Annotated in this window: 81 protein-coding genes, 1 tRNA gene and 10 pseudogenes (2 of these 92 running past the window's edge); 51 read left to right on the forward strand and 41 right to left on the reverse strand. The window is 70.6% G+C overall.

Annotation, left to right across the window (positions count from 1 at the left end; genetic code table 11):
- The 4 genes and pseudogenes from EDD39_RS42330 to EDD39_RS31390 form a co-directional block, all read left to right on the forward strand.
- On the forward strand, positions 1–1840 hold the 3' end of the coding sequence (locus EDD39_RS42330; protein ID WP_123562538.1) for a non-ribosomal peptide synthetase. It extends 5510 nt beyond the left edge of the window; 1840 of the gene's 7350 nt are visible here — the last part of the coding sequence; the start codon falls outside the window, past its left edge; it ends in the stop codon at positions 1838–1840.
- Entirely contained in the window at positions 1834–3060 is a 1227-nt protein-coding gene (locus tag EDD39_RS31380) for a cytochrome P450 (RefSeq protein ID WP_123562540.1), read from the forward strand. The genes EDD39_RS42330 and EDD39_RS31380 overlap by 7 nt, the downstream gene beginning before the upstream one ends.
- Positions 3061–3128: 68 nt before the next feature.
- On the forward strand, positions 3129–4391 hold the full coding sequence (locus EDD39_RS31385; protein ID WP_123562542.1) for an MFS transporter: 1263 nt from the start codon (positions 3129–3131) through the stop codon (positions 4389–4391).
- Positions 4392–4861: 470 nt separating this feature from the next.
- Positions 4862–4927, forward strand: a pseudogene (locus EDD39_RS31390) (Lrp/AsnC family transcriptional regulator); the annotation flags it as partial.
- 619 nt (positions 4928–5546) lie between these two features.
- Here the strand turns inward: EDD39_RS31390 and EDD39_RS39945 are convergent.
- Complete coding sequence (locus tag EDD39_RS39945; RefSeq protein WP_162870267.1) at positions 5547–5717, reverse strand: hypothetical protein; 171 nt, start codon at positions 5715–5717, stop codon at positions 5547–5549.
- 274 nt (positions 5718–5991) lie between these two features.
- Here EDD39_RS39945 and EDD39_RS31395 point away from each other — a divergent pair, with 274 nt between their 5' ends.
- Positions 5992–6384, forward strand: a complete 393-nt coding sequence (locus tag EDD39_RS31395) for a hypothetical protein (RefSeq protein ID WP_123562544.1) — start codon at positions 5992–5994, stop codon at positions 6382–6384.
- A 1199-nt stretch (positions 6385–7583) separates the two neighbouring features.
- Positions 7584–7946: pseudogene (locus EDD39_RS41580) on the forward strand (DUF5994 family protein); the annotation flags it as partial.
- A gap of 183 nt (positions 7947–8129) precedes the next feature.
- Here EDD39_RS41580 and EDD39_RS31410 read toward each other — a convergent pair.
- Complete coding sequence (locus tag EDD39_RS31410; protein ID WP_123562550.1) at positions 8130–8582, reverse strand: CBS domain-containing protein; 453 nt, start codon at positions 8580–8582, stop codon at positions 8130–8132.
- Between the two features lie 298 nt (positions 8583–8880).
- Between EDD39_RS31410 and EDD39_RS42335 the strand changes: the two genes are divergently transcribed.
- Both EDD39_RS42335 and EDD39_RS31415 read left to right on the forward strand, forming a co-directional pair.
- Positions 8881–9003, forward strand: a complete 123-nt coding sequence (locus tag EDD39_RS42335) for a hypothetical protein (protein WP_279638457.1) — start codon at positions 8881–8883, stop codon at positions 9001–9003.
- A gap of 12 nt (positions 9004–9015) precedes the next feature.
- Positions 9016–9327 (forward strand): annotated as a pseudogene (locus EDD39_RS31415) (DUF5994 family protein); the annotation flags it as partial.
- A 34-nt stretch (positions 9328–9361) separates the two neighbouring features.
- On the opposite strand, the gene EDD39_RS31420 reads toward EDD39_RS31415, so the two are convergent.
- Together EDD39_RS31420 and EDD39_RS31425 are read right to left on the reverse strand one after the other, a co-directional pair.
- The gene (locus tag EDD39_RS31420) at positions 9362–10576 is read right to left on the reverse strand and encodes a PP2C family protein-serine/threonine phosphatase (RefSeq protein WP_123562553.1); all 1215 of its coding nucleotides are present in this window, start codon (positions 10574–10576) and stop codon (positions 9362–9364) included.
- Positions 10577–11087: 511 nt separating this feature from the next.
- Positions 11088–11552, reverse strand: coding sequence for a hypothetical protein (locus tag EDD39_RS31425; RefSeq protein WP_123562555.1), 465 nt, complete (start codon positions 11550–11552; stop codon positions 11088–11090).
- Positions 11553–12152: 600 nt separating this feature from the next.
- On the opposite strand from EDD39_RS31425, the gene EDD39_RS39950 reads away from it, so the two are divergent.
- Positions 12153–12308 carry a DUF6131 family protein gene (locus tag EDD39_RS39950; protein ID WP_162870268.1) on the forward strand — a complete coding sequence of 52 codons (156 nt, stop codon included), beginning with the start codon at positions 12153–12155 and terminating at the stop codon, positions 12306–12308.
- A gap of 251 nt (positions 12309–12559) precedes the next feature.
- On the opposite strand, the gene EDD39_RS31435 is transcribed toward EDD39_RS39950, so the two are convergent.
- From EDD39_RS31435 to EDD39_RS31445, 3 genes are all read right to left on the reverse strand, one after another.
- A complete protein-coding gene (locus EDD39_RS31435; protein WP_123562557.1) occupies positions 12560–13024 on the reverse strand; it encodes a DUF5994 family protein in 465 nt (154 codons plus the stop codon).
- Between the two features lie 208 nt (positions 13025–13232).
- Positions 13233–13736 carry a vitamin K epoxide reductase family protein gene (locus EDD39_RS41585; protein WP_341869351.1) on the reverse strand — a complete coding sequence of 168 codons (504 nt, stop codon included), beginning with the start codon at positions 13734–13736 and terminating at the stop codon, positions 13233–13235.
- A 249-nt stretch (positions 13737–13985) separates the two neighbouring features.
- Positions 13986–14165 carry a hypothetical protein gene (locus EDD39_RS31445; protein WP_123562559.1) on the reverse strand — a complete coding sequence of 60 codons (180 nt, stop codon included), beginning with the start codon at positions 14163–14165 and terminating at the stop codon, positions 13986–13988.
- Here EDD39_RS31445 and EDD39_RS31450 point away from each other — a divergent pair.
- The 7 genes from EDD39_RS31450 to EDD39_RS39955 all read left to right on the forward strand — a co-directional run bounded on the left by EDD39_RS31450 (position 14158) and on the right by EDD39_RS39955 (position 19360).
- On the forward strand, positions 14158–14700 hold the full coding sequence (locus EDD39_RS31450) for a site-specific integrase (RefSeq protein ID WP_123562561.1): 543 nt from the start codon (positions 14158–14160) through the stop codon (positions 14698–14700). The genes EDD39_RS31445 and EDD39_RS31450 overlap by 8 nt on opposite strands.
- Before the next feature lie 391 nt (positions 14701–15091).
- Positions 15092–15952 (forward strand): hypothetical protein, encoded by an 861-nt coding sequence (locus EDD39_RS39090; RefSeq protein WP_148089566.1) that lies wholly within the window; start codon positions 15092–15094, stop codon positions 15950–15952.
- A 676-nt stretch (positions 15953–16628) separates the two neighbouring features.
- On the forward strand, positions 16629–16937 hold the full coding sequence (locus EDD39_RS31460) for a transposase (RefSeq protein WP_148089567.1): 309 nt from the start codon (positions 16629–16631) through the stop codon (positions 16935–16937).
- Complete coding sequence (locus EDD39_RS31465; RefSeq protein ID WP_123562565.1) at positions 16934–17533, forward strand: IS3 family transposase; 600 nt, start codon at positions 16934–16936, stop codon at positions 17531–17533. The genes EDD39_RS31460 and EDD39_RS31465 overlap by 4 nt, the downstream gene beginning before the upstream one ends.
- Positions 17534–17569: 36 nt before the next feature.
- Positions 17570–17824, forward strand: a complete 255-nt coding sequence (locus EDD39_RS31470) for an integrase core domain-containing protein (RefSeq protein ID WP_148089568.1) — start codon at positions 17570–17572, stop codon at positions 17822–17824.
- 114 nt (positions 17825–17938) lie between these two features.
- Complete coding sequence (locus tag EDD39_RS31475; RefSeq protein ID WP_162870269.1) at positions 17939–19075, forward strand: zinc-ribbon domain-containing protein; 1137 nt, start codon at positions 17939–17941, stop codon at positions 19073–19075.
- Positions 19076–19078: 3 nt separating this feature from the next.
- A complete protein-coding gene (locus EDD39_RS39955; protein ID WP_162870270.1) occupies positions 19079–19360 on the forward strand; it encodes a PDDEXK family nuclease in 282 nt (93 codons plus the stop codon).
- Between the two features lie 5 nt (positions 19361–19365).
- On the opposite strand, the gene EDD39_RS31480 is transcribed toward EDD39_RS39955, so the two are convergent.
- On the reverse strand, positions 19366–19554 hold the full coding sequence (locus tag EDD39_RS31480) for a hypothetical protein (protein WP_123562569.1): 189 nt from the start codon (positions 19552–19554) through the stop codon (positions 19366–19368).
- Positions 19555–19964: 410 nt separating this feature from the next.
- Between EDD39_RS31480 and EDD39_RS41590 the strand changes: the two genes are divergently transcribed.
- A complete protein-coding gene (locus EDD39_RS41590) occupies positions 19965–20093 on the forward strand; it encodes a DUF6408 family protein (RefSeq protein WP_244257380.1) in 129 nt (42 codons plus the stop codon).
- Positions 20094–20143: 50 nt separating this feature from the next.
- Here EDD39_RS41590 and EDD39_RS31485 read toward each other — a convergent pair whose 3' ends face one another.
- Positions 20144–22216: a DUF2075 domain-containing protein gene (locus tag EDD39_RS31485; RefSeq protein WP_162870271.1), complete on the reverse strand. Its 2073-nt coding sequence runs from the start codon at positions 22214–22216 to the stop codon at positions 20144–20146.
- A 371-nt stretch (positions 22217–22587) separates the two neighbouring features.
- Here EDD39_RS31485 and EDD39_RS31490 point away from each other — a divergent pair, with 371 nt between their 5' ends.
- From EDD39_RS31490 to EDD39_RS31540, 11 genes are all read left to right on the forward strand, one after another.
- Positions 22588–24489, forward strand: coding sequence for a DUF2075 domain-containing protein (locus tag EDD39_RS31490; RefSeq protein ID WP_123562571.1), 1902 nt, complete (start codon positions 22588–22590; stop codon positions 24487–24489).
- 97 nt (positions 24490–24586) lie between these two features.
- Positions 24587–26407, forward strand: coding sequence for a GmrSD restriction endonuclease domain-containing protein (locus EDD39_RS31495; protein ID WP_123562573.1), 1821 nt, complete (start codon positions 24587–24589; stop codon positions 26405–26407).
- Positions 26408–26460: 53 nt separating this feature from the next.
- Positions 26461–27441: a CBS domain-containing protein gene (locus EDD39_RS31500; protein WP_341869352.1), complete on the forward strand. Its 981-nt coding sequence runs from the start codon at positions 26461–26463 to the stop codon at positions 27439–27441.
- A gap of 164 nt (positions 27442–27605) precedes the next feature.
- On the forward strand, positions 27606–32279 hold the full coding sequence (pglW, locus tag EDD39_RS31505; protein WP_123562577.1) for a BREX system serine/threonine kinase PglW: 4674 nt from the start codon (positions 27606–27608) through the stop codon (positions 32277–32279).
- A complete protein-coding gene (gene pglX, locus EDD39_RS31510; protein ID WP_123562579.1) occupies positions 32276–35869 on the forward strand; it encodes a BREX-2 system adenine-specific DNA-methyltransferase PglX in 3594 nt (1197 codons plus the stop codon). The genes pglW and pglX overlap by 4 nt, the downstream gene beginning before the upstream one ends.
- 72 nt (positions 35870–35941) lie before the next feature.
- Positions 35942–36211, forward strand: a complete 270-nt coding sequence (locus EDD39_RS31515) for a type II toxin-antitoxin system Phd/YefM family antitoxin (RefSeq protein ID WP_208765690.1) — start codon at positions 35942–35944, stop codon at positions 36209–36211.
- Positions 36201–36671: a type II toxin-antitoxin system VapC family toxin gene (locus EDD39_RS31520; RefSeq protein WP_123562583.1), complete on the forward strand. Its 471-nt coding sequence runs from the start codon at positions 36201–36203 to the stop codon at positions 36669–36671. The genes EDD39_RS31515 and EDD39_RS31520 overlap by 11 nt, the downstream gene beginning before the upstream one ends.
- Before the next feature lie 90 nt (positions 36672–36761).
- Entirely contained in the window at positions 36762–40685 is a 3924-nt protein-coding gene (gene pglY / locus EDD39_RS31525) for a BREX-2 system ATPase PglY (protein WP_123562585.1), read from the forward strand.
- Positions 40682–43567 carry a BREX-2 system phosphatase PglZ gene (gene pglZ, locus EDD39_RS31530; RefSeq protein ID WP_123562587.1) on the forward strand — a complete coding sequence of 962 codons (2886 nt, stop codon included), beginning with the start codon at positions 40682–40684 and terminating at the stop codon, positions 43565–43567. The genes pglY and pglZ overlap by 4 nt, the downstream gene beginning before the upstream one ends.
- A 121-nt stretch (positions 43568–43688) precedes the next feature.
- Positions 43689–45023, forward strand: a complete 1335-nt coding sequence (gene brxD, locus EDD39_RS31535) for a BREX system ATP-binding protein BrxD (RefSeq protein ID WP_123562589.1) — start codon at positions 43689–43691, stop codon at positions 45021–45023.
- On the forward strand, positions 45023–47179 hold the full coding sequence (locus EDD39_RS31540) for a DEAD/DEAH box helicase (RefSeq protein WP_123562591.1): 2157 nt from the start codon (positions 45023–45025) through the stop codon (positions 47177–47179). Before brxD ends, EDD39_RS31540 begins: the two co-directional genes overlap by 1 nt.
- Before the next feature lie 191 nt (positions 47180–47370).
- On the opposite strand, the gene EDD39_RS31545 is transcribed toward EDD39_RS31540, so the two are convergent.
- The 3 genes and pseudogenes from EDD39_RS31545 to EDD39_RS31555 form a co-directional block, all read right to left on the reverse strand.
- Positions 47371–50652, reverse strand: coding sequence for an AAA domain-containing protein (locus EDD39_RS31545; protein WP_123562593.1), 3282 nt, complete (start codon positions 50650–50652; stop codon positions 47371–47373).
- Positions 50653–51190: 538 nt separating this feature from the next.
- Positions 51191–52378: pseudogene (locus EDD39_RS31550) on the reverse strand (IS3 family transposase).
- 81 nt (positions 52379–52459) lie between these two features.
- The gene (locus tag EDD39_RS31555; protein ID WP_244257381.1) at positions 52460–53050 is read right to left on the reverse strand and encodes a hypothetical protein; all 591 of its coding nucleotides are present in this window, start codon (positions 53048–53050) and stop codon (positions 52460–52462) included.
- 110 nt (positions 53051–53160) lie between these two features.
- On the opposite strand from EDD39_RS31555, the pseudogene EDD39_RS31560 reads away from it, so the two are divergent.
- Positions 53161–54164, forward strand: a pseudogene (locus EDD39_RS31560) (IS5 family transposase).
- A gap of 19 nt (positions 54165–54183) precedes the next feature.
- Here the strand turns inward: EDD39_RS31560 and EDD39_RS31565 are convergent.
- Positions 54184–55137, reverse strand: coding sequence for an IS481 family transposase (locus EDD39_RS31565; RefSeq protein ID WP_123562597.1), 954 nt, complete (start codon positions 55135–55137; stop codon positions 54184–54186).
- Between the two features lie 103 nt (positions 55138–55240).
- On the opposite strand from EDD39_RS31565, the pseudogene EDD39_RS31570 reads away from it, so the two are divergent.
- Positions 55241–56137: pseudogene (locus tag EDD39_RS31570) on the forward strand (IS5 family transposase).
- A 178-nt stretch (positions 56138–56315) separates the two neighbouring features.
- Positions 56316–58100 carry a site-specific DNA-methyltransferase gene (locus tag EDD39_RS31575; RefSeq protein WP_123562599.1) on the forward strand — a complete coding sequence of 595 codons (1785 nt, stop codon included), beginning with the start codon at positions 56316–56318 and terminating at the stop codon, positions 58098–58100.
- Between the two features lie 153 nt (positions 58101–58253).
- Here the strand turns inward: EDD39_RS31575 and EDD39_RS31580 are convergent.
- A pseudogene (locus tag EDD39_RS31580) lies at positions 58254–59115 on the reverse strand (IS5 family transposase).
- A 36-nt stretch (positions 59116–59151) separates the two neighbouring features.
- Positions 59152–59481 carry a hypothetical protein gene (locus tag EDD39_RS39960; protein WP_162870222.1) on the reverse strand — a complete coding sequence of 110 codons (330 nt, stop codon included), beginning with the start codon at positions 59479–59481 and terminating at the stop codon, positions 59152–59154.
- Here EDD39_RS39960 and EDD39_RS31585 point away from each other — a divergent pair.
- Positions 59425–60328: pseudogene (locus EDD39_RS31585) on the forward strand (transposase). The gene EDD39_RS39960 and the pseudogene EDD39_RS31585 overlap by 57 nt on opposite strands.
- 30 nt (positions 60329–60358) lie before the next feature.
- Here EDD39_RS31585 and EDD39_RS39965 read toward each other — a convergent pair.
- Complete coding sequence (locus tag EDD39_RS39965; protein WP_162870272.1) at positions 60359–60520, reverse strand: hypothetical protein; 162 nt, start codon at positions 60518–60520, stop codon at positions 60359–60361.
- 954 nt (positions 60521–61474) lie between these two features.
- Here EDD39_RS39965 and EDD39_RS42815 point away from each other — a divergent pair.
- A pseudogene (locus tag EDD39_RS42815) lies at positions 61475–61687 on the forward strand (Arm DNA-binding domain-containing protein); the annotation flags it as partial.
- A complete protein-coding gene (locus EDD39_RS31590; RefSeq protein ID WP_162870273.1) occupies positions 61688–62722 on the forward strand; it encodes a tyrosine-type recombinase/integrase in 1035 nt (344 codons plus the stop codon).
- A 757-nt stretch (positions 62723–63479) separates the two neighbouring features.
- On the opposite strand, the gene EDD39_RS31595 is transcribed toward EDD39_RS31590, so the two are convergent.
- Positions 63480–64160, reverse strand: coding sequence for a DUF429 domain-containing protein (locus tag EDD39_RS31595; RefSeq protein WP_123562604.1), 681 nt, complete (start codon positions 64158–64160; stop codon positions 63480–63482).
- Between the two features lie 906 nt (positions 64161–65066).
- Here EDD39_RS31595 and EDD39_RS31600 point away from each other — a divergent pair.
- Positions 65067–66347, forward strand: a complete 1281-nt coding sequence (locus tag EDD39_RS31600; RefSeq protein ID WP_123562606.1) for a hypothetical protein — start codon at positions 65067–65069, stop codon at positions 66345–66347.
- A 286-nt stretch (positions 66348–66633) separates the two neighbouring features.
- On the opposite strand, the gene EDD39_RS31605 is transcribed toward EDD39_RS31600, so the two are convergent.
- Both EDD39_RS31605 and EDD39_RS31610 read right to left on the reverse strand, forming a co-directional pair.
- Positions 66634–67242, reverse strand: coding sequence for an IS3 family transposase (locus EDD39_RS31605; protein WP_123562608.1), 609 nt, complete (start codon positions 67240–67242; stop codon positions 66634–66636).
- A gap of 36 nt (positions 67243–67278) precedes the next feature.
- Entirely contained in the window at positions 67279–67800 is a 522-nt protein-coding gene (locus EDD39_RS31610) for a transposase (RefSeq protein ID WP_162870274.1), read from the reverse strand.
- A 178-nt stretch (positions 67801–67978) separates the two neighbouring features.
- Between EDD39_RS31610 and EDD39_RS31615 the strand changes: the two genes are divergently transcribed.
- Positions 67979–68971 (forward strand): hypothetical protein, encoded by a 993-nt coding sequence (locus tag EDD39_RS31615; RefSeq protein WP_123562612.1) that lies wholly within the window; start codon positions 67979–67981, stop codon positions 68969–68971.
- A 5-nt stretch (positions 68972–68976) separates the two neighbouring features.
- Positions 68977–71979, forward strand: coding sequence for a protein kinase family protein (locus EDD39_RS31620; protein WP_123562614.1), 3003 nt, complete (start codon positions 68977–68979; stop codon positions 71977–71979).
- Between the two features lie 28 nt (positions 71980–72007).
- Here the strand turns inward: EDD39_RS31620 and EDD39_RS31625 are convergent, their stop codons facing one another.
- Complete coding sequence (locus EDD39_RS31625; RefSeq protein WP_123559957.1) at positions 72008–72847, reverse strand: IS5 family transposase; 840 nt, start codon at positions 72845–72847, stop codon at positions 72008–72010.
- Between the two features lie 251 nt (positions 72848–73098).
- Positions 73099–73583 (reverse strand): annotated as a pseudogene (locus EDD39_RS41595) (transposase); the annotation flags it as partial.
- Between the two features lie 146 nt (positions 73584–73729).
- Here EDD39_RS41595 and EDD39_RS31640 point away from each other — a divergent pair.
- Entirely contained in the window at positions 73730–74608 is an 879-nt protein-coding gene (locus tag EDD39_RS31640) for a pentapeptide repeat-containing protein (protein WP_123562618.1), read from the forward strand.
- A gap of 53 nt (positions 74609–74661) precedes the next feature.
- Here EDD39_RS31640 and EDD39_RS31645 read toward each other — a convergent pair whose 3' ends face one another.
- The 4 genes from EDD39_RS31645 to EDD39_RS31660 form a co-directional block, all read right to left on the reverse strand.
- Positions 74662–75426 carry a TatD family hydrolase gene (locus EDD39_RS31645; RefSeq protein ID WP_162870276.1) on the reverse strand — a complete coding sequence of 255 codons (765 nt, stop codon included), beginning with the start codon at positions 75424–75426 and terminating at the stop codon, positions 74662–74664.
- Positions 75410–76420 (reverse strand): 7-cyano-7-deazaguanine synthase, encoded by a 1011-nt coding sequence (locus tag EDD39_RS31650; RefSeq protein ID WP_148089570.1) that lies wholly within the window; start codon positions 76418–76420, stop codon positions 75410–75412. The genes EDD39_RS31645 and EDD39_RS31650 overlap by 17 nt, the downstream gene beginning before the upstream one ends.
- Before the next feature lie 257 nt (positions 76421–76677).
- Positions 76678–77379 (reverse strand): hypothetical protein, encoded by a 702-nt coding sequence (locus tag EDD39_RS31655; protein WP_123562624.1) that lies wholly within the window; start codon positions 77377–77379, stop codon positions 76678–76680.
- A gap of 128 nt (positions 77380–77507) precedes the next feature.
- Positions 77508–79202: a KAP family P-loop NTPase fold protein gene (locus tag EDD39_RS31660; protein ID WP_244257441.1), complete on the reverse strand. Its 1695-nt coding sequence runs from the start codon at positions 79200–79202 to the stop codon at positions 77508–77510.
- Positions 79203–79845: 643 nt separating this feature from the next.
- On the opposite strand from EDD39_RS31660, the gene EDD39_RS31665 reads away from it, so the two are divergent.
- The gene (locus EDD39_RS31665) at positions 79846–81066 is read left to right on the forward strand and encodes a site-specific integrase (RefSeq protein WP_162870278.1); all 1221 of its coding nucleotides are present in this window, start codon (positions 79846–79848) and stop codon (positions 81064–81066) included.
- A gap of 159 nt (positions 81067–81225) precedes the next feature.
- Here EDD39_RS31665 and EDD39_RS31670 read toward each other — a convergent pair.
- From EDD39_RS31670 to EDD39_RS31680, 3 genes are all read right to left on the reverse strand, one after another.
- Positions 81226–81299: transfer RNA gene (locus EDD39_RS31670), tRNA-Pro, on the reverse strand.
- Positions 81300–81446: 147 nt separating this feature from the next.
- Positions 81447–82769, reverse strand: coding sequence for an MFS transporter (locus EDD39_RS31675; RefSeq protein ID WP_123562630.1), 1323 nt, complete (start codon positions 82767–82769; stop codon positions 81447–81449).
- Positions 82770–82862: 93 nt separating this feature from the next.
- Entirely contained in the window at positions 82863–83477 is a 615-nt protein-coding gene (locus EDD39_RS31680) for a TetR/AcrR family transcriptional regulator (protein ID WP_123563456.1), read from the reverse strand.
- 80 nt (positions 83478–83557) lie between these two features.
- Here EDD39_RS31680 and EDD39_RS31685 point away from each other — a divergent pair, with 80 nt between their 5' ends.
- On the forward strand, positions 83558–84277 hold the full coding sequence (locus EDD39_RS31685; protein ID WP_123562632.1) for an SDR family oxidoreductase: 720 nt from the start codon (positions 83558–83560) through the stop codon (positions 84275–84277).
- A gap of 53 nt (positions 84278–84330) precedes the next feature.
- Here the strand turns inward: EDD39_RS31685 and EDD39_RS31690 are convergent, their stop codons facing one another.
- Complete coding sequence (locus EDD39_RS31690; protein WP_123562634.1) at positions 84331–84858, reverse strand: YbhB/YbcL family Raf kinase inhibitor-like protein; 528 nt, start codon at positions 84856–84858, stop codon at positions 84331–84333.
- Positions 84859–85207: 349 nt separating this feature from the next.
- Between EDD39_RS31690 and EDD39_RS31695 the strand changes: the two genes are divergently transcribed.
- The 5 genes from EDD39_RS31695 to EDD39_RS31715 all read left to right on the forward strand — a co-directional run bounded on the left by EDD39_RS31695 (position 85208) and on the right by EDD39_RS31715 (position 93006).
- Positions 85208–86092, forward strand: coding sequence for a helix-turn-helix domain-containing protein (locus EDD39_RS31695; protein WP_162870279.1), 885 nt, complete (start codon positions 85208–85210; stop codon positions 86090–86092).
- Positions 86093–86269: 177 nt separating this feature from the next.
- Positions 86270–89152, forward strand: a complete 2883-nt coding sequence (locus EDD39_RS31700) for an ATP-binding protein (protein ID WP_123562638.1) — start codon at positions 86270–86272, stop codon at positions 89150–89152.
- A gap of 214 nt (positions 89153–89366) precedes the next feature.
- Positions 89367–89645: a hypothetical protein gene (locus tag EDD39_RS31705; protein ID WP_030463125.1), complete on the forward strand. Its 279-nt coding sequence runs from the start codon at positions 89367–89369 to the stop codon at positions 89643–89645.
- A 325-nt stretch (positions 89646–89970) separates the two neighbouring features.
- Entirely contained in the window at positions 89971–92061 is a 2091-nt protein-coding gene (locus tag EDD39_RS31710) for a phosphocholine-specific phospholipase C (RefSeq protein WP_123562640.1), read from the forward strand.
- Between the two features lie 243 nt (positions 92062–92304).
- Complete coding sequence (locus EDD39_RS31715) at positions 92305–93006, forward strand: helix-turn-helix domain-containing protein (RefSeq protein WP_123562642.1); 702 nt, start codon at positions 92305–92307, stop codon at positions 93004–93006.
- A 69-nt stretch (positions 93007–93075) separates the two neighbouring features.
- Here the strand turns inward: EDD39_RS31715 and fusA are convergent, their stop codons facing one another.
- The 6 genes from fusA to EDD39_RS31745 form a co-directional block, all read right to left on the reverse strand.
- Entirely contained in the window at positions 93076–95169 is a 2094-nt protein-coding gene (gene fusA / locus EDD39_RS31720; RefSeq protein WP_123562644.1) for an elongation factor G, read from the reverse strand.
- Positions 95170–95618: 449 nt separating this feature from the next.
- Positions 95619–96950 (reverse strand): tetratricopeptide repeat protein, encoded by a 1332-nt coding sequence (locus EDD39_RS31725; protein WP_123562646.1) that lies wholly within the window; start codon positions 96948–96950, stop codon positions 95619–95621.
- Positions 96951–97048: 98 nt separating this feature from the next.
- A complete protein-coding gene (locus EDD39_RS31730; protein WP_123563457.1) occupies positions 97049–98476 on the reverse strand; it encodes a GH1 family beta-glucosidase in 1428 nt (475 codons plus the stop codon).
- Positions 98477–98552: 76 nt separating this feature from the next.
- On the reverse strand, positions 98553–99458 hold the full coding sequence (locus tag EDD39_RS31735) for a carbohydrate ABC transporter permease (RefSeq protein WP_123562648.1): 906 nt from the start codon (positions 99456–99458) through the stop codon (positions 98553–98555).
- A 4-nt stretch (positions 99459–99462) separates the two neighbouring features.
- Entirely contained in the window at positions 99463–100422 is a 960-nt protein-coding gene (locus EDD39_RS31740) for a carbohydrate ABC transporter permease (RefSeq protein WP_123562650.1), read from the reverse strand.
- Between the two features lie 91 nt (positions 100423–100513).
- A complete protein-coding gene (locus EDD39_RS31745) occupies positions 100514–101818 on the reverse strand; it encodes an ABC transporter substrate-binding protein (RefSeq protein WP_123562652.1) in 1305 nt (434 codons plus the stop codon).
- Positions 101819–102129: 311 nt separating this feature from the next.
- Between EDD39_RS31745 and EDD39_RS31750 the strand changes: the two genes are divergently transcribed.
- From EDD39_RS31750 to bla, 3 genes are all read left to right on the forward strand, one after another.
- Positions 102130–105015: a glycosyl hydrolase gene (locus tag EDD39_RS31750; RefSeq protein WP_208765691.1), complete on the forward strand. Its 2886-nt coding sequence runs from the start codon at positions 102130–102132 to the stop codon at positions 105013–105015.
- A gap of 216 nt (positions 105016–105231) precedes the next feature.
- Positions 105232–105600, forward strand: a complete 369-nt coding sequence (locus tag EDD39_RS31755; protein ID WP_123562654.1) for a hypothetical protein — start codon at positions 105232–105234, stop codon at positions 105598–105600.
- Between the two features lie 172 nt (positions 105601–105772).
- Positions 105773–106645 carry a class A beta-lactamase gene (bla, locus tag EDD39_RS31760; protein WP_208765692.1) on the forward strand — a complete coding sequence of 291 codons (873 nt, stop codon included), beginning with the start codon at positions 105773–105775 and terminating at the stop codon, positions 106643–106645.
- A 51-nt stretch (positions 106646–106696) separates the two neighbouring features.
- On the opposite strand, the gene EDD39_RS31765 is transcribed toward bla, so the two are convergent.
- The 6 genes from EDD39_RS31765 to EDD39_RS31790 all read right to left on the reverse strand — a co-directional run bounded on the left by EDD39_RS31765 (position 106697) and on the right by EDD39_RS31790 (position 112907).
- A complete protein-coding gene (locus tag EDD39_RS31765) occupies positions 106697–107737 on the reverse strand; it encodes a LacI family DNA-binding transcriptional regulator (RefSeq protein ID WP_123562659.1) in 1041 nt (346 codons plus the stop codon).
- A gap of 162 nt (positions 107738–107899) precedes the next feature.
- Positions 107900–108697, reverse strand: a complete 798-nt coding sequence (locus EDD39_RS31770; RefSeq protein WP_123562661.1) for a DUF1684 domain-containing protein — start codon at positions 108695–108697, stop codon at positions 107900–107902.
- Between the two features lie 67 nt (positions 108698–108764).
- On the reverse strand, positions 108765–109649 hold the full coding sequence (locus EDD39_RS31775; RefSeq protein ID WP_123562663.1) for an acyl-CoA thioesterase: 885 nt from the start codon (positions 109647–109649) through the stop codon (positions 108765–108767).
- Positions 109650–109761: 112 nt separating this feature from the next.
- Complete coding sequence (locus EDD39_RS31780) at positions 109762–110448, reverse strand: alpha-ketoglutarate-dependent dioxygenase AlkB family protein (RefSeq protein ID WP_123562665.1); 687 nt, start codon at positions 110446–110448, stop codon at positions 109762–109764.
- A 42-nt stretch (positions 110449–110490) separates the two neighbouring features.
- Positions 110491–112281: a chloride channel protein gene (locus EDD39_RS31785; RefSeq protein ID WP_244257382.1), complete on the reverse strand. Its 1791-nt coding sequence runs from the start codon at positions 112279–112281 to the stop codon at positions 110491–110493.
- Between the two features lie 128 nt (positions 112282–112409).
- The gene (locus tag EDD39_RS31790; protein WP_208765693.1) at positions 112410–112907 is read right to left on the reverse strand and encodes a MarR family winged helix-turn-helix transcriptional regulator; all 498 of its coding nucleotides are present in this window, start codon (positions 112905–112907) and stop codon (positions 112410–112412) included.
- Between the two features lie 387 nt (positions 112908–113294).
- Here EDD39_RS31790 and EDD39_RS31795 point away from each other — a divergent pair, with 387 nt between their 5' ends.
- The 3 genes from EDD39_RS31795 to EDD39_RS31805 all read left to right on the forward strand — a co-directional run.
- Positions 113295–114086 carry an MBL fold metallo-hydrolase gene (locus EDD39_RS31795; RefSeq protein ID WP_148089572.1) on the forward strand — a complete coding sequence of 264 codons (792 nt, stop codon included), beginning with the start codon at positions 113295–113297 and terminating at the stop codon, positions 114084–114086.
- A gap of 76 nt (positions 114087–114162) precedes the next feature.
- Complete coding sequence (locus tag EDD39_RS31800; protein ID WP_123563460.1) at positions 114163–114747, forward strand: TetR/AcrR family transcriptional regulator; 585 nt, start codon at positions 114163–114165, stop codon at positions 114745–114747.
- A gap of 67 nt (positions 114748–114814) precedes the next feature.
- A protein-coding gene (locus tag EDD39_RS31805) for a DUF4865 family protein (protein WP_123562672.1) crosses the window boundary here: on the forward strand, positions 114815–115343 show its 5' portion. Its footprint extends 104 nt past the window's final position; the window shows 529 of its 633 coding nt (coding positions 1–529); it begins with the start codon at positions 114815–114817; the stop codon falls past the right edge of the window.

Raw genomic sequence — 115343 nt, forward strand, 5'->3', positions numbered from 1 at the left:
CCTGAGCGTCATGGACCCGCGGGGACTGCCGGACCTGCGCACCCTGATGGTCGCCGGCGAGGCCTGCCCCGCCGAGATCGTCGACGCCTGGGCGCCCGGGCGGCGCTTCCTCAACGGCTACGGCCTGACCGAGACCTCCGTGTGGGTGACCGCGGCCCGGTGTCTGCCGGGCGGCGGCCGGCCCTCCATCGGCACCCCCGTCCGCAACACCGAGGCCTACGTCCTCGACGAGGACCTGGAACCCGTACCGGTCGGCGCCCCCGGCGAGCTCTGCATCGGCGGCCCCAGTCTGGCCCGCGGCTACCTGGGCCGCCCCGGGACCACCGCGCAGCGCTTCGTCCCCGACCCCTTCAGCGGCCGCAGCGGCGCCCGGCTGTTCCGCACCGGCGACATCGTCCGCCACTCGGCCGACGGCTCGCTCGACTACGTCGGACGCCGGGACAGCCAGGTCAAGCTCCGGGGGTTCCGGATCGAGCTCGGCGAGGTCGAGGACGCGCTGCTGACCCACCCCGGCGTCCGGTCGGCCGTGGCGATGGTGCGCGCCGACGGGGGCGGCGACCCCCGGCTGGTCGCCTACGTGGTGCCGCAGGAGGCGGGCAGCGCCCCGCAGGCCGAGGAACTGCGCCAGGCGCTCCGCCGTCGGCTGCCGGCCCACATGGTGCCGACCGCCTACGTGGTCATCGACGCGGTGCCGCTCACCGCCAACCGCAAGGTCAACCGCCGGGCGCTGCCGCCGGTGCAGAGCGTCCGCACCGGATCGGCGGCCGACCACGTCGCCCCGCGCACCCCCGCCGAACAGGCGATGGCACAGGTGTGGGCCGAGGTCCTGGGCGTGGAGCGGGTCGGCATCCAGGACGACTTCTTCGCGCTGGGCGGCAGTTCCCTCTCGACGGTCCGGGTGGTGGCCAAGGCGCGCGCCCGGGGTCTGGCCCTGACCGTCCGTGACCTGGTCGAATCGCCGACCATCGCCGGCATCAGCGGACTTCGGCCCACCGCGGACCCGGTGGCGGGCCCCCGCTCCCGGGTGGTGCTTCGGCCGGGGGCGGGGCAGCCGCTGAACTGCGTCCACCCCACCGGAGGCAGCGTCACCTGGTACCTCCCGCTCGCCCGGGCCCTGGGCGGCGCCCGTCCGGTGCACGGCTACCAGGCGCTGGGTCTGGCCGGCGGCACCGACCCGCTCACGATCCCTGAGATCGCCGGCAACTACGTCCGCGAACTGACGGCCGACCGGGACGGTGGACCGCACGCGGTCCTCGGCTGGTCGATGGGCGCCAACATCGCCCTGGAGATGGCCACCCAACTCCTCGACGCCGGTGCCGAGGTGGCGCCGCTGGTGCTGGTCGAGCCCTACCTGCCCACCCCGGACACCCACCGCCGGCTCGCCGGCTTCGCCGAGCAGCAGCGCCACGCGCTGGTCCTTCGCGACGAACTGCGCGCCACACCCGCCGGATCCGAGGCCCGCACCGCGGCGGACGCCCGGCTGCGGACCGTCCTGCGCGACGCGGGCATGGTCGACGAGGAGGTCGACCTGGCCCAGGACGCTCCGATCGAGGTGTGGCACTCGCTGCTGCAGGCCCTGGCCGGCTACCGGGCGCGCCCCTACCCCGGACGGATCCACCTGGTCATCGGCCGGGACACCGCCGACCGGCCCCAGGACACCCCGATGCCCGACATCGGTGTCCCCTACCGCGAGTACCTGTCGGCCTGGCAGGGCCTGGCGGCGGGCGGACTCCAGGTGCACCACCTCCCCGGAGGGCACCGCACCATGCTCACCGATCCCGGCGTCGGCAACATCGCCGCGCTGCTCGGCACTCTCACCTCCGGAGGACGTCCGTGCTGACCGCCACCCGCTTCACCGAGCGCCACCTGCTGGACCCCCAGGTCAACGCCGACCCGTACCCCTACCTCAACGCGCTGCGCGAGCACCGGCCCGTCCACTGGAGCAGCATCCACCGTGCCTGGCTGGTCACCGGCTACGCGCAGATGGCCGAGGCCTTGGGCCACCCGTCGCTGTCCGCCGACCGGGTCCGACCGCTGATGGAGGCCATCCCGGACAGCGTCCTGGACGACGAGGCCCGGCGCGCGGTCGGTCTGCTGTCGCACTGGATGGTCTTCAACGACCCGCCGCAGCACCGCAGGCTGCGCGGGGTGTTCCAGGACCAGTTCTCCGCCCGCGCCGTCAACCGCTACGCGGGGCTGATCGAGAAGGTCACCACCTCGCTGCTGACCCGCCGCGCCGCGCCCGGCAGCAGCGGGGACGCCGTCGCCGATGTGGCCAAGACCCTGCCCAGCCTGGTCTTCGCCCGCTGGCTCGGTGTTCCGCACGCGCACGCTCCTTCGTTCTGGTACTGGAACGCCCGCGTGGGCGACCTGGTGCTGGGCGCCGCCCAGGAGGAACGGGAGTACCGCACCTCGCTGCAGTCACTGGTCAAGCTCCACGACTACCTGGCCGACCTGGTGCGCCTGCGCCGTGAGCAGCCCCAGGACGACCTGATCAGCGCGGTGCTGGCCGGGGGCGCCATCGGCGACACGGTCAGCGAGGAGGAGTTCATCGGCATGCTGACCCATCTGGCCTTCGCCGGCGGGGAGACCACCAGCAACCTCATCGCCAACGGACTGCGCGCCCTGCTGATGCACCCGCAACAGCTGGCAGCGGCACGGGAGAACCCCAAGCTCCTGTCCGGAGCCGTCGAGGAGGCCCTGCGCTTCGACGGCCCCTCCAAGATGTCGGTGCGCATCGCCGCCGAGGACCTGCGGCTCGACGGCCAGGACATCCGCGCCGGTGACCGGATCTTCCTGGTGACCGCCGCCGCCAACCGCGACCCGCGGCAGTTCGACGACCCGGACACCTTCGACGTCCACCGCGGCCGCACCTCGCACCTCGGCTTCGGGTACGGCATCCACTTCTGCATCGGCGCGCCGCTGGCCCGACTCGTGGCAGGAAGTGCGCTCGGGGTCCTGGTACGGGAGCACCCGAACCTGCGGCTCCTCCCGTCCCGCCACGAGTGGCAGCTCTCGCTGCTCAACCGCAGTCTCAAGGACCTCCCCGTCAGCTACTGACGTCCTCCGCGCTCCTCCTCCGCACTCCGCCCCAGACGAAGACGAAGACGAAGGTGACGAACCAGCGCATGACTGAGACCATCACCCCGCCCGTGCCCCCGGCCGAACGACCCTCCCTGCGCGCGCCCCTGCGCACGCCCTCCTTCCGCAACCTGTGGGCCGCCCAGTCCTTCTCGCTCCTGGGAGACGGGTTCAGCACCGTCGCCTTCGCCTGGATCACCCTCACGCTCACCCACTCCAGCCTGGCTCTCGGCGTGGTCCTCGCCTGCCAGGCCGTGCCGCGCGCCCTGCTCACCCTGCTCGGCGGGGCGCTCAGCGACAGGGTGTCGGCCCGTCACCTGATGATGTTCTCCAGCCTCCTGCGCTGCGCGCTGATGGCGGGAGTGGCGGCAGCCGGATTCACGCACCTGCTCAACCTGTGGATGCTGTTCGCGGCAGCGGCGCTCTTCGGCGCGGTCGACGCGTTCTTCCAGCCCGCACGCAGCTCCGTCCTGCCCTCGGTCGTCGAGCCCGAGCAGTTGGAGCCGGCGAACGCCCTTCTCAGCGTGGGCAGCCGGGTCGCCTCGGTGCTCGGCCCGGCCGTCGGCGGCATCGTGGTGGCCGCCACCGACCCCAGTGCCGCCTTCGCCGTCGACAGTTGCTGCTTCGCCCTGGTCGCCCTGTTCGCCGGCCGGGCCACCCGCCGCATCACCGCCCCGGCAGCCGGGACCGGCGCCGACACGGCCAAGGAGTCCCTCGGCAGCCGGATCCGGGCCGGCCTGGTCTACGTCTTCTCGGACCCGCGGATCCGCGCCATGGTCGCCATCGACACCGCCGTGACCTTCTGCTATGCGGGCCCGTTCACCGTGGGCTTCGCCAGTCTGGCCAAGTTCCGGTTCCACGGCGGAGCGACCTCCCTCGGCCTGCTCGACGGCGCACTGGCCGCAGGAGCCATCGTCGGCGCCCTCCTGGGCGGCGCAACCCGTCGCCACCTGCGCGTGGGCCTGCTCATCTCCGCTCTCACCGGCTGGTTGGGCACCGGGATGCTCGCCCTGGGGATGCTCGGCAATCTGGCCGAAGCCGTCGGTGTGGTGCTGCTCATGGGTCTGGGCATCGGCTTCCAGGGTGTGTTCGGAGTGAGCTGGATCCAGCGCAACATCCGCGGTGAGATCCTCGGTCGCGTCATATCCGTCGACATGGTCGCGGGCTACATCGCCGCCCCCGTCTCCCTGGTGCTGTGCGGCGCACTGGCCAAGTCCCACCCGGAGGCCATGTTCACCGCCACAGCCGCCATCCTGATCGTCACCGGAGCCGCCACCCTCTGCTCCAAGCCCGTCGTCACGATGGCCTGAGCCCCTGGCACGACGGGGGGGAACCTGCCCAGGATTCCTGGACAGGTTCCCCCCTTCCGCACGCGATCGGAGCTCAGTGGCAGGACCGCAGCCGCCCCGTGCCCTGGGTGGCGAACCCGGACTCCCCGCGGTGGTCGGCGAGGGACCGGAGGAACAGTCCCTGGCCCGGTAGCTCCATTCGGCACTTCGCGAGGACCAACTCCTGTTGACAGAAGCCGACTTCTCCAGCTTCGAGGACCGGCGTGAGGGTGGACCTGCCGCTGATCCAGAACCTCGGGGGCGGCTCCCACCTGCCCCCGAGGGGACCTCATCCGTCAGGAGATCGACGGCTACCTGATCAACTCAAGCTGAGCGGCGTTGCCCCTCGCCCCCCAGAGTCAGCCGGCAGGCGCGCAGCTCACGCCCCCGGCGTTGCCTGCGCTACGGGCATGAGCACCAAGGCCGCGCCGTTCGACGAGCTCGACCGCAAGATCGTGGCAGCGATGACCGTGACCGGCGGGGCCGACGCACTGCTGCATGTCCGGGCCACAGACGTTGTCAGTGCCAGAATCCTCGTCCATGCCGTTCAGCGCCCGTGCGGGCGTTGCCGTGGGTCCCTGCCGGTCGGCAGTGACGATGGGGCCCCGCTCGGTGATTGCCGCACTTTCAAGGGACGGCAGCAGGTCACCCATTCAGTAGGGCCTGACTCCCCGACCGCGAAGCAGAACGCTTGACCGTCCGGCCACAACTCCGGCCTGGCTACGACGAATTGTCCAGCGCCACCTGCCGTCAGGCGACGTTCCAGACCGGTCGGAGTACGACCACCATGCGACCACCACCCCGCGGCACGCACAAAAAAGGCGCTTCCATCATTCCGATGGAAGCGCCTCCGACCTGCGAAAACTCGCGGTCGGGACGACAGGATTTGAACCTGCGACCCCTTGACCCCCAGCTGGCCGGTAGTTCGCTCCAGTCGTTCAGGACTCCCTGGAGGAGGTTGTCGAGCTGGGCTTTGCCTTCGTTGAGCAGGAGGTCGCGCAGGCATGCGCAGTCGCCCATCGTGCCGCCGTCGGTGAAGCAGATGAAGATGCCGGCCGCCTGGAGGCCGCAGGCGGCGAGGGCGATCTCGTGGCCGAACGGGAGCGGTACGCGGCTGGCGAGTTCCCGGGCGAAGACCTACTCGATGCGGGGGCGGCCCAGCGCGGCCAGCAGGGCGCCGACGAGGCTGCCGACCACGCCGTACAGGGACTTCTTGCCGTCCAGCAGGGCGCGGGCGAAGGCGGCGAGCGCGTCGCAGCCCTTGCCGCGGTGCCGCTCGACGAGGGCGTTCCAGGTCTCCGGGTCCACGTACCGGACGGCTTGCGCGGCGATGACGCCACCACCGTCCCCGGGGCGACGTACAAGGACATCGCCGCTGGCCTGGGCATCAACAGGGCGCCCCTGCGCGAGTGGGTGCTGCGGGACCGCGACCGCCGCGGCATCGCGCCCACCGAGGCCCGGCGCCCTCCAGCCCCTCCACCTGAACGGCGGTCGTGGCCGGCACCGCGCTCGTCTCGGATACCGTGGCCCTTCACGGGGTGCCATAACGGATGTGGCAGCCCCCTACGGAGGTAACCAGCGTATGAGTTCCAAGCGCAGCCAGAATCCAGCCCTGCCCGTCCTCGACGACGCGTACCGGCTCGCGTCGGTCAAGGACACCGAAGAGTCCACCCGCGACTTGGCCGCACGGCTGGCCACCACCGAGCTGCGCCGCGCCTCCCACCCCGGCCGGGTCACCTGGGACGCCGTCGATCAGGCCGATCCCGTACCGGCCCCGCCGACCGTGGTCGACGCTGACGGGGACCTGTGGCTGCGCGACCGGGGCACCGGCACCTGGACCATGCCCGAATTCGACCCGAAGACGTTCCCGGCCCGCTGCGGCGAAGTCCTGACGTGGAACGAGCTCGCTCGTGAGTACGGGCCGCTGACCGCACTGGCCAACGACTGCCACATCGGCGGCGGCCGCCGCCGCTGACCGCTCCGCCCTCCGGGTTGACCGCACCCGGAAGGACACCGATGCGGACCTGACAGCGGACCCTCCTCCCGACCGGGATCCGAGGTGCCGCGCGAGCCGGCGGCCGAACCAACGACCGCCGCAGGACCCATGACCGGTGGCGCCCCGAGAGCAGACCCACGGCAGCGGCTCCACCGGGGAGCACACCTGCTCCCCGGTGGAGCCGCTGACCAGCCGCCGGCAGTTGTTTCCCCGGCGCGGGCTGCCGACCCTGTACCGGGGCTCTGGTCGCCCTTCTGCCCCGGGCCGGTGAGTTTCGCGGGCGAAGCCCGGTGAGTTCGCCCGGCTCGGCACGGCCTGTCCCGCCTCTTCGCCGGTTTCTCACCCATCACCCCGGGAGGCGACCGTTTCACCGCGGAGCAGGCGCGAACCTGCCACGGGCGCGGAAGCCCGGGCGTGCGCTCCTCTGCGGCGAGCAGGCCGATGGCACGGCCGTCGTGGTCGATGACCGGCCGTGCGTCGATGCCGCGCGAGCGCATCGCGGCGGCCGCGGGGGCTACGGGCATGGAGGCGGTGGCGGTCGATGCCGACCGCGCCGAGTCAGGGAAGTTCGTCACCGGGTCCGACCCGTCGACCTTTCCGGTCAGAGTACTGGCTTGACCCTGTCGGGCGTCTCGGTCGCTGCGCGTCGGTCGACGATCCGTCAAGGATGTGGGCGCGGAAGGCCCTGCTGGTCGAGGTGCTCCGGGGAGGCAGTCGGTCGCAGTGGAGGTGCACTTCGCCGGGAAACTGCCGGCTGAGGTGTTCGACGTTGACAGCAGTGGTGGTCAGCACGTGCTGCAGGCGAGCCTCGTCCTGCCCGTGGTGGCGGCATGCGGGTCGGCGTCGCCACCCACCGGCGGTCATCCCCTCCCCGCCCCGCGCACACCGCTGCCCCTTGCGCCGGAACCGCCTCCCCGGGAACGCGGGCGGGGTGCTCGTCGGACGGGTGGACCGGCAGCTCGGTCCCTCACCGACGCACCCGGTACGGCGCGCTCCCGCCCACCGGTTCTGCCCCGTCCGCCCGGGGGGAAGGGGCGGGGCCGTGGCGGACGGCGGCCCGGAGTAGGCTGGTCGGCACCGAGGGCATTCCGTGGACCGGCGCCGAACACCGGCCCCGTCTCCGGCGAACGACTGATCCCGGACCCGGCGCGGCCGGGCCCGAAGACGGGTCCTCCGCCATGAATGCGATCCCCGATCGCACCGCCCCCGGGCGCCCCCTGCGGCTCCTGCTCGCCCCCGAGCGGCGGAAGCCGGGTCGGCTGGACGGCGCCTGGTGGCCCAGGTCGAACGATCTACTGCGCGAACTCCCTTTACTGGCATCCGAGTTGGATGCGCGGTGGGGTCGGGTCACCCGGATCACCGTGCACCCCGCGCAGTGGCCGGTGATCCCCCGGCGGGTCCCGGTCGCGGGCCACGTCGTTCACGCGGGCTGGTACGCGGCCGAGCAGGACAAGCACACGGTCATGCTCTGCTCGTACGGTCGGCGGATGTACCTGATGGTCGTTCCCCCGCAGACGGACGCGGCCGAGGCGGGCGTTTTCATGGCGGAGGCGTCCGATCCGCGGAACACCGGCACCGCGAGCGAGTTGCTCGCGCGGGGCCGGCCGACCGGCGGTCTCGGCACGGGGACGTGCCGCGTACTGGCCGCCGGCCCGGTAGGCGCGGCGACCTGCCCGGGGTGCTGCTCCGGCGTGGGCACGGGGCGGTCGACCGGGGTGCAGGGCTCACCCGTCCGTCCGGCCGTCCGGCGCGGCGAGCAGGAACGCGGCCCGGTCCGCCGTGAGGACGCCGAGGGGGTAGCCGTCCTCGTCGACCACGGGCCAGACGGTCAGGCGCCTGACCCGCATGGCGACGGCGGCGAGGGGGAGTCCCAGGGTCGGCCAGGCGAACGGGCCGCGCTGGTGGGCAGTAGCGCCGACCGTGGTCCGACCGCTGTGCTCGGTGTGCCGGGTACGGGCCGGGGCGGAGTGCAGCCCGGCCCGGGTGACGACGCCCTCACAACGGCCGTCGTGGTCCCGGACCAGCAGGTAGTCGACGCTGCAGCCCTGCAGGACGTCGTTCGCCCGGTCGACGGTGCTCTCGTCGGCGATCTGGTGCGCCCACGGCTCCATCGCGTCGGCGACGGTGAGTCCGCGGCGGTGCCGCAGTAGGAGGTCGGGGTGTTCGGTGGCGGTCACGGGGCTCACCGCTTCCTGTCCGCCGGCCCGCGCGCGTGCGGCTGCCGGGCTTTCGTTCACCCAGAACGAGGCCGGAACGGGTACCGGGATGCGGGATGCCCTGGACGCTTTCGAGGCTACTCCCGTCCCTACCCGTCCGGAGCGGGACCGGAGGGCCGAGGTCGGCACCCCGGCCCGGAGACGGTGCGGAGCACCGTTGGGACCACGGTCGAGGACATCCCGCACACCGGCATCCGCGTCGACGTCGCCCTGGGCCGTGAGCGGTCCCCACCGGGGACCTGGCGGGTGGCCGGCCGTGATGCCGATCCCCCTCCCCGTTCCTTCCTCCCCCGGCCCGTGGTCGGTGCCCGGTGCTCCGCTGCTGCCGCGCCTGACACTGGAGCCGACCATGTCCCGGGAGTGCGTCTTCGACGGCGCCTGATGGCCCGGCACCACCCACGTCCTCGCCGAACTCCCGGACTTGGTCGTCGCGTTGGACGCCCACCTGGGCCGGATCGTCCGGGTGGGCCTGGACACCCGGGCCTGGGACGGCGTGCCGCGCTCCGTCGTGGTCGGCGGCGCGGCGGTCAAGATCAACTGGTTCGACGGCAGCGACGCCACGATCAGCGTGACCCGGGGCTTCCAGGACCACTTCCTGCTCCTGGTGGTGCCCCCGGGCACCCCGCCCGCGACCGCCGCGGCCGCGATGGCCGGGGCTTCCGCGACGGGCAGCCACGCACCGGCGGCCGAACTCCTGCTCGGCTGAAGCGGACCGGCGCCGGACGACCGGTTCGGGCCATTCAGCGCCACTCGATCAGGAACAGCGTGGCGTCGTCGCTGGTGCGCCCGCACCGGCGGGCCTTCAGCGCGTGCGAGAGGGCGCGCACCGTGGCCCGCACACCGGAGCCGCCGCCCTCGATGCGGTCGACCCAGTCGATCAGCTGCTCCTCGCCGAACTGCTCACCGCTCGCCCCCCGTTCCTCGACCAGGCCGTCGGTGAAGCACAGCACCCGGTCCCCGTGCCGGAGGCTCCGCTCGCTGACCACCGGCTGCCCCCCGCCGAACCCGACCGGCAGGGTGGTGGCGCTCTCCAACTGTCCGACGACCGCGCCGCCCCGGATCAGCAGCGGTTTCGGATGACCCGCGTTGACCCACTGGAGGTGGCCGGTGGCGGTGTCCAGCCGCATCATCTGCGCGGTGACGAAGTGGTCGGGGCCGAACTGCTCGGCGACGGCCCGGTCCATGAAGGCGTAGCTCTCGGCGAGTCCGACGCCTGCACGGCGGGCGTGCCGGTAGGCGCCGACGGCGACCGTCGCCATGGTGGCCGCGTCCAGGCCGTGGCCCATCGCGTCCAGGGTGGCGACGTGCAGCACGTCGTCGTTGAGCGCGTAGTCGAAGCTGTCGCCGGCCACCTGGTAGGCGGGCTCCAGGATGCCCGCCACCGCGACCCGGGGCGCGGACATCGACAGCGGCGGCAGCAGCGACCACTGGATCTCGGCGGCCACGCTCATCGGCTCCAGCCGCCGAGCCCGGAGGAGCAGGTCGGTGTAGCCGTTCGTGGTGATCAGCAGGTCCGCCACCAGGGCCGCCAGCCGCCGCAGCACCGACCGGTCGCCGTCGCCGACGGCGTCCATGGTGAGGGCCAGCACCCCCGCCTCGTTCCCGCCGTCCAGCAGCGGCAGGTGCACCCGCACCCCGTCGTCCTGCGGCACCTCCACCGCGGCGCCCCGCAGGAACGCCTCACCCGCCGCGGAGCCCGGGATCGGTACGGGCGGACCCCCGGCCAGGCCCCCGCCGGGCAGCGGGACCAGCACCGACTGACCGTAGTCCTGCAGCAGCAGCACCGGCTCCCGGCCGCCCAGCCCGGCCACCGCCTCCACCACCAACGGGGCGACCAGCGGCAGCGCGGACTCCCGCGCCCGGTCGAGCAGGACGTCCAACGGGCGGCTCCCGGGGCACGCGGCCCGTCCCGCCGCCTCCGCAGGCCGCCGCTCCCCGTCGTCGCTCACCGCCATGGCCGCCTCCCGGACCGCCCCGGCCCGACGGGCCGGTCCTTCCCATTACGCCCGAGATCGCCCCGGGCCGCGTCCGGGCGCGGCCCGGGCACGACCGGCGGGCACCCCGTCAAGGGCCCGTGGCACCGGGTTCCCGCGCGGCGGGGAGGTCGGGCGGGTGCGTGGCGGGGCCGGACCGCGGTCGCCGACCGTGCCGCGGACGGCACCCGGGCGTTCGCGTGCGAGGTGGCGCGCTCCTCCACCAGGGCCCCGCAGGCGCCGGGCGGCACATCGGGCGGCACACCGGCCGTCGGACGCGAAGCCGTCACCAGCAGGCATGTCCACCGAAGACTCGGGCAGGGCGACCGGGGGGCGCCTCACCACCGACCGGTACCGGCCTACGCGTCCGGTACCGGTCCGGCCCCGGCGTTGGCTGTCTGCTCAACCGGTTCCGGCACCCCCTCACGCCTGTCCGCCTCACGGCCCGGCAAACGGACCCGCGAACGCACAACCGCACCGGAGCGTCCAGTCCTCACGGCCACCGCGGCCGACCGGCCCCGTGGACCGCCGCGGGAAGCCCGGACGGAACCGACACCGCCGACGGCGCGGGCGCCGTGCCGCGCTGGCACAGCTCCCGGACCGACCAGTGCCGGCCGACCGCCGCCACCCGGCCGCCCCGACCGGCTGCCGGCGGTCTACTCCCGGGCGCGGTCGGGCTCCTTGGCAGGGCCTCGCGCTGCCGGGCGAACTCGTCGCGGTACCCGTCGGCCGCCACCGCGGCGTCACGGGCGCCGACCAGCAGGGAGGCGAGACCGAACACGGCGACCGCTCCGACCACGACGCCCCGGAGCAACGGCACCCCGGTCGAGCCGGTCACGTGATGGCCGAACACCGAGAAGGTCCCGGTGAGTTCGTGCGCGCTGCCGGTGCCGCCGAGGACCCCCGCCACCGCGATGGCGGCCGCGGCGGCCAGGAGGGATCGGAGAAGGATGGTCATGACGCGCTCCCGACGGGCCTACGTCGCATGCCTGCAGTCAGCGCGCGGACTACACTGACGTCGACACCGTGCGGCTACGAACTTCACGTCACCGGTGCTCACGTCCGGCACGACGAGGAAGTGTCGACATGGCCGTCACTCCGACCCGCGCATCCGACCGGGACGCCGGATCGCCCCCGCGGAGCGGCTCGATCCGGCGCGCACGCCGACCTGCACGCCGGGGATCGTCGACCGCGACGGCGCCGAGAAGCCGTCCGTGCGGCGCCCGGCACGCGCCCCGGCCGCTCCCCTCGCCCCGCGCCCCTCGCCCCTCGGAGACATCCCGGCCCTCCCCGCCGGGGCGGGCCCCACCGGCGCCATCGCCCTGCACGTCCACCGTTCCCCGATTGGGCTCCTGCACGGCCACGTCCTCAACGAACCGCAGGAACTCGCCTCCTACGACGGGGCCGCCGAACTCGAACACGGCCTCGATGTCCTCCGCTCCGGCCCACTCCCGGAGCACCCCGACCCGCCGCGCCGGGGACGCCACCGGAAGGAGCAGCACCGACTCCGCCCCGCGGAGCACCGCACCACCCGGGGGGAACAGGAACGAAGGTCATCATGATCATTCTCGGAGTCATCCTCCTCGTCATCGGCTTCCTCGCCGGCATCCCGGTCCTGTGGACCATCGGCATCATCCTCGCCGTCGTCGGCCTCGGCCTGGTGATCGCGGGTGCGCTCGGCCACGAGGTCGCCGGACGCCGCCACTTCTGGTGACGCGGCGGCGACCCGCCTGCACCGGCGGGGCCCACCGCGCGAACACGCGTACCGCCCCGGCCCGCCGGGGACCGGAGCGGTCGACGGTCCCGGGCTCTCAGGCCGAGCCGTCCGCAGCGGGGCCGCCCGCCGGCTGCCCGGGCCGCCGGCCAGGCAGCGGCCCTGTTCCGGGCGGTGTCCGCCTGCCGGTCGGCCGCACCGGCGCCGCCGGGAGGTGCGACGGACGACGGCAGGAACCCGGAACCGGGCTCCTACCGCGTCCCGCCGCCGACGGCGTCCGCGGCGAGCAACTCGCTGGCGGTCCTGGTGTTCGCCGGGTCGGCGGCCTCGGCCATCAGCCGGACGGCGCCGGCGCTGTCCGTCCGCGGCGAAACGACCAGCAACTCCAGTCGGCGCGGGGCGTACGAGCACACCATGATCATGTGCTCGTCCTGCTCGGTGGTGTACCAGCCCGCGTGGACGGTGTGCCCGGTGACCGGGACGCGCCGGGGGATGACGGGCCACTGCGCGGGGTTGACGGTGATCCGGGTGACCCGGCCCCACCGCGCGTCGAGCTCGGCGGCCAGGGAGGGGAGTTCGAGGAGGAGGTCGCGCGAACGGGGCCACCAGGCTCCGTCCAGACGGCCGGGCCGGAACCCGTGGGGGGCCAGGGAGAGCCGCAGTGCGGATTCCAGGGCGGAGGGCGCCGGTGCGGCACGGTCGAACATCGTGGTCATGGCTGAAGACCTGTCTCCGGGACCGGCCCGCGGGCCCGGGCCCGGCATCGCCGTTCGCCGGAGACGACGCCAGTATCCGGTGCCGGCATGCGAAGTGCCTTCGGTGATGCCCAGCCTACTCTCCGTCCTCCCCGGCACGGCCGCCGCCTTCCCCGCACCCGTCGGCGGTGCGGCGGACGGGGCCGGGGCAGCGCGGGAACGTGCCCCTTCAGCCCTGTCGCCGGCACCGGACGCGGAGCGGGCTGGTAGCAGGAACGCAGAGCGGTCCCACGTCCCCAGGTCGCCCTGCTCGCGGCGGCGCGTTCCCAGACCTGGCCGTACAGGAGCACCCGGGACCCTCAACCGACCTGGCCGCACACCGACTGCTCCGTACCCATGTACTCGGCGGCGTCATCAAGGAGTACAGATACGTAGCTTGACCAGCAGCGATGAGTTTCTGAATGGTACAGGGCGGCGACAGACCAGCGCCGGGCCGCGGCAGCCGGGCCCCGGTCAGCAGGACGACGCCGACGGTGACCACCACGGCGAACGCAGCGACCCCGATCAGCGGGTCGGGGAAGCCGAACGCGGACGCCTGGGCGGCGCGCATCACTGAGCCGTGACTGAGGATCGGGTTGATGTTGCAGCTGGGCACGCAACGGGGGCTCTCCAACAGCCGGATCTTCTCCAGCGTCAACGTGTTCGAGGCGGGCGGAGCAGGGAGTGAGAGCACTGACGGTCGACCTCGACGACACGACCAGCTTCCCGAGCCGGACCCGTGCGGCCTCCGCCTATCCGGAACAGCTCATCGTCCGGCGACCCGCCTCGAACGGCGACGCGCGCCACGCGGTCCTGCTGGCCATGTCGGAACTCGTCACCAGCGCCGTGCGCCCGCCCCGGCCCCTCACCACCCGCTCGGGCTCGACCGGGGCCCGGGCCGGGAGGGGGTGGGCGTGCCCGGGCAGGGGTGCTTCGGGAAGTGTCAGGGGGTGCGGTCGAGGAGATCGCGGGTGCCTGCGCGGTCGAGGGCGGCCTGGAGGGCGCGGATGCCGCCGAGGTAGTCGGTGGGGACGGTGATGACGAGTCCGACCAGGGGGAAGGTCTCCTCGGTGCGGGACGCGGCGGGGTGCTGGTCGATGACGTGCTGGACGCCGGTGGCCATCGCGCGCGTGCGGCCCGTCCTCTCACACCGTGCGGCCGCCGCTCTCGACGGCCGCGCCGACCCCGGCCCCTTCGGCAACACCACCGACCCCACCGGCTACGTCTTCCACCGCCACGGCCGCCCCCTGCACCCCAAGAACGTCCTCGACCACTTCCACCTGCTCTGCGACAAAGCCGGCGTCCCCCGCACCGCCCTGCACGACCTGCGCCACCTCGCGATGAGCTTCGGCCCCGCCGCCAGCGTCCCGCTGCCGATCATGTCCAAAACCCTGCGCCACCGGACCCTGTCCACCAGCGCCAACATCTACGCCCACCTCACCCCCCGCGCCGCCCGCACCGGCACCGACGGCATCGCCTGGACCCTCGACAACACCGACCACGAAGAACTCGGCACCCCCGTCTGCCGCACCCACCGCTTCGCACGCCAACACCCCCGCCCCCACCGGCCACGCCCCGCCAACCGCACCCCGCGCCTCGACGACCCCACCGAGAACTGGCCCATGCGGTCCGGCCACCACCACGCGACCACCACCTGACACGGCAACAGAAAGAGCCGGCACCTGGTTTCCCAAGTACCGGCTCCCACAACCGACTTCACAGTCGGGACGACAGGATTTGAACCTGCGACCCCTTGACCCCCAGTCGCCCGGCGATGGCCATCGCTGCACGTCAGACGGTAGACAGCCCGCGCTGTCCGTTCATGAAATCGCACCCCGAAGCGCGCAGTGCACAACAGGTGCTCCCCAGAGCAACACCGTGCAGATACTTCAGCCGCCCGCCTTTTCTCGTCCGGACCCAGCCGGAAACAACCAACAGCTGGTCATGCACGAGCGCACTCGAAAATCTGTCGACGGTGATCGGTCAAGTCTGACTGGGAGCACACGGCAGGAGGACGATACGACGTCCAGAGAGCCAGGAGGGAGAAACGTGGACGGCACGGAAACCCCTATGGAGCGCATGCGTTCGCTCGATCATCTGAGCCCATTGGAAGCGGCAAAGGCATGGGGTGTCCCGAAGCAGGGATGGAAGAACGCGGCAGAACAGATCCGGCAGATTCGAGCGGGGGCGGACCGGTCTCTGGCTCGTGACAGGCCGCGTTGTCCTGAACCGGTTTCGTCCTTCTACGGCTTCCCGTGCAAGGTTCCGGTCGAGTCCGGGATGGAGGTCTGCTACCAACACCGGCGGGTGAAGGCCAAGCCGGGCGCGGACGTGACGTCCTACGCATTGGCCGCGCTGCAGGCTCATGCGATTTGGGAAGAGCTCCGGGAGAAAATCTGGAGTCTGGACAAGCGTGCACTGCAGTCCGAGCGTCTACGACTCTTCCGTGCGCTCGAAGCCAGAGCTCCGATGACCGAAGAGGACTATCGGTTGGCCTCTCTGCTTCTACCTTCCGAGGATCCAGCGACACAGGACCGGCGTGCCTTGGGCTTGCCCGGGCCCAACGACGGGATCGGGGACGGGGCCCGTCTTCGCGGACCGGGTGTGCTCCTCGCTGCGGCAGAGGCTGCCGCTCTCGGTCTGCCCGCCGCACCACCCGCACCAGGGAACAGCGCCAGGACCAAGCCGAGCAGCACCAGACCCGACACCAGTGGCCCGCTGCTGCACTCCATCGCCGAGGCCGCCAAGCGCCTGGGCGTGGGAGTCGCCTGGCTCCGCGCCGAGTCGGCTGCCGGCCGCGTGCCCCACCGGGTGATCGGCAGTCACCGCATGTTCAGTGACGACGATCTGTCTCAGATCATCGCAGACGCCTACCGTCCCAGCACTGGAGGCAGACGAGGCAGGCGGTGATGAGAGCAGGCGCCCTCCAGTAATCGGCTTAACTACCGTCGCCGTCTCGCGAAGGGTCTTGTCCTGGGGTCATGACGTTCATTGCCATGGCCACGTGGGGCGACGGGCGGAGGAGAGTGCTGCTCGTTGCGAGCTGGGACGACCGAGCAACACGATGGTTCTCGTAGGAACCATGGGGAGATCCACCGATGAGCTCCATACCGCTTTCGAAGCCGATCCAGGTGTGCGCAGATTCGGGTTGTTTACAGCCCAGTGCCTACCGCACGCGTTCGCCTGACGCCTGGTGCGACAGCCACATCACGGAGATCCTCCGGGTCGGCGGTCTGGAGCCTTTGGAGCCGTTCACGAAGCCAACCACCTGGCGGCTTACCCGGTGCCTGGTATGTGGCTGCGAGGCCCATAGCCACATCACGGAGATCCTCCGGGTCGGCGGTCTGGAGCCTTTGGAGCCGTTCACGAAGCCAACCACCTGGCGGCTTACCCGGTGCCTGGTATGTGGCTGCGAGGCCCATTACCGGTTCGAGTACACGCTCTCCAACAACGCGGCGGGCGTGACCACCTGTAGGGCCTGCTACTGGCGGGAATGGGCTCAGGAGTCCCGTGAACTCCTGAAGTTCCACCCTGGGGTTGGACACTTGGAGACTGGGACATGTGAGCCCGGAGGAAGCAGTCACAGGTGGGAACGAACAGCAACATGAGTAAGCGGTACACGGCGGAGTTCAAGCGGGACGCGATCGCGCTCGTGCGCTCGTCTCCGCACCGCAACGTCACTGAGATCGCCCGGGAGCTGGGGGTCAGTCCGGAGGGGCTGCGGGGCTGGGTCAAGCAGGACCGCACCGACCGGGGCGAGGGCCCGCCCGGCGAGCTGACCAGCCCCGAGCGCGAGGAGCTCGCCCGCCTTCGCCAGCAAAACCTCGAGCAGCAGAAGACGATCGATATCCTGCGCAAGGCGGCCGCCTACTTCGCGGCCGAGACGAATCGGTGATCCGCTTCCGTTTCGTTGAGGACCACCACGGCGCCTTCGGCGTCAAGCGGATCTGCCGAGCGCTGGGCATCGCCCGCTCCTCCTTCTACGCCTGGCGGGCCGGCGAGCAGGACCGCCGCGCCCGCGAGCGGGCCGAGGACCTCCTCGCCGCGGAGATCTCGGTGATCCACCTGGCCTCCCGAGGCGCCTACGGCGTCCCGCGCGTTCATGCGGAACTCCGTCGCCAGGGTCGGGCTGTGAACCGGAAGAAGGTGGAGCGGATCATGCGTGAGCGCGGCATCGCCGGCGTCACCCGCCGCCGGCGCCGCGGTCTGACCCGCCAGGCCCGCAGGCCGGTTTTCGCCCCGGACCTGGTCGGGCGCGACTTCAGCGCACCGCGCCCGGGGATGCGGCTGGTCGGCGACATGACCTTCCTGCCGACCAAGGAGGGCTGGCTCTACCTGGCCACCGTGATCGACCTGGCCACCCGCAAGGTGGTCGGCTACGCGATGGCCGACCACCACCGCGCCGAACTGCCGGTGGCCGCGCTGCGAATGGCGGCCGGCCGAGGCGTCTTGGAGAGCGGCTGCATCTTCCACTCGGATCGCGGCAGCTAATATACGTCGAGTGAATTCCGTTCCCAGACAAGCAAGTTGAACCTGCGGCAGTCGATGGGGAGAGTCGGCTCCTGTTACGATAACGCCATTTCCGAGAGCTTCTTCGCTGTCTTGAAGGAGGAGATCGGCACCCGAGTTTGGCCCGACCGCACCACTGCCCGATCGGAAGTCTTCGCCTTCGTCGAGGTCTTCTACAACCGCAGGCGCCTACGCAAGCACCCCGAATGGGGCTACCTCACGCCACTCGAGATCCGCCAGCGGCACCGGCAAGGTCACACCCTCGCGGCGTAGACGGACAGTGTCCAACCGCAGGGTGGAACTTCACTCCAGGGTCAGCACGCGGACCTGGCCCCGGTTCCAGCCGAGCGGGTCCGTGAGCATGCGGAAGACAACGGCTACGACTACTTGGCTGCGCTGACCGCGCCCTCGTACGCGGAGGATCCGCACCACATGCGCTGCCGGTACTGCGGGCGGCTGAGCGCGGAGCGACTGGGGGACATCGCGTTCGGCTGCCGCTGCGGGGCCAATCCGAGCCGGGCCAAGCAGACTTCCCACGCTCCTGGCGAGAAGCGGCGGGAGTTGCTCAAGAACTCGGGACTGCCGGTCCTCGGCTGGTGGCACCACGAGGCCAACGGCACCGCACAGTGGGAGACCGCCACCGTCACCGCCGTGCGGGAGGTCGCCTGGCGTTGCCCCGACTGCGGCCTGCGCTTCACGGCACGGGTCAGCCACATGCTCCACGCCCGGCAGTGCCCTGCGTGCGAACCGCGGCACCGCGCCGAGCGGGACGCCACACTCGAACGCCTGCGGATCACCCCGGTTGCCGAACTTCCCGAACTCCTGGAGGCATGGGCCGATGACGAGGATCCCCGCACCGTGTTCGTGGCCGGCGACGGCGGGTTGCGCCGCTTCCGCTGCCCGCGCGGCCATCACCCGTGGGTGTCTCCGCTCCGCTACCTGCACTCGGGCTGCCCCTCCTGCCGGAGCCTGAAGACTTCCGCGGACCGGCAGGAGGCCGAAGCCGCCTCCGGGGTCCCGTTCCGGCTGAGCCCGGAGATCGCCGCCCAGTGGCACCCGACCCTCAACGGCCGTCTCAGTCTGGCCAAGATCTCCCACGGATCACGCAGAACCGTGTGGTGGCAGGACCCCGGTTGCGGCCATGCGTGGCAGGACACACCGGCGGAACGCCAGAAGGGACAGCGACTGCGCTGCCCGGTGTGCCATACGATCCTCGACTCCCTCGCCTTCCATTTCCCCCGTCCGGCCGCCGAATGGTCACCTGTCAACCAGGTCTCCCCCTGGCACGTCCGCCCGACCGCACAGACCTTGTTCGTCCCGGCCTGGGTCTGCTCCAGCGACCCTGAACACACATGGCAGGCGCCCCTGGCCTCCCGTTCGAACGGCAGCGGTTGCCCCGAATGCCGGGAACGTGGCAAGTCGCAGGTGAAACTGGCGCATCACGCGGCCGCGCAGCACGTCTTCGGCACCGCTACGTCCGGACTGACGGTCCGGCACAAAGCCTTCGCCCCGCGCAGCTACTGAACCGTGGACATCACCGTCGACCTCCCCGAGGGCCGCACACTCGCCATCGAGTACGACGGCTCCTACTGGCACACCGACAAGAACGACATCGACACGGAGAAGTCCCGTGACCTCCTCGCGGCCGGCTACCTCGTCGTCCGTCTCCGCGAGCACCCGCTGCCCGCCCTGCCCGTCGACGACCCCGGCTACGTCGAATTCACCGTCCACTCGACCTCTCCCCGGCCCGATGACGTGCTCGGCCAGGTGGAGCAGTGGGTGGCCACCACCGGAGTTGAGACGCCCTGATCCGGTCAGCGGCAGAGGTCGCGCAGGCAGGCACAGTCGTTCACTGTTACGACATCGGCGAAAGGGATGAAGATGCCGACCGCTTGGAGACCCCGAGCGGCGAGGACGATCTCGTACCCGAAGGGCAGCTGGACGCGGCTGGTGAGTTCCTGGGCGAAGACCTGCTCGATCCAGGGGCGTCCCAGTGCGACCAAGGAGGATACCGACGAGGCCTGCCAGCCGCACCGCGCGGGGACTTCTCCGGTCCCAGCCTTGCAGAACAACCTTCAGGACTCAGAGAATCGCTGCGCCGAGGCTTCGGCCACGACCGGTCCGGCACAACCATTGGCCCGGACCTCGTCCAGCGGACAGACCGGTGGGTGATCGACCGTCCCCGAATCCTGGGAGAAGCTCCGCTCCCTGGCCCTCAGCGCCAGCCTACCCAGGCGGTATGATCGTCGAGCTGCGCACCTTCCCGGAGGGTACGAGGCTCAGGTCCTACGCGTCCTCAACGGGCTGCGATTGACGAATGGTTGTGCCCGTCAGGTGATCACCATCTGACGTGGACGTGGCTGCCCGGTAGGGTGCCCCCTGCCATTCCAATCTCACACCCAGGGATGGCCGTATGACCTCGGTCGAGTGCAAGCCCGCGCATCGTGGAAGGATCCGCGAGATCCTGATCGACATCGCTGTCGGAGTCGTCTCCAACGTTCTGGTGACGGCGCTGTCCTCGGTGGCGCACCTGCTCTTCTGACGCAGGTGGGTGGCGGGCCCGGCGAGCCCGCCACCTCACCACGCCGTCCGTCAGAACAGCCGAAGGTCGTCCTTGCGCTTCTTCCGTCCCATCTTCGGACGGGCGAGGTGCTTCGGCAGACTCTCCCTGGTCGGTCGCAACCCGTGGATCTGGGTTTCCCCGACGAGGCCCTTGAGGTACTCCCGGGTCTCCTCGTCGGTGGAGTAGAGCACTGCCGCCCGGCTCGCCCGCGTCATCAGCACGTGGTAGGCGTGCCGAATCAGCCGGGCGAACTCCTCGTCGCTGACGCTCCCCGCCTTGACCTTCGGATCCAAGGACCCGGGAACGCGCACCCGCTTCACACCCTCCGCCGACTTCCCCGTCTCCTTGCCCCGGCGAAACACCCACCGGCCGTCTCGGCGCACCATGTCATCGCCCATAATCACTCCACACCAGTCCCATTCGAGGCCCTGCGCGGTGTACACGCACCCGATCTGGCCGATGCCCTTCTTGTGTACCGACCACCTGCTGCTGGGCGGGGCTCCGTGCGCACAGAAGGTGTCGCTCTTCGCGTTCCACGGCCGGTGCCAGTCGCCGATCCTGACGTCGGGCTCCAGCCGCTTCTCCTTGCCCAAAGGCTCGGTCCAGGGCCAGCAGTAGCCGGCCACCATGCGCGCGGATGCCCCGGCGCTCGCCTCACCGAGGATGATCTCCTCGAGCGCTTCCGGCGTGTCCACCACCTCGACATGCATCAATCCGTCCGGCGTCCACTGCTCGGGCAGGTCACCCGACAAGCCGAGCAGAGCGTGTACCCAGCGGACGTAGGCGTCACTGCCACCGCACCGGAACTGTTCGCGGAGCCCGCACTGCACCACTCGGGCTCCGCGCCGCTCGGCCGCCTCCCGGATCAGATCGACCGTACCGACCTCGTTGGGACGGACGACCTGGCCTTCGTCGAGGAAGAAGACCGTCAGACGGGACGCATCGAGGAGTTCGTCCACCTGCGGCCGCGTTCCCTGTTTCTCCGGCGGCCAGTACTGGTTCGTCGAGCGGTCACGGAGTCGGTGCGCCTCGTCGCAGATCAGCACGTCGATCAGCGGTTCGGGCGTCGAGACGTAATTGGAGAAGTAGGTGAAGGTCTCCTTGAACTCTCGGTCCCCGACACCGACGTGTTCTTGCATCGCGGCATTGAAGGCCCGGCTCCCGCTGGCGTAGTTGACGGTCCGGCCATCGGCCTCCAGTTCCGCCTTGATCTGCAGGCCGATGGCGCTCTTGCCGGTGCCCGCGCCGCCGGTCACCAGGAAGACCAGTTGCCGCTCGTCCGGAACCAGCGCGGGCTGCTGCGGGGACGGCAGCACCTTGGCGGCAGCCTCCAGGATCTGATCGGCCGCCTTCTTCTGCCGCCCGCGCAGGGTGAAGACGGTGTCCGTCCCCCGGGACCACATCATCGCGTCGAGCAAAGGTGTGTTGCGCACGCCGATGCCGCGCAGCAGTTGTTCGGCCTGGGCTGCGCCGCCGTCAGCGGCGAAGTGGTTCTGCAGGTCGGTCAGCAACTGTCGGTGCCTGTCCCCGGTGTACACCCGGGCCCAGGCACCCATCGGCGCATCCACGTCGATCAGCGGACGCACCGATTCCTCGGTGGCGTTGTGCAGGTAAGCGAAACCGCCGCACTCGATGTCGCCGGAGAAGGGGCCCTTCTCACTGATGAAGGCCCGGTAGTACTCCTCCAGTTGCCGTGCAGGATGCTTCTTGGGCTTCGCCAGGCCCTCCACGTAGATCAGGTCCGCGACGGCCCTCTCGACTCTGGTCACCGTCGACCAGCGCTTCAGCTCCACCAACTGGACTGACGGCTGGTCCTCGGTCGGGTGGCGGCCCACCAGAACAACGTCCACGAGCCTGGGTCTTCCCCCCTTGAGGTCCTCGTCAACAGTCACGGCACATTCGACGACCATCTGCACGTTGCCCCGGTCAGCGGCGACCAGATCCTTCGCCAGGCAGATGAGGCTCTCCGCCCACGCGGATCGCTCCGTCTCTGAAGCCTCGTGCTCTCGGAACTTCCGCCACCGCTCGGCAAGGTGCGGCACCATCCGGCGACGCGAGTTAAGAGTGAGCAAATCCTGCGCCGACAGGTTCAGCAGGAGCATTGGCACGAAGGGACCCCCCGGGACCGGACCACGAATGATTCGTGCGGGTTGGGGGCATGTCCTCAGCAGGAAGCCTGTCGGGCCGCAAACAGTACCGCAGATCCTAGATGCAGGAGCGGCCGTCTGTGCACAATGCTCATCGACGGCACACTCGTCAAGAGATCGAACCCGTCATCGGACGAGGTCGGAGTCCGACGACGTCCACCTCCACCTGACCAAGCCGTTACACGCCGCCGGAAGCGCAGATGCTCGGACAGCGGCTCAGGCACTCCGTTGTAGGTTTGGCCCAGTCATCAGCGCGGCCCGCCGGGCTTCCCCCAGGGACATGCCCCCACCCGCACGAGTCACTTCGTGCTGCCTGGGAGCATGTCTTGCTGTTCCGCGACTCCGTGTCCGCGGTCGCCGCCGAGAGGCTGGCCGGATCCCTGTTCGTGCGTCTCGTCGACCAGTTCGTCCACCAGCACGGCCACCGGCCCGGCCCGTCCGAGGTGCGCTCCTGGGAGATGAGCATCCCCGAGCTGACCAACGCCCTCCTGGACGCCGGACTCGGCGCGGTGGAGGTACTCCTCGAGTACTCCCTCCCGCTGAACAGCAAGCGGGCCGACGCCGTGCTCGCCGGCGTCCATCCGGTCACGGGCGAGCCCTCGTACGTGGTGGTCGAGCTCAAGCAGTGGAGCAGCGCGCTGCCGGAGGACGGCGAGCCGCTGCTGTGCCGCGTCGACGCCTACACCCGGCCGGTGCTGAACCCGATCGAGCAGGTCCGCGGCTACTGCGACTACCTCATCTCCTTCAACGGGGCACTCGCCGAGCACCCCGAGCGGGTATCCGGGGTGGCCTTCCTGCACAACGCGACGGAGTTCGGCGTCCAGGGCCTGTACGAGGTGCCGCAGGACGAGCGCGGTCGGCTCTTCACCGCCGAGCGGCGCGGGGAGTTCGTGGAGTACCTGCGCTCGAAGCTGAAGCCGGCCTCCGGCGCCCGGGCGGCGGACCTGCTGCTCGCGGGCAAGGTCGCCCCGTCCAAGCAGTTGATGGCGGTGGCCGCGGACGAGGTGCGCGAGCGTGAGCAGTTCGTCCTGCTGGACGAGCAGCGGGTGGCCTACGAGCTGGTGCTGCGCGCGGTGCGCCGGGCGCAGCAGTCCGACCACAAGCAGGTGGTGGTCATCACGGGCGGTCCGGGCACGGGGAAGAGCGTGATCGCGCTGTCCCTGCTGGGCGATCTGTACCGACGTGGCGTGAGCGCTCTCCACGCGACCGGGTCCAGCTCGTTCACCACCACGATGCGCCGGGTCGCCGGGGCGCGGAAGCGCCAAGTCCAGGAGCTGTTCAAGTACTTCAACAGCTTCATGACCGCCGAGCGCAACGGGTTGAACGTGCTGATCTGCGACGAGGCGCACCGGATCCGCGAGACCTCGGCGAACCGGTACACCCGGGCCATCGAGCGCACCGGAAAGCCGCAGATCGAGGAGCTGATCGACGCCGCCCGGGTGCCGGTGTTCCTGCTGGACGAGCACCAGGTGGTCCGGCCGGGCGAGATGGGCACGGTGGCGCAGATCAGGGCGGCCGCCGCGGTGAAGGGCTTGGAGTGCGAGGTGGTCGAGTTGGACAGCCAGTTCCGCTGCGGCGGCAGCGACGCCTACCTGCGCTGGGTGGTGCGCCTGCTGGGCCTGGAGTCCGGCGGCCCCGTCGGCTGGGAGCCCGACGGCAAGGTCGTCCTCGAAGTCGTGGACACTCCCGAGGAGTTGGAGACGTTCCTGGAGGCCCGGCGCGCGGAGGGCTACGGCGCCCGGATGTCGGCCGGGTACTGCTGGAAATGGACCACCAAGGTCGCCCCGGGTGATCCGCTCCCGCTCGACGTGCGGATCGGTGACTGGGCCCGCCCGTGGAACGTCTACGGCGACCGCTCGATCGCCGGTGCGCCTCCGGCCGCGCTGTGGGCCACCGACCTGGCCGGCTTCGGTCAGGTCGGCTGCGTGTACACCGCCCAGGGCTTCGAGTACGACTGGAGCGGCGTCATCCTCGGGCCCGACCTCGTCTGGCGCACCGACCACTGGCACATCGACCGGACCGCCTCCAAGGACCCGGTCTTCCGCAAGTCCACCAGCGACGCCGACATCGACCGCCTGATCCGCAACACCTACAAGGTGCTGCTGACCCGCGGCATGATCGGCACCGTCGTGTACTCCACGGACCCGGAGACCCGCGCCAAGCTGCGCGAACTGGTGCGCCCGCAAACGGCTCAGACAGCTCACCAGAAGACTGATGCGACTGTCTGATCAATTCCGGTGCAAGGCAACTGGGTTGACGCCGACGTGACCTCGTTGATCGAATTACTCTGGCACACGTTGGCTTCTAGGGTGGGGAACAGACCGGGTGGCGCTCGACAGTCCGAAGCTCAAGGACGTCCTCGCGGACGTCGCCTCAGGCACGCTGCAACTTCCCGACTTCCAGCGTGAGTGGAAGTGGGACGACGACCGGATCCGAGCCATCATCGCCACGGTGACGCTCGACTATCCGCTCGGCGTCGTCATGACGCTCGAGACCGGCGGCCACTCCCCGTTCCGGGCCCGCACGCTCACTGGTGCCAGCTTGGTCGAGGACAAGGTACCGAGCCTTCTGCTGCTTGACGGCCAACAGCGACTCACCTCGCTCTTCCAGGCCCTGTACCTCGACGCGCCGGTCGAGACGGTCGACGCGCGAGGCAAGGCGATCAAGCGCTGGTACTACGTCGATATCGCCAAGGCTGTCGGGTCCTCCGCGGACCGGGACGAGGCGATCGTCTCCGTGCCCGAGAACAAGGTTCTGCGCACCGACTTCGCCCGCACGGTCGTCCTGGACCTTCAGACCACCGAGAACGAGTGTGCCGCCGGTCTCTTCCCGTTGCACTTCGTCTTCGACGCCAAGCGCGTGAACACCTGGCAGAAGGCATTCGTCAAGGCGGACGAGGACCGGAACTGGGATCTGTGGAGCCAGTTCGAGCAGCGGGTGCTGGACCAGGTACGGTCCTTCCAGGTACCGATGATCCGGCTGGCCGCGTCGACCTCGATGGACGCTGTCTGCGCAGTATTCGAGCGGGTCAACACAGGCGGCGTCCCGCTGAACGTTTTCGAGCTGCTCACCGCCACCTATGCCGGGGACCGGGCCTACACCGAGAAGAGCGGAGGAGACTACTACCAGCTCCCCGTCATCTGGCAGACCATCAAGCAGGACCTGGCCACCCGGTTCCCGGTGTTCGGCCGGCTGGACCAAGGCCTCGAGGACGGCCTGAGCAGCAGCGACTTCTTGCAGGCCGTCGCCCTGGTACGCACCTGGGAACGCAAGCAGTCGCGGCCAGGCACCGCGGTCTCGTGCAAGCGGCGCGACCTCCTCGAGCTTCCGCTCGCCGACTTCGACCGGCTCGCCCCCCTGCTGGCGAAGGCGTTCAACTGGGTCGGAGATTTCCTGCAGCAGCAGTGCATCGTGCGCGGGACCGACCTGCCCTACCGGACTCAGCTCGTCCCGCTCGCCGCAGTCCGTGCCATCCTCGGCGCAGAGACCGAGGGCCTCGCGGCCGAGGAGATGATCACCCAGTGGTACTGGTGCGGGGTACTGGGCGAGATGTACGGCGGATCCACGGAAACCCGCTTCACCCGTGACGTCGAACAGCTCATTGCCTGGATCCGCGGGGCGGGGGACGTCCCCGACACGATCGCCGACTCCTATTTCTTCGCGGAGCGACTGGACACACTCACCACCCGCAACAGTGCCGCCTACAAGGGGATCTATGCCCTGCTGATCAAGCAGGGGGCAGTGGACTGGCACTTCACGGGTGCTCCACTCAGCCCCAAGCGGTTGGACGAGCACAGCGTTTACGTCCGGCAGATCTTTCCCAAGGGGTGGGTCAGCAAGACTCGCGGGCAGACGTACCCGACCAACTCGATCGTGAACAAGACGCCGCTCTCGTACCGCGCCTCCCAAGCGATGACGGGGCCGCCTGCCACCTATCTGCCCTCGCTGGTCGCGGCGTCGGACATGCGGCCGGAGTGGTTCGACGACGTGATCGCCACCCACCTCATCGACCCGGACGCATTGCGCAACAACGACTACGAGCGCTTCTACATCGACCGTTCCAAGCAATTGGTGGACCTGGTCCAGACAGCCATGGGCAAGCGGACCGCGCTCCGCGGGCTGGTCGACGGTGACGGCCCGCGATGACCAGCACCCCGTCTGACCAGGAGATCCTAGCGCTCAAGGACTCCCGGGTCCCCGTGGAGCAGATCCTCGCGCTCTTCGGGGTCCGGGTCCGTAACCACCAGACCGTGTACGTAATCTCCCGGGCCTTGGCGGACGTCGGGCTGGCTACCGTCCCGGACTTCGCCGTCTGCCACCAGCGTGACCACGTCGACGTCGTGGCCTCGGCCGCGGTCGTACCCGAAATGGATGCTGAGGAGGAAGACGAGGAGGATCCGCTGCCCTCACACGTCTTGCCGCAGCGGATCCAGATCGGTGAGCTCGAGGCTGCTCGCCGCGGCGTCACGACGGTCAACCTCAACGGCACGGTGTCGCAGGCGACCTACTTGATGCGCACCAAAGGGCTCGCCCAGATCCCGGTTATCACCGGCATGGCGGCGCTGCACGGTGTCGTGACCTGGAGCTCGCTGGCACGGATGTACGAGACGGGTAAGTCGCCGACGCTCGAGAATGCGATGCAGAAGGACTCCCTTCCGGTGGCGGACGCCCGTCAGGAGTTCTTCAGCTGCCTGCCGGTGGTCAAGGAGCACGGCTACCTCCTGGTGCGCGGTGACGACGGTTGCCTGTCGGGTCTGGTGACGATGGCGGACATCACCGAGCGCTTCGAGGGTACGGCGCGCCCCTTCTTCCTGGTCGGTGAGATCGAGTCCTTGCTGCGCAGGTGCCTCGGCGCAGCCCTCGATCAGGAGGCGATCCGCGCGGTGCAGACCAACAAGAAGGCGGACCAGCGGTCGGGCCTGGTGACCGATCTGATGTTCGGCGACTACCTTCGCCTTCTGGACGGGACCCAGTCCAAGCCGGTCATGGCTGCCAACGCCGACGCGAACTGGGCCGCGCTCGGCTGGACCGCCATGGACCGCATCCAGTTCGTCCGTCACTTGGAGCGGGTGAAGGACATCCGCAACCGGATCGCCCACTTCGACGCGAAACCCCTGCCTGCGGAGATGATCCAGGAGTTGGTCGCCTTCACCAAGCTGCTGCGTGACTTCGCCTCCTGAGCAGCCGATCCCGGCACTCCGGTCGCACCCACGAGCACCTCGATATCCGCCCCGTTCGAATTTCACGCACCTCCTCCGCACACCACCTGCACCGGCTACCATCTGGGGTGTTGATCTGTCTGCTGAGCAGTGGCAACAGAACGCGACGAGAAGCGGGGCGGCACATGCGGGACGGCCGGTGGGTGACGGTCACCGACTCGGAGTTCCAGCACGAGCGCCGCGGCCTGGAGGCGATTCGAGAGAAGCTGTCGGACTCCGATCCGTGGCGCGCCTGGTCGAACTTCACGTTCACCGCCAACACCGGCCACGTCCGAGAGGTCGACCTGCTGGTCGTCGCTCCGGGCGGCGTGCACCTGATCGAGCTGAAGGATTGGCACGGCAGCGTCGAGTCCCGCAACGGCACCTGGCTCCAGACCCAGCCGAGCAGACGCCAGGTCACCCACGGTAACCCTCTGCACCTGGCGAACAAGAAGGCCAAGGAGCTGGCCGGGCTCCTCGCGCATCACGGCAAGCGAGTCTGGGTGTCGGAGGCCGTGTGTTTCACGGACGCCTCCCTGCGGCTGCGACTGGCGGCCGCCGACCAGCACGGCGTGTACACCGTCGACCAGTTGCTGGAGATGCTGCGCCGCCCCCCGAGGGAGGAGCGGCGGCGCATCGATGCCCCGTCGTCCCGCGAGATCAAGGCTGTGCTGGAACGCGTCGGAATCGCGCGCAGTGATGCCGAGTACAAGGTCGGCCCGTACCTCCTGCAGCGGAAATCGTTCGACTCCGGCCCGACCTGGGCCGACTACCTGGCCCGGCACGACGAATTGTCGGAGGTCGCGCGGGTCCGCATCTACCTGCGGGAGCGAGGCTCGGACTCCGGCCTGCGCGCCTCCGTCGAGCGTGCGGCCCTGCGTGAGGCAGCGGTGTTGCGGCGGTTCCGCCACCCCGGGGTGGTGCAGCTGCGCCAGTACGACTCCTCGGGGCACTCGGCCGGCCCCGCGCTGATCTTCGATTATGACCCGCGGACGCTGCGCCTGGACGAGTACCTGGTGCAGTACGGGCCGAAGCTCGACATCCTCACCCGGATGTCATTGGTGCGGCAGCTCGCCGAGACGATGCGCTCCGCGCACAGCAATCGCATCTTCCACCGCACCCTGGCTGCCCGGGCCATCCACGTGGTTCCGCGCAGCCGCAGCCGTGCCGCAGGTGCGGAAGGCGAGGACGCGGGCTGGCTCAACCCCCATCTGCAGATCTCCGACTGGCAGATCGCCGTGCACCGTCCGTCCGGGGACAGCTCCCAGGGCGGTGTCCGACATGCGCCGACCGCGCTCTCGCAGGCCGGCGCGCACCTGGCGGAGGCGGCCGACCCGTACCTCGCACCCGAGCTGACCGCTCTCAACGCCGACCCGATCACCTTGGACGTGTACGGGCTCGGTGTGCTCACCTACCTGCTCACGACCCTCCAGGCCCCGGCCGCGAGCCAGGCCGAGCTGGTCGCACGGCTGGAGGCGGGCGAGGGTCTGCGCCCCAGCGCGGTGGTGGACGGTCTGTCCGAGGACATCGACGACCTGGTCCAGGCCTCGACGGCTTACCTGCCCGCTCAGCGGCTCGCTTCGGTGGACGAGTTCCTGGAGATGCTGGAGTTCGTCGAGGAGAGCCTGACCGCTCCCCCGGCTGCGGAGAGTGCCCAGCCGCTCGAGCCTGCCGCCGAGCAGCCCGAGAAGGACCCGCTCGAAGCGGTCGCGGGCGATGTGCTGGACGGGCGCTGGGAGGTCCGACGGCGCCTAGGTACCGGTTCCACCAGCCGGGCCTTCCTCGTCCGCGACCTGGCAGCCGACCCGAGCGGACGCCGGTCGAAGGCCTTCGCGGTGCTGAAGGTCGCGCTGAGCGACAGTCGTGGCGAGGTGCTCGCCCATGAGGCCGAGGTGATGGGCCGGCTGCGTCCTGACTCCCGGATCATCCGCCTCGTCGAGCCCGAGCCGGTGCGCATCGGCGGGCGCGCAGTGCTCGTCCTGGAGTACGTCGGCGATGAGCGCGAGATCGAGGAGGCCGCAGCGCCCGGTGCGCGGAGTCGGCGCCGCGAGGAGACCGTCGCCCGGCAGCTGCGCGAACAGGGCCGCCTCTCGGTCGATCAGCTGGAGGCGTACGGCGACTACCTCTTCGGCGCGGTCGACTTCCTGGAGGGCGAGGGCGTCTGGCACCGGGACATCAAGCCGGACAACATCGCGATCCGCATCCGCCCCAACCGCACGCGCGAGCTGGTACTGATCGACTTCTCGCTGGCGGGCCTGCGCGTGCAGGACACCACGGCCGGCACCGACGGCTACCTCGACCCGTTCATCGGCACGATCACGCGCTCGGTGTACGACGCGCACGCCGAGCGGTACGCCGTCGCGGCGACCCTGCACGAGATGGCCTCGGGCGAGCTGCCGGTGTGGGGAGGCGGTCGGGTCTCCCCGCGTCAGACCGACCCGACGAAGGAGCCGTACCCGACGATCGCGGTCGAGGCCTTCGATCCGGCGATCCAGCAGGGCCTGACTGCGTTCTTCCGCAAGGCTCTGCACCGGGATGCGTCCCAGCGTTTCACCGATCTGAAGCCGATGCGGGACGCCTGGAAGAGGATCTTCCTGGAGCTGGACGCCGCTCCGAGCTCCCGGCGAAGCAAGCCCGGGGCGGCTCTTGACTCCGGGAGCGCCGAATCGGTAGCTGCCGAGGGTACGCAGGCCCACGCCACCCCGCCGATGATCGCAGACGCCGAGCCGGAGAACGCCGAGGTGGAACGAGATCGTCTGGCCGCAGCGGCGACCCGGGAGACAGCGATCTCGGCGTCCGGGCTCAGCCTGGCGGCGCAGTCTTTCGTGTTCGGGCTCGGTGTCCACACGGTCGGCGAACTGGTGGATCTGAGTCAGCGTCAGCTCGTCAACGCACCCGGTCTCGGCGCCAAGACGCGCAAGGAGGTGCTGAGCCGGATCAAGGGCTGGCGGCGCCTCCTGTCCGAGCAATCCGCCGGCCCGCTCACGCCCGAGGGCCGCAAGGCCGCGAAGGCAGAGCTGGATGAGCTGACGGCGGCGGAGACCGCGGTCGTGAACGCCATGGTCTCGGACGGCGGCGCGGCCAACGTGCCGGGGCACACCCTGCGTGCCGTCAGCCTGGACACCCTGGCAACCGTCTTCGTGCCGGAGTTGAAGAAGAACGACCTCAACCGCAACGAGGTCGAGATGGTGCGGTTGCTACTGCGCCTTCCGAACGAGAGCGGCGTCCTCCCCGAGATCGGCGTGTGGCCGAAGCAGAAGGACGTTGCGGACGCCCTCGGTCTGACGGCCGGCCGCATCCCACAGATGCTGAAGACGCAGCGCACCCGCTGGCGCAAGCAGCCAGCGGTGCAGGTGCTGCGCGACGAGATTCTGGAGCTGCTGCGGTCGCTGGGCCGGGTCGCGTCGGCCGCCGAGATCGCGGACGCCCTCGCCGTCCGGCGCGGCACCTGGCTCCAGGGGCGCGAGCAGCGCCGAGCGCTCGCCCTAGCGGCGGTGCGGGCGGTACTGGAAGTCGAGCAACTCGACCCGGAAACGAGCGAGTTCCGGCACGTCGCCAACCGTGACGCGGCCGACGAAGGCATGGGGGCCGGCCTGCTGGCGCTGGAGGTCGGCGAGGACGACGACCCCGCGACCCCGTCTGCGCCAGGCCTACTGGACTACGCGCAGCGGCTCGGCAAGGTCGCCGACCGACTGGCAAGGCTCGACACGCTGCCGACCGCAGCGACGGTCCTGGCCGAGCTGGGCGCCGTCATTCCACCGAACGGCGTGGTCGAGTGGGACGAGCGACGGCTGGTGGAGGTGGCCGCCGCGGCCTCCCGCAACGCGGCCGCGACCCCTCGCCTTGAGATCTACCCGCGTGATCTGTCGCTGGTGCGGGCGCTGCGCCTGACCCAGGCGGGCCTGGTTCGGATCACACCTGGCGTGCCGGAGGCACGGCAGCCGGGGCTCACGGCCGAGGACATGCACGAGCGCATCCGCGCCCGCTTCCCCGAGCTGCTGGACGAGCGCGGCGGCTACTCGTTGCCCACCGGTGGGCGGCTGACGGCGGCCCTCCGGGAGGCCGGCTTCGACCTGGTCCTCGGGATGCGCGAGGACACCCGGACCCCTCGCTACCTGCCGCGCCGGGCGGAGAGCGGCTCCAGCTACCTCAGCTCGGGCGCCGGCCGCCAGGCGACGCGCACCGCGCACGTCACCCGCTACGCGGACGACCCGCTGCTGGCGGGTGCCGTCCAGGCGGAGGAGCGGCTCGCCTCATCGGCGCGCCGTGACGGCTTCCGTGCCCTGACGGTACGGACCGGCCTCGCACGGGAGGCAGTGCGCGAACTGGCCAGTGAGGGAAGCCGGTTCGGCGCCGAGACGGTATCGGTGACCGAGCTGCTGATCGCCGCCCTGCGCGAGCTGGTGGACGCCCGGCCGAAGCCGACCTGGGCAACCATCCTGCGCGCCGACGCAGCCGAGCCGGGGACTACGGCGGCGATGAAGTTCGCCGAGTACGCACAGACGGCCTGGGGTGTGGTCGAGCCGAGGATCGGCGAGCTGGTGACGGCGAGTGGCTGCGGGCGACCAGTGCTGCTAGTCGACGGCGGGGTGTTCGCGCGGTACGACGCCATGGGCGTCCTCGACCGGCTGGCCGGGCACTCCCGCAACGGCGGTCGCCCGCTGTGGCTGCTCTGCCCGCAGAGCGACCCGGCACGCGACCCCCGGCTGGGCACAGTGGCTGTGCCGTACCAGGCGGGACTCGGAGAGTGGATCGAACTTCCGGACTCGTGGGTCAACAACGCCCACCGAGCCGGCGAGATGGGAGAAGTGGCGAAGTGATCGACCGCAAGGCGCTGTTGGCTGACCTCATCAAGCAGGTCAGGGCGGTCGAAGCCGACCTCGGTGCGCAGGCCAAAGCGGTCGAGGAGGTCCGGGTACGGCTGCGCAATGAGTACGACCGGGCGCGGAAGCTCGGGCGTACTGCTGCGACGTGGACTTCGTGGCTTGACGAGCGCATCACGCAGGTGGCGGTCGCGTGGGTGTTGGGCACGGTGTTCGTACGGTTCTGCGAGGACAACCGGCTGATCCCCGAGCCGTACCTGACCGGCCCGTCGGACGAGCAGCGCGACCTCGCGCTGGAACGGTACGCGGCGTACGTGGACGAGGACGCAGACCCGACGTACCGCGGCTGGCTGGAGCGCTCGTTCGCAGAACTGGGCACCGGCCAGGCCGGAAAGCTCCTGTTCGACCGGCGCCACAACCCGCTGTACCAGATCCCGCTCTCACACGACGGCGCGCGGGAGCTGGTCGAGTTCTGGCGTGAGCGGGACGAAGCGGGTGTCCTCGTTCATGACTTCACCGACCCGCTGAACGAGGACGGTACGGAGGGGTGGGACACCCGCTTCCTCGGCGATCTATATGAAGATCTATCCAGTGAGGCTAAAGACAAATACGCCCTACGTCAGACGCCCGAGTTCGTGGAGGAGTTTATTCTCGATCGGACCATGGACCCAGCAGTGCGGGAGTTCGGCTACGCGGAACTGAAGATGATCGACCCGACATGTGGGTCGGGGCACTTCGTATTGGGGGCCTTCAAACGGCTGGTGAATTTATGGACAGAGCACCAGCCGGGGCGTGACCTGCACGAGCGTGTGCGGGCGGCGCTGGACTCGGTCCACGGCGTCGATATCAACCCATTTGCGGTCGCTATCGCACGTTTTCGACTGCTGGTCTCAGCAATGGCGGCGTCTCGAGTCAGCACGCTGGGTGCCGCCACGAAGTACGACTGGCCCATCCACATCGCCGTCGGTGACTCACTCATCAAAACCCGACAGCTCGAACTCACCCTGCTCGGCGAGGAGTCGAACGACCAACTTGCCGATTTCGCGTACGCGACAGAGGACGTCCACGAGTACCCTCAAATTCTCGAACGGGGCCGATACCACGTAGTAGTGGGCAATCCTCCATACATTACCGTCAAGGACAAGAGTCTGAGCACACTCTACCGAGAATTGTATCAGTCGTGCTTCAAGCAGTATCAGCTCACAGCGCCATTCGCCGAGCGATTCTTCGAACTGGCGAGAGCAGGCGGAAGCGACGGTCGAGGGTTCGGACTTGTGGGTCAAATCACATCGAACGGCTTCATGAAGAGAGAGTTCGGAAAGAAACTCATCGAGGAATTCTTTGCAAATTCTGTCGAACTGATGGAGATTCTCGATACGTCCGGAGCTTACATCCCTGGGCACGGAACACCCACAGTAATTATCATTGGCCGCCGAAACCATCGGAACCGATCCGCGAAAATTCGAACGATCATGGGGGTTCGAGGCGAACCGGGAATCCCTAGTCCGCCGAAAAATGGTCTCGTCTGGCAGGCGCTCGTCAACCAGGTAAACCTTCCCGGGACCGAAAGCCCATGGGTAAGCTCGGAAGACACTCCTCGCGAGAAGTTCTCACGGCACCCCTGGAGCCTATCCGGCGGAGGGGCTTCTAGCCTTCGCGACCAGCTCGAGACCCTTCCGGGGAATCGTCGCCTGAAGACCATCTTGGCCGACTCAGGCAACATGCTCAATACGCGCGAAGATGACGCGTACATCACACGGGGGGCGATTCAACGGATCGGGGCGGATCGCAGCCTCACGCGCCGAATTATTGAGGGCTCCGATATCCGAGACTGGGGTGCCCAGAAATCCACAGAGGCAATCTTTCCATACTCTAGCTCTGCAACTCGTCGCGACTTGACAAAAGCAGAGATTAGGATTCTTTGGCCTGTCAGAAAGCTTCTCGATATCAGGAAGTCTCTTTCGGGAACACAGGAAGAGCGCGGACTTCCCTGGTACGAATACTCCTCCTTCTCGCCGAGGCGGTACTCCGCCAATGAGCTGCTCGTTTTTGCTCTCGTTGCCACACATCAGCACTTCCTGATCCGGCGACCAGAAACAATCTATTCCCAGGCCGCAACGGTCCTTTCTTTGGATCCCCAGTCTGGGGTCCCTTCGGTGGGGCTGCTGGGAGTTCTGAATAGCTCAACTGCCTGCTTCTGGCTCAAGATGGTGAGCCATGACAAAGGAATTCGAGGCGAGGGGGGCGGATTCACCAGCGACGACTGGGAACGCTTCTTTGAGTTCACGGGTACCAAGCTTCAAGAATTCCCCCTCCCTAACGCCTATCCCACAGACCTTGCTAGCACCCTCGACGCACTTGCCCAGGCACTCTCTGCCATCAGCCCCGGCGCCCTGACCGTCGCTGAGGGGCCCGTACCCACTGCCGCGTCCCTCCGCGAAGCGCGAGCCGAATGGGAATCCACCCGTGCTCGGATGATCGCACTGCAGGAGGAATTGGACTGGCAGGTGTACTCGCTCTACGGCCTGCGTGCTGAGGGCCTTCGTGCACCTGATGCCGATCTGCCTGGACTCACCCTCGGCCAGCGGGCGTTCGAGATCGTGCTAGCCCGACGTGTCGAGCGGGGCGAAGTCTCCGACGAGTGGTTTAAGCGGCACGGTTCGACACCCATCACCGACCTGCCTTCTCATTGGCCCGCTGAGTACAAGGCCATCGTTCAGAAGCGTATCGATGCCATCGAGACCTCTCGTGCCATCGGCATGATTGAGCGACCTGAGTACAAGCGCCGCTGGACAACCGAGGGTTGGGAAGCACTCCAGGCGAAGGCTCTGCGCTCCTGGTTGCTCGACCGCATCGAGCACCGCGCACACTGGTTCCAGGACCAGCAGCCTACGTTCCTCCCCCGCTCCCAGCTCACCGACCTGCTCTCTCGCGACGAGGCCTTCGTCTCCGTTGCCGAGATCTACGCGCCCCGCAAGGAGCTAGCGACCGTCGTCGCCGACCTGCTGGCCGATGAGTACGTGCCGTTCCTCTCCGCCCTGCGCTACAAGCCCGCCGGGCTGAAGAAGCGTGCGGACTGGGAGCACGTGTGGGACCTCCAGCGCAAGGAGGACGCAGCCCCTGACGAGCCAGCCAAGCGGAAGCTCCGGGCCTCGATCCCCGTGCCGCCGAAGTACACCTCGGCCGACTTCCTCAAGCCGTCGTATTGGAGGGCCCGGGGCAAGCTCGACGTGCCCAAGGAGCGCTTCATCTCCTACTCGACGACCACCTCCGGCACTCCCGACCTCTACGGCTGGGCCGGCTGGGACCACCGCGAGCAGGCGCAGGCCCTCACCACGTACTTCACCAACAACCACTTCTCCACCGAGGAGTTGACCCCTCTCCTCGCGGGCCTGCTGGAGCTCCAGCCCTGGCTGATCCAGTGGCACAACGAGTTCGACGCGATGTACGGCGGCTCCCCCGCCGACTTCTTCGCGGGATACCGCTCGCAGATCCAGGGCGAGCACGGCCTGACCGACGACGACCTCCGCGCCTGGCGTCCCGCGGCCGCCACTCGCCGCGGTGGCGGCCGCCCCGCCAAGAAGTAAGCAGAAAACCAGCACTGCCACGCTGTGCTACTCAGTAGCACAGCGTGGCACCCCCGACGTAGCATGGATGACATGACGGCCCAGCCCGAGATCACCCAGCGGGACCTGCGCAGCAGATCCAAAGAGATCATGGACGCGGTCCAGGCCGGCCAGGCATTCACCGTCACCCGGGACGGCCACCGGATCGGCGAGCTGGTCCCGTTGCGACGACGCAGGCGATTCGTCTCGCGCAGCGAGTTCGCGGCGATGTCCCGGAGCGCTCCCGACCTCTCCCTCGACGCCTTCCGGGCCGACCAGGACGCGACGGCCGATCAGCACCCGGACGACCCCTATGCCCGTTGAGCCGAAGCAGCAGCACGCACAGGGGCTGCTCGACACCAACATCATGATCTTGCGCAAGTGGTTGGATCCGGCAGAGCTTCCCGACGAGATGGCGATCACCGCCATCACGCTCGCCGAGCTCTCCGCCGGGCCGCACGAGGTGCGTGGCAACGCCGAGCAGGACGACTACGACGAGTACGCCGAGCGTGCCCGCCGCATGGACGTGCTCCAGCGCGCCGAGAACGAGTTCGACCCGATCCCGTTCGACGCCGAGGCCGCCCGCATCTACGGGAGGGTCTGCGCAGCTGTCATCGGCTCCGGCCGAAAGCCCAGGCGCCGGGTGGCGGATCTGATGATCGCCGCCATCGCGATCGCCGAGGACCTGCCGCTGTTCACCACCAACCCTGATGACTTCAAGGGGCTCGAGAGCCTGCTCACCATCGTGCCGGTGACCCGGCCGGTGGTGCTCCAGGATCGCTGATGCAGTGAGCGGTCGGCGCTGTGCCGTCCGCGCACAGCGCCCCAGCACGAGATGACGACGAAGACGAAGACGGAACGGAAGAAAGAGACCATGGCCTCGACCCCGGCCCAACCGCCCCTCCTCCGCGATGTCATCGACATCAAGCCGTCCATCTCCACCTCCGACTTCGTCCTGAAGCTCGCAGAGGCCGTGAGTGACGAGGGCGCCGCCGCGGCGCTGCGGGACTACGTCGTCACCGACCGCCTGCTGGAGAACTTCGACGAGGCCCTCGGCCTCATCAAGGCGGCCCTCGACGGGCACACTTCCAAGGCCGCCTATCTCCACGGCTCGTTCGGTTCCGGTAAGTCGCACTTCATGGCCGTCCTGCACGCCCTCCTGCGGGGCAACCAGGCAGCCCTGGCCCGGACCGAATTCGACGCCACCCTGACCAAGCACGAGTGGTTGAGCGTCGAACGCAAGCGGTTCCTGCTGGTGCCGTACCACATGCTCGGCGCGAAGTCCCTGGAGCAGCGCGTCCTCGGCGGTTACGTCTCGCACGTCAAGGCCCTGCACCCGGACGCACCGACCCCGCAGGTGTACCGCACGGACTCGCTCTTCGAGGACGTCCGTCGCCTGCGGGCGAACGTCGGCGACGAGAAGTTCATCGCGGGCCTCGCTGGCGGCGCTGCCAACGCCGTCGACGAGGACGACGAATGGGGCGAGGCATTCTCCTGGAGCTCGGCCCTCCTCGACACCGCGCTCACCGCCGAGCAGCTGGACAGTACCGACGCCAACCTGAACATCGTCAGCCCCACCACCCCCGCCGAACTGCGCGCCAAGCTCGTCCACGACGCCATCGCCGGTTGGTTCCCGGGCTTCGCGCAGAACGCGAAGGAGGACGAGTTCGGGTTCATCTCCCTGGACGCCGGCCTGGCCGTCATCGCCGCGCACGCGAAGGCGCTCGGCTACGACGGCCTGATCCTCTTCATGGACGAGTTGATCCTCTGGCTCGCCAACCGCATCCACGACCAGAAGTTCGTCTCCCGTGAGGCAGACAAGATCACCAACTTCGTGGAGGGCGCCGACTCCCGGCGCGCGATCCCGGTGGTGTCGTTCATCGCCCGCCAGCGCGACCTGCGCGAGCTGGTTGGCGAGGAGGTGTCGGGCGCGGCCGAGACCGCGATCCAGGACAGTCTGAACCTCGCCTCCGGCCGGTTCGACAAGATCACCCTCGAGGACCGCAACCTCCCCCAGATCGCCCACGCCCGCCTCCTCAGGCCGAAGGACACCGAGGCAGCCGCCAAGCTCGACGCGGCGTTCACGAAGGCCAAGCGGGTCGGACCGCAGGTCTGGGACGTCCTGCTCGGCTCCGAGGAGGGCACCACCGGCGCGGACGAGGAGTCGTTCCGCCTGACGTACCCCTTCTCCCCCGCCTTCATGGACACCCTCGTCCACATCTCCTCCGCCCTGCAGCGCTCCCGCACCGGTCTGAAGCTGATGGGCCAGCTGCTCGCCGACCACCGCGACGAGGCCCGCCTCGAGCAGCTGATCCCGCTCGGCGACCTCTACCCGGTCATCGCGGACGGTGGCGACAAGCCGTTCGTCGACAGCCTGAAGGCCGAGTTCCAGGCCGCCGACAAGCTCTACCGGACCAAGCTGCGCCCGTACCTCCTCGGCGTCAGCGAGATCACGGAGGAGGACATCGAGCGCTACCGGAACCGGCCGGACAGCATCACCGATCCGCAACTCGCCCAGCGTTGCCGCAACTTCATCGGTGACAACCGACTGATGTGCACTCTCCTCCTCTCCGCCCTCGCGCCCAGCGTGCCCGCGCTGCGCGACCTGACGATCCGTCGGCTCGGTGCGCTCAACCACGGCTCGGTCGTCTCGCCGATCCCTGGTGCCGAGGTCGGCGTCATCAAGTCGAAGGTCGCCGACTGGGCCGCCCGCTTCGCCGAGATCAAGGAGACCGGCACCCAGGTCAACCCGGGCGTGCGGCTCGAACTCGCCGGCGTGGACGTGGACTCCGTCATCGCCAACGCCAACGTCAACGACAACCCCGGCAACCGGCGTGCCCTGGCCCGTCGGCTGCTGGCCGAGGAACTGGGCGTCGAGACGCATGACGGACGCCTGGACTCCGACGAGCTGAAGCTGGTCTGGCGCGGCTCCAACCGGTCGGTCGAGGTGGTGTTCGGCAACATCGCCGACCCGGACAGCCTGCCCGACCACGAGTTCACCCCGAGCTTCGAGGGCTCCTGGCGGTTCGTCGTCGACTTCCCGTACGACGAGAACGAGTACGGCCCGGCCGAGGACGCCAACCGCATCCGTGACTTGCGGGCACGCGGTGGCGAGCAGCGACCCCGGACGATGGCCTGGATTCCGACCCGTCTGTCGGCTGCGCGCTTCCAGGACTTCCGGCGTCTGGTCACCATCGACTACGCGCTCAGCGACCAGCGCCGCTTCGACACCCAGTACGCCGGGCACCTGAACGCCGACAACCGGGCACGGGCCAAGGCCCTCCTGGAGGGCCAGCGCGAATCGCTCGCCAAGACGGTGAAGGCCGCCCTCAAGCAAGCGTACGGGCTGGCGGAGAAGAAGAGCTCCGACGTCGAGCTCGGCTTCGACGACCACTTCGAGCCGCTGCCGGACGTGCCCGATCTGCGTCCGTCCATCGGCCAGTCGTTGCACGATGCCGCCCGGCACGTGGCCGGCAAGCTCCTCACCCACCAGTACCCGGCCCACCCCGACCTCGACCCGGACGGCCACGGCATCCCGGTCAAGTCGGCCGACGCTCGTACCGTCTTCACACACGTACGGGCCGCGAGCGAGGCCAGCGACCGCCGCGTCGAAATTCCGGCCAAGGACCGCCCGTTGATGAAGCGGATCGCGGGGCCGCTCGGCCTCGGCCAGCAGAAGGAGGCGTACTTCGAGCTGTCCACCCGCTGGGCCGACCACTTCCGCCAGCAGGCACGCGTCGACGGCGTCACCGGCGACCTCGGCGTGGTCCGGCTCACCGAGTGGCTGGACCGCCCGGAGCCGATGGGGCTCGATCCGTTCCTGGCCAACCTGGTGATCGCCTCCTTCGCCGAACTCGACGACCGCGTCTGGGTCCGCGGTGGCGGGCTGCTCGACCCGGCCCCGGAGCCATCGGCGATCAAATCCGGTGACGCCCTGCGCACCCAGCCGCTGCCCGAGGAGGACACCTGGCAGGAGGCTCGCCGCCGGTACGAGGAGATCTTCGGCAGCAAGGCGCCCACCCTGCGGCGCAGCCGGATCGTCGGCCGGTTCGCCCGCGACATCGTGGAAGCCGCGCGCCGCTACCAGCCGCACGCCACCGACCTCGTCAAGGAGCTGGAGAAGCGCGCCGAACTGCTCGGTCTGGACGACGCGGACGGCTCCGGCCGGCTCGCCCTGGCCCGGCGCTCCCTCGCGCTGCTCGACGCGCTCCTCGCCGCTGACAAGGGCGCGGCCGCCGGTTCCGGTTCGGCCAAGCAGATCATCGGCGTCCTCGCCGGCTTCGACCTCGGCGAGGTCTCGGGTGACCGGTACGGAACGTCCGTCAAGCAGGCCGAGTCCGTCGCCTCGGCCCTCGCCAGGGCAGCCTGGGACATGCTCAAGCTCGCGCCCAACTACGGCCCCGAGGGCATGGCTGTCCTCGAAGAGCTGCGCGGTGCGGCGCGCGTCGATCAGCGCACCAGCAACCTGCCCGAGGCGCTGACGGATGCCCGGCGCGCCATCATCAGGGTCGTCGAGCGCAGCCAGGCTGCCGCCGCCGTCCCCGCACCGTCCCCCGCGAGGACGCCTGCACCGGAGCAGCCGGCAAAAGCCGCCCCCGGCCCCGACTCGATGGACCTCACGACGCCCACCAGCCACCCCCCGGTGTCGACCGAGCCCACCACCCGCCGTCCCAGCCGCTCCGGTGGCGGTCGGACCACCGCGGCACGGGCGGTCGCCGAACTGCGGGCCGAACTGGACGAACTGGCAGCACGTGAGCCCAACGTGACGATCGAAATCACCTGGCGGGTCGTGGAATGAGCACTCCGGTCGTCACCAGCGCGGTACGCCTCAACACCGCCACCGTCACCCAGTACCTGGCCTCGCAGTCCGGGCTCGCGGCGGGCCGGCGGAAGGCCGTCCTGCTGCGGGCCACCCCGGAATGGGACGGCCCCGCGGAGCTCGGCTGGGGCGAGCGCCGGGCCCGGATCGCCGCGGCACCGTCAGCCCTCGCCGTGTACGAGCTGGTGCTGACGCACCTGGCACCGGAGGCACCGGGCCCGGAGGTGCTGGTCGTGCTCACGGACCGGGAGGAGTCCGAGCTCGGACCCGATCTGCTGGCCAGGGTGCACAAGCAGCGGGTCAACGCCGTCGACACCTGGGACGTGGTCCGGCAGGCATTCGGCGCCGGCAGCACCGACAACCGGCTACTCAAGGACAACTGGGCCGCCGAGGCGCTGCTCGACGCCACGCCGCCGGCAGGCTGGCCGCAGCTGGCGGGCGGCGTGCTGTCCCGGCGCGGCGCCCTCGGTGCACTCGCCCTGCGGCGACTCGGCATCGGCCGCTTCGACCCGGACCGGGACGAGCGATCGACTCCTGACAGCGTCCTGGACGTACCGGCCCTGCTGCGCTGGTCGCTCACGCCCGGCGGGCCGGACCGCTTCCTGGCACTGCGAGCCCCGGAACGGTCAGGGCTGGCCGGGCTCCTCGGCGAGGCCGACCAGGCCGGGCTCACCGGCCGGGCCCTGTTGGCGCTGGTGGAAGCCGATCATGGTCCGGACGCGGTCGCATTCGGGCTGGTCTGCGCAGCACTGTGGGTGCACGCGGACGCCGCAGCGGATGCCGAGGACTACCGGGCGCGCGGGAGGGCCGAACGGTGGTTCGGTGACGAGCCGCCCGCGCACGGCGAGGCACTGGACGCACTCGTGGCCGCCTTCGGGCGCTCGTGCGAGGAGTTCGTCTCGGTCCTGCTGCTGTCCGGCCGCTCCGGGTTCGACGACGATGCGGCGGCCGCCCGTCGGCTGACCGGAGCCGTGCTGGATCGCGCGGCCTCGCTGGTCGAGCAGTTGGGCGCGCAGCGCGCCGCCGAGTCCAGCCCGGTCCTGGCCACCGGGCTGGAGGCCCGCTTCGCCGCCGTCGGTCGAGCCCTCGGCAAGGGCGACCCAGCGCGTACCGCAGCGGCGGTGAAGGCCCTGGGCGACCACCGGCTGGCCCCGGGCCAGGTTGCCCGGACCAGGGTCGAACGGACGCACATGGCGCAGCGGCTCGCCCAGTGGCTGGCCACCGACCCGGCGACCGAGAGCACGACGGTCGCGGCCGGTATCGACCGTCACCTCGCCGAGACCGCCTGGGTCGACCTGGCGCTCGAGCACGTCGAGGCGGGCGGCGACCCCAACCACGTCCTCAAGTCCGCTTATGACGAGCTCTGCACCTCGATCCGCGCCCGGCGACGGGAGATCGACCGCCGTTTCGCGCAGACCCTCGCCACCTGGACAGCGGCCGGGACGGACCCCGGCTCCATGCTGACGGTGGAGACCTTCCTGCCTCGGGTCGTCGGACCGGTGGTGAAGGCGGCCGAGCGCCGCCTGCTGCTGGTGGTCGTCGACGGGATGAGTGCCGCCATCGCCACGGAACTCGGGGCCGAGCTGCGCGAGCACTGGGCCGAGTACGACCCGTACCCGCGGCCTTCCACCGGCCCCGGGCCCGAAGGCTCGCCGAGTTCCCCCCAACGGCGTGCGATCGCCGCTGCCTTGCCGACCATCACCTCCGTCTCCCGTACCTCGCTGTTCGCGGCGAAGCTGATGAAGGGATCGCAGGCCGACGAGAAGCGGATCTTCCCGACGCACCGGTTCTGGGGTGGCCAGAAGGTCGCGGTCTTCCACAAGGACGACCTGCGCAGCGAGACGGGTGGTGACACGTTCGGGCCCGAGCTGTCCGAGGCCCTGGCCGGTGACACGCACGTGGCAGTGGTGCTCAACACCGTCGACGACCGGCTCGCGAAGGAGCAGAAGCTCGGCGACGGCGCCTGGAGGCTCAGCGAGATAGGAGGGCTGCAGGACCTGCTGAGCATCGCCGCCACCCAGGGACGGGCGGTGATCCTCACCAGCGACCACGGGCATGTCGTCGACCGGCGGGGACTCAAGGTCGACCGCGACGGCGCCGCCTCGGCCCGGCATCGCGCGCCAGGCGGACCCCTGGCCGACAACGAGATCGTGCTGTCCGGGCCACGTGTGATCTCGTCGGAGACCGGCGGTGAAATCGTGGCGCTGTGGGACGCCGACTCCCGGTACACCGCGCTGAAGGCGGGATACCACGGCGGGGCTTCCCTGGCCGAATTCGCCATCCCGGTCCTTGCGTTGCTGCCGTTCGGAGCCGCTCCGCCCAAGGGATGGCGGGAGCTGGGCAGCCCGGAACCCGAATGGTGGGCGGTGGCCTCGGGCGCGAAGCCTCAACCGGCACCGGTCGCCGTCGTTCCGCCGAAGAAAGCCACCAAGCCGGCTAGGTCCGCGAAGGCGCCTGCTCAGCCACCGGCCGGTCATGACGCCCTGTTCGAGGTCGCGCTCGCGCCCTCGCCCGACGGCGAGACGCTGCTGGCGCCCACCGTGGTGTCCCCTCAGGACACCTTGGTCAGCGGTCTGCTCGCCTCGCAGATCTTCCTTGACCAGGTGGACCTGCTCGCCCGCAAGCCGGACCTGGCGAAGGTCGAGAAGGCCGTGCACGTGTTGCTGGACGCGGGCGGGACACTACCCGTGACCGCGTTGGCCCAACGGATCGGCCTGCTCACGACCCGTGCCGACGGCTTCGCCGCCGTCCTGCGGCAGCTGCTCAACTACGACAGCATCCAGGTGCTCGAGACGCTCCCCGACGGCCGCACCCTGCGGCTCGACACGGGGCTGTTGCGCACCCAGTTCGGGCTGAAGTGACCCGCGTCCGGGGCGGGCGTGCCTGCCCCGGCGCAACGGTTGGGCTGCGCAGCAGTCACGGTCCGGCCGAAGTACTGAACATCGGCCCGATCATGGTCCGCCGTAATGGAAGACTGTCCGCGTGAGCACCGCCGGATACCCCCGCCCCACGTCCGTCAGCGCGGCCCGCCGCCGGGACGTGATCGATGCGCTGCGTCGAGGCGCCGTTCCCGAGAACGGACTCGACCTGCTCGCGACCGGGCTCGGCCGGTTCGAGTCCGCACTGGACGGCGAGTTGGAAGCAGTCGCCTCGGGCGCTTCGGTCTTCAAAGCGGTACGTGGCGAGTACGGGTCCGGCAAGACGTTCTTCACCCGGTGGCTCGGGGAGCGGGCCAAGCGCCGGAACTTCGCCGTCGCCGAGATCCAGATCTCCGAGACGGAGACGCCGCTGCACCGGCTGGAGACCGTCTACCGCCGACTCACCGAGCAGCTGACCACGGCCAGTTTCCCGCCCAGCGCCCTGCGCGCCGTGGTGGACGCCTGGTTCTACGCGCTGGAGGAAGACGCACTCGCCGCCGGAGCGACTGAGGAGCAGCTGCCCGAGGAGGTCGAGCGGCTGCTCGCCGCCAGGCTCAGCGAGGTCTCACGGCACGCGCCGTCGTTCGCAGCCGCGCTTCGCGGGTACCGCACCGCACTCAGTAGGGGCGACGAGAGCACGGCCGCCGCCGTTCTGGCCTGGCTCGGTGGCCAGCCCAACCTCGCGGCCTCGGCCCGCCGGGCCGCCGGCGTGCGGGGCAATCTTGACCACTTCGGTGCCCTCGGCTTCCTGCAAGGGCTGCTCGCGGTCCTTCGGGACTCCGGTCATGCGGGGCTCTTCCTCGTCCTCGACGAGGTCGAGACCCTACAGCGAGTACGCTCCGATGCTCGCGACAAGGCGCTCAACGCGCTGCGCCAGCTCATCGACGAGGTGCACTCCGGCCGTTTCCCCGGCCTCTACCTGGTGATCACCGGCACGCCTGCCTTCTACGACGGGCAACAGGGCGTCCAGCGCCTTGCCCCGCTCGCCCAGCGACTCGCCACGGACTTCACGACCGACCCGCGCTTCGACAACCCGCGCGCAGTCCAACTCCGGCTGCCCGGCTTTACCCTGGACTCGCTGACCGGCCTCGGATCGACGATCCGGGACCTGTACACCGAGGGCGCGGACTCACCCGCCCGGGTCAAGTCCCTTGCGGACGATCCCTACGTCGCCGATCTGGCCAAGGCGGTGGGCGGAGCACTGGGTGGCAAGATCGGCGTGGCGCCGCGCCTGTTCCTGAAAAAGCTCGTCGGCGACGTGCTCGACCGCATCGACCAGTTCGACGACTTCGACCCGCGGCAGCACTACCGTCTCACCGTCTCCAGCAACGAGCTCACCGATACGGAGCGGAACCTCGCAGCAGCCGGATCAGCCGACGACATCGAGCTGGAGATGTGATGGACGGACCCGAGGGCTCCCTGCCGAGTTCTGTGCGCGGCGTGGATCCCGTCGAACGGCTCGACCCGGTCGTCCTGCACCACATCGTGAACACCCTCGGCTGGCCCGATCTTCGTCCTCTGCAACGGGCCGCGATCAACCCGCTGATGGACGGCAAGGACGTAGTGCTGCTCGCGCCGACCGCGGGCGGCAAGACCGAGGCCGCCTGCTTTCCCGTGCTCTCCGTGATGGCCCAGCAGCGCTGGACCGGCACCTCCGTGCTGTACCTGTGCCCACTGAAGGCGCTGCTGAACAACCTGGTGACGCGTGTCGACTCCTACGCGCAGTGGCTCGGTCGGCGAGCGGAACTGTGGCACGGTGACACCAAGGAGTCCCAACGTCGGCGCATCCGCAGCGAGTCGCCGGACGTCCTTCTGACCACTCCCGAGTCGCTCGAGGCGATGCTCATCGGTGTGAAAACCGACCATGCACGCCTTCTCGGGTCCATCCGCGCAGTCGTGGTGGACGAGGTCCACGCCTTCGCGGGGGACGACCGCGGGTGGCATCTGCTGGCTGTGCTGGAGCGGCTCGAGCGGGTCACCGGGCGGCCCATTCAGCGCATCGGGTTGTCGGCCACGGTGGGCAATCCCCAGCAGCTGCTGACCTGGTTGCAAGGGTCCGGAGCGGGGAGCCGCGCCGGGGAGGTCGTCGCACCCGACCTCGCGGCCGCACCCACCAATGCCCCACCCGCCGGTGACGTGGAACTCGACTACGTCGGCTCGTTGGAGAACGCCGCCAAGCTCATCGCGGCCCTGCACCGCGGCGAGAAGCGGCTCGTCTTCTGCGACTCCCGCAGGCAGGTCGAGGAGCTCGGGGCCGCGTTGCGCGCCCGGGAGGTCACCACCTTCCTGTCGCACGCCTCCCTCTCCGCAGAGGAACGTGCGCGCTCGGAGCAGGCGTTCGCCGAAGCCCGTGACTGTGTGATCGTCTCGACCTCCACATTGGAACTCGGCATCGACGTCGGCGACCTGGACCGTGTGATCCAGATCGACTCGCCCCGCACCGTCGCCTCCTTCCTGCAGCGCATCGGACGGACCGGTCGCCGCGCCGATAACGTCCGCAACTGCCTGTTCCTGGCGACCTGCGAGGAGTCCCTGCTCCAAGCGGCCGGCCTACTCCTGTTGTGGGGACGGAACTGGGTCGAGCCAGTCGTCCCGCCACCCGAACCCCGCCATCTGGTCGCACAGCAGTTGCTGGCCGTGACCCTCCAGCACCACAAGATCGGTGAGCATCTGTGGGACCGGGAGTGGAACGGGCTCGCGCCGTTCGACCGGTCCTCCGAGCCCATCCTGCGATACCTGGTCGATCAAGGATTCCTCGACCAGGACGGTGGCCTGCTCTTCATCGGCCCCGAGGCGGAACAGCGTTTCGGCCAGCGTCACTTCATCGAACTCACCGCTTCCTTCACAGCACCACCCCAGTTCACCGTGCTGTCGGGACGCACCGAGATCGGGCAGACCGATCCATCCGTGCTCACCGAAGAGCGGCCTGGCCCGCGTCGACTGCTGCTCGGTGGTCGCAGCTGGCAGGTCACGTTCATCGATTGGGGAAGGCGTCGGGCCTTCGTGGAACTCACCGACAGCGGCGGCGTCGCCAAGTGGACTGGAACCGGCATCGCCGGCCTCTCGTACGAACTGACCCGAGCCATGCGGGACATCCTTCTCGGCTCCGAGCCTCCGGTCTCCCTCACCCGTAGGGCACAGGCTCGCCTTCAACAACTGCGTGACGAAGAAGCACCTGACAGCGTGCATCCTGCCGGCACCCTTGTCACTCGAGCCGGAGAGGACGTGCGGTGGTGGACCTGGGCCGGCTTCCGCGCCAATGCAACACTGGCTGCCACGCTTCCGGCGGTAGCCGATCCCGTGCAACGCCCTACTGATTGCTACCTCCGGCTCCGCGAAGATATGACGGCCGAGATGTGGCACGCGGCGCGCGCAGCTATCGGCGACCATCTGGTGTTTCCGGATATCGACCACCGAGCTGTGAAGGGGCTCAAGTTCTCCACGGCGCTGCCCGAGCGGCTCGCCATCGCCTCGGTCGCTGCCCGCCTTGCCGACTTCGAGGGAGCATCAGCCGCGCTCCGCGAGCCGACCAGACTGCACGTCACCCAGCGCTGAGGATCGGCCCTCCGGCTGTTTACAGAGTGACCAGTGCATGACGCGAAGGTTGTCTCGAGCGTCGACCTCACGGAGCAGAGGGGCTGGCATCTCGCTGATCCGGCCTCCTTAGATACTGAGCCGCCCAGGCCATTGGCTGGCTCGGGGTTCGGCGAACGAGAACTTCGAGAGGCGACCGGCCGGCGCCGGATTCAGCGGGCACCCTGCTTGGGTCGAGACGTCGTGAACCGGACGGGAGCGGTCCAGGCACGGTCGCCCCTGCGGGCGGGACAGGCCTTGTCGTAGCAGCGCCAGTACCAGCCGGCTTTGCCCCGTCTGAGGTCGAGTTGGTCTCCCCGGCAGCCGCCGCACCGCGGTGGGCGGGCGAAGTCCTCGGCGTGCTCGTGGTCGAGGATCTTGCGGGCGAAGTGGGCGCCTCGCACGGTCAGCATGATCTCGCGGGATTGGCTCTGGGAGAGGGTGTTGAGGCTGCCGAGGAGGACGGTGTGCTCGTCGATGACGACGATCTTCTGGTGCATGACGTTGACGGGGATCACCGCGGGGGTGACGGCCTTGAGTTCGTCGAGGTACTCGATGAAGCGCTGTTGGTTCTGGTCGCTCTGGTCGCGGACGAACACGGTGATCCGCACGCCGCGGCGCACGGCGTCCTCCAGGGCGGGGAGCAGGCTGCGTACGCGCTTCGCGACCCACGGAGTCCAGATCCACAGGGAGTGCCTGGCCTCGGCGATGTGGTGGGCGAAGGTCTTGTGGAAGGCGACTTCGTCCTGGACGTCGGCAATCTCCACGTGCCGGCTGAGGATGTCCGCGAGGCGGGCGCCGACGGGTCCGAGCCGGGGGGCCTGGGCGGTGAGCGGGGTGATGAGGTCGGCGGCCCGGATGGTGCGGCCGGAGCCGGCGGCGAGGAGTTCGCGGACGGCGCCGAGGGCGGTGTCGCTGCGGGCGGCCGTGATGCGGCTGCGGCTGCCGATGAGGTAGAGGCGGTTCTGGACGCGGGTGGCGGCGACGTTGAACAGTCTGACGCCGTTGTTGACCCACTCGCCGGCTTCCGGTCGGCGTGCGGCCTGGGCCATCCACATGCCGCGGCCGTGCTGCTCCTCGACGAGGTCGAAGACGACGACGGGGAACTCGCGGCCCTGGAAGCGGTGGGCGGTGCCGACTTCGGCGAGCAGGCCGGAGTCGCCTTCGATGTCGCGCAGGGCCGCGAGTGTGGCTTCTGCCTGGGCTCCGTAGGGGGTGACGATGCCGGTGGTGTCCCCGTCGGCGCGGTGGAGTTCGACGAGGGTGCGAGCGAGGAGGAGTCCGGCCGGCCACCAGCCGCTGGCCTGTCCGAGACGGTGGACCTGGGCGAGGTTGCCGAGTCCGTCGGTGTCGACGACGACGATCTCCGCGTCGTCGCCGTTGCGGGTCCGGGCACGGGCCTGGACGGTGGGGCCGCCGGTGAGCAGGCCGTCGTAGGCGAGGGTGTTGGCCAGGCGCATGACGTCCGGGCCGAAGCGGTGCTGGACGTCGAGGCTGAGGCATCCCGGGTGGGCGCGGGCGGCGGCGGGAGTGGTGATGCGGCAGTGGTCGAAGACCTCGGTCAGCAGCCAGCGGCGGATGTCGGTGCGCTGGTTGCCCTTGAGCACCTCGGGCAGGACCGGGCCGAGCTGCATGAAGTCGCCGAGGAGGACGGCGGTGCTCTTGGCCTTCGCGACGGCGAGGAGGACTTCGGGCAGGGTGGCGGCGCCGACCTCGTCGACGAGGACGACATCGTAGGGGCCTTCGAAGACGGTCGGGTTGGTGCGGAACCTGGCGAGGGTGGTGGCGACGAGGCGGGCTTCGCGGATGATGTGGCCCTGCGCGTCGCGGGCGAGGCGTTCGTACTGGTCGTGGAGTTCGCGGTGCTGCCGGAGCAGTGCGGGTTGCCGGGCGGTGTCGGCGGCGACCAGGGGCCGCAGGGTCTCGGCTTCGCAGTGGGTGGCGGGGTGCCCGCGGCGCTCGGCTTTCTTGACGTCGTCGGCGGCGGCCAGGGTGAGGCGCAGTTGCTCGTCGAGGTGGACGATGCGGGCGGCCGTGTCTTCTTCCTGTGCGCGGATGTGGCGGAGGGCGGCGTCGGCCTGGTGCAGTTCGTTGTCGATGGCGGCGAGGTCGTCGCGGGTGAGCGGGGTCTGCCGGCTGATCCGGGTGATGGCGGTGTGGGTCTGGAGGCGGGGGCGGTCGGCGAGGGCCCGGGCTTGTCTGGCTTGTTCGAGGGTGTCCTGCTGGCGTGCGTGGGCGGCGTCCCGGTGCTTCTCGGCCGCGGCAATGGCCTGCCGGGCTTTGAGTTTGGCGAGGCCCTTCCTCGATTCGAGTGCGTCCAGGGCCTGTTGGGCTTCGGCCAGGTTCTGGCGGGCGAGGAGGTCGCGGGCTTCGGCGCTGGTCGCGGCTTCCTCGACCTCGGCCGTTTTGGTCTCCAGTGCGTCGATCTGCGCCCAGGCCGTGCGGGGGACGGCGGCGTCGGCGCTGCGCCGGGCGGCTTGCTCGGCGCGGTCTTCGGCCTGGGCGAGGAGGGGTTGCAGTTCCCGGTGCCGGTCGGAGTGGGCGGCGAGTTGCGCGGTGAGGTGCTCGGCTGCGAGTGCCGGGTCGTTCAGGCGCTGGCGCTGCCGGGTGTAGTGGTCGGCGTCGAAGTCGGCCAGGCGTGCGGTGAGGGCGGCGAGTTGCCGGGCGCGCTGCTGCAGGGCGCTGAGTTCGGCGGCCACGCTCTCGCGCTGCCCGTCGACGGCGGCGAGCTTGGCGCGGACCATGAGGGGCAGGCACACCTGGGGGTCGTCGGCGATCTGCTTGAGGTGGGGCGGGCCGACGCGGACGAGTTGCCCGGGAGAGTGCCGTTGTTCCTTGACTACGCCGAGCAGGGCGTTGTCGACGGCGATGTTGGTCGCCGACACCAGGAGCACGCGCTTTCCGGCGGCGACGAGGTCGCTGATGGCGCGTTTGAGGACGGAGGTCTTGCCCGTGCCGGGCGGCCCCCACACGAGCCACAGTCCCGTGCCGAGGCAGGCCCGGTAGGCGAGGTCCTGGGCGGGTAGGAGGACTCCTTGCGGCAGTCCGTGCGGGGAGAGGCGGCCGCCGGGTTCGCCGCGGGCGAGGAGGCCGGCGAGTCCGTCGTCGGTGAGTCCGGCGATGCCGTCGCGGAGGGCTTTGGTGAGGAAGGTCGCCGGTTGCTGGTAGAGCCACAGGCACGGGTCGGCGGGCTCTGCGAAGTCGGGGACGCGGACGCGCAGGGCGGTGCCGTCGTGCGTGACGTCCAGGACGGGGTGGCCGTCCTCGACGGTGTTCTCGTCCGGTTCCGCGAGGCGCAGGCTGTCGCTCTGCAACTGGTCGGCGTTGATGTTCAGGCCCCGGATGTCGACCGCGTACTCCCCCGGCCCTGCGACGACGGCCCGGCCGAGGATGCGCCACTGGGCCTTGCGTCCGGCTCCGCCCTCCAGGGCGAGCCAGGAGTCGAGCGCCGTCACCGTTTCCTCGCGCCAACCCACAGTCCCCCCAGAAGGCGTCCCTCAACGGCCTCTGTCCTACCACCGGGGACCGTTCGTCGGAGGAGTAACGCCGAGATCCGGCCTCGTGACACTGGGTGGACGGCCGCGTGGGGTGCGGAACCGGCCAGTTCCGGCCAGCGCAGCCAGCCACCGCCCGACGCCAGCGCTGGTGCCGGAAGGGCACGACTCGCACTCCCACAGGTCCACACTGGGCTGTGCGTCCACCGGAACTCCGGAAGGAGGACGCCATGCACGGCACCGGAACGATCTACAAGCGGTGCGGATGCCGCGATCCCCTCACAGGCCGGCAACGCGGCAGCGCCTGCCCCGGACTGAAGCGGCGCGGCCACGGCTCCTGGTACCTGGCCCTCCCCCAGCGGGCAACCGCCGCCCACCGAGCAACCCGGCTCCGCCGCGGCGGCTACCCCACACGCACGGCTGCCGCTCACGCTCTCACCCGGCTCCGCAACCCCGAACTCGTCCGTGAGCCTTCCCCCGGGACGTGGACACCGGAGTTTCATGCGGCGAGGGTGATCCTACGGGACGCCGCTGTCTGATGTTCGAACTGAATCGGGCTGAGGTAGGCGAGCGTGGGGTGGCGGCGGCGGAGGTTGTAGAAGGAGATCCAGCGAAACACGTCCAGCCTGGCCTGATGCCGGCCGGCCCAGCGCGCCGTGCATCAACTCGCGTTTCAGCGAGGCGAAGAAGCTCTCCGCGGCGGCGTTGTCGTAGCTGGAGCCGACCTTCCCCATGCTCCGCCGGACGCCGTAACGCCAGCAGAGCCTCGCGAACTCGGCCGAGCCGTATTGCGAGCCCCTGTCCGAGTGAAAGATCACGCCTTCGACTCGGCCGCCGCGGGCGGCCACCGCCGCCTCCAGCGCGTCGGCCACCAGCTCGGTGCGCATCTGGTCGGCCAGCGACCAGCCCACCAGGCGGCGCGAGTGCAGTTCGATCACGGTCGCGAGATACATCCACGAACCGCCGACCGGCAGATACGTGATGTCGCCGACCCACCGGACATCGGGCCTGTCCGCGGTGAAGTTCCGACCGATCAGGTCCGGCACGGGTGGCGCGCTCCTGTCCTGGACGGTGGTGCGGCAGCGTTTTCGCAGGTGCCGGCCCACGATGCCGTGCTCGCGCATCAGGCGGGCTATCCGCTTGCGGTTGACCGCGCGGCCCCGAGCCCGCAGTTCCGCGTGCACCCTCGGCACCCCGTAGGCGCCCCGGGTCTCCCGGTGGACTTCGCGGATCTCGCCCACGAGCGCGGCCTCGGCCGCCGCCCGATCGGCACGGGCCCGAGCCCCGGCCTGCCATGCGTAGTACCCGGAACGGGCGACGCCCAGGACTTCGCACAACCGCTGGACGCCGAACTCGGCGGCGTGGGCGGAGATGAAGTCCCAGCGGCGGGCCCTCACTTCATCTCCCGTTCGAAACAGGCCGCTGCCCGACGCAGGATCTCCTTCTCCACCTGCCACTCCCGCTCGGCCTTGCGCAACCGCGCGAGCTCGGCTCGTTCGTCAGCGCTCAGTGCCTGCCCGGTCGACGCCGGCTCGGCATCGGCGGCTCTCACCCAGTTCCGCAGGGTCTCGTGGTTGACCCCGATCTCCTTCGCGACCGCCGCGAACGTGCGCCTGCCCTCCGAGGCCCGGTACAGCGCCACGGCATCACGACGGAACTCGTCCGAGTACTTCGACGGACGTCCCACCTGGACTTCCCTTCCTGGATCAACAAGATCCAAGTGTCAGGGTGTCCACGTCACGGGGCAAAGCTCACAGAAGAGCCTGGATCAGGGAGCGAGTGCGGCAGTCACTCGGGCAAGGCGGTGCGCCGGTAGGGCGGTTGGGTTGCGGAAGGAGTAGCTGCCGTCGTTAATCCGCTGGCCGTCACCGGTCATGGTCCAGTGCATGGGGCCGCGGGGGCCTTGGCCTTCCAGCAGAGCGGCCGCCAGCTGTTCCGGGGCCTCGACGGCGGTTCGGTTACGCAGTGCCTCTGTCAGGCGTTCGGCGGCCCCGGCGGATAGGGCTGTGTCTCCGAACGCGGGCAGCAGGAGCAGCAGGCGGCTGCAGGGGTCGGTGGTGGAACCGCCAGCCAGGCCGTTGTCTGCAGCTGCTGCCCGTTCGGGCCAGGACAGGCCGGGGCCCATGAAGTGGCCGTCGTCCTGGGCGAGAAGTTCGGCGCGGTCCCAGTCGGGGTGGTGCAGGAGGTAGTCGGTACCGGTGTCCTCCTCTACGTTTCGGTAGACGATGTGCAGACGGCCGGCGGTGACCGGGACGGTGAAGATGGGCCAGTCCGCGCGGCCGCGCAGCCGGCGGTGGAAGTCCTCTGCGGCGTCGTAATCCGCACCGAACAGGAGCTCCTCGGCCTCCTCGCTCTGCACACAGGAGTAGAGGTGGCCCAGCCAGAACAGGGGCTAGGGAGTGTATCGGGTTGTGATCAATCTGCGGGTTTCGCCCTCGTGGTAGCGCCCGATCCGATAGACCGTACTGTGTGACGCGAGTTCAACTTACTGACGCCGAGTGGGAGTTCATCGAGCCGTATCTGCCGGTCGGCGAGTACGGCCCGTACCCCGAGCGGCTGCGCCGGCAGTTCGAGGGCGTGATCTGGCGGTTCCGGACGGGCAGCCAGTGGAGGGAGATGCCGGGCGAGTTCGGGGCCTGGTCAACAGTCCACAACCGCTTCCGGCAGTGGAGGGACGCCGGGGTCTTCGAGGCTCTGCTGGAAGGCTCGATCGCGGAGGCCGCGAAGCGGGGCGAGGTGGACCTGTCGCTGGTCAGCGTGGATTCCACCACCGTCCGAGCCCACCACGACGCCGCCGGGATGCACCTCGACCCCGACACGCTCGCCGACCTGGGGAAGGCCGCCGAGGAGGCGGAGAAGGCCCGGCAAAAGGGGGCCACCCGAAGGAACAAGACGGGCAGGACGCCACAGACGACCCGGAACGGAACGAGCGACGACGCGTCCGACACAGACGCAGACTCCGGCTGAAGGCGGCCCTGCTCGGACGCTCCAGGGGCGGGCAGACCAGCAAGGTTCACATCGCCGGCGAGCGCAGGTGCCGCCCGCTGGCCTTCGTCCTGACCGAGGGACAGGCCGCCGACAGCCCGCAGTTCATCCCCGTGCTGGCGAGGGTCCGGGTCCGCGGCCCCATCGGCCGCCCCCGCACCCGGCCCGACGCGGTCGCCGCAGACAAGGCCTACTCCTCCCGCGACAACCGCAACTACCTGCGCAAACGCGGCATCAAAGCGGTTATCCCGGAGAAGCGGGACCAGGCCGCCAACCGAAAGAAGAAGGGCAGCAGGGGCGGCCGGCCCGTCGGCCACGACACCGAGCTCTACAAGGAGCGGAACACTGTCGAGCGCCTGATCAACAGGCTGAAGGCCTGGCGAGGCATCGCCACCAGGTTCGACAAGACATCCGAGAGCTACCTCGCCGGCCTCCACCTCCGCGCCTCGATGATCTGGATCAAGGACCTCACCAAACCCACCCCTTGATCACGACCGAATACGCTCCCTAGGTGTTCTGTCCTGTGAGGTTGGGGACGCGGCTGGCGGGTGGCTTGCCTGCGAGTGCGGTGTGTCCGCGGTGGTGATTGTAGGTGTGGAGCCATTCGGGGTAGGCGTCGCGTCGTTCCTGCTCAGTTCGGTAGGGCTTGGCGTAGGCCCATTCGTCGAGCAGGGTGCGGTTGAAGCGTTCGACCTTGCCGTTGGTCTGGGGCCGGTAGGGCCGGGTGCGCTTGTGGGTGGTCCCGGTCCGGGCCAGGGCGTCGCGCCAGGGGTGGGACTTGTAGCAGGAGCCGTTGTCGGTCAGGACGCGCCGGACAGTGATGCCGGCCTGGGCGAAGAACTCGTGTGCTCGGGTCCAGAACGCGGCGGCGGTGTCCTTGCGCTCGTCGGGCAGGATCTCGCTGTAGGCCAGGCGGGAGTGGTCGTCGACGGCGTTGTGCAGGTAGCTGTAGCCGGCCCCGGCACGGGTCTTGCGCCCGGCCGCGCGTCCGAGGGTCTTGTGGCCTCCGCCGTCGGGGATGTTGCCGAGCTTTTTGATGTCGACGTGGACCAACTCGCCCGGCGCGTGGTGCTCGTAGCGTCGGATCACTCGGCCGGTTGCCCGGTCGAGGTGGTTCAGGCGGGCAAGCCGGTAGCGGGTCAGCACGCGGTGCACGGTGGCCGGGTTCAACCGCAGCAGGTAGGCGATGCGGGCTGGTCCCCATCTCCGCAGGACGCGGACCTTGATGATGCGCCGCTCGGTACGGGTCGGGGTCCGGCGCGGGCTGTGGTGCGGGCGGCTGGAAAGGTCGCTCATGCCGGCCTCTCCGAGGGCGCGGTAGCGGTCGGCCCAGCGCTTGGCCGTGGTCGGCGAGACCTGGAAGCGCTCGGCGGCCCGGCGAAGCGGCCAGCCGTCCTCGACCACGCACCGGGCCAGACGCAGGCGGCCGGTCTCGGTCAGCGGTGCATTAGAGTGCGGCATGAGGGCCTTTCTGGTCGCCGGGTAGATGTCGCAATCCACACCGAGCCAGAAGGCCCTCACTCATTTCAAGATCACCACACCGTGACCCCTGTCACCAACCTCCATGGTCAGAACACCTAGGGCGTTTCTTTCCGATCATCAGATCGTTGGTCTGATCGCCCCGTTGACTGACGCGCAGCTGGCGCGGATAGAACCGTTGCTGTCGAACCGGACACCGAAGCGGGGCGGGTGGTAGCGCGATCACCGGCAGGTGATCGACGCGATCGCGTGGAAGTTCCAGACCGGCTTGCAGTGGGTGCACCTGCTCGCTGAGTATGGCTCGTGGAAGGCCGTCTATACCCGGCTACGAAACTGGGCGATCACCGGCACCTGGGGGCGGGTCTTCACCGCCCTGCTCGCCCAGACCGAAGCCGAGGGCGACTTGGACTGGGTCGTCTCGGTCGACTCCACAATCGTGCGCGCACCAGAACGCGGCCGGTGCCCGTCAAAAGGGGCCCCGGCCGACGAACCTGCCCACCATGCGATCGGACATTCCCGTGGTGGGCTGACAACGAAGATCCACTTTGCTGCGGACGGCCGTTGCCGCCCGTTGTGCTTCCACCTCACTCCCGGCCAGGCGGGCGACGCGCTCGCGTTCGAGCACGTCATGGCCACCCTGCGCGTACCCAGGCCGGTCAGACGGCCGCGCACCCGGCCCCTCATGGTTCTGGCGGACCGCGCCTACTCATCGAGGGCCATCCGCAAGCACCTGCGCCGACGCAAGATCCGGGCCGTGATCCCGCAGCCCGCCGACCGGATCGCGAACAGCAGACGCAAGGGTCGACTCGGAGGCAGGCCGCCGGCCTTCGACCGCGGAGCCCGCAGGCAGCACAACACCGTCGAACGGTGCATCAACCGCCCGAAGAACTGGCGCGCCCTCGCCACCCGCTACGAGAAGACCGCCACCGTCTTCCAGGCCGGACTCCACATCGCGGGTATCCTCATCTGGCCCGCCCGATGATCCAAACGAAAGGGATCAGATCACACTTGCCGCGTGACAACCAACCGCGTGTTCACCTTCACGGGCGAAGGCCCGCCCACCGGCGGCTTGAGGCGGCGGCCAGCATGGTCATCGCCGCAGCCACTTTCAATACCCAAATCACCTGCGAACAAGATCAGTTGCCCTCTAGACTGATCAGATGGCGGATAACCTGCTCATCCATGGCGGCAATGAGAACGCACTTCGCATCTTGCAGGAGACCGGCCAGTATCGAGGCAGGGTCAAGTCGGCATACCTGCGGCCGCCGCACGATACGCGATGGGGGTTCGAGTACCAAGGGGATCCTATACGCGTCTCATGGCTTGATGCGCTGCAGGTGCATCTGCGTCTGGTACGCGACCTGCTCGCCCCTGACGGCTCTGTGTGGGTGCACGTCGACGACCAGCAGTTCGCTGACTGCCGCGCGCTTATGAACAAGGTCTACGGCCGATCGAACTTCGTATCTACAATCGTCGTTCCGAAGCCCGCCCGAAATGACTCCCGTCACTTCAGGGAAAGTCACGACTACCTACTTGTCTTCGCGAAAGATGCCTCGATATGGCAGCCGAACTCTCTCCCTCACACAGCTGAATCAGGGTCGATTTACCGGAACCCCGACAGTGATCCCCGTGGGCCGTGGCGAGCAGCCGACCTGTCCACCCCTGTTCTTCATGAGAACCTACGCTACAAAGTGGTAGATCCATCCGGCACGGCTGTGCAGCCACCTGCCCGCCGTTCTTGGATATTCACCCAGCAGCATTTCGAGGAACTCGATCGCGACGGACGTATCGCATGGTTGCCCGGCGGCCGTCCGAGGCTGAAGCTCTATCTATCGGAGGCCCCTGACAAGCGGCCCACCACGGTATGGAGCCAGGCCGACGTCGGGACAAGTTTCCAAGCGCGCCAGCACCTACACGAGTTGCTCGATGACATGCGCCAGCTGGCTCCACCGCCAGAACAACTGCTGCAACACATTCTCACGATCGCAACCAATCCCGGTGACCTCGTGTTCGACTACTGCGGCGACTCAGGCACGGCCGCTGCGGTCGCACACAAAACTGGCCGCCGCTGGCTCGCTGTCGACAACGAGTCACACGTCGTCCGTGATCGTCTGGATAAAGTGATCAGCGGTAACGATTCAGGCGGCATCACACATGAAGTGAACTGGCTAGGCGGCGGTCACTACGACGTAATTACGGCACCGAGTCCCGATGAAGAATCCGGATCCCTTGACTCGGGTGCCGATGAGCATGTGCGGATTCAGGTCGTTACTTACCGCAAAGACGGGAGGGTCGTTCCTGCACTGGACTCGACCGAGAAGGACCGCCAATCGGCCGAGCTAAAGGTCATCACACAGCGCCGGGAACTGCTGCAGGAGCTTCGAGAAGTCGTCAGCGACAGGCGTGCGCCGGAAGCTGCAGTTCAACGGATAATCGGACACAATCACTGGATCTTCGGGGGCGAGTACACAGAAGCTTCGGAGCGACGTGACCTGTTGCCTCTCGACCAACACGACGTTCTTCTCGTGCGCGCTGACCGCAGCGTTCAAGTGGTCGAACTCAAAAAGCCTGGTGCCGCACTTGTCAGGTGGCACCGCAACGACCTGATTATGTCGAACGATGTGCACGAAGCGGTGAGTCAATGCAGAAACTATGTTCAGAGGATGGATGACGCCGGGTCGGCACTGGAAACAATCCACCGTAACACGCTTAACCTTGACCACGACTACCTTCGCGCACGGGGAACTGTTGTGATTGGTAACCCTAACCACGTGGATACTCCTGGGGTAACTCGGCAGATGGTTGCCCGTGCCATCCGTTCATTCAATATGGACCATAACCGAGTTCAGGTACTCACCTACTTGGATCTGATCGAATGCGCGGAAGAAGCGCTTCGCTTCGTCGAGGGTGACATCGAAACTCCAAATATCGAGAGCGAAGCCTGATGAGGTATGCGCTGCTCCCTCTGGCGGATACTGCATTTGATTGGGTGATGTCGGTCAGCCCTCCATGATCAGGCCGTTACTGGCAAGGCGGCCGTCGACCTGGCCGGGGTGGGGCTGGATCTGTTTGAGCTGGTGTTTCATGGCGAGTGTGATCTAGGATCTTTGTTTTGGATCAGCGGCGGACCAGATGAAGATGCCTGCGATGTGGAGTCCGGCCTGGTAGACGGTGGCGGTCTTCTCGTAGCGGGTGGCCAGACCCCGCCAGTTCTTCAGGCGGTTGATGCACCGTTCGACGGTGTTGCGCTGCTTGTAGGCGTCGCGGTCGAAGGCAGGCGGGCGGCCGCCGTTTCGGCCCTTGCGTTTGCGGTTGGCGACCTGGTCGGCCGGCTGGAGGATCACCGCCCGGATCCCGCGCCGACGCAGGTGCTGGCGGATGGCCCTCGACGAGTAGGCCCGGTCCGCCAGGACCACGAGAGGTCGGGTCCGCGGTCGGCCATCGCCCTGGGCACTCGCAAGGCGGCCATGACGTGCTCGAAGGCGGGCGCGTCGCCGGCTTGGCCGGGGGTGAGGTGGAAGCACAGCGGTCGGCAGCGTCCGTCCGCGGCGAGGTGGATCTTGGTGGTCAGTCCGCCGCGGGAGCGTCCGATGGCGTGATGGTCGGGTTCGTCGGCCGGGGCCCTTTTTTACGGGCCCCGGCGGCGTTCTGGTGGGCACGCACGATGGTGGAGTCGACCGAGACGACCCAGTCCAGGTCGCCTTCGTTGTCGGCCTGGGAGAGCAGGGCGGTGAAGACCCTCTCCCAGGTTCCGTCGATCGCCCAGTTCCTCAGCCGGGTGTAGGCGCCTTTCCAGGAGCCGTATTCGGCGGGCAGGTGTACCCATTGCGAGCCGGTCTGGAACTTCCAGGCGATCGCGTCGATCACCTGCCGGTGATCGCGCCACCGCCCGCCCCGCCTCGGCGTCCGGTCCGGCAACAACGGCTCTATCCGCGCCCACTGCGCGTCAGTCAACGGCACACCAGTCCAACGATCGGATGATCCGAGAGAAACGGCCTAGTCGAGGAGCTCGGGAAGGTGGGCCAGGGGACTGCCGTCGTAACCCGGGATCCGGTCCGGATGCATGTCCGCACTGTTCGTCACGGAGTTCATCATGCTGCTGACCTCTGTCATCGCCGTGGGCGGGCGGCCATGGGAGGCTGCAACCTTCGTGGCTACCAGAGCGCCATCGCGGTGAACATGATCTTGCGGGACAACCCTTACGAGTTGGTGCGTGATAGCGGGTGAGGTGGCCGCGCTGGTGAGTGGCATGATCGCGGCGTGCAGATCATGGTCAATCGGGCGGTTCTGACGCATCGGCTGTTCACGGGTGTCTCCCGGCGCCATCTGGGCAGTCTGATCGCCGAGTTGGCCGAGCCGTGGCAGGCCGTAGTCGAGGGAGGCCGCCACAAGGTGCGGGGCGCGGGCCGCGGGCGCCGGCGCCCGTCACCAACTCGTCTTCACCGACCGGGTGGTGGCCACCCTGATCCATCTGCGGCACGACCTTCCGCATGCGGTGCTGGGACTGCTGTTCGGCGTTGACCGCTCCACCGTCACCCAGGCGATCGGGGAGATCCGCACCCTGCTCGCCCGACGGGGCTGCGCGGCCCCCGCCCGGCCCGGTGTGCGCCTGCGGACCTTGGCGGACGTGTTCGCCTACGCGCAGGCCGAGGGTGTCGAGCTGCGGCTGGACGCCACCGAGATCCAGGTCCGCCGGCCCGTGGCCGGCCGCGGCGGGCGCCGGGCCTTCGTGTCGGGCAAGAAGAAGCAGAACACGATGAAGGCCACCGTGATCGCCGATCACCTTGGCCGCACCCTGTGGACCGACGCCCTGCGACCAGGGCGGATGCACGATGCGACCGCCGCCCGCAACGAAGGCATCGCCGACTGCTTCCGACACTTCCCCGAGGTGGAGGTACTCCTCGACGACGGCTACCTCGGCCTACGGCGCGATCACCCCGGTCAGGCGATCACGCCGCTGAGGAAACCGAACAAGAGCGCCCTGGCCGACGTCCACGCCCACTGGGAACAGGCCCGCCACCAGCACTCCTCCGACCGCATCACCGTCGAACACGCCCTGGCCGACCACAAACGCTGGAAGCAACTCCTGCGCTGGACCCACCGCCGCAACAACCTGCCCGACACCTACCGCGCCATCGCCGGCCTCGTCTCCGACCGCACCGCCAAGGTGTGAACCACAGCCCTCCGACAGGCGATCCAGCCCTCACCCGCTATCACGCACCAACTCGTAATAGCCGTGCTCGGCAAGGATGTTGCCGACCATCGCGGGGAACGGCTCGTCGATGGCGGCGGTCCTGCGCACGGTCAGTTCGTGCTGACGGCGGCCGCGGTGCTCGGCGAACCGCCGCAGGTACATCTGCGGCACCGTGTGGTCCCGGGTCCTCCCGGCTTCGCGCGCCGACTTCTTTCCCGATGAGGCTCTGCCCAATTGCCCTCCCGGCTATGCCCGGCCGGCACGCGGTCCCCGGCTGGTCCCTGGCAAGATGGCCCGAAGCATGGCAGGGGCAGGTGGCGGCATCAAGAGGCGCGCAGCAGAAAAGGCCGCTGATCTGGGATTTCTCCCGATCAACGGCCTTCCGACATCTCTGTCGGGACGACAGGATTTGAACCTGCGACCCCTTGACCCCCAGTCAGGAAAGGTTTCCCTATTCCTGCCTGAATTGCGCTCACATGCACGTCATACGTGTGCAGATGAGTGCGCTTCGCGCACCTCGTGCGACGGCGCGCATGACGTGTGGTCCCCAGCTGGTCCCCAGCTCAGGGGCTTGACGAAGGGTCCGGGCGGCGTCCATGTCTCAAGGGTAGCGCCGCCCCAGTCGCGGATCCAGTGGTTCCCGCGGACCATCCAGAAATTTCCCGACAGGACGTCGATGGCTGCCGAGAAGAATTAGGCCGAACCGGCCGAAGGGCAGCCATAGAACGGCCGCTGGAAATCCCAGAGCCAGCCATTCCCCACAGGCCCACGAGAATTCTCGACGCTCGCCGTGGCACACCCCGAAGACCCGTCAGAGACCCGCCATCACCGCGGCATGCGTGCTCCGGGTTGTACGAACCCAACAACCCACGGCCGACCAGCAGACATGCACTCCCGGTCCGCAGCCACTCGTCGCGCGGCGACTCCTTGCGGACCGATACCGCGCGATCAAGCAGCCCTACCCACCATCCGCACAGCATGATCACCCTCACGGCGTGTCGCCGGCGCGTGTCCCAGGCGGTCGATCTCGCTGTACTCCACGCCCCGCCCCGCACGCTCTGCCGCCACGCGCACCACTCCCGCAACTCTGGACACGCCATCACCACTTGGTTCGAGGAGGAGCCCATGGCGCAGTGTCCCAAGCGTGGTCGGGTGTACCGCAGGTGCGGGTGTAAAGACAGCAACACCGGGAAGCAGCTGGGTTCGTGGTGTCCGCGGCTGGCCGCCGATACCGCGCACGGGCGGTGGACGTACGCGGTGGACCTGGCGAGGGAGGACGGCAAGCGTCGAACTCGGCGGCGGGGCGGGTTCGCCAGCCGGGCGGAGGCGGCCCGGGAGATGGCGCGGGTGCTGGATGCCGAGTACTGGGGCGTGTACGAGGACCGGACGCTGCGCGTCGGGGTGTTCCTGTACGAGTGGCTGGAGGCGAAGCGGCCGGCGCTGGCCCCGAACACCTGGGCTGGCTACCGGGCGTGCATCGAGCGCGACCTGGTCCCGGCGTTCGGCGGCATGCTGCTGCTCGACCTGCGGCCCAAGCACATCGACGCCTGGGTGAGCAGGCAGCTCGCCGCCGGCCGCGGGCGCACCACCGTCCACCACGCGGTGGCCATGCTGCGAGGCGCCCTGAACCACGCCGTGCGAACGTGGCGGCTGCGCTACAACCCGGCCAAGCACTCCGTCCCCGCCAAGCCCCGCGCCGCGGTGCGCACCTGCTGGACCCCTGACCAGGCCGCAGCGTTCCTCCGCCACAACGCGGAGCACTACGCCGACCGGCTCACCCACCTGTTCGAGGTCATGCTCGGCACCGGCATGCGCCGCGGCGAAATCCTCGCCCTGCACTGGTCCGACGTGCACCTCATGGACCGCAAGCTCTACGTCCGCTGGACGCTGACGGCCGTGAACAACGGCAAGGTCCACCTCGGTGAGCCCAAGACCGAGGCCAGCCGTGCCTGGGTTAGCCTCGCTCCCAGAGCCATGGCCGCGCTCCACCGCCAGGCCAACCTTCAGATGGCCGCACATGCCGACGGGCGCCTCGAAGGCCTGGTCTTCGCACGCCCGGACGACTCGCCGCTTCGCCCGCAGTGGGTCCTCGACCAGCTCCGCAAACGCACCGCCGAACTCGACCTGCCGAAGATCGGCCTTCACGACCTGCGACACACCCCAGCCAGCATCATGATCGCCGCTGGCATCCCTCTCGCCGTCGTCTCCAAGACCCTGCGCCACTCCAACCTCGCCATCACTGTTGACCTCTACGGACACCTCCTCAAGGACTCCGCCGACGAAGCCGTCACAGCACTCTCTATCGCCCTTGACCGTGCCGACGCGCTACTGGCTGATCAGGCAAGTGGCGGCGTCTTCCAGCGGGCAGCGTGATCTACCCGCTCTGCCGGCTCGTAGGTTGCGTTGTCGGCCTCGATCATTCGCAGTGGCTTCCGGGCCCAGCGGCCCCAAGTCGACATCCGCTGTGCCGGTACCGCAGCATCGCCGATGTCCACAACCTCGCATGGAAGCTCGCCGCCGTCTTCTGCGGGCGGGCGGACGAAACCTGCCGGATACATACCAGGACGAGCGTCGCCTTCCGCCATCACCGCCTCGGGCGCCAACGCCCGAGCCATGACCCCGACGCCTCCTCCCCCATCTCGACTGGACCTCTGGCTCCTGCTGGAGGCACTGATCAAGGCGATGCTGCCGCACTCCTTCCGCCCCGGCGTCGAGGGCGCCCAACCGACCTCGTCCGTCCGTGTACCGGGGCCGGGCAGCCAAGCTCGTCGCCGGAATCACCCTGGGCCGGTCGCGGACTGTGGAGGGCGACGCCGCACACCTCGCCGCCGGGGTCCGGCTGTGCCTGCTGTCGTTCGGCGTGCGTAACGGCAGCCAGGCCCTCGGCAGCCTGCTGCTGCAGCGCACGCCCGACGGCACCACGGCCCTCGCTTGGCGCAGCCGCGGCAAGAACGTGCCGTCCACCCGATCGTCCCGCCCACACCGGTCTTCTATGACGGGCAGGAGCCGCAGATCGCCACCAGGCCCGCCTCTGCTACCGCACGGCCCCGCGGTGCGGCCAGGACGCCTACAGACTGCGCGACCATGACGCCGCCCTGCTGAAGGCCGTCATCGCCCCTGCGACCGCGGGTCAGTAGCGGATCTCGACGGCCCGCCCGCCGGCGTCCAGCTGGGGGACGGCGGGGACGCTCTTGCTGGCCCCGGTGGCGATGCGGTGGGCGGACCAGGCGGCAGCGGCGGCGTCCAGGACGTCGTCGACCGGCACCCGGTCCGCCTCGCCGAGCGCGTCGGGGAGGCCGATGCCCGCGTCGGCGAGCAGGTTCCGGCGGAGCATCTGGCCGCGCCAGGTCTTCTTAGGGAACAGCAGCGGCGTCCTGCCCGCCAGGGCAAAGAACGACACCTCGGGATGGACCTCGAAGACCCTCGCGGGATCGGCGGTCCAGCACGCGCGGGCCTCCAGCAGCTTGTCCCGCAGGGCCCACGCCTGAGCGCTGAGCCCGCTTCCGGTGAGCTGCCGGCAGACCTCGGACGCGTCGGCGTGGGTGGCCTCCTGCCACGCGGCCTCCGGCGCCACCATGAACACGCTGCTGCGGCGGGCACCGAGCAGGTCCTTCGCACCGTGGTCGGCATCCCGCCACTTCTCGCCCATGAGTCCCAACGGCATGTCCACCGCGACGACCCGGGCCTGCGGCGTCCGGGCGATCAGCGTTTCCAGCCTGACGTCCACGACACCACCCGCGTAGCGGCCGTCCACCAGCCTGATGCCCACCCAGCCCAGCTTGCCGCAAGCATCGACGCCAACGACCTCCATCAGGACTCCTGTCGTCCGTACGGCCGGCCGGTGATCACGTCCCGTGCCGGTTGACCGCTCCGTCCGCCGTCACCTCGTAGACGGTGATGCCCAGCCTGTCACGGACGGGTTCCGGAGCGCGAAGTGCGGTTCGGACAGCGGACGTTGGGACGACGGGGGCGTGCCGCGCGCCCGCGCCCTATGCTGTCAGCCGGCGCAGCAGCTGCCCGTAAGCGCTGTCGGCGTCGATGCCGGGATCCTTCGTCACCCGGCCTCCCAGCCGCAGCGACCGCTACCGCTCCACCGCGGTCCTCACGAGCGCGAGGAACCCGAAGGACTTCATCGCCTCCGACTCCGACGGCAGCCCCGGCTCGTCCGCCCCGAGGGCCGCATCGCCTGGCACTCCACCGACCCGACAACCGGCCCCACCACCGTCGGCCCTCCGAACAGGGCCGCAGCCCTCGACACTGCCCGGGTGCTGTACCGGTGGCGGGTGAACCGGATCCTCGCCGACCCGGCCTGCACTACTACCGCCGGTCGCAGGCGTACCGTGCGGCACCCACGGGGGCGGAGTTGACGCGGAGGGCCGTGTTGATCACGTCTCGCCCGGAAGGCCGGCATCGTGCAGGAGGTCACTGCCGGGCCGCGTCGGACCTGGCCGGCTGCTGCTGCCCGAGCGGCACGTGCTGCAGTCCCGTGCTCAACAGGGGCTGATGGTCAACCACTTGAGAGGCGAGGCAGCTCGCCCCGTGGGCCAGTGACCGCTGGCTGCCCCGCTCCGACCGCGGCGCGGCCAGCCGCGCCCGGCGGAAGGGCCGCCTGTCAAAACTCCGGGCTGGAGGCGAAGCGGGGAAGCGGCGGCAGCGGGCGACTCGTCGGAGGCACCTCGTAGGGTCTGTGCAAGGACCAACTGATGAGGAATAGATCATGGCCAAGACCTGGCACGAACGCATGGCGGAGTTCCGCGCTCGCCAATGGCGCAAGGACCCAGCGCTCCGGGAAGCGCTGTCGTTGACTCGAGACAAGTTGATCATTGAGCGACGATGGGACTATGCCGATGCGGTCGGCATGCCGTTCAACGACGCCTGGACGGACGGCCAGGTCTGGGCCTTGGCGCAGATCCACATGTGGATCTGCGACGGCTTATTGAAAGTGTTCAGGGTCGAGGTCGGCGCCACCCCGGGAGCGGACAAGGACCGGGAGGGAAATCGCGCAAAGCTGGCTGCTGGCCTTCCTGAGAACTTTACGCCAGAGGTCTATCCCGGCCCGGGGCATTCGGACGCGGGCGATGGGATTTTGACCTGGCGTGAGGATCATTTCACGTGGCTGATGCCCCTGGAAATCGGTTACACGATGGCCTCCCGGACATTCATTCACCTGCATGACCACGGTGTCATCGCCCGGTGGCCCTACGGGTCCGAGGATGTATGGGTCATGCATTTCAGCTCAGCTGAGGACTGGGACAACATCCGCAACCCGCGAGGGGGAAAGCTGGACCGGATGCTCTCAGGCGATCTGACCGAGGCCGACCTCGATCCCTGTTGGGACGAGGACGCAAATCTGGTGGGTCTTCGAATCTGGGAGACCGAAACGATGCTGAAGGTCAGCACCACGATCCGGGACCAGGGCGGAATTGGTTACTCCTCGCCTGGGGGAACCACCGGGGTGCGGGGCGAGGACGCGATGCCGTCGTGGCGCTCCGACGTGGCTGCCTGGCTTGAGTCGGAGTTTCCCCACCGCTCGTACATCGAAATGGTCATTGCAGAGCTCGGCCCGATACGAATCGGCGCAAACATCAGCTACGCGCCTTCGTACGGGCGGGATCCACATCTATCCCGCGTGCCGAAAGCCACGATCCGATTGACGCCGGCTCCACTACCGCACAATTACGAATTCTTCGGCCACGCTTTGGTCTGGGGCGCCGTGAACGGTTGGCGCTGGATCAGAACAACTTGGGGCCCCAGAGGCCAGGAGACTCACGAGGCACACCCGCTGGTCGACGAGGTTCTGGCGATGCCCGCCGAGGCAGCACATGCGATCAGGCAGCTGGCCGACGGCAATACGGAGTCGTTGCCCCTGAAGGCCAGGTCGCTCCCAGTTGACGCTCTCTCTGTCACGCCAGCACTGGAAGCAGCCGCGCAGCTCTGGGACGTCGATACCAGGACCATGGCATTCCTTCAATCATGGTCCGCACCTCGGAAGGATTGACAGCCTGGAATTCTCGCACCCCGCGCGTCTGCGACATTACGGCGTAGAATCGAGAGGCGACCGAAAGTAGCCGGAATACATGTCCACCGCGCCACGCGGCCGCCTCAAAGCGCAGTCCTCCCTGTCGTCCACGGTGCCTTTACGACCCGGCCCGGGACGCACCCTGAGGGGCAGCGCCGCCGGAGACTCAAAGGCATGAACAAGGGATCGTGTCGGTGCGACGCGACGAGGCAGCGGCACGACCTCTGAGCTTGCTCCGCTTTGACGGACACCGTGGTTGCGGTGGTCAGGCCGCCAGCACGGTCTCGTATTCGGCGGGGCTGCGGTAGCCGAGGCTGCTGTGCAGCCTTCGTATGTGGTACCAGCCCTCGATCCACTCGAAGATCGCGGTCCGGGCTGCTGCTCGGCTGGGCCAGGGCCGGTCGCCTAGCAACTCTCGCTTCAGCGTCGCGAAGAAGGACTCGGCGAGCAAGTTGTCCCAGCACTGGCCGGTGCGGCCGACTGACAGTAGAACGTTGAACTCGCTTGCCAAGACGGCGAATTTGCGACTGGTGTATTGACAGCCGCGATCGGAGTGAAAGACCACCGGCTTGGTCGGGCGGCGGGTGCGGCAGGCGGCCCGCAGGGCGTCGGCGACCAGCTCGGTCCGCAGGTGGTCGGCGGTGGCCCAGCCGACCACGCGGCGGGAGGCGATGTCGATGACGGTGGCCAGGTAGGGCCAGCCCTCGTCGGTGGGGATATAGGTGATGTCGCCGCACCAACGCGTGTCGATCGCCTGCGGGTCGGGCTGGAAGCCCCGCAGGACCAGGTCCGGACGGGCGCCAGCGTGCGGATCGGGGATCGCGGTGCGCTGGCGGCGTCCGCGGTGGCGGCCCTGCAGGCCGGATCGGCGCATCAGCCGGGCGATGCGGCGGCGCCCGCACCGCTCGCCTTAGCGCTGGAGCGCGGCATGAACGCGCGGGGATCCGTAGCTGCCCCGCGAGCTCTGGTGGACCTCGGCGATCTTCTCGGTCAGTTCCGCGTCGCGGACCGCGCGGGGGCCGGGTATGGCAGTGCGGCGGGCGTAGAAGGCGGCACGGGAGACCTGCAGCAGCTCACACGCCCGTTTGACGCTGTGACCCGCCTGCTTCTCCGCCTCGATGAACGGGTGGGTCTCCTGAGCGAGGAAAGCCGTCGCACGCTTGAGAATATCCACGTCCTCCCGCAGGCGGCGGTTCTCTCGCCGCAGCCTCGCCAGTTCCTCGCGCTCGTCGCCGGTCAGACCGTCGCGTTCGCCGGCGTCGACCTCGGCCTGCCCGACCCAGTCGCGCCCCGCGGTCTCGGTCAGGTCGAAGTCTTTGGCGACCTGACCGACCGAGCGGTCCCCGCGCCGGCACAGCTCGACGATCTCTGCCTTGAAGTCCGGAGTGAACGAGCGGCGAGGGCGTGGCTTCTTCTTCCCCATGCTCTCCATGACGGACATCATCCTTAACGGGGCCGAAGCCCCTGATCAGGGGTGTCCGTCAAAGCGAATCAAGGCCACCCAGGGGCTCACCACGGCCTGCCCTCACTCCGCTCCAGGAGCGGCGACACCGCAGCTCGCCGAGTAGCGTTGAGATGTCGGCTTCGCCATCCTCCCCCTGGGAGTAGCGGTGTTGGATCCAATCACTACCACGATCGTCGCGAAATTCGCCGGTACTCTGTTCGGCCAGGTCGCGAAGCCGATCATCGCAGCGGCACGCGATGCCGTGTTCGGCAAGCCCGGGACACGCGCCATGGAGAAGGCCATCAGGCAGGCGGTCGAGCAGGGTGTCGAAGAAGTCTGCGCCTACGGGGTGCCGGTCGAGGTCGTGCAGCACGTCCTACTCATGGTCCAGAAATTGGTCGAGGAACAGCCCGACCTCGGAGCCGACCTTCTCGGGCAACAAGACCACGACGCCGTCGTGCGACTTTGGACCGAGGCCGCCGAGGCAGCAGGCTGGGATCTGGCCACATTCCCCGTTCACTACCCGGACGTCGTCAAGGGCGTCACCCGGCACATCCCCGAGAAGATTCGTGCCATGGCCGGCGAGGCAGAGAGCCCGCTGAACAACCGCGTCGTGCTTGCTGTTCTGGGGAAAATGGAGTCACAGCTGACTGACCTGCAGAAACTGGGCACCGCTGTCCTGTCGCGCGATGTCCCGCTGGCCGACCCGCTCCGCGAGACTCTGGAACAGGCTAAGGCCACCTGCCAGACCACCAACTCGTATTTCCACACGCCGCACCTTCTCCTTGCCTTGATCCGGTCGCCCTCGACCGGCGTCCGTGCCCTGCTCGACCAGCAGCGAGCAGGTCTTGCGGCGGAGATCGAGGGCCCGCTGGCCATCTACGTCGGGCGCCGCGGGGAGGATTTCGTCGCCTTCGACTGGCGTGAACTCGCGGCGGTCCAAGCCGCGCGGGTCGCTGCGATCCGGCTGGGGTCGGCGGTCGTGACCGGCCGCCTCCTGTTCCTCGGTGTCCTGGAGACCCCCTCCAAGACCGTCCAGCAGCTCACCGCTGCGCTCGGCGACGAGCTCCTCGCGGCGGTGAAGCGCGCAGTACTGACCTCCCCGGCGGTCGAGAGGATCCCGACACCGGGCGTCGTCTACCAGGCACCGCGCGAGTAGCCGTCATGGACCCCGCGGCCACCCCCGGTGAGATCTTCGTTCCCCGCAAGGCGAGCGGGATCCGCACCCGGCTGGTGACCGACGGCACGGTGACCCGCGAAATGCCGATCATCGGACACCTTGGGCCGGCCTACGAGGTCTTCGCAATCCAAAGCGGCGGACACGGCGAGATCTACTTCTGCGTCCCGACGGACGAACCGGACCCACCCGTTGCCTTCGTCTGCAAGCAGATCCCCCGTCAGGTACTCCTAGACCCGGTACGCCGCCGCGCGTTCCTGCGCGAGTGCGTGCTGGCGGTACGCATGACGGCCCTCCCTGGCTTCGTCTCCAGCGACATCCTCTGGGTCGGCGGCCTGCCCACCCTGGTCACCGCGGCCGTGCTGCCTGATGACGACGATGTGGCGAACCTGCTCGATGTCGTCAACGGCCCTCAGCTGCCAGTCCCTGTAGCGGGCTTTCTGGCATGGGCGGTAGCGGAGAGCATGTCCACAGCGCTCAACGTCCATCCCGAGTTCGTCCACGGTGACCTGAAGCCGGAGAACGTCCTGGTTCAGGCGGGCGCACCGCTGATCACCGATTTCGGTCTCGCCAGTACCCTCCGGCACGGGTGGGGACAGGACAGCCTGCCCGGTACACCCCCGTATCTTGCGCCGGAAGCACGGCGCCCGGACGCGCGCCTCACCCTGGCGACCGACATCTATGCCTTCGGCATCATTCTGCGGCAGCTCCTGGACAACTGCCAGGCTGCCGACTCCGGCCCGCATACGGCCGCGCTCGACCTGATCGCCGAGCTGGCGCTGCGGTGCACAGCCGACGCCCCAGAACAACGGCCCATCGGGTTCGCGGAGATCGCCCAACGCCTCAAGCGGACGTTCGACGAGTCGGACCCAGCCGTGCGGAGGGGATACGGCGCCTATCAACTGCTCGCCATACTGAACATCACCAACTCAGTGGTCTTCCCCGACTACGAGAGTCTGGCCCGCATCGAGGAGTGGGACCTGCTCCGTGAGCTGATCGAGAGCCAACCCGCCAAGGAGCGCCTCAGCAGCGCCTGGCACATGCACGGACTTGCCCTGACGCGCATGGGCCGGGACTTCGAGGCGTTGAAAAGCTTCGAGACGGCGCTTGCCCGTGCGCGGTGGGAGACCGAGAAGACGGGCCGACCGATGATCTACGGCCCCGATGAGGACGCCATCCGCAACATCCGGTTCGACATCGCTGTGCTCCTGGTCAACATGGGACGCTTCCGCGAGGCCGAGGACCTGGGACGGGAACTCGTGGCGGACGCCGCCTCGGACGAGGCGGCCCGGCGAGCCAAGACCATCGTAGCGATGGCTCTGATCAATTCCGGCCGGTTGGACGGAGGCGAACAGCTGCTGATCACCGCCATGGCAGGCGAGCACGACGAGGGACGCCTGGCCGAAGGCTTCCGTGCTCTCAGCGTGCTGCGGCTTCAGCAGGGGCGGCCGGACGCGGCGATCGAGGCGATGCAACGGGCAGTGCAGCTCACTCCCGGCCGGGCCTCGCACCACCGGAATCTGGGGGAACTACTTGCCCAGCTTGGCGAGCCAGGCCTGGCAGTCGCCGCGTTTGACCACGCCATGCAGTGCGGGGACCTGACCCAGGACGTGCTCGCGATGCGCCTGGCCTGCGCAATCGCCGCCGACGACAGGAAGCCCGACTCCTACCGCGCCGAGGCGGACCGCCAGTTCGGCGCCGAGCGGGTCGATGACGCCTGGCAGGCAGCCCTCGACATCCTGGCAAACGCCCGAGAACTGGAACCGGCTGAAGCCACTGCCCTGACAGCAACCGGTGCGGTCGGGGAGACGCTCAACTACGACGAGCTGCAGGTGGAGATCGACGACGCGCGCTTCTACACCTTCGACTACTACACCGACGGCGACGAGCCGGACCTCGTCGCTGACTTTACCGCCCGCCACCGCGAGATGGTCACGACGATCACCTCAGCGAAAATGAGGGGCGCACCCGTTGTCTGCACCAGATGCTCCGGCTGCGGGACCGAGATCCTGACGAACCGGCCTGTGGGTACCGCGTTCACCTGTGTCCGCTGCGAAACCAGAAGCGACGTCTCCCCGCTGCTGGACGAGCCGCACCGGGAGCTCCACGACGCGATTGGCCAGGCCCTGGACATGACCGAGGAGCCTGCCGACGGCCAGGGCCGGTGCCTCGTTGTCCAACCGTGGGAACCAGGCACCGACGCGCAGATCGAACGTGTCCACGAGGCCGCCCGGCGACACGGACTGGATCCGGTGTCCCCAGATCACGCCGCCGTCGTCCTCGCCTTCGTGGAAGGCATATCCGTCGGTAGATTCACGTCCCACCACCAGCCCATCGGCGCGATCTACTTGTGCCCCCAGGGAAGCCGGCACATCCCGCGAATGCCACCGGCTCCAGTCGAGGACTACCTGGTGGAGGTGCGCAAGATCTTCGGGGGCCGGGTGAACAGCTCGTCGCACCAAATCGACTACACCCGCGAGGACCCAGGTGGTCACATCTTGGCGGACCGGCTCGACCTCGCCGCAGAGCAAGTGCACGACGACCCTGACGTCACCAGCCGCCGAACCACGCTCATCCTGCTGTCCCAACTCCGGCTCAACCGCGGACAACCAGAGATCGCCCTGCATCTGGCCGACGAGGCGGTCAGGCTTGACCGTACAGACGAGAACGCCTGGATCGCCAAGGGCTACGCCGAACTGGTGCGCGGTGATGTCACCGCCGCGAAGGAGAGTCTGCGGGAGGCACAGCGCGACAACTCCGCGTCCAGCGGCGCCACTGCGTTGCAAGCCACCATCGAGTACCTCAGCGGCGATGAGGACGCACCGTTCACGCTAGCCCGGGCAATCACCCTCGGCGCCATCTTTCGGCCGCCCGGTGGCGAATCTTCCGCTGCCCCGGCGCAAGCCGCACCGCATGATCTCAATCGCCAAAGCAGTACTCACCCTGGAGCGGCGACGCTGAAGAAACTCAACGACGGACTCTATCCCTGACTGGGCGTTTCATCCCAGCGCTCAGAGCTCATGTTCCGCGCCAGGTCGGGGTTGATTCGCCGGTGAGTCGGCGGGTCATGAGACTGATCATCGCGACGTGGACCATGGCTTCGGAGCGGGCCGGGAGGGCTTCGTAGTCGCGGGCGAGACGGCGGTGGTGCATGAGCCAGCCAAAGGTCCTTTCTACGACCCATCTGCGGGGCTGGACGACGAATCCCCTGGTGGCGGGGTCGCGGCGGACAATCTCGACGTCAATGCCGAGGGTGGCGCCGTGTTCGACGACGGCGTTCTTGTAGCCCATGTCGGTCCAGGCCTTGTGGACGGCGGGGTGCTCGGTGGCGACCGCGGTCAGCAACTGCTTGCCGGCGGCGCCGTCCTGCACACTCGCGGCGGTGACCAGGACCATCAGCAGCAGGCCGATCGTGTCGGTGACGATGTTGCGCTTCCTGCCGACGATCTTCTTGCCGACGTCGACGCCCTGCGAGGAGGCGGGGACGTTTGTGGAGGTCTTCACGCTCTGTGAGTCGATGATGCAGGCCGTCGGCTCAAGACCGCGGCCCTCGGCAGTGCGGACCAGACGCCTCAACAGCCCGTTGAGCTGCTCGAACACGCCTTCCTTCTGCCATCGGGCGAAGTAGGCGTAGACGGTCTCCCACGGCGGGTAGTCGTGCGGGAGGTAGCGCCAGGGGATGCCGGTGCGGTCGACGTAGAGGATCGCGTCCAGGAGGTCGCGCAGTTCGTGCTCGGGAGGCCGGCCGAACGCGAGGGCCCGCTCGGTGCGGGCCCGACGCCAGGCGGTGAGGGTGGGTTCGACCAAGGCCCAGCGGGCGTCGGACAGGTCACTCGGATACGGTCGACGATCCGTCATGACAACGGCATACTGCGGGATTGCCCCGCTGCCCAGGACTCGCGGTGCCCGGGGGACAGAAGCGGACGGGCTCGGCTTCCTGGAACGAGACAGGAGCAACCGCACAGTTCCGGCGGACATAGATGTAACAGCGACACTCCTGTCACCAGGACCCCGAGCGTCACCGAACGTCAGCAGCCCGGACTCCCTGGAAATCAAGATGAACCATCCCGACTACGGGTGAAACGCCCAGTGAGACCGTGTCTGAGATCTCACGGGTTGGTGCGTGAAAGAAGTCGTGGGCCTGGCCGCCGGGCCGGTTCGCCTCGAGTGAGTCGGCGGACCATGATGCAGATCATGGTCCAGCGGATCATGGTCTCGGAGCGGGCGGGCTGCTGCTCGTAGTCCCGCGCGAGGCGTCGGTGGGCGGTGACCCACGAGAAGGTCCGCTCGACGGCCCAACGTTTGGGCTGGACCTGGAATCCGCGCTGGTCCGGGGCCTTGCGTACGATCTCCAGTTCGCGGCCGAGGATTGCGCGGGCCCACTCCACGAGGCGCCGGCGAAGCCCTGGTCCGCCCATATCTTCTGAACTCCCGGATGGTCGAGGCGGGTCCACAGCAGCGGGTGCTTGGCGCCGTCGCGGTCCTGGATGTTCATGGCGACGACGTGGACGGCCAAGAGCAGGCCGAGGGTGTCGGTGACGATGAACCGCTTGCGGCCCTTGACCTTCTTGCCCGCGTCGAAACCCCTGGTCGCGGTGGGAAAGAGATGGCTGCAGCTGGGGACCACCACCACGGGAACGGGTGCGTACTAGCCCGAGGCATTCCGGATCCGATCCTGGGCACCTCATGGAGCGGCCCGGGGCAGTACAACATTGCTCGCCGACGCGGTAGAAACTCCCCATGACTTGGAAGACTTTCCGGTTCGTAATCGCGGTCGCCGCAGGGATGGTCGTGGTGGTGGGGGCCCTGCTGCTCGCGTTCACACCCGTGAGCCGCGATTTGACGCATTGGCTCGCGGGATCCGATTGGGCGGACATGAACGGGGCGGCCCGCACGGCAGCAGAGGGGCAGGTCCGCTCGGCTGTCTTGCAGGTAATTGCGGCGGTGGGAGCCAGCATCGCCTTGTTGTATACCGCTCGCACCTACCGTCTGAGCCGACGAGGGCAGGTAACCGACCGCTTCACGAAGGCGTTGGAGCGGCTCAGCGCGGACGAGTCGTACGTGCGCCTGGGGGGCGTGTTCGCAATGGAGCAGATCGTCCAGGATGCGCCGGAGCAGGGGGTACATGCGGCGCGGGTCCTCAACGCCTACGTGCGACGCCGCGCGAACCCAGCGGACCGCTCTGGAGGCCTCGAAGCGGCAAAGCTCCCGAAGGACCCAGAAGAAACGGTCACAGAGGCTTTGCGAGTCCTGACCACTGCCCGCCCGTGGTGGCGCTCGGAAGCCGATCGCCCTCAGGTGGACCTGACAAAGCTCCACCTGGCAGGTGCCCAGCTGACGAGTGCCTCACTGCGCGGAGCTCTGCTTGGCGGGACCACGCTCTTGGGTGCCGAGCTGGCCAAGGCGGACTTGTCGGGCGCGGACCTGTCCAAGGCCAACCTGTCCGGCGCGAATCTGGAAGGAGCTGACCTGTCAGATGCGGGTCTGGACGAGGCAGATCTGTCCGAGGCACGTGGCCTTGAAGTCAGGCAACTGCTACGCGCGCGTAGTCTGCGGGGCTGCAGGCTGCCACCTGGCGTCTCCTCCAATGCCGAGGTCGCGGGGCGGGCGGCGGACTAGGGATGTTGGTGTGAGGGCCTGCGGTGCAGGTGGTCGCCCTGGCCCCTCATAGGTCAGGCCTCGAGGATGAGGTCTACGACGGGTTCGGGGAGCCGGTCCAGCACCTGGGTACGGGTGGTGAGCTCGCGCAGATTCTGCCACAGGCGTCTTCTGATCGCCGGTGTCGTCGTGCGGTGAAGTCGGGCAAGGCGCTCTTCCAGAGGGGTAGTGACTCCGGGGAGTTTTGCTCCAGTGGCACGTCTACTGGCCGGGAAGTCTGTCTCGGGCAGCAGGCGATGGAGGGGAATGGTGGCCAAAGCTTCGTCCGGCATGGCCGCATTGACGGAGAAATATGCGCCCAGGTCGAGCGCTTGCTGGCGCTCTTCTGGGCTTCCCAGAAACCAGTGGAGGATAGCGCCTGGGTGTGGGTTCGTCGTCAGCAAGTCGATGAGGGGTCCGGTGCGCCCGGTGCTGTGAAGAGACAGGAGAACTGGTTCGTCCTTAGCAGCAGCGAGGACTTCGGTGAGGACCTGGGTCTGGCGTTGGAGGTCGCCGCGACGGTCGAGGCCTACTTCGCCGATGAGGCAGTGGGTGCGCAGGGTGCTGCTGAACTGCTGGGGCTGGAAGTCGCGCAGGGCCGCGGCCACGCCGGGATGGACGCCACTTCCCCAGACCAGGGTGCTGTCCTGCCGTCTGCCGGCGAAGGCGGCTTCGGCGGGAGTGCGGGTGACGGCGAAGACAACGGCACCAGCGAGGGCGTTGATCTGGGCGGGTGTGACGTCTGGGGCGATGTGCGCGTGGCAGTCCAGCGACGGCAGGTCATCAGGGTAGAGGGACACGGCTGAGCTCCTGAAGACCGCGTTGGCACAGGTCCATGACGGCGTCGATGTCGGTGTCGAGGGGCACGTCCCCCACTGCAAGCAGGTCGGTGTCGTCGATTCCTGTCAGCAGGAGCTGCTGGATATCGCGCATGTCCCTGCGGCGGCGACGCAGCAGATTCCCACGCGCATCATCGGCGAGGGTGTCGACAAGGTAGGGGGTGGGATCCGGGTAGGGCCCGTCGGTGAACGCGGCGCGGCGGACCAGGCATGCGAGACAGAGCCCGCAGTTGTGGTTGGGGTTGCCGCCTGTGTATCGGGCACCGTCGAGCTTGCTGCAGGAGAGGGTTGCTGCGGTTGCGGCGAGGACGCCGCCGTCGGTGCGCTGGTGTGCGCGTGTGAGTAGCTGCCCTTTGGTCAGGTAGGCGTAGGGGTTGGAGATGTGGATCGGCAGGCTCAGGGTGGTTAGGAGTTGGTTCAGACGGGCGAAGGTGCCGGGATGGGTCGATCGAGTGGACAGAGCGCCGCCTCGGGCTGCGGTCAGGGGCGGGTTGATACTGGTGAAGCCGTTCTCGGGGACGATGACGTGGGGGCTCGACGCGCTGGCTGCCACGGTGGAGGCGAGGGCGGCGAACAGTAGGCTTCTGCTACGAGACGATGCTTCTCGGGGTGTGCCGGTTTGGCATACTTTGAGGGCCAGGTGCCGAATCGGCTGGGTGGCACGGGTGTTGAGCCAGCTGACAGCAGTGGTCTGGGCATGGCGGATGGCGGTACTGGCGTCGTAGTGACTGAGATGGATCCTGGAACGGCCGTCTGCGAGGTGGTCCGCGGCGCCGCACAGGGAGTCCATGCCACCGCTGAGGAGCATGACGTCGTCGGCTGTGGCAATAGGGGCCGGGGCGTTGTCCGGTGCGGAGGCCGCAGCAGCGGTCAACTGCCACTGGTCGCCGGTCAGCCAGGTAAGGAGGTCCTCGACGAGTCGGCCAGGCTGGGCGTTCCAGGGCTCCGGGTCCACCGTGTGGACCGTCAGTGCGATCGTCCTGCTAAAGGTAGTGGGCCGCGGGGTGCTTCGGTCGGCAAGGTAAGCGGCTGCAGCAATGCGGGTGAGGTCAGCGGCCACTACGGGTGGATGTCCCAGTGGACCCAGGTCCCAGCCGAGGGTGCAGGTGACGGTGTCGGTCGGGCTGTCTGCTGCCGTCCTCGACCAGCGCAGGGATGTGGCGGACGGTACTTGCGGCCGCCCGTCGTGGGGCAGGACTTCGACGGCGGACGTCACGTGCGTGTGGCGCGCAGCATGCGCAGTGCCTCCTCGGTCACATTGGCAGCGGTGCTGGTGAACTCTTTGACCGTCATTCGCTTGGCATCCGGAATGCGAATATCACGGACCCGGCGTTTGAGCCAGCCACGCAGCCACTCCTGCTTACGGACCACGTCCTTGGCACTGATGGTGTCACGGGCTTTCTGCGAGGCGAGTTCGACGAGGCTGAGTTCATAGATCCACTGGGCGACCAGTCCTCGCAGGCTGTCCTCCGGCGATGGGGGCTCCGGGGCGAGCACGATGTCCTTGACGTGCTGGACAGTAGCCCGGCGCAAGGCTGCGTCGTCAGGGTGCCCCGCGTCTCCAAGAACAGCCTGCAGGATGCGGGAGATCTGGCTGCGCGGCGGAAGGCGGCGCAATTCATCGAGGTCGAGGCCGATTTCCCGCAGTTGCGTCGCGTCGCCATCGCGCAACGCGTAGGCACCAGACAGGGCAGCCGCACCCCGGGCGGCGCCTCTGACGACCGCCCGCGCGGAGCCACCACCGGCGCGTCCCAGGCCGCTATCCGATGCCCTGCCACCTGCACCGCCGCTTCCGGCGCGCGCGGCGGACAGGGCGGTGAGGGGATAGCCGCCAGTGGGGGCGCGGCCGCGGTCCGCGTCCTCCTTTTGCAGGGCGGTGGCTACCGACTGCAGGACGGCATCAAGAGCCAGCATCTGGGCGGGGTCAAGGTTGTCGAGGCCTGTCCCGTCCTGAGCCGGTGAGGCGGGCAGCGCGTCGAACGCATCGTGTGCTTCGGCCCAGTTCGTCGACCCACTACCGCCGTAAGCTCCGGATGTTCCCATCAGCCGCGGTCACGTGCTTCGACCGCTGCCTGCTGGAGCATCGCGTCGATGTCGGTAGCGTCCGCCAACTTCGCCACCACTGCGATCAGTTCTGGAACGTCGCTCTGGCTCATGTCGTAGATTCCGGCCGGGGTGAGCATGTCACGTACGTGCCACAGACCCTCGGCAATCTCAGTGCGCAGTTCCTCGGTGTGCCGGGCTAGGTAGACCAGCGATTCGACCAGGGGGTCCACCTTCGTCTCCCGGCGTGCGCGCTGCACGAGCCCTTCGGTTACGGCACGCTGTTCGGTAACGGGCCGGGTGACGATCAACTCCTGTGTCTGCCGGCGGTCGAGGTCCGCTTCACTCGCCAGGTCCATGACCCAGGTGAGCTGCTCCTGGGTAAGCGTGGCGGCCACCTCCAGACTAATTAGTGATGCGGCAAGCGTCAGGTACGGGCCGAAGGGGGCTCTGGCCAGGTCCGGTTCCGAAGCTGCCCAGAGCTTGCTCGCGTCGCTGATTCCTTCTGGCTTGTCTTCGCGCTCGCCGCGTCCCCACGCCTGCCAGTGCTCGAGCAATGCACCCCTGCTGCTGTCGGGCAAGCTGGCGAGGACCTCGAAGTCCTTGGCATGACTGTCCTCCAACAGCATCAGCTTCGCAATCACCGCCGGCTCGATGGTGATGCCCTGCCCCTCGGCGATCTTGCTACGCAGGGAGAATGCGTTCAGGAACCGCTTGATGCTGCGAGGGCTTCCCGCGCGGTGGGCAGCCATGCCGGAAGCAAGCCGGCTGGCAAGGCCGATCGTATCGGGGTCCGGTGCCCACGGTAGGCCCGTCAGATCGGAGAGGACCGGGGACAGGCCGAGGGCACGGCGGCGCTGCGCGTGCTGCACCAGCGCCTCGTAGTTGGCGGGCTCTGGGCACAGACCGGCCGATAGAAGCAGGGTGATATAGGTTGCAGCCTCATCGGTCCCGACGCGAGGCAGCGACAGCGGCACCTGGACGATTTTCTCCAGGTACCGCGTCGCGAATCGCTCGCCTCGCCCGGTCGCGTCAAGGCTGGCCGCAATCGACTCGCGCACCATCTCCTGGTCCGCAGCCAGCACGAAGGCCACCTTCTTGACCGACAGGAACAGTTTGATGGCCTCGAGCGAGGCCATGACGGCGTCGGGCAGGCACCGGTCGAGATCGTCGACGAGAACCACGAGCCTCTTCAACCCGACAATGCTGTCGATGAGTTCGGCGAATGCTTCCCGGAAGCCAGCAAGGCTCTTGGTGTCCTTCTTGGACTTGGGAGTGAGCGCCTCGATCAGTTCCTTGGATTGGGCTACGAGTTTGCCCTGGCTCAGACTCGCTGCGACGCGTGACGAACCGATGCGATCCAGCAGCGTGGTGACCTTAGTGTCCAGGTCCTCATGTTCCTTGCCGTAAGTCGACAGCAGGTGCTGCAGGACCTCGGCAATCACGGTGCCTCGCACATCGAACTGGTCGTCGAACTCCCACGGGTCGAGACGGACCACCGTGGTGCCGGGCTGCTGACGCAGCTTCCCCTCGAGGATCCGCAGCACGGTCGACTTTCCCCCGCCCCACGGGGACTGCACACCGATCGTGACCGGGTCCAGCGCGGGTGCGTTTAGCGCAGCGACGACAGTGTCGACGATCGGCGTGAACCCGAGAAGATCAACCATCGTAGGGTTGTCATCCCATAGTTGCATGTCACCCACTGTGCCTCCTTGCGCCGCCACAGCGCTTTCTTCCACAGTCCGGCCACGGATCGTGCGACCAATGCACACGCGGGCGGCCGAACACATCATCGCCGACAATCGACGAAAAGTGGCCGCTGGGGAAGTTACCGTTCAACGATGGTGTCGGAGCCTCAGGACCACGTCAAGAACTGGCAGAGCAGCAGTCAGGTCTCCTGAACCAGGGTCCTCGGGTGCGGGGCAGTGCTCGTAGGAGGTCGTGTAGGCCGACGCCGGGTTGTGTAGCCAGGCACAGGGGCGGTGGGGTTCGAAGGCCTCGCTGACGAGGCCGATGGTGCACCGAACTCGGCGAGGAGCAGGCCCAGGGTGCGCTCGGCAGACTTCAGGGGCAGGATCGAGAATCGGATTCCCTGATAACTCCTTCGGCCCCCTTCTCCCTGATTAATCAACGCTACCGAATTCGAGTCGATGCGCCTCAGAAATGCATCGCCGAATCGACAGCACCTCCCCTTGTTCGATTCTTAAGGGGATAACTGCAGCTCACCGAGCCACGTGGTCTCGCGGTTCGCCTTCCTGCCGCCATGATCCGCCCCTGTCGCGCCAGGGCGCTCCGCTGTGAAGCTGGATCGACCCGATCACACAAGGAGTCGATTCCGTGAACCAGACCGATTCGCAGCGCGGGCGTGTCTACCGACGCTGCGGCTGCCGTGACACGGCCGGCCGCCAGTACGGTGCCCGCTGCCCGAGGCTGAACGCCCATTCCGACCACGGCCGTTGGGCCTATGCGGTCGACCTTCCCGCCACCGCCGGCAAGCGCGAGACCCGCCGCCGCAGCGGTTTCCCCGACAAGAACGAGGCCTTGGCCGCCCTGCAGCTGTTCCTGGCGGTCGAGCGCACCGGCATCGCACTGAACGAGACCCTGACCGTCGCCGAGTACCTGACCGAGTGGCTGCTCTCCAAGCAGGAGGTCCTCAAAGTCACTACCTATGCCGGCTATCACCGCCACGTCCACCACGACCTCATACCGGCCTTCGGCTCACTGCCCCTGTGCGGCCTACGCGACCGACACGTCGCCGCCTGGTCCCACAGGCAACTGGCAGCTGGCCGCGGACGTCCCACTGTCCACCGCTGCTGCACCATCCTCTCCAGTGCCATGAACGCCGCCGTCAGCGCCGACCTGTTGGCCCGAAATCCCGCCCGCAACTCCGCGCTGAAGCGCCCCGTCGCACCCGAACGCCGGTGCTGGACACCGCAGCAGGCATCCGCCTTCCTGCGCCACAACGCCGAGACCTACAACGACACCTACGCCGACATCTTCGAGGTCATCCTCGGCACCGGCATGCGCCGCGGCGAGGTCTTGGGCCTGCATTGGCCCGAGGTCGACTTCCAGCAACGCATCCTGTTCGTGCGCTGGACCGTGGCCTTGGTGAACAACGCCCGTCTTACGCTGCAGGCGCCCAAAACCCGCGCCAGCCGCAACTGGGTCAGCCTGTCGCCCCGCGTCACGGCCGCGCTACGCCGCCAAGCCGCCCGCCAGCGCAGCACCCACCCCGACGACCCCCACCTCCAGGGCATGGTCTTCACCCGGCCTGACGGCAGCCCCATCAACCCCAAGCGACTCCTGCACACCCTGCACCGACGCTCGGCTGAGATCGGCCTGCCCAAGATCGGCCTTCACGACCTGCGGCACACCGCCGCCACCATCATGATCAGCTCCCAGGTGCCGCTCACCGTCGTCTCCAAGACCCTGCGGCACTCCACACTGGCCACCACCGTCAACATCTACGGCCACCTGCTTCCCCAGGCCGCCCGCGAAGCCGTCGCCGCCCTCGCCGACGCGCTCGACCATGCAGACCTTCCCCGCGAGAGTATCTGACCGAGTGTCAGCAAACGCGCTCACCCGGCACTCACCACGTCGGCAGACAGCCAGGTCAGAGCGCCGGGCGCGACCACCCTGCGACCACCGGCCGCCGGAAAACGAGAGAGAGCGGGCACTTGGTCTCCCAAGTACCCGCTCTCACAACCGACTTCACAGTCGGGACGACAGGATTTGAACCTGCGACCCCTTGACCCCCAGTCAAGTGCGCTACCAAGCTGCGCCACGTCCCGTGGTCGTCTTCCCAGTCGCCCTTGCGGGCTCCTCGGCTTTCCGACCTCGTCCCCGATCTCTCGGCGACGTGGAAAACAATACAGCACGTCGGGGGGTGCTCGCTGCCAGGTTTCGGGGGTGTGGCGGGTGGGTGGGGCGGGGGGTGGTCAGGGGGTGGGGTGGCGGGCGTCGTAGTGGCGGAAGGCGGGGCGGCGGAGGGCGAGGTAGAGGACGACGGCGACGCAGGCGAGGCCGCCGGTGAGGATGGAGAGGGTGGGGGTGGTGAGGGAGGAGACGGTGCCGGATTCGAAGTCGCCGAGGCGGGGGCCGCCGGCGACGACGACGATGAAGACGCCCTGGAGGCGGCCGCGCATCTCGTCGGGGGCGGCGACCTGCATCATCGTGTTGCGGAAGATCATCGAGACGGTGTCGGCGCAGCCGGCCGCGGCGAGCAGGAGCAGGCCGAGCGGGAGGTTGCGGACGAGTCCGAAGGCGGCGATGGCCAGGCCCCAGGCGGCGACGGAGGTGAGGACGGCGACGCCGTGGCGGTGGATGCGGCCGATCCAGCCGGAGAAGAGGCCGCCGGCCAGGGCGCCGACGGCGGGGGCGGCGGCGAGCAGGCCGACGGTGCCGGCGTCGCCGCCGTAGAAGGGGAGGACGATGGCGGGGAAGAGGGCGCGCGGCAGGCCGAAGATCATCGCGGCGAGGTCGGCGGCGAAGGAGGTCCGCAGGTTGGGCTGGGTGCGCAGGAAGCGCAGGCCGTCGAGGACGGTGGCGCGCTTGCCGGTGGTGGTCTGCGGGCGCATCGCGGGCAGGCGCCACATCGCGTAGAGGGTGGCGGCGAAGGCGACGGTGTCGGCCAGGTACGCGCTCTGCACCCCGTACGCGGCGACGGCGACGCCGCCGAGGAGCGGGCCGACGGTCTGGCCGAGGTTCATGCCGATGGTGTTGAGGGCGTTGGCGGCGGGCAGCTGCTCGCGCGGGACGAGGCGCGGGATCATCGAGGAGCGGGCGGGCGAGCTGACCGCGAAGAATCCGCCCTGGAGCGCGACGGCGGCGTAGAGCAGGGCGATGGAGCGCAGGTCCAGCAGGGCCTGGGCGGCGAGGAGTGCGGAGACGGCGGCGAGGCCGCCGGAGCCGATCAGGCCGAGGCGGCGGCGGTCGACGCGGTCGGCGATGGCGCCGCCGTACAGGCCGAAGACGACCAGGGGCACCAGGGAGCAGATGCCGACCAGGCCGGTGAGGAAGGTGGAGCCGGTGAGGGAGTAGACCTGGATGCCGACCGCGAGGGTGGTCATCTGCTGGCCGATCGAGGAGACCGTCTGTCCGAACCAGAGCCGCCGGTAGTCGGGGCTGTGGCGCAGCGGGGTGAGGTCGGCGAAGGCGCCGCGGGTGAGGCGGCGCAGTCCGGTCCGGGCGGGGGCCGGTGGCGGGGACGGCCGGGAGGGGTCGGGCGGCGGGGTCGGTCGGGAGGGCGTTTCGGTGGGCACCCCGCCATGCTCGTTCAGTCGTTCGACGGGCTTGCGGGCGGGGTGCGGCTGGACATCCGCCGGAAACAGGCGGACGCCCCGGCTGCCGGGCGGTCAGCGCAGCAGGGTGCGGGTGAGGAGGGTGGCGAGCTGCCCGTCGAGGGGTTCGTGAGTGGCGAGGAGCCGGTACCAGAGCAGGCCGAAGGCGAGTTCGGTGGCGGTGGCGGGGGTGAGGTGGGGGGCGAGCGCGCCGGCGGTGTGGGCGCGGGCGAGCAGGGTGCCGAGGGCTTCGCGGCGGGGGCGCAGCAGGGTGTCGTGGAAGCGTTCGCCGAAGGCGGGGTCGATCTGGGCCTCGGCCATCAGGGCGCGCAGGGCGTCGGTGGTGGGCGGGGTGGCGGCGGCGAAGGTGGCGGCGAGGAAGGCGTGCAGGTCGGCGGCGTGGTCGCCGGTCTCGGGCAGCGGGATGTGCTGGCGGGCGTGCGCGGTGACGGCTTCGAGCAGGACGTCCGCCCGGCCGGGCCACCAGCGGTAGAGGGTCTGCTTGCCGGTGCCGGCCCGGGCGGCGATGCCTTCGACGGTGAGGCGGGCGTACCCGGCCTCGGCGAGCAGTTCGTAGGCGGCGGTGAGGATCGCGCGGCGGCTCTCCTCGCTGCGACGGCGGCCTGCCCGTACGGGAGTTGACGCTCGGTCGGACGGTTGCTGCGGCTCCTGGCGCGCTTGCTCGATCACGGCGGCCACGCTACCGTAATTCGAGACGAGACGTCGCGGTTCGAAATTACGGGCCGCGACCCGCACTGGGGAGGAACCACATGGGCGAGCGCACCGCACTGGTCGTCGGCGGCACTTCGGGCATCGGGCTGGAGACCGCCCGCCAACTGCGCGCCCGGGGCGCCGCGGTGCACGTGGCGGGCCGCAGCAAGGAGCGGCTGGAGGCGCTGGCGGTCAGCGACCCGGAGCTGATCGGGCACCGGGCGGACGGCGGCGACCGCGGGCAGATCGCCGAAGTCCTGTCCACCATAGGCACGTTGGACTGGCTGGTGGTCTCGCTCAGCGGCGCCGAGGGCGCGGGGCCGTTCGCCGAACTCGACCTGGACGCCCTGCGCGGCGCCTTCGAGGCCAAGTTCTGGGGGCAGTTGACCACCGTGCAGGCCGCGCTGCCGCACCTGTCCGAGGACGGGTCGATCACCCTGGTCACCGCGATCTCGGCCCGCACCGGCATGCCCGGCACCGCCGGACTGGCCGCGGTGAACGGGGCTCTGGAAGCGATGATCCGGCCGCTGGCACGGGAGTTGGCCCCGCGCCGGATCAACGCCGTCTCCCCCGGCCTGGTCGACACCCCGTGGTGGAACGGCCTGCCGCAGGACGCCCGGGACGCCTACTTCGCCCAGGCCGCCGCCCAGTTGCCGACCCGCCGGATCGCCTCCCCGGCGGACGTCGCCGAGGCGATCGTGCTGGCCGCGACCAACCGCAACCTCACCGGCACCGTCCTGGAGAGTGACGGCGGGCTCCACCTGGCCCCGCTCAACTGACGTACCGCGCCTGGAAATTCACCTGACTGTCGGTCCGTCCGACGCCCGCCGGTTCACCGCGCGGCCAGCGCCGTGGTCTGCGCGTGCCCGATCACGTGGCCGCTCATGCTGAACGCGGTGACGGCCGCGGGCGTGGCGGCCGGCAGTGCCAGGCTCGGGGTGTCCAGGGCGTAGACGGTGATCCGGTAGCGGTGCGGACGGTCGCCGACCGGCGGGCAGGGGCCCAAGTAGCCCTGCACGCCCGCGTCGTCGGCGCCCGTCACCGCCCCGGCCGGCGGCGTCGCGCCCAGCCCGGTGGCGGTGGCGGGGACGTCCCAGACCAGCCAGTGCCAGAACCCGGAGCCGGTCGGCGCGTCCGGGTCGAACATCGTGACGGCGAAGCTCCGGGTGCCGGCCGGGGCGCCGCTCCAGGCCAGCCGCAGCGGCTGGTTGCCGCCGTCGCAGCCGAAGGCGTTCGCCCAGTGCTCCTGCGGGAAACGGCCGTTGACGATGTCCGGGCTGGTGACGGTGAACCGCGCCGCCCCGACCGGGACCCCGGAACGGACCGACACCCGCCCGAACTCGACCTCCTTCTTCCCCACTTGGGCACTCGAATCGGCGGCCCCCAGCAGCGTCAGCACGGCAGCGGCGGACAGCGCGACCGCGGCGGTGCGGTAAGCGCTGCGGTAACGGCGCGAACGCCGGACGGAGACCTCTCCCCCGGCAGCGGGACCCTCGCCGCGGACAGCGGGGACCCCTCCACGGACAACAGCACGGGTGCGGAACGGACGTGACATGACGCGGGACTCCCCGTCGATCGTCGGAACTGGCTTCGGACGGACCAACCCTCCCCCGCCCCGCGCCAGTCGGGGAGGCCCGCCGGATGGTGGCACCCGGCGTACCAGCCTCGGCACTGGACGGCCCGCCCGGCCCGCGCCGATGATCGGGAGCATGACCGAGCGCGCCCCGTCCCCGCAGGCCGAACTGGCCGCCTTCCTCCGGGCCAAGCGCGCCCGCCTGCAGCCCGAGGACGTCGGCCTGCCGCGCGGGCCGCGCCGCCGCACCCCGGGGCTGCGCCGCCAGGAGGTCGCCCAACTCGCCGCCGTCAGCGTCGAGTGGTACGTCCGCCTCGAACAGGGCCGGGTCGGCACCCCGGGCAGCGCCGTCCTGGACGCCCTCGCCGAAGCCCTGCACCTCACCCCGGACGAGCACCGCCACCTGCACCTGATCGCCCGCCGGGAGACCCCCGTCCGGCCCGCGACGCGCCCGCCGCACGCCCTCGTCCGCGACTCGCTGCGCCAACTGCTGGACGGGATACCGCTGTTCCCGGCCTACCTGACCGACCACCGGCTCGACGTGCTGGCCCACAACCCGGCCGCCCGCGCCCTGTTCGGCCCCGGCTTCGGCACCGGAGCGACCGACAACACCGCCCGGATGCTCTTCCTCGACCCGGCCACCCGTACCACCCAGCTCGACTGGCCCCGGGTCGCCCGCGAGACCGTCGGCCACCTCCGCACCGCCGCCGCCCACCACCCCGACGACCCGCGCCTCACCGCCCTCCTCACCGAACTGCGCTCCCACAGCCCCGAGTTCACCCTCTGGTGGGACGACCACACCGTCCTCGACCGCGCCACCGGCACCAAACGCGTCCGCCACCCCGAAGCCGGCGACCTCCGCCTGCACTACGACATCCTCACCACCGGCCCCCACCGCCTCTTCACCCTCACCCCCGCCGACCCCGCCACCGACCGCGCCCTCCGCCACCTCGTCACCACCCACACCGCCGCCCTCACCGCCACGCACACCACCACCGTCCGCCCGATCACCGCCGCCTGAAGCCCCGGCAACCGCGCCCGGGCAGGACGGGCGACGGCGTCAGGGCAGGACGGACCGCGGTCGGGCTGTCACCTGCGGTGGTTCGGGGGAGGGCTGCGGATCGGGGTGGCCCCGTTACGATCGGACGCCGTTCCGGCCGGCCGGTCCGTGCGGCGCGACCGTTCGGGGAACAGGGGAATGGCAGTGGAGTTCGGCGAGTTGCTGCGGGACCTTCGGCTGGCCGCCGGGTGGACCCAGGAGGAGCTGTCCGACCGCTCCGGCGTCTCCGTCCACTCGATCAGCATGCTGGAGGCCGGCCGCCGTCGGCCCCGGCTGTCCTCGGTGGCCCGGCTGGCGGACGGGCTCGCCCTGCCGGCCGGCCGCCGCGAGCAGCTGCTCGCCGCGGCCACCCGCCCCGCCACCGACCGCCCCGCGCCCCCCGCTCCCCCGTCCGCCCCGGCACCCGCGTCCGCACCCGCACCCGCACCCGCGCCGGCGTCCGCGCTCCCGCCCCTGCCCGCGCCCGTGCCCGCGGTCCGAGGTCCGCGCCAACTCCCCTCCGACAGCCGCCTGTTCACCGGACGGACGGTGGAGGGCGAGTTCCTCGCCGGGGTGGCCCGGCTGGCTCCGGAGGGCACCGAGGCCGGCATGGTGGTGCTGTGCGTGATCACCGGCATGGGCGGGGTGGGCAAGACCGCGCTGGCGGTCCGCACCGCTCACCGGGTGGGTGAGCGCTTCCCGGACGGCCAGCTGTTCCTGGACCTGCGCAGCCACACCACCGGGCTGGAGCCGCTCAGCGCCGAGGACGCGCTGGAGACCCTGCTGCGCTCGCTCGACGTGCCGGCCGACCGGATCCCGAGCGGGCTGACCGACCGGGCCGCGCTCTACCGGGCCCGGCTGTCCGGCACCCGGACCCTGGTCCTGCTGGACAACGCGTCCAGCGCCGCCCAGGTCCGGCCGCTGCTCCCCGGCAGCACCGGCTGCCTGGTGCTGGTCACCAGCCGCAGCCCGCTGGTCGGGCTGGACGACGCCCACCTGCTGACCCTGGACGTGCTCCCCGAGGGCGACGCGCTGGACCTGCTGCGCCGAGCCGCCGGAGCCGGCCCCACGCCCACCACCGCCCCTGCCGGTCCCGCCGGTCCCGCCGCCCCCGCGGTCGGCGAGCTCGGCGACTTCGCCGAACTGGCCCGGCTGGGCGGCCGGTTGCCGCTGGCCCTGCGAATCCTCGGGGCACGCCTGCGGCACCGGCCCCGGCTGACCGCCGCCGCCCTGGTGGAGGAACTGCGCGAGGAGCGGCACCGGCTCGGCCGGCTGCGCGACGAGGACCGCGACCTGGCCGCCCTGTTCCGCGCCTCGTACCGGGACCTGCCGCCGGAGGAGCAGCGGCTGCTGCGCCTGCTGGGCGTGCTGCCCGGGGAGGACCTGGAGGTCTGCGCGGCGGCGCACCTGCTCGGCGCCGACCGCCGCGGTGCGGAACGGCTGCTGGAGTCGCTGCTCGGCCACCACCTGCTCGCCCAGCCGACCCCGGACCGCTACCGGATGCACGACCTGGTCCGGTCCTGGTCGCGGGCGCTGGCCGAGGAGGAGCCGCCGGCCCGCCGGGAGATCGCCGGCCGCCGGCTGCTGGACCACTACCAGGACACCGCCGAGCGGGCCGGCCACCGGCTGGCCCGTTACCGCGGCCACCGGCCTGCGCCGACCGGCCCGGCGCCCCGGCCCGCCCCCGACGTGGACTCCCCCGAGCGGGCCCGGGACTGGCTGCGCGCCGAACGGAACAACCTGCTGGCCGCCATGGCCCGCAGCGGCGACCCGCTGCGCCGCAGCGTCATCACCGCGGCGCTCGCCCCGATCCTGGAGCTGGACGGTCCGCGGTCCGAGGAGGCCGCGCTGCACCTGGCCGCCGCCGAGGCGGCCGCCGCCCAGGGCCGGTCGCTCGACCGGGCGGAGGCGCTGTGGCGCGCCGGTCGCGCCCACCGGCTGGCCGGCCGGTTCGAGGAGTCCGCCGAACTGTTGGACCGCGCCGAGCAGTTGTACCGCGAACTGGGTGACGCACACGGCCGGACCCACTCGGCCTGGGAGCGCGGCCGACTCGCCTACCAGAGCGGCGACCTGGCCCGCGCGGTCGAGCTGTACGGCCGGGCGCTGGCCGGCTACCGGGAGCTCGGCGACCCGCAGGGCGAGGCGCACACGCTCTGGGACCTCGGCCGGGCCCGCCGGATGCTCGGCGAGACCGACATCGCGGAGGAACTGCTGGCCGCCGCGCTGGACGCCTACCGCTCGCTCGGCGACCGGGCCGGAGAGGCGCTCGCGCTGAGCGACCTGGCCCACCTCCGGTACTGCCGCGGGCGGGCCGCCGACAGCGGCGACCTGCTGGAGCGGGCGCTGGCGATCGCCCGGGAGCTCGGCGACCGGCAAAGCGAGGCCAACGCGGCGTGGCTGCTGGGCCGGATCCGGCTGCTCCAGGGCGCCCACCCGCAGGCCCGGGACCTGCTCGACCTGGCGCTCGCCCGCTGCCGGGAGCTCGGCATCCGGCAGGGCGAGGCCAGCACCCTCAGTGCGCTGGGCGAACTGCACCTGGCGACCGGGCGGACCGCCGCCGCGGTCGAGCTCCAGCGGGAGGCCGCCGCGGTCTTCCGAACCACGGGCAACCCGCACGGCGAGGCCAACGCGCTGCACGGCTTGGCGCTGGCGCTGCGCGCGGCCGACGACCGGACCTCCGCCACCGGCCTGCTGCACGGGGCACTGGAGACCTTCGAGGCCGACGGGGACCTGCAGGCCCAGGCCGAGGTGCTCAACAGCCTCGGCCTGCTCGCCGCCGACCTCGGCGACCTGCCCGCGGCCCTCGACCGGCACCACCGCGCGCTCGAACTCGCCCGCCGCAGCGACAGCCCGCTCGACGAGGCCCGCGCCCTGCTCGGCATCGGGCACTGCCTGCCCCCGGCGGAGCGGCCCGCCGCGCTGGACGCCGTCCGCCGGGGCCTCACGCTCCTCGAAGCGGCCGGCGCCGCCGAGGCCGCCGACGCCCGGACCCGGCTGGCGCTGCTGACGGCGGCTCACCCGCAGGCAGCGGCGCAGCCGTAGCCCCCGGCCGGGCCGTCACGCCAAGCGGGCACGCAGCAGCAGACGCAGGCACAGCCGCAGCCCCCGACCGGGCCGTAACGCCAAGCGAGCGCAGGGTGGACGCCATGGAGCGGGCCGGCCGGGCGGCAGAGGATGAACACGGAGCGCAGGGGCCTCCCCAACGGGCCCCGGAAGCTCCGGCAATCCGTCCGTCAACCGAAAGGCACCAGCAACGATGCGCACGATCCACAAGGCCGCCGCAGCGACTGCGGTCGGCGCGGCGCTGCTCCTCGGCTTCACCGGCACGGCCGCAGCGGCCGACGGCCCCGCCAACCTGGGCGGCCAGGGCTGCCCGGCGGTGGCCTCCAACTCGGACTACTACGGGACGTACGTCCAGCACCTGAACTACACGTACGTCACCGGCAACGGCTTCCGGGACGGCGTCTACCGCGTCGACTACTACAACCGCCAGAACGCGTACCAGGGTTCCTGGACGGTCGAGTACCGCTGCTAGTCGGCCCCGCGCCGGGCAGTCCCCGGGACCGCCGCCGTCCGCGCACGGGGGACCGCCGACCACCGGTCGGCGGAGGCGCGGACGGCGGTGTCCGGTGCACCAGGTCCTCCGCCGCAGGTCCCGTGCCGTCAACGCCCTTATCCCGCATCCAGATTGGCCTTGTCTGCACAACTTGCGACCGAACCGCGCCGACTTGTCCGGACAACTCGAGGCGTTCGTCCGGCGTACGCCGGTCGGCCACGGGCAGGACGACGGGTGGTACCCCGCGGGCGGTGTCCTGGGGGGCGCCCTCCGTCCGCCCCTCACCCCGTAGAGGTCGTGCCCCATGGCTGCCGAACCGAACGAGCCGAACAAGCCGAACGAACCGAACCGGCGTCGCTTCCTCCAACTGGCCGGTGCGGGCCTGGCGTTCTCCGCGCTGGCGCCCAGCATCGCGCGGGCCGCCTCGATCGCCCCGCAGGGCGGCACGGGCACCATCCAGGACGTGCAGCACATCGTGGTGCTGATGCAGGAGAACCGGTCGTTCGACCACTACTTCGGCTCGTTGAAGGGCGTGCGCGGCTTCGGTGACCCGCGGCCGGTGACGCTGCCGAGCGGGAAGCCGGTCTGGTACCAGGCGAACAGCGCGAAGAAGGAGATCCTGCCGTTCCGGCCGCAGGTGAACGACCTCGGGATGCAGTTCGTCCAGGACCTCAACCACGACTGGGCGGGCGGCCACCAGGCGTTCAACAACGGCAAGTACGACCAGTGGGTGCCCGCGAAGACGGCCACCACGATGGCGTACCTGACCCGGCAGGACATCCCGTTCCACTACGCGCTGGCCGACGCGTTCACGCTGTGCGACGCGTACCACTGCTCGTTCCTCGGCTCCACCGACCCGAACCGCTACTACCTGTGGACGGGCCACACCGGCAACGACGCGACCGGCGGCGGGCCGGTGCTGGGCAACCAGGAGGCGGGCTACTCCTGGACGACCTACCCGGAGCGGCTGGAGGCGGCCGGCGTGTCCTGGCGGATCTACCAGGACGTGGGCGACGGCCTGAACGCGGCCGGCTCCTGGGGCTGGATCAGCGACGCCCACCGCGGCAACTACGGCGACAACTCGCTGCTCTACTTCAACAACTACCGCAACGCACAGCCGGGTTCGGCACTGTACGAGAAGGCCCGCACCGGGACGAACGCCAAGGCCGGCGACGGCCTGTTCGACCAGCTGCGCCGGGACGTCGCGGCCGGCACGCTGCCGCAGGTGTCCTGGATCGTCGCCCCCGAGGCGTACACCGAGCACCCCAACTGGCCCGCCAACTACGGCGCCTGGTACATCTCGCAGGTGCTGGACGCGCTGACCGCGAACCCGGACGTGTGGGCCCGCACCGCGCTGTTCGTCACCTACGACGAGAACGACGGCTTCTTCGACCACGTGGTGCCGCCGTTCCCGCCCGCCTCCGCCAACCAGGGCCTGTCCACGGTCGCCACCGGCGCCGATTACTTCGCGGGCAGCGCGAGTTACGCGGCCGGACCGTACGGCCTGGGGCAGCGGGTGCCGATGCTGGTGGTCTCGCCGTGGAGCACCGGCGGCTACACCTGCTCGGAGACCTTCGACCACACCTCGATCATCCGCTTCATCGAGCAGCGCTTCGGCGTCGCCGAACCGCACATCTCGCCCTGGCGGCGCGCCATCTGCGGCGACCTCACCTCCGCCTTCGACTTCACCGCGAGCAACCCCGCCCCGGCCGCGCTGCCGTCCACCGCCGCGTACCTGCCCGCCGACCACAACCGGCACCCCGACTACGTCCCGACCCCGCCCGCCACCGGCGCCGTACCGCGGCAGGAGCCCGGCGCCAAGCCCACCCGTCCGCTCAAGTACGCGCCGTACGTGGACGGTTCGGCCGACGTCTCGACCGGCAAGTACGCCCTCGCGTTCAGCGGCGGGCCGGCCGCGGGCGCCCAGTTCCTGGTCACCTCGGCGAACCGCACCGACGGGCCCTGGACGTACACCGCCGAGGCCGGCAAGTCCGTCTCCGACGCCTGGAACACCACCTACTCCAAGGGCGTCACCGACCTCACGGTGTTCGGCCCGAACGGCTTCCTGCGCCGCTTCCGCAACCCCGGCAAGACCGCCGGCCCCGAGGTCACCGCCCGCCACGACGCCGCCACCGGCAACCTCGCCCTGACCTTCACCAACCCGGCCGGCGCCGACGCCGTCCTCACCGTGGCCAACGCCTACGCCGGCGCCCCGCAGGCCGTCACCGTCCGCCGCGGCACCACCGTCACCCTCACCGTCGACCTCTCCGCCTGCCGCCACTGGTACGACCTCACCGTCACCTCCGACCGGAGCGCCGACTTCGTCCGCCGCCTCGCCGGCCACGTCGAGACCGGCGCCCCCTCCCTCTCCGACCCGGGCCTGCTCACCTCCTGACCGCCCACCGGCGCCGGCCGGCCCCGGGGTCCGGATCGGAGGGTGTCCGAACCCTGGGGCGGCCCGTCCGGCGACGGGACCGGTCGCGGCCCGCGACCTTTGACACCGGGCGCCCCAGTGGTCTAGACCTACCCTGGCAACGGGCCGGTCGGCGCGGAGCGGACGGGCGGGGGGAGCGGAGGAACGCGATGTGCAGGGTGGGCCGGGCCGGGGTCGGACGCCGGGCTCCGGGTGGGTGGTGAGGTGACCGCCGCGCTCGAGGCGACCGGGCGCCGGGCCCGGGTGGAGGAGTTGCTGGGCGCGGACGCCGTCCGGGCGCGGCTGGCCGGGCTCGGCGCGGGCGCGGCCTCCCAGGTGCTGGTGCTCGCCCCGGAGGACGGGGAGCCGGGCCCGGCCGAACCGGCTGCACCGGCCGAACCGGGCGACCCCGACGGCCTGCCGGTCGAGGAACTCCTGCTCCGCGGCGTCGAGTTGCGGGTGCTGCTCGTCGACACGGCGCGCCGCCGCCCGGCCGCTCTGGAGTACGCGCGCCGGCTGACCGAACTCGGCGGGCAGGTCCGCACCGTCCCCGCGCTGCCGCTGCGGATGGTCGTGCTGGACCGGGAGACCGCCGTCCTGCCGCTCGACCCGGCGCGGACCGACACCGCCACCGTGCTGCACGGCCGCGGTCCGGTCGCCGCGCTGTGCGCGCTGTTCGAGGGGCTGTGGCACGGCGCCGCACCGCTGCGCCACCCCCGGGGACGCGACCGCAACGGCATGGCGGCGCAGCACTACGCGCTGCTGCGGATCCTCCAGCAGGGCGACACCGACGTGGTCGCCGCCCGGAAGCTGGGCATCTCCGAACGGACCGTCCGGCGGCTGACCGCCGAGGCCCTGGAGGTGCTCGGCGCCCGCAGCCGCTTCCAGGCCGGGGCCCGCGCCGCCGAACGCGGCTGGCTGCGCTGACGGCGGCCCGAGGGGCGACGGCACCGGGCCCCGTCCTGCCGGGAAAGGCGGGACGGGGCCCGGCTGCTGCTACTGCTGCATCCGCGGTGCCGGCGCGTACCCGGCGGGCCGGGTGGTGAACGTCCCCCGGCCCTGGGTGCGGCCGCGCAACGTGCCCGCGTAGCCGAAGAGTTCGGCCAGCGGGACGGTCGCCGTCAGCACCGCGCTGCCGCCGCGCGGCTCGGAGCCGTGCACCCGGCCGCGGCGGGCGGACAGGTCGCCGAGGACGCCGCCGACACCGTCCGGCGGCACCGTCGCGGTGAGTTCCACGACGGGCTCCAGCAGCAGCGGGCCGCCGCGCCGCAGCGCCTCGCGCAGGGCGAGCCGTCCGGCGGTGCGGAACGCCAGGTCGGAGGAGTCCTTGACGTGGGTCGCCCCGTCGGTGAGGGTGACCCGGACCCCGGTGACCGGGTGGCCGAGCGGGCCGTCCGCGAGGGCGTCCCGGCAGCCCGCCTCGACGGCCTGCACGAACTCCTGCGGGACCCGCCCGCCGGTGACGGTGGAGCGGAACTCGAAGCCGTCCGTGCCGGGTTCGCCGAGCGGGGCGACGTCGACCACGACGTGCGCGAACTGCCCGGAGCCGCCGTCCTGCTTGACGTGCCGCAGGACCAGGCCGGTGACCGCCGCGGAGACGGTCTCCCGGTAGGCGACCTCCGGCCGTCCGACGGTGACCTCCAGCCCGGCGCGGCGCAGTTTCTCCACCGCGACCTCCAGGTGCAGTTCGCCCATCCCGGACAGCGTGCGCTGCCCGCTCTCCGGGTCGCTGCCGACCACCAGCGACGGGTCCTCCTCGTTGATCCGGGCCAGGGCGGCGGCCAGCCGGTCGGTGTCCACCGAGCGGCGGGCCTCGACCGCGACGGTCACCACCGGGTCGGCGGCGACGGCCGGTTCGAGCACCAGCGGGGCGCGCGGGTCGCACAGCGTGGTGCCGACCTTGGCGCCCTTCGCGCCGACCACGGCGACGATGTCGCCGGCCACCGCGGTGCCGGTCTCGGTGTGCCGGTCGGCCTGCACCCGCAGGATCCGGCCGATCCGCTCGGTGCGGCCGGTGCGGGCGTCGAGCACGGTGTCCCCCTTCCGCAGCGTGCCGGAGTAGACGCGCAGGCTGCCGAGCCGCCCGGTGGCGGTCGCGGCGACCTTGAACACCAGGGCGGAGAACGGCTGTTCGGGATCGGCGGTGCGTTCCTGCGGCGCGCCGTCGAACTCCCCGCGCACCGGCGGGACGTCCAGCGGCGACGGCAGGTACGCGGCCACCGCGTCGAGCAGCGGTTCGACGCCGCGGTTGCGGTACGCCGAGCCGCACAGCACCACCACCGCCTGCCCGCTGCCGGTGAGTTGGCGCAGCGCACCGGTGAGGGCGGCGGCGGTGAGGCTGCCGGTGGCGCAGTACTCCTCGAGCGCGGCGGGGTGCAGTTCGGCCACCGCCTCCGCCAGGGCCTGCCGCCGCCGGGCCGCCTCGGCCGCCAACTCCTCGGGTACGTCGCCGACTTGGCAGTCGGCGCCGGGCTCGGCACCGTCCGGCCAGGTCAGCGCGCGCATCCCGACCAGGTCGACCACGCCGGTGAAGCCGCCCTCCCGGCCGATCGGCAGCTGCACGGCCAGCGGCGCCGGGTGCAGCTTCTCCCGGATCGAGGCGACCGCGGCGTCCAGGTCGGCGCCGGGCCGGTCCATCTTGTTGACGAACGCGATCCGCGGCACGCCGTGCCGGTCCGCCTGCCGCCACACCGACTCGCTCTGCGGCTCGACGCCCGAGACGGCGTCGAACACCGCCACCGCGCCGTCCAGCACCCGCAGCGAGCGCTCCACCTCGTCCGCGAAGTCGACGTGGCCGGGCGTGTCGATCAGGTTGAGCCGGTGGCCGCCCCACTCGCAGCTGACGGCCGCGGCGAAGATGGTGATGCCGCGGTCGCGCTCCTGCGGGTCGAAGTCGGTGACGGTGGTGCCGTCGTGGACCTCGCCGCGCTTGTGGACCGCTCCGGTCAGGAACAGGATCCGCTCGGTGACGGTGGTCTTCCCGGCGTCGACGTGGGCGAGGATGCCCAGGTTGCGGACCGCGGCGACAGCGGCGGAGGTGGAGGCGGAAACGGCGGCGACAGCGGTGGTGGTGACGAGGTCGGTACGCATGGCGGCCCGTGGCCCTTCGGGGTTCGTTCCTGGAATCGGCAGCGCGATTCACGGCACCACGAGGCACACCCGCCGGCCCGCACGCACCCGTACACGCCCGCGCAGCACCCGCCGCATCGAACGGGCAGGCAGAACAGGCAGGCAGAACGGGGGTCAACGAGCAGGAAAGGACGGGGAGTTCGCGGTTCCTACCGGCACCGGCCGCGCAGCGGGCACCGGCCCGCCCGGGACACCAGGATCACCTCGAACCGCGACGGGGGAACGACGACGGTGGCAGTACGCACGACCGGTCCCTCCCTCTCCACTCACGTCACGGTGCGCCCGACGGCCTCTCCGGGCCCGGGCGTCGTCCAGCGAGCAGAGTCTAGGAGCGCCACCCGCCGGCCGTCACCACATTTTGCGGTTCCTTCAACCAGCGCGCGGGGGAAGGGGATTGGACGCCCGGCGATTCACTCCCCCGGCAGCGCGGCGAGCGCCCGCCCGGCGGCCAGGGTGCGGACGTGTTCCGGACCGTACCGCTCGCGCCAGGCGGCGGCGTTGGCGGCGAGGACGTCCCGGGCCTCGCCGGTGCGGCCGAGCGCGGCCAGGATGCGGCCGTGCAGGGTGTCGAGGACGAGCGCGGTGTGGTCGGGCGCGGCGAGTCCGGCCCGGTAGTGGGCGAGGAACGGCTCGACGGCCCTCAGGGCCTCCTCGGGACGGCCGAGTCCGAGGTGGGCGGCAGCCAGGTCGTAGTGCAACAGCGTGGCGCCACCGGCCACCCCGCCCACGGCCCCCGCAACGCCCGCCGCCGCGCCCGCCGCGCCGGCTGCCGAGCCCGCCCCGTCCGCCCCGGCGGCGAGCTGTTCGAGGGCCACTTCCAGCGCCTCCTGGTAGCGCTGCTGCGCGGTCAGGGCCTCCGCGAGGGCGTGCGCGAGCTTGGGGAGGGGCTTGCTCTCCGGCCCCTGGGCCCGTCGCCATTCGGCGGCCGCCTCCCGGGCGACGGCCTCGCCCTCGGCGGCCCGACCCTGTTGCACGAGCGTGCGGGCGAGGACGGCCCCGGCGGTCCACCGGCCGACTGCCGCCGGGTTGTCGGCGGCGGCCTTGAGCACGGCGCGCGCCGCCCGTTCGGCCTGGGCGTGGTGCCCGAGGTGGAGCAGGGCCCGGGCCATCTTGCTGCGCAGCCGCAGGACGCCGGTGTCGGACCGCCCCGCACCCGTCTCCGCCCGCGTCCCCGCTTCCGCCTCCCGGTGCGCGGCGGTGTCGGCGTAGAGCCGGACGGCCTCCGCCTCGCGGCCGGCGGCGTAGTAGGCGTCCGCCAGGTCCTCGGCGACGCAGCTCCCTCCGAGGTCGCAACCCGACCGCCTTGCCAGTTCCCGGTGTTCTTCCAGGACCGCAACCGCTTCGGCGTTCCGCCCGGCACGCAGCAGGACGGTGCCGCAGACGCCCAGCGCGTCGAACCGGAGGTCCTGGCGGCGCTGGTCGGGGTGCGGGGCGGCGGCGTCCACGACCGCCCGGAGCGCCTGTTCGGCCTCCGTCCAGCGGCGCAGCAGCATCAGGGTGCGGCCGTGCTCGAACCCGGCGAGCAGGGTGCGCGGGTCGTCCGGGCCGAGTCGTTCGGTGCCGAGCCGGACGGCTCCGGCCAGGGTGGTGGCGGCGGCGTCCCAGGAGCGGGCGCGGCGCCGGGCCCGGCTCTCGGCGACGAGCCGCTCGATCTCCTGCCCGGCCCGGTGCCGCGCCTCGCCGGCCGCGACGGCCGCCTTGCTCTCGGCCTGCCGGGCCCTGCGTCCGGCCAGGAATCCCATCTCCGCCCCCGTCTGTGCTCGGTCCGGGGGCAGATCGTAGCGTCCGGTCGCCGGGGCCCCGCCGGCAGTACCCCGGCGACCGGACGGCTCCACGACGGCTACTGCGGCAGCGCCCCGTCCCGGATCACCCGGGCGTACCAGTGCGCGCTGTCCTTGGGCGTGCGGCGCTGGCTGGCGAAGTCGACGTGGACGATGCCGAAGCGCTTGCTGTAGCCGTACGCCCATTCGTAGTTGTCGAGCAGCGACCACAGGAAGTAGCCGCGGACGGGGGCGCCGTCGACGATGGCGCGGTGGACGGCGGCGAGGTGGGTGTGCAGGTAGTCGATCCGCTCGGGGTCGTGGACGGCGCCGCTGGGGTCGGTGTAGTCCTCGTAGGCGGCGCCGTTCTCGGTGACCAGCAGCGGGACGCCGGGGAGGTCGTCGCGCAGCCGGGTGAGGAGTTCGTACAGGCCGTCGGCGTCGACCGGCCAGCCCATGGCGGTGCGGGTGCCGGGGGCGGGCAGGAAGCGGATGCCCTGGTCGGCGGGCCAGGGGCTGCCGCCCTGGTGGCCGTCGCCGCGCGGGGCGTCCGCGTCGGCCTTCGGCTCCTGCTCGGCCGCGACGACGGTGGGCGTGTAGTAGTTGATGCCCAACGAGTCGATGGGGCGGGAGATTTCGGCGAGGTCGCCGTCCCGGACGAAGGCCCAGTCGGTGACGTGCGCGGTGTCGGCGAGGACGTCCTCGGGGTAGCTGCCGCGGAACACCGGGTCGAGGAAGATCCGGTTGCCGAGGCCGTCGATCCGGCGGGCGGCGTCGAGGTCGGCGGGGTCGGTGGAGAGCGGGCGGACGGCGGCCAGGTTGAGGGTGAGCGAGACCTGGGCGGTGTCGGGGAGTTCGGCGCGCAGCGCGGCGGTGCCGAGGCCGTGGGCGAGCAGCAGGTGGTGGTGGGCGGTGAGGGCGGCGGCGTGGTCGGTGCGGCCGGGGGCGTGGACGCCGTTGCCGTAGCCGAGGAAGGCGCTGCACCAGGGCTCGTTGAGGGTGGTCCAGGTGGGGATGCGGTCGCCGAGCCGGCGGGCGGCGAGGTGCGCGTACTCGGCGAAGCGGTACGCGGTGTCGCGGTCGGTCCAGCCGCCTCCGTCCTCCAGTTCCTGGGGCAGGTCCCAGTGGTAGAGGGTGGCGACGGGGGTGATGCCGGCGCCGAGGAGTTCGTCGACCAGGCGGTCGTAGAAGTCGAGTCCGGCCTCGTTGGCGGGGCCGCGGCCGCCGGGCTGGACGCGCGGCCAAGCGAGCGAGAACCGGTAGGCGCCCAGGCCGAGTTCGGACATCAGGGCGACGTCCTCGCGGTAGCGGTGGTAGTGGTCGGCGGCGATGTCGCCGGTGTCGCCGTTGCGGACGGCGCCGGGGCGGCGGGCGAAGGTGTCCCAGATGGACGGGGTGCGGCCGTCCTGGGCGGCGGCGCCCTCGATCTGGTAGGCGGCGGTGGCCGCGCCCCAGACGAATCCGGCCGGGAAGCGGGCGGGGGCGGCGGCAGCGGTGGCAGTGGTCATGGGGAGAGTGTCGATGGTCATGTCGCGTTCCATCCAAAGGAGTTGAGGGTAGGTCATCCCAACGGGGCAGAAGGCGTCAGCCCTTGACGGCGCCCTGCATGATGCCGCCGACGATCTGCCGCCCGAGCAGCGCGAACACCACCAGGACGGGCAGGGTGCCGATCAGGGTGCCGGCCATCACCACGGACTGGTCGGGGACGTAGCCCTGGCCGAGCGACTTCAGCGCGACCTGCACGGTGGGGTTCTGGGAGCTGAGTGCGACGATCGGCCAGAAGAAGTCGTTCCAGGTGGCCATGAAGGTGAGCATGCCGAGCACGGCCATGCCGGGGCGGGCGACGGGCAGCACGATGGAGCGGAAGATCCGCAGCAGCGAGGCGCCGTCCATCCGGCCGGCCTCGACCAGTTCGTCCGGCAGGGCCTGCACCAGGTACTGGCGCATGAAGAAGACACCGAACGCGGAGACCAGCGAGGGCAGGATCACCGAGGGCAGCTTGTTCTGCAGGTCGAGCTTGACGATCACCATGAACAGCGGAATGACGCCGAGCTGCGGCGGGATCATCATGGTGCCGACGGTGAGCGCGAGCAGCGCGCCGCGGCCGCGGAAGCGCAGCTTGGCGAAGGCGAACCCGGCGAGCGTGGAGGAGAGCACCACGCCGGCGGTGACCACGCTGGAGACGATCAGCGAGTTGAGCAGCGCCTTGCCGATCTCGGCCTGCTGCAGGGCCTCGCCGATGTTGTGGAACAGGTTCGGTCCGGGTGTCAACGCGGGTGTGGCGGCGCTGAGTTCGGAGTTGGAGCGGCTGGCGGCGACCAGCGTCCAGTAGAACGGGAAGACCGCGAGCAGGGTGGCGCCGATCAGCACCGCGTAGGCGAGCGGCCCGCCGTGCAGCGGCGAGCGCGCCCTGCGCGCGGAACTGCGTGGCGCGGAACTGCGCGGCGCGGCAACGGATTCGGCCGGCGCCTGGGTGGTCACGTGGGTCATCGGGTCACCGGTCCGTACGGTTGCGGCGGGCGGCGATCGCCGCGTTCAGCAGGGCGAGCAGCACGATCAGCAGGAACATCACCCAGGCGACGGCGGCGGCCCGGCCGAGGTGGAAGAACGTCCAGCCCTGCTCGTACAGGTACAGGCCGAGGGTCTGGTACTGGTGCGAGATGCCGCCGCCGGAGTTGCCCTCGTAGAGCAGGGGTTCGCCGAACAGCTGGGTCGCGCCGATGGTGGAGACGACCACGGTGAAGACGATGGTGGGGCGCAGCCCGGGGACGGTGACGTGCCGGAACTGCTGCCAGCGCGAGGCGCCGTCGACGGCCGCGGACTCGTACAGCTCGCCGGGGATGGACTGCATGCCGGCCAGGTAGATCAGCGCGTTGTAGCCGGTCCAGCGCCAGGTGACGATGGCGGAGACGCCGAACTGGGAGGCCCAGGTGTTCGCCTGCCAGTCGACCGGGTGGACGCCGAGGCTGCTCAGCACCCAGTTGATCAACCCGTAGTCGCGGCCGAAGAGTTGGGCGAACACCAGGGTGGCGGCGGCCACCGAGGTGGCGTACGGCATCAGCATGGCGACCCGGAAGAAGGTGCGGCCGCGGAGCCGGTAGTTGAGCAGGTGGGCCAGGCCCAGGGCCATCAGCAGCTGCGGCACGGTGGAGAGCACGCCGATGGTGAAGGTGTTGCGCAGCGCGTTCCAGAAGAACGGGTCGGACAGCAGCCGGGTGTAGTTCTGGAAGCCGAGCCAGTCCATCCGGTCCGAGGTCTGGAGCTCGACCCGGTGCAGCGACACCCAGGCGGTGTACAGCAGCGGGAACAGGCCGAACGCGGCGAACAGCCCGAAGAACGGGGCGAGGAAGCCGTAGGGGGCGATCCGGCGGCGCAGCCGGCCGGGCCGCCGGGCGGGGCTAGCGGGCCCGGCGGGCGGCGCGGCGGGCAGCCGGGCGGTGGAGCTGAGGGCCATGGGCGGGGTCCTTCGACGGGGGCCGCCCGCCCCGCCGCTGCGTGAACGGCGGGGCGGGCTGCCCGAGTTGACTGCCTGAGCTGACGGTGCGTCAGTTGCCGTTGGCCTTCTTGACGTTGTCCAGGGCGTGCTTCCAGGCGGTGTCCGGCGCGGTGCCGGTCCGCTCGACCTCGCCGAGGGCGTCGGTGAACGCCTTGCCGATCACGCCGTCATCGGTGCCGAGCACCTGGGCGGGCATCGCCTTGGCCGACTCGCTGAAGATCTGGCCGATCGGCGCGTTGTTGAAGTACGGGTCGGCGACGTCCTTGATGGCGTCCTGGGCGCCGATGGAGGACGGGAAGGAGCCCTGCTTGGTGAACAGGGTGGCCTGCTGCTCCTTGGCGGTCAGCCACTTGATCAGCTCGGCGGCCTCCTTGGGGTGCTTGGCGGTGCGCGGCACGGCCAGGTAGGAGCCGCCCCAGTTGCCGGTCTTGCCGGGGCCGGCGGCGATGTCCCACTTGCCGGAGCCCGCGTCGCCGGCCTGGCCCTTGATGTAGCCGATCATCCAGGCCGGGCAGGAGAGGGTGGCGAACTTGCCGGTGGAGAACGCCTTGTTCCACTCCGGCGTCCACTGGGCGAGCTTGGCGGACAGGCCGTCGGCGACCAGCGCGGTGGCGTCGGTCCAGGCGGTCTTCACGGCCGGGCTGCTGTCGTAGACGGGCTTGCCGGCCTCGTCGGAGTAGCGGACCTTCTGCTGGCCGACCTCGGCGGTGAACATGCCGGCGGCGCTGTCGGTCCAGGCGTTGCCCGCCTCGGCCTTGGCGGCGTACTGCTTGCCGAGGTCGAGGTAGCCCTGCCAGGTGGACCACTTGGCGGCGAGCTCGGTGCGGTCGGTGGGCAGCCCGGCGGCCTGGAACAGGTCGGTGCGGTAGCAGATCGCCTCGGGGCCGACGTCGGTGCCCGCGCCGAGCACCTTGCCGTCCCCGGTCTTGATCGCGGCGCCCTTCCACGGCACCAGGCCGTCGTTGACGTCGCCGATGCCGAGCGTCTTGAGGTCGGTGAACTTGTCGGCCTGCTTCTGCACCACGCTGGCCACCCGGCCGACCTCCAGGCCCTGGATGTCGGCGAGGCCGCCGCCGCCCGCCAGCTTGGTCTGCAGCGCCTGCCAGTACTGGCCCTCGTCCTGGGTGTCGGTCTGCTTGATGGTGACGTTCGGGTGGAGCTTCATGTACTCGTCGTACAGGCCGGCCTCCTTGAACCCGAAGGTGCCGAACAGGTCCACCGTGATGGTCACCTTGCCGTCGGCGGAGTCCTTGGACCCGGAGCCGCCGGAACTGCAGGCGCTGAGCAGCAGGGCGGTGGCGAGGACGGCGCTGCCCAGGGCAGCGGTGGAGCGGCGGACTCTGGGGGGACGCATGCGAGGGCCTCCAGGGCGGGGCGGGAGCGTGGGTGGGTGCGAAGAAAAGGAGCAGTGCCGATCCGGAAGCGCCCGATTTTCTGAGAGCGCTCTCAGCCGATGTCGAGAGACTGCCGGGGCGGAAGTTCGCTCGTCAAGACCTCGAAACCTGAACGTAATCTCCGGGCACCCCCAACCCGGGCCTACGACTTCTGAACGCAACAGTCTGCGTCGAGCCGGTTGACACCCCTTCGCGGCCACCCTTACGGTCCGCTGGCTGAGAGCGCTCTCATACTCACCCGCCCGCCCCCACTCAAGGTGGACACACGATCATGAAGCTCCGCTCCCTGCGCGGCCCCACGGCCGCCCTCACCACGCTGGCGCTGGCCGCCGCGGCGACCCTCACCGCCGCCCTCGGCACCGGCAGCGCCTCCGCCGCCACCACCGTCCGGGTCGGCCTCGGCGGCTACGCGGACGCCCGCCCGGCCGGCACCGTCGGCCCGAGCAACTCCGACGGCGCCCCCGTCACCCCCAAGGTCACCGCGCGGATGGCCGGCCAGGCCGCCCCCACCAACGACTGGTGGTCCTCGCTGATCTACCAGCGCTACGCGGGCAACCCGTACTCGGAGAACCTGTACGCCCACCCGATGACCTTCAAGGCCCAGGCCGCGGGCCTGGAGGTCGGCTACCCCACCACGCCGACCGTCACCCCCGACGGCCGCCAGTACGACTACACGCACACCCGGGACCTCACCCTCGGCGTGGCCGGCCTCAACTCCCCCGACACCAAGGTCGACGGCTGGTCCGACTGGACGGTCACCCCGTACTGGGCGGACGGCGCGCACACCTTCAGCGCCACCGTCGGCCACGGCCTGCCGTACGTGTTCGCGCACGCCACCGGCGGCGCCGCGCAGGTCACCACCGCCTCGGCGCCCACCGTCTTCAGCAACCAGGGCAGCGTGCTCGGCATCACCGTCGGCGGCCACAGCTACGGCCTGTTCGCGCCCACCGGCAGCAGCTGGAACGTCAACGGCACCACCCTGACGGCGAACCTCGGCAGCAAGGACTACTACTCGGTCGCCCTGCTGCCCTCCGCCGCCGACCTGGCCCAGTTCCGCAGCTACGCCTACGACTTCGTCACCGACACCAAGGTCGGCTGGAACTACGACCAGGCCGCGGGCAGGCTCACCACCACCTTCACCGCCACCACCACCGCCCAGGAGGGCACCGCCACCGGCACCCTGCTCGCGCTCTACCCGCAGCAGTGGCAGGCCACCCCGGACGCCCTGACCGCGCTCACCTACACCTCCCCGCGCGGCACCATGAAGGTCCGCCAGGGCTCGTCCTTCTCCACCGTGCAGACCGTCACCGGCGTGCTCCCCTCACTGCCCGACGCCGGCTCCTACGACCGCACCGCGCTGGACGGCTACCTGCACCAGGTCTCCGACGCGAGCGACCCGTTCAACGGCGCCACCGACACCTACTGGGTCGGCAAGGCGCTCGGCCGGATGGCCCAACTGGTGCCCATCGCCGACCAGTTGGGCGACACCGCGGCCCGCGACAAGCTGCTCGGGCTGATGAAGGGCAAGCTGCAGACCTGGTTCGCGGGCACCGGCTCGCCCGGCTTCGCCTACGACTCCACCTGGAAGACCCTGATCGGCTACCCGGCCTCCTACGGCACCGACGCCGAACTCAACGACCACCACTTCCACTACGGCTACTTCGTCCAGGCCGCCGCCACCGTCGCCCGCTACGACACCGCCTGGGCCGCGGACAGCCAGTGGGGCGGAATGGTCAAGCTGCTGGCCAAGGACGCCGCCAACACCGACCGCACCGACGCCCGCTTCCCCTGGCTGCGCAACTTCGACCCGTACGAGGGCCACGGCTGGGCCTCCGGCCACGCCGGGTTCGCCGCGGGCAACAACGAGGAGTCCTCCTCCGAGTCGCTGAACTTCAGCGCCGGCCTGCTGCTGTTCGGCGCCGCCACCGGCGACACCTCGCTGCGCGACCTCGGCGTCTACCTGTACACCACCGAGGCCAACGCCGTGCAGCAGTACTGGTTCGACGCCGACCACCAGGTCTTCCCGGCCGCCTTCCAGCACTCCACCGTCGGCATGGTCTGGGGCTCCGGCGCCGCCTACTCCACCTGGTGGACGGCCGCCCCCGGCATGATCCACGGCATCAACTTCCTCCCCGTCACCTCCGGTTCGCTCTACCTGGCCCGCCGCAAGGACGACCTGGCCGCCAACCTCTCCGAACTGAAGGCCGGCAACGGCGGGACGTTCACCGACTGGCGCGACCTGCTCTGGGAGGCCGAGGCGCTGACCGACCCGGCCGCCGCCAAGGCCGACTGGGACGCCGGCAACGCGGGCTACACCCCGGAGGAGGGCGAGTCGAAGGCCCACACCTACCACTGGATCTACGACCTCGCCGCCCTCGGCACCCTCGACCCGGCCACCACCGCCGACACCCCCACCGCCGCCGTCTTCACCAACGGCAGCACCCGCACCCACGTCGCGCACAACTACACCGCCACCGCCCGCACCGTCCGCTTCTCCGACGGCTACACCCTGACCGTCCCGGCCCGCTCCACCGCCTCCGAACGCGGCACCAAGCCCGACGGCGGCACCGGCGGCGCCACCACCTCCCCGTCCCCGTCCCCGTCGGCCTCCTCCTCCCCCTCGCCCTCCCCGTCGCCCTCCACCACGACCGCCCCCGCCCCCGCCGCCCTCTACCTCCAGCCCAACGGCACCCTCACCGCCGCCTACGGCACCGGCGCGACCGGCAGCACCATCGCCTCCGGCGGCGGCACCAACCACGACGGCGCCCCCTACCAGCCGCTGACGTACACCCTCACCCACCTCACCGGCACCCCGCGCCCCGGCGCCGGCACCGACTTCGACCTGTACGTCGACGCCGGCTCCACCGTCGCCCTCGCCCAACAGGCGCGCGTCTCCTACGACTTCGACGGCAACGGCACCGTCGACCGGACCGAGACCTACCGCTACTTCGCCACCGACCCGGTCCCCGGCTGGGAGCGCTACAACGCCACCGCCGCCGGCCTCCGGTCCACCACCGGCGCCCCGCTCACCAACCTGGCCGACGGCACCGTCACCCTCGAAGTCTGGCCCGCCCTCGGCAACGCCCCGGCCCAACTCCGCACCGGAGCCACCCAGTCCCAGGGCAACGCCTCCGTCCTGCGCCTCCCCTTCAACTGACCGCCCCACCCCCGACCCCTCCCGGGCCCCGCGGATCCCGACAGTTCCGCCCGGCCCGGGAGGCCCACCCGCCCCGAACGCCGGGCCCCGCCTCCCCCTCCCGTCCCGGGTCTTGGCAGATCGCCGAGGATTGTTGAAGATGTAACTGACATGATCGCGCACTGCGGTACGCCCCACCGCACGCGCCGATCCCCGCTGCCCGCAAGGAGTTCCCCCATGGCCGCGCTCCGGAAGAAGACCCTCGCCGCCACCGCCGCCACCGGAGCGGCCCTGCTGCTCGGCGCAGCTCTCGCCCAGCCCGCGGCCGCCGTCGAACTCCCGCACTCAGCCGTCGCCTACTTCGCCACCGGCAGCGACCTGACGGGCACCCGGTTCACCGTCGACACCGCCGACACCGGCTGCCACGACCTCCCGGCCGCCGCGCGCTCCGCCGTCGACCTCACCGCCGCCGACATCACGGTCTACTTCAACGCCGGCTGCGCCACCGGCCGACCCGGCGAGTCCGGCGACCTCGCCTACGGTCTCGGCAGCCTGCACTGGGCCGACTTCCCGTACCCGGCCGTCAGTTACCGCGTCGCCGGCTGACCCGCCGCTCCCGCACCACCGCCGCCGGAACCCTCCCCCAGGCCCGGCGGCGGTTCCACGCCCGGCCCGCCCGCTCCGTCCCCGCCACTGGAGCCGGAGCGCCCTCCTGCCGATGCACCACGGGACGACCCGCACCGCCCCGACGTCCCGCACCGCCCCGAGGAGGCCGCCGATGCACCCGCGCCCCGCCCGCCGCCACCTGCTCACCGCAGCCGGCGCCGCCGCCCTGGCGTGCGCCCTCCCGGCCCCCGCGGCCGCCGCCACCACCCGACTCGCCGACTCCTTCCGGCAGTTGGAGCGCGAGCACGGAGCCAGGCTGGGCGTCCTCGCGCACGACACCGGCAGCGGCGCGACGGTCCGGTACCGCGCGGACGAGGCGTTCCCGCTCTGCTCGACCTTCAAGCCGCTCGCCGTCGCCGCCCTGATGCGCGCCGGGGACGACCTCTCGGCCCGGGTCCACTACACCGACGCGGACGTCGCCGACTCCGGCCACGCCCCCGTCACCGGCCGCACCCGGGTCCTGACCGTCGCCGAACTCTGCGCCGCGGCAATCGAGTTCAGCGACAACACGGCCGCCAACCTGCTGCTGCGCCGACTCGGCGGCCCCACCGCCGTCACCCGCTTCTGCCGCTCCCTCGGCGACCCGGCCACCCGCCTCGACCGCTGGGAGCCCGCCCTCAACTCCGCCGAACCGGACCGCAGCACCGACACCACCACCCCGCACGCCCTGGCCCGCACCTTCGCCCGCCTCACCCTCGGCGACGCCCTCGCCCGCCCGCACCGCGCCCGGCTCACGGCCTGGCTGCGCGCCTCCACCACCGGCACCCACCGCCTGCGCGCCGGCCTGCCGCCCTCCTGGGCTCTCGCCGACAAGACCGGCACCGGCTCCTACGGCACCGCCAACGACCTCGCCCTCGCCTGGCCCCCGCACCGCCCGCCCCTGGTCCTGGCCGTCCTCAGCACCAGGCCCACCGCCCCGGCCGCCGCCCCGGACGAGCCCCTCCTCGCCCGAACGGCCGCCCTCCTGGCCGCCGCCCTCCCCTGAAGCGCCACGACCGGGCCTCCCGCCCTCGGCCCCCGAGCACCCGCTCCGCCCTCAGGCCGACTCCCGCACCACCAGCCCCGTCGGAATGATCACCGACGACGGCGCCGAGGCCCCCGGGTCGTTGAGCCGCCGCAGCAGCAGCCGGGTCATCAGCCGCCCCATCTCCTCGATCTCCTGGCGGATCGTGGTGAGCGGCGGTTCCGTCCAGGCCGCGATGGACTCGACGTCGTCGAAGCCGACCACCGCGACGTCCTCCGGCACCCGCCGCCCGGCCGCCCGCAGGACCCGGATCGCACCGGAGGCCATCACGTCGGAGGCCGCGAACACCGCGTCCAGGTCCGGTCGCCGGGCGAGGAGTTCGGTCATCGCGCGGATGCCGCCGTCCGCGGTGAAGTCGCCGACCGCGATCAGGTCGGCGTCGCCGTCGGGGAGCAGGTCGCGGTAGCCGTCGAGGCGGTCGACGGAGGAGGTCTGGTCGAGCGGGCCGGTGATGGTGGCGATCCGCCTGCGGCCGAGGGAGCGCAGGTGCTGGACGGCGAGCCGGGCGCCGCCGCGGTTGTCGTTGTCGACGTAGACCAGGTCGCGGTCGGACTCGGCGCCGGGCCAGCCGGGGCGGCCGCCGATGACGAAGGGCAGGCCGAGGCGGTGGACGGTCTCGGGGGTGGGGTCGGAGCGGTGCAGGGAGAACAGCAGGACGCCGTCGACGTGGCCGCCGGCCAGGTAGCGGCCGATCCGCTCGTGGTCGCGCTCGTCCTCGGCCAGCAGCAGCACCATCTGGTTGTCGGCGGCGGCCAGTTCGCGGCTGATGCCGCGCAGGTGCTGGGCGAAGAACGGGTCGGAGAAGAACCGGGCCTCGGGTTCGGCGATGACCACGCCGATCGCCCGGTTGCGCCGGGTGACCAGGGTGCGGGCGGCCAGGTTGGGGACGTAGCCGAGTTCGGCGACGGCCCGTTCGACCTTCTCGCGCAGGGCCGCCCGGACGCCCGCGCCGCCGTTGACCACCCGGGAGGCGGTGGCCCGGGACACCCCGGCCCGCTCGGCCACCGACTCCAGGGTGGGACGTCCGCCCACTCCCGTTTCGGACTCGGTCACCGTGGGCTCCTCTCCGCCGTCCGTGCGCACGCACGCACGTGATCGCGTTCCTGCTGCGAGCAGCCTAGCGTCCGCCACCCCGCCCCGAGAGCGCTCTCAGAAACCGGTCCGGCCCGGGCTCCGCCGCCCGCGCGCCGCGACCGCCGGCCGCTCCGCCGCCCCTCACCCCGTGACCACCTGCCGCTCACCCGCCTCGACGGCGACGTCCAGCCGGTTCCCGGGCGGCGGGAACGGGCAGATGAAGTGGTCGGCGAACGCGCACGGCGGCAGGAACGCCCGGTTGAAGTCCAGCACGGTGCGCCCCTGCGCGTCCGGCGCGGGCAGCGACACGAACCGGAACCGGTAGGTGTCCCGCCCGCTGGTGCCGTCCGCGATGACGCCGCTGAGCCGCCCGCCCGCGCTGCCGTCGCCGCTGACGGTCAGCGTGTGCGGCTGCCCGGCCAGCGTGAACGCGACCTGCCCGGTGACGGTGAGCGGCCGGGCCCGGCCGTCCGCGTTCTCCACCAGCAGGGCCTGCGCGCCGTCCTCGAACGGCGTGAACACCGCGGGCACCGCCCAGTCGGGGGCGTAGGGGTAGACCGCGATGCCGGCGAACGCGGCCCGGGCGGGGGCGTCCGGGTCGAAGACCCGCAGGGCGAGCTCGCCCTCCCGTTCGATCGGGACCAGCCGCAGCCCGTCCAGGACGGCGAGCTGCGGGTGCCGGTCGGTGTCGGGCCGCAGCGCGACCCGGCCGGTCGACTCCTGCGGCTCGCCCTCGATCCGGACGCCGTCCCCGGCGCGCAGTTCGGCGCAGACCGCGCCGTCCTCGGCCCACCAGCGGCCGGGCAGGCCGGGGACCTCGGCGGGTTCGGGCTCCAGCCAGTGGGTGCCGGTCAGGGCCAGCGGGCCGTGCGGCGCACCGGCCGCGGCGCTCCGGGCCTCCGTCCAGCGCTGCCAGGCTTCGGCTGCGGTGTCGGTCATCGGACTGCCTCCCAAGTCGCTCTGTTCTCAGGTCACTTCCGGGCCCGCTTCCGGTGCGGCGGCCGGCTCAGGCCCCGTCCGGGCCGGTGGCCGGGCGGGCCAGCGGGCGGAACAGCCCCTCCTGCATCACCGAGACCACCAGCCGCCCCTCGCGGTCGTAGATCTCGCCGCGGGCCAGTCCGCGCGCGGCGTGCGCGATCGGCGACTCCTGCCGGTACAGCAGCCAGTCGTCGGCCCGGAACGGGCGGTGGAACCACATCGCGTGGTCCAGCGAGGCCATGTCGAAGTTCCGCTCGCCCCACAGCGGCTCGACGGGGGCGCGGACGGCGTCCAGCAGGGTCATGTCGCTGGCGTAGGTGAGCGCGCAGACGTGGATCAGCGGGTCGTCGGGCAGCGCGCCGTTGGTGCGCAGCCACACGCCGCTGCGGGCCTCGACGCCGTCCAGCTCCTCGCGCGTCCACTTCAGCCGGTCCACGTAGCGGATGTCGAAGGGCTGGCGGCGGCTGATGAACGGCGGGAGCTCGCCGAGCCGGGCGCCGACCTCGTCCAGCGCGCTCGGCAGGCTCTCCGGGGCGGGGACGTCGGGCATCAGGAACTGGTGCTCGATGCCGCCGGGCTCGGGCTTGTGGAAGTCCGCGGTGAGCGCGAAGATCGTCCGCCCGCCCTGGATGGCGAGCACCCGGCGGGTGGTGAACGAGCGCCCGTCCCTGGTCCGCTCGACCTGGTAGACGATCGGCACGCCCGGGACGCCGGGGCGCAGGAAGTACGAGTGCAGCGAGTGCACCGGCCGGTCCTCGTCGACCGTCCGGCCCGCCGCGACCAGCGCCTGCCCGGCCACCTGCCCGCCGAAGGTCCGTTGCAGCGACTCCTCCGGGCTGCGGCCGCGGAAGATGTTCAGCTCGATCCGCTCCAGGTCCAGCAGGTCGACGAGCTGGTCGACGGGGGTTCCCATGTATCGCTCCCTCTCCGGACGCCCGGCGGGCAGGGATGTGCCGCCGAACGCCTCGTCCGTCCTGCACAAGTCTCCGCGCCCGCCGGGAATTCCCGCCTCCCGGCGCGCCCGGCTACGCCAGGCCGGACTGCCGGACGGTGATGTTCAGCCGCCCGGTCAGGCCCAGTTCCGGGTCGGCCGTGCCCGGCAGCGTCCGCACCACCCCGTGGTACGCGTAGCGGTTCTCCCCGCCGAAGACCAGCAGGTCGCCCCCGCGCAGCCGCAGGTCCGTCCACGGCCGGCCCCGGCCCTCCGCGTTGCCCAGCCGGAACACGCACTCGTCGCCCAGCGACAGCGACACCACGGGGGCGTCCACCCGCTCCTCCCGGTCCTGGTGCAGGCCCATCCGCGCCCCGTGCGGGTAGTGGTTCACCAGCGCGACGTCCGGCGCGAAGCCCGCCGCCCCCGCCACCTCCCCGACCCGCTCCCCGTACGCCTCGGCCACCGCCCGCCGGGCCAGCGCGCCGAGCCGTTCCGGGAACGGCTTCACCGGCGCCCCGTCCCCGTCCAGCACCGTCCGTGCGTACCCGTACGGGTACCAGTGCCACCCCAGGCACACCGTCCGCACCGACATCGTCCCGCCGCCGGGCAGCAGCACCGAGCGCATCCCGGCCGGCGGCCGCGCCCACTCCCGGCAGGCCGCCACCAGCTCCCGCTGCCGCTCCGCCCCCAGCCAGCCCGGCAGTAGCACCACCCCGGGCGCCGGCTCCTCCCGCTCCCGCCCGAACAGCTCCCCGACGAACACCCCGCCACCGCGCATCCCCCCATCCTCGCACCGGCGGGCGGCGGCACCGGGCCCCGCTCAGCCGGCCACCGCCCGGCGGGGCAGCACGCGCTCGCGGTGGTGCTCCTCGGTGAGGTCGTGCAGGCGGGCCGACAGCAGGTGGCGCAGCGTGATGACGCCCGCGGGCCGACGGGTGGCCGGGTCGACGACCGGGGCACTGGTCAGGCCGGTCTCGGCGAAGAGGTGGGCGATCTGGCGCAGCGTCTGGTCGGGGTGGACGGCCAGCCGGCACTCCACGGTGGCCGCGTGCACGACGGGCGGCTCGGCGTCCGCGGCGGCCGCGGCCGTCGCGTCGGCCAGGCGCCGGCGGGTGGTGACGCCGACCAGCGCCCCCTCGGCGTCGACGACGGGGTGCAGCGCGCCGGCCGACCCGCGCAGCGCGCCGATCCGGGTGTGCGTCGCCGTCTCGTGCGCGGCCAGCAGCCGGCCGTGCTCGACGGGCTGCATCACCTCGCGGACGAAGAACGTCTCCAGCGGGTCGGTGGAGTACTCGCGGGTGAGGTGCAGGCCGCGGCGGGCGATCTTCTCGGTCAGCACCGACCGCTTGAGGACCAGCGCGGACAGCGCGTACGCGGCGGTCGAGGCGATCACCAGCGGGAGCATGGCCGGCCAGGCGTGGGTGAGTTCGAGGGTGAACACCACGCCCGTCAGCGGGGAGCGCATGACGCCGCCGACCACCGCGGCGAGGCCGAGGATCGCCCAGAACCCGGGGATCGCCCGGGGGAAGAGCATGCCCTCCCAGGCCCCGAGCGCCCCGCCGATCATGAAGACCGGGGCGAGCACCCCGCCGGAGGTGCCGGAGCCCAGCGACAGCGCCCAGATCGCCGTCTTGACGGTCAGGACGCCGAGGATCAGCCCCAGGCCGGCCCGACCGGTGAGGAGCTGGTCGATCACGTCGTAGCCGACACCGAGCGCCCGGGGCTCGACCAGGCCACCGAGCCCGATCACCAGCCCGCCGAGCGCGGGCCACCACATCCAGTGCACGGGCAGCCGGGCGAAGGCGTCCTCGGCCCGGTAGACCAGCCAGGTCGCCGCGACGGCGAGCGCCCCGCCGGTCAGCCCGACCACGACGGCCAGGAGGTCCACGGCCGGGGTGAGGTGCAGCCCGGAGGCGTCGACCGGGAAGACCGGCGCGGTCCCCAGCAGCGGCCCCCGGCACACGGTGGCCACCGCCACCGCGGCCGCCACCGGCACGAAGCTGCGCGGACGCCACTCGAAGAGCAGCAGTTCGACGGCGAGCAGGATCGCGGCGAGCGGCGAGTTGAAGGTCGCGGCCATGCCCGCGGCCGCGCCCGACACCAGCAGCGTCTTGCGCTCGTTCGCGGTCAGGTGCAGCAACTGCGCGAGCAGCGAGCCGATCGCCCCGCCGGTCATGATGATCGGCCCCTCGGCCCCGAACGGTCCGCCGGTGCCGATGCTGACCGCCGCCGAGGAGGGCTTGAGCAGCGCCACCTTCGGCTGGACCCGGCTGCCGCCGGTGAGTATCGCCTCGATCGCCTCGGGCATGCCGTGCCCGCGGATCTTCTCCGAGCCGTACCTGGCCATCAGCCCCACCACCAGCCCGCCCGCGACGGGCGCGCCCAGCACCAGCCACCACGGGTGGTGCTGGGCCCCCGGCGCGACCAGCGACGTACTGAACCGCTGGTAGAACACCAGGTTGGTGACCAGCCCGATCAGGCGCAGCAGCGCCAGCGCGGCCACCGCGCCGGCCCCGCCGACCACGGCGGCCAGGCCGGTGACGACCAGCATCCGGGGACGGGCGGTGAAGTCACCGAGTCGGGCATGGGTGGAGGCGTGCGTGGTCCGCATGTTGCTCCGCTCTCTGAAAGATGGGATGCCGGTCGACCCCCGCCACGGCACGACGCCGCCCGGCGCCCCCGCCGGACCGGCCGGGGCGCCGCGACAGGGGTGCCACGGCAGGGATGTGCAGCGGGGACTTACAGCGGTACGGGCCCGTGCAGGTCGGCCGCGTAGTCCTCGCCGACGACCTGGTGGAGGACGGCCAGCCCCTCCGCGGTGGCCGCCCGCAGCGCGGGGTCGAGCCGGGCGAGGATCCGCGCCAACTCCTGCTCCCGCCAGCGCAGCACCCGCCCGATCAGCGCCCGCCCGTCCGAACTCAGCTCCAGGGTCACGACACTCCGGTGATGCGGGTCCGCCCCGCGCACCACGTGCCCCGACCTGACCAGCCGGTCCGCGAGCCGGGTGACCGACGAGGCCCCGAGACCCAGCTCCTTCGCCACCACCGAAGACGGCACGCACCCGAGATCGTCGAGCGCGAGCAGCATCCGCACCTGCGGCAGCGAGACACCGTCGCCCGCCGCCTCCAGACTCCGCAACGCCACCCCGATCAGGTCCCGGGTGGCCGTCTGGAACGCCTGGATCTCCCCCGCCATCGACGGGGACTGCGGAAACGGGCCGCTCTCCGGTATCGCCATGCCGAAATTATTGCATGCGGCAATACTTGCCAGCCGACAAGTATTGCCCCAAGCAAGCACCCCTCCACCCCCAGTCGACCCACCCCCCGCCCCAGCCCACCACAGGCGACCACCTCGCCCACAACCCCACCGCCCCCGCACGTCCACCACCCTCCGACGAACCCCACACCCCCGGCCCGCCGCGGGCCCGTCCCGCCCCGCATGCACCCACCGCCCTCCCGGCGGACCTCCCGCCCCCAGCCCGCCGCAGGCAACCACCCCCGCCCCCGCCCAGCCCGCCGCAGGCGCGTCCCGTCCCACATGCGCCCACCGCCCTCCCGGCGGACCCTGGTGGGAGGGCTGTCCCCGGTTGGAGGAGGTGGCGCGATGCATCCGTTGGAGTTCCGCGTGGTGGATCTTCCCGGGGCCTCGCTGCACACGACCGCGGTGCTGGTGCTCGGGCAGCACCGGGCGGTGCTGGTCGGTGCGGGGCTGCGGCTGTCGGACGGCCGCCGGCTGGTCCGGGAGGTGGAGCGTTCGGGGCGCCGGCTGGGCGCCGTCCTGGTGTCGCACCACGCGCCGGAGTGGTGGCTGGCGGCGGAGGTGCTGCGGGACGCGTTCCCCGAGGCCCGACTGCTGGCTCCGGCCCCGGTGCGAGCCCGGATCGAGCGCGACTACCCGGCCGTCCGCGCCGCGTGGGCGGGTCTCGGGGAGGAACTCCCGTCCCGCCTGGTCGCGTTGGAGCCGCTGGAGGGCGACGCCGTCGAGTTGGAGGACCACCGGCTGGAGCTGCGCGGGGCGTCCCTGGGGCTGCCGGACCACCACTACCTGTGGGAGCACCGGAGCCGGACCCTGCTGGGCGGGCCGCTGCTGTGGCAGGACGTGCACCCGTGGCTGGCCGAGGTCCCGCAGGCCGCCCAGCGCGAGGCGTGGATCGGGCTGCTCGACGAGATGGCCGGGCTGGAGCCCCTGCACACGGTCGCCGGCCACCGCCGCCTGACCACACCGGCCACCGTCCCGCCGCCCGACCCGGTCGCCTGGACCGGCGACTACCTGCGCGCGTTCGCCACCGAGCTGGGCAAGCCGGTCGGCGCGGACGGGGTCGCGGCCGCCCTGCTGCACCGCTACCCGTCGGCGGCGCTGCCGTCCGCCGTCGCCCCGGCCGTCCGGACCGCCCGGGAGGAACCGGCCGCCGCCTGAAGCACCCTGACGTCCCGTCACCGCACGACGCTCCCACCCTTCCCCGCTGTACCTACTGGTATGTACAGTGCTGCCCGTGAACGACACCGCACCCCCGCCCGCCCCCGCCGCGGACCGCCTGGTCGAGGCCACCCGCGAACTCCTCTGGGAACGCGGCTACACCGGCACCAGCCCCAAGGCCATCCAGCAGCGCGCGGGCGCCGGGCAGGGCAGCATGTACCACCACTTCACCGGCAAGCCGGACCTCGCGCTGGCCGCGATCACCCGCACCGCCGAGGAGCTGCGCGCCCTCGCCGACGCGCTGCTGTCCGGCCCGGGCACCGCCGTCGAACGGGTCACCGCCTACCTGCGCCGCGAGCGCGACGTACTGCGCGGCTGCCCGGTCGGGCGGCTCACCCAGGACCCGGAGGTGATGGCCGACCCGGTCCTGCGCGCCCCGGTCGAGCAGACCCTCGGCTGGCTGCGCGGCCGCCTCGCGGAGGTCCTCGCCGAGGGCCGGGCGAACGGGGAGCTCCCGCCGTCCGTCGACCCGTCCGGCACCGCCGCGACCGTGGTCGCCGTCCTCCAGGGCGGCTACGTCCTGGCCCGCGCGGCCGGCGACACCGCCCCCTTCGACCAGGCGGTCACCGGCCTGATCACCCTCCTCGCCCCACCCGCCTGAAGCCCCCGCCCAAAACCCCCGCCCGCCCGAAGCCCGCCCGAAGACGCACCGACGACAGGAACCCGCCGTGCTCGCCAAGCAGTACGAGATCACCCTGCCCGCCGACTACGACCTCGACGTCATCCGCCGCCGGATCAAGGCCGGCGCCCCGATCCTGGACGACCGCCCGGGCCTCGGCTTCAAGGCGTGGCTGCTGCGCGAGCGCGGGGCGGACGGCTCGCCGGTCAACCAGTACGCACCGTTCTACGTGTGGCGCTCGGACGGGGCCGCGGCCGAGTTCCTGGTCGGCGGCGGCGGTTTCGCCAACATCGTCCGGGACTTCGGGCGCCCGGCCGTCCAGCACTGGCCCGTCCTCGCGCACTTCTCCGGCCCGGCCCGCCGCACCGATCCCGTCCCGGGCACCGCCGTCCGCCGGCTGACCGCCGTCCCGACCGACCCGGACCCGCTGGCCCTCGCCGCGCACGTCGACCGCGAGGTGGAGCAGCTCCGCGAACTGGCCCGCCGCCCCGGCGTGCACACCGCCGTGCTGGCCCTCGAACCGACCCGCTGGGAACTGCTCCGCTTCACCCTCTGGAGCGCGGCCCCGGAGGAACAGC

Source organism: Kitasatospora cineracea (genome assembly GCF_003751605.1).
GTDB classification, from domain to species: Bacteria; Actinomycetota; Actinomycetes; order Streptomycetales; family Streptomycetaceae; genus Kitasatospora; species Kitasatospora cineracea.

Bases quoted from the DNA above. Each gene is read 5' to 3' on its own strand.
- EDD39_RS31385 (WP_123562542.1), top strand. From the start codon at position 3,129: ATGACTGAGACCATCACCCCGCCCGTGCCCCCGGCCGAACGACCCTCC.
- EDD39_RS31395 (WP_123562544.1), top strand. From the start codon at position 5,992: ATGAGTTCCAAGCGCAGCCAGAATCCAGCCCTGCCCGTCCTCGACGAC.
- EDD39_RS42335 (WP_279638457.1), top strand. From the start codon at position 8,881: ATGCCGATCCCCCTCCCCGTTCCTTCCTCCCCCGGCCCGTGGTCGGTG.
- EDD39_RS31420 (WP_123562553.1), bottom strand. From the start codon at position 10,576: ATGGCGGTGAGCGACGACGGGGAGCGGCGGCCTGCGGAGGCGGCGGGA.
- EDD39_RS31425 (WP_123562555.1), bottom strand. From the start codon at position 11,552: ATGACCATCCTTCTCCGATCCCTCCTGGCCGCCGCGGCCGCCATCGCG.
- EDD39_RS39950 (WP_162870268.1), top strand. From the start codon at position 12,153: ATGATCATTCTCGGAGTCATCCTCCTCGTCATCGGCTTCCTCGCCGGC.
- EDD39_RS31435 (WP_123562557.1), bottom strand. From the start codon at position 13,024: ATGACCACGATGTTCGACCGTGCCGCACCGGCGCCCTCCGCCCTGGAA.
- EDD39_RS31445 (WP_123562559.1), bottom strand. From the start codon at position 14,165: ATGGCCACCGGCGTCCAGCACGTCATCGACCAGCACCCCGCCGCGTCC.
- EDD39_RS41590 (WP_244257380.1), top strand. From the start codon at position 19,965: ATGACCTCGGTCGAGTGCAAGCCCGCGCATCGTGGAAGGATCCGCGAG.
- EDD39_RS31485 (WP_162870271.1), bottom strand. From the start codon at position 22,216: ATGCTCCTGCTGAACCTGTCGGCGCAGGATTTGCTCACTCTTAACTCG.
- pglW (WP_123562577.1), top strand. From the start codon at position 27,606: ATGCGGGACGGCCGGTGGGTGACGGTCACCGACTCGGAGTTCCAGCAC.
- EDD39_RS31515 (WP_208765690.1), top strand. From the start codon at position 35,942: ATGACGGCCCAGCCCGAGATCACCCAGCGGGACCTGCGCAGCAGATCC.
- EDD39_RS31520 (WP_123562583.1), top strand. From the start codon at position 36,201: ATGCCCGTTGAGCCGAAGCAGCAGCACGCACAGGGGCTGCTCGACACC.
- pglY (WP_123562585.1), top strand. From the start codon at position 36,762: ATGGCCTCGACCCCGGCCCAACCGCCCCTCCTCCGCGATGTCATCGAC.
- pglZ (WP_123562587.1), top strand. From the start codon at position 40,682: ATGAGCACTCCGGTCGTCACCAGCGCGGTACGCCTCAACACCGCCACC.
- EDD39_RS31540 (WP_123562591.1), top strand. From the start codon at position 45,023: ATGGACGGACCCGAGGGCTCCCTGCCGAGTTCTGTGCGCGGCGTGGAT.
- EDD39_RS31565 (WP_123562597.1), bottom strand. From the start codon at position 55,137: ATGCCGCACTCTAATGCACCGCTGACCGAGACCGGCCGCCTGCGTCTG.
- EDD39_RS31575 (WP_123562599.1), top strand. From the start codon at position 56,316: ATGGCGGATAACCTGCTCATCCATGGCGGCAATGAGAACGCACTTCGC.
- EDD39_RS39960 (WP_162870222.1), bottom strand. From the start codon at position 59,481: ATGGCGCCGGGAGACACCCGTGAACAGCCGATGCGTCAGAACCGCCCG.
- EDD39_RS31590 (WP_162870273.1), top strand. From the start codon at position 61,688: ATGGCGCGGGTGCTGGATGCCGAGTACTGGGGCGTGTACGAGGACCGG.
- EDD39_RS31595 (WP_123562604.1), bottom strand. From the start codon at position 64,160: ATGGAGGTCGTTGGCGTCGATGCTTGCGGCAAGCTGGGCTGGGTGGGC.
- EDD39_RS31600 (WP_123562606.1), top strand. From the start codon at position 65,067: ATGGCCAAGACCTGGCACGAACGCATGGCGGAGTTCCGCGCTCGCCAA.
- EDD39_RS31605 (WP_123562608.1), bottom strand. From the start codon at position 67,242: ATGCGCCGATCCGGCCTGCAGGGCCGCCACCGCGGACGCCGCCAGCGC.
- EDD39_RS31610 (WP_162870274.1), bottom strand. From the start codon at position 67,800: ATGGAGAGCATGGGGAAGAAGAAGCCACGCCCTCGCCGCTCGTTCACT.
- EDD39_RS31620 (WP_123562614.1), top strand. From the start codon at position 68,977: ATGGACCCCGCGGCCACCCCCGGTGAGATCTTCGTTCCCCGCAAGGCG.
- EDD39_RS31625 (WP_123559957.1), bottom strand. From the start codon at position 72,847: ATGACGGATCGTCGACCGTATCCGAGTGACCTGTCCGACGCCCGCTGG.
- EDD39_RS31640 (WP_123562618.1), top strand. From the start codon at position 73,730: ATGACTTGGAAGACTTTCCGGTTCGTAATCGCGGTCGCCGCAGGGATG.
- EDD39_RS31655 (WP_123562624.1), bottom strand. From the start codon at position 77,379: ATGCTGGCTCTTGATGCCGTCCTGCAGTCGGTAGCCACCGCCCTGCAA.
- EDD39_RS31660 (WP_244257441.1), bottom strand. From the start codon at position 79,202: ATGCAACTATGGGATGACAACCCTACGATGGTTGATCTTCTCGGGTTC.
- EDD39_RS31685 (WP_123562632.1), top strand. From the start codon at position 83,558: ATGGGCGAGCGCACCGCACTGGTCGTCGGCGGCACTTCGGGCATCGGG.
- EDD39_RS31695 (WP_162870279.1), top strand. From the start codon at position 85,208: ATGACCGAGCGCGCCCCGTCCCCGCAGGCCGAACTGGCCGCCTTCCTC.
- EDD39_RS31700 (WP_123562638.1), top strand. From the start codon at position 86,270: ATGGCAGTGGAGTTCGGCGAGTTGCTGCGGGACCTTCGGCTGGCCGCC.
- EDD39_RS31705 (WP_030463125.1), top strand. From the start codon at position 89,367: ATGCGCACGATCCACAAGGCCGCCGCAGCGACTGCGGTCGGCGCGGCG.
- EDD39_RS31710 (WP_123562640.1), top strand. From the start codon at position 89,971: ATGGCTGCCGAACCGAACGAGCCGAACAAGCCGAACGAACCGAACCGG.
- fusA (WP_123562644.1), bottom strand. From the start codon at position 95,169: ATGCGTACCGACCTCGTCACCACCACCGCTGTCGCCGCCGTTTCCGCC.
- EDD39_RS31725 (WP_123562646.1), bottom strand. From the start codon at position 96,950: ATGGGATTCCTGGCCGGACGCAGGGCCCGGCAGGCCGAGAGCAAGGCG.
- EDD39_RS31730 (WP_123563457.1), bottom strand. From the start codon at position 98,476: ATGACCACTGCCACCGCTGCCGCCGCCCCCGCCCGCTTCCCGGCCGGA.
- EDD39_RS31735 (WP_123562648.1), bottom strand. From the start codon at position 99,458: ATGACCCACGTGACCACCCAGGCGCCGGCCGAATCCGTTGCCGCGCCG.
- EDD39_RS31740 (WP_123562650.1), bottom strand. From the start codon at position 100,422: ATGGCCCTCAGCTCCACCGCCCGGCTGCCCGCCGCGCCGCCCGCCGGG.
- EDD39_RS31745 (WP_123562652.1), bottom strand. From the start codon at position 101,818: ATGCGTCCCCCCAGAGTCCGCCGCTCCACCGCTGCCCTGGGCAGCGCC.
- EDD39_RS31750 (WP_208765691.1), top strand. From the start codon at position 102,130: ATGAAGCTCCGCTCCCTGCGCGGCCCCACGGCCGCCCTCACCACGCTG.
- EDD39_RS31755 (WP_123562654.1), top strand. From the start codon at position 105,232: ATGGCCGCGCTCCGGAAGAAGACCCTCGCCGCCACCGCCGCCACCGGA.
- bla (WP_208765692.1), top strand. From the start codon at position 105,773: ATGCACCCGCGCCCCGCCCGCCGCCACCTGCTCACCGCAGCCGGCGCC.
- EDD39_RS31770 (WP_123562661.1), bottom strand. From the start codon at position 108,697: ATGACCGACACCGCAGCCGAAGCCTGGCAGCGCTGGACGGAGGCCCGG.
- EDD39_RS31775 (WP_123562663.1), bottom strand. From the start codon at position 109,649: ATGGGAACCCCCGTCGACCAGCTCGTCGACCTGCTGGACCTGGAGCGG.
- EDD39_RS31780 (WP_123562665.1), bottom strand. From the start codon at position 110,448: ATGCGCGGTGGCGGGGTGTTCGTCGGGGAGCTGTTCGGGCGGGAGCGG.
- EDD39_RS31785 (WP_244257382.1), bottom strand. From the start codon at position 112,281: ATGCGGACCACGCACGCCTCCACCCATGCCCGACTCGGTGACTTCACC.
- EDD39_RS31790 (WP_208765693.1), bottom strand. From the start codon at position 112,907: ATGGCGATACCGGAGAGCGGCCCGTTTCCGCAGTCCCCGTCGATGGCG.